The following is a 113,620-nucleotide window of genomic DNA, read 5'->3' on the forward strand; positions in this document are numbered from 1 at the left end:
ATCAGCCAGAACGATCAGCTGCCCTGGTCCTTCCTCGCCCACACCGGACTCACCATCCACCCACCCCCACAGAACTAACGAAAACCTCAGTAGGGCCAAAGACGGAGAACGGCTCCTACCGGGGGCGGCGGACGGGCCGGACGGGTCCCGCGTACGGTGCCGGTATGCCTGACATCGCGCGGACGACGCCCTTCGATCTCGACGCATATCTCAAGCGGATCGGCTGGGAGGGACAGCGGCGGGCCGACGCGGCGACGCTGCGGGGCGTGCATCTGGCCCACGCGCGGGCCGTCCCGTTCGAGAACCTGGACCCCCTGCGCGGCAGGGCACCCTCCCTCGAACCGGCCGCCCTGACGGACAAGCTGGTCCACAGCCGGCGCGGAGGCTACTGCTACGAGCACAACACGCTGTTCGCCCGCGCCCTGGAGGAACTGGGCTTCCGGGTGACCCGGCTGACCGCGCGGGTCGTGGTGGGCGCGGACACCCTCACCGACCGTCCGCGCACCCACATGGCCCTGCTGGTCCACGCTCCCGGCGACCCGCAGCCGTACCTGGCCGACGTCGGCTTCGGGGCGATCGGCGCCCTGCTGGAGCCGGTGCCGCTGATCGCGGACACGGAGTTCCACGACGCGGGGCGCAGGCACCGCCTGGTGCACGCGCCGCACCGGGGGCCGCTGGAGCTGTGGGTGCTGGAGGCGTACGAGGAGCGGAGGGACGGGGCCGGCCCGGGCTCGTGGGCGGCGCAGTACGCGTTCACGGTGGAGCCCTTCGAGGAGTCCGACTACGAGGTGATCAACTGGTACATCGCCACCAGTCCGCGCTCCCCCTTCAGCCGCCGCCCCTACGCCCAGCGCCTCACCCCCGGCCGGCACCTCCTCCTCGACGGCCGCGTCCTCACCGAGACCCGCGCCGACGGCACCGTCACCCAGCGGGAACTCACGGACGAGGAGGAGGCGCGCCGCATCCTGGACGAGGACTTCGGCATCACGGTCCCGGACGGCGTGACGCTGCTGGAGTGACCCCGTGCGCCGGGCTCAGTCGTCCCACCAGAAGTGCCAGACGGGCCGGTCGAGGACCTGGCTCCCGGCGTAGGCGGCCAGGGCGGTGCCGCCGCCCTGCCGGAGGGCGCCGGGGCAGAACGCGAAGTGCTCGGCGGCGACGGCCTCCGCCTCCTGCGGGGTGGCCGGCGGGGCCGCGACGGACAGCAGGAGGTGGTCGAAGCCGAGCGCCACGACCCGTATGCCGAAGCGGTCCTCCCAGGAGCGCAGGACCGCGCTGAGGCGGGCCGTGTCGCCCTCGTGGCCGACCGGGCCCGTCCAGCCGAGGGCCGTGGGGATGTCGGCGCTGCGCCGGGCCGGGACGAGGGCGACGCGGGGATCCTTCAGGGACCCGCCGTCCAGGAGGGAACCGGCGACGCCGGCGGCGACGGACTCCGGGTCCGGGACGCCGTCCGGGTCCGGGGCGGCGGCCAGGCCGGGCCACCGGTCCCCCTCCGCCGCGCACTCGTCCCAGAGGCCGGCCAGGACCTCCTCGGCGTCGTGATCCCCGGGATAGGACATCTCCCCGGGCGCCAACTCCCACTCCCGCGGCCCGCCGTGACCGCCGCCGACGTCGAGGACGACCGGCAGCAGACCGACGGTGCGCGGCGCCGACGCCAGCGCGGCCCAGGCGCCGGGCACGGCCCGTTCGTCCGCGCACCACAGCAGCGGCTCGTGCCACGGCCCCTCGGCCGTGGCGTCGATCAGCTCTCCGGCGGGCAGGTCCAGCCCGAGCGTACGGCCGCTCGGATCGGTCACCAGTTTCGGCAGCGGGTTCGGAAGTGTCGCCATGCCGGTGACTGTAGGGGCGGGCACTGACAACGAGCCGGTGCCGGAGAGGGCCCTACCGCACGCGGCCGTCGAAGCACTCCCGCCCGCCGCCCGCCGCGGGCCGGAAACAGGCCCGGACGACGGCGCCGGGGCGGGCCACGGTCATGGGGGTGAAGACGAACTCCTCCGTGTCGAGGCGGTCTTCCACCCGGGCGGAACGGGTGGGGCCGCCCGCGGTCACGGTCAGCCGGTCGCCGATCCGCGTGTTCCACATCCGGGCCCAGCCGGTCCCGCACTCCCGGCTGTGGCGCAGCTCCAGGCGGGCCCCGGTGGCGGTCCGGTAGGAGGCGAGGGTGCTCGGGCCGACGCCGCACCTCATGTGCATCGGGTTCCCGCCCTCACAGGCGGCCCCCCGGCACAGCGGCCCGATGACGGAGGAGGCGGGCGGCGGAGCGGACCGTGCGCCGTCCCGGTGCGGCAGCAGGGCGAGGAGGGCCACCGCCACGCCGCCGACGGCCACGGCGCACACCGACGCGAGCACGGCCACCGCCGCCACGCCCCGGTGACCGGCGGGCCCGGGCCGGGCGGGACCCGGCCCGGCGGGCGCCGCCGCGTCCGGCCGCCGCGGCGGCGTGCCCGGGCCGGCGGGCGTCCCCTCCGTCGCGCGTCCGCTCCACTGCGACTCCGCGATCTCCCACAGCGCCAGGTACCGCCCCTCCGCCTCGCCGGCGAGGCGGCACAGGTCCCGCACCGCCTGGCGCGGCGGCAGGGTCTTGCCGTTGAGATAGCGCTCCCAGGAGGACTTGCTGTACGGGGTCTTCGCCGCCAGACCCGCCAGGCTCAGGCCGGTGCGCGTCTTCAGCTCCCGCAGCGCGGCGGCGAGCCGGGCGCGTTCCGGGGAGAGGGGCGGCGGGGTCATCGCCGCAGGGCTTCCCAGGTGTGCGGTCCGATGATGCCGTCCACGACCAGGTCGGCCCGCCTCTGCACGCGCTCGACCGCGCTCCGCGTCAGCGGGCCGTAGATGCCGTCGACGACTCCCGGCGAGAAGCCCGCCCGGCGCAGCAGGCACTGGGCCTCCGCCACCTGCGGACCCGCCTGGCCCTCGGCCAGGACGGCGTCCCGGGTGCGGCTGTTGCCCGCGTACCAGAGGCCGTCGATCCGCTCCGGGCGGCAGGTGTACCGGGGCGGCCCCGAGGACGACGGCGGCTGCGACGCGGCGGACGACAGCGGGGGCGTCGCGCTCGCCGCGGTGTTCCCGGTGCCCTGGCCGGTGAACCGCACGGCCAGCAGGACGGCCGAGGAGACGGCCAGGACCAGGGCCACCGCCCCCGCCACCAGCGCGACGCGCAGCGAACGCCCGTACGTCCGGGGCTCCCCGGCCGCGGCCGGCGACTCCTCCGCCGCCCTGACGGACACGTCGTCCGGCGCGCCGGACGATCCGCGTCCGCGTCCGTCCCCCCAGGCCTCGGCGGCGACCTCGCGCAGGGCGAGCAGCCGGGTCGGGTCGTCACCGGCGATCCGGGCCAGCGCCTCCACGGCCTCCCCGGGCGGCAGGGACCGGCCGCCCAGATACCGCTCCCACGACTTCGCGCTGTACCCCGTCTTCGCCGCGAGCTGCCGCAGGCTCAGCCCGCCGTGGTCCTTCAGGCGACGCAAGCGCACCACCAACTGCCGGACACGTGGATCCAGTCCCGCGGGCAGTGGTTTCCAACGCGACATGTTCCCCCTACTCGCGTCCAGGGGCCGCGGGCCGTGGTCGGCGGCCCCGTGTCCCGTCGCATTCTGCACCAGCATCCACGACCCGTACCGGAACGCGGTTCCCGCACCGGCCCGGAACCGGCCACCGGCCGTCCCGCCGCACCGTCCCGGGGGACGACGTCTTTGCAGGTCAGCGCGGGGGACGTCCCACGAGTACGTCACTTCCGCGGCGGCTGTGGCGACCCCGGCCGCCGGCCCGCAGCCTTGTTGACGAGCCGGCCGACGCGGCCGGCCCGCCCAACGCGAAGCAGCAACGGAGGGAACAGAATGCGAGCACTGACCAGGACCCTCGTCAGCGTCACCGCCGCCGCCGGCATCGCGGCCGGAACCCTGGCGGGCGCGGGAACCGCCTTCGCGGACTCCCCGCGGGCCCAGCAGCAGGCGGTGCGCGCGGAGGCCGCCCCGCTCGCGGTGAACAACCTCGGCCTGACGACCGCGGAGGCCAAGGAGGTCCAGCGGTGGCTGAAGGCCTACTGGGGCTACACCGGCAAGATCGACGGGCAGCTGGGCACCAGCAGCTGGAAGGCGTTCCAGCGCTGCCTGAAGACCCACTGGGGTTACACCGGCAAGATCGACGGCCTCGCCGGCGAGGGCACGATCAAGGCCCTGCAGCGCCTGCTGAAGAACAGCTGGGGCTACACCGGGGCGATCGACGGCAAGGCCGGGTCCGGCACCAAGAAGGCCTTCAAGCGGTTCGCCAACGGCGTCTGACGACCCGCACGGCACACGCCGCGGCCCGTCCTCCCACGGGGGAGAGGACGGGCCGCGGTCCGCGGGGCGGCGTCGCGCCTCAGAGCCGCTCGGGCGTCCGGATGCCCAGCAGGGCCATCCCCTGACGCAGCGTCCGGGCCGTGACGTCGCACAGGAACAGGCGGTTGGCGACCTGCTCGGGCGTCTCGGCCTTCAGCACCGGGCACTTGTCGTAGAAGGACGTGTACAGCGACGCCAGCTGGTACAGGTACGCCGCCAGCTTGTGCGGGGCGTACTCCGCCGCCGCCTCGGCCACCGTCGCCGCGAACGCGTCCAGGTGCAGGCCGAGCGCCCGCTCCGCCGCCGTCAGCGCCAGCTCCGGGTGGGCGGCCGGGCGCACCTCGCCCGCCTTGCGCAGGATCGACTGGATCCGGGCGTACGCGTACTGCAGGTACACGCTGGTGTCGCCGTTCAGCGAGACCATCTGGTCCAGGTCGAACTTGTAGTCCCGGTTCGCCGACGTCGACAGGTCGGCGTACTTCACCGCGCCGATGCCCACCTGGGCGCCCCGCTCGGCGATCTCCTCCTCGGAGAGGTCCTGGGCCTTCTCCCGCACGACCGCCGAGGCGCGGTCGATCGCCTCGTCCAGGAGGTCGACCAGCCGGACCGTCTCGCCGGCGCGGGTCTTGAACGGCTTGCCGTCCTTGCCCAGCACCGTGCCGAAGGCCAGCTGCACCGCCGTGACGTCGTCGTTCAGCCAGCCCGCGCGCCGGGCCGTCTCGAAGACCATCTTGAAGTGCAGGGCCTGGCGGGCGTCGACCACGTACAGCAGCGTGTCCGCCTTGAGGTGGAACACGCGGTCCCGGATCGCCGACAGGTCGGTCGCCGCGTAGCCGTAACCGCCGTCCGACTTCTGCACGATCAGCGGGACCGGCTTGCCGTCCGGGCCCTTGACGTCGTCGAAGAAGACGCACAGGGCGCCCTCGGAGCGGACCGCGACGCCCGACTCCTCCAGCAGGCGGCAGGTCTCGGCGAGCATGTCGTTGTAGCCGGACTCGCCGACGATGTCCGCGTCCCGGATCTCCATGTCCAGCTTCTCGAAGACGGAGAAGAAGTAGATCTTCGACTCGTCCACGAACTTCTGCCACATGGCGAGCGTGTGCGGGTCGCCGGCCTGGAGGTCGACCACCCGGCGCCGCGCCCGCGTCTTGAACTCCTCGTCGGAGTCGAAGAGCTTGCGGGCGGCCTTGTAGAGGCGGTCGAGGTTCGACATCGCCTCCTCGCCGGTGACCTGGCCGGCCTTGTGGTCCAGCTCGTGCGGGTGCTCGTCCAGGTACTGGATGAGCATGCCGAACTGGGTGCCCCAGTCGCCGATGTGGTGCCGGCGGACCACGTTCTCGCCGGTGAACTCCAGGAGCTTCGTCACCGAGTCGCCGATCACCGCGGACCGCAGGTGGCCGACGTGCATCTCCTTCGCCACGTTCGGCTGGGCGTAGTCGATGACCGTCGTGCCCGGGGCGTCCGCGTACGGCACGCCGAGGCGGCCGGTGTCGTCCGCGTACCGCGCGGCGAGGTTGGCGGTGATCGCCCGGTCGGCGACCGTGATGTTGAGGAAGCCGGGGCCGGAGACCTCGACGTCCTGGATCACGTCGCCGGTGACGACGTGCGAGACGACCTCGGCGGCCAGCTCGCGCGGGTTGGCCTTGGTCTTCTTGGCCAGGGCGAGGATGCCGTTGGCCTGGTAGTCCGCCCGGTCGCTTCGGCGCAGCAGCGGGTCCGCGCCGGCGGCCTCGGGCCGGGTGGCCGAGAGGGCGGAGGCGAGGTGCTGCTGGACGGAGTCGCTGAGAGACGTGACCGAGGCCATGGAGTGGCTGCCGTTCTGCTCGGGTTCGGGACTGCTACAGAAGCCGAGTATCCCACGCGGTGAAAAGCGGTTTTCGCGGATGTCGCCCCGCCTGGGAGAATGGAGCGGTCAGCCGTGCGACCGTACCGGCTGCCCGATGGAGAAAGAAGGACGTGCCGATCGTGGCTCAGAGCACCGAGACCACCGACTGGGTCTCCCGTTTCGCGGATGAGGTCATCGCCGAGTCGGAGCGTCGGGCCCCGGGCAAACCGGTCGTCGTCGCGTCCGGGCTGTCGCCGTCCGGCCCCATCCACCTGGGGAACCTGCGCGAGGTCATGACCCCGCACCTGGTCGCCGACGAGATCCGGCGCCGCGGGCACCGGGTGCGGCACCTGATCTCCTGGGACGACTACGACCGCTACCGCAAGGTGCCCAAGGGCATCGCCGGGGTCGACGAGGAGGCCTGGGCCGAGCACATCGGCAAGCCGCTGACCTCCGTCCCCGCCCCCGCGGGCTCCCCCCACCCCAACTGGGCCGAGCACTTCAAGGCGGCCATGGTCGAGTCGCTCGCCCAGCTGGGCGTCGAGTTCGACGGGATCAGCCAGACCGCGCAGTACACCTCCGGCGCCTACCGCGAGCAGATCCTGCACGCCATGAGGCACCGGCAGGAGATCGACGCCGTCCTCGCCCAGTACCGGACCAAGCCCAAGCCCGCCGACCAGAAGAAGCAGCAGGCCAAGCAGAAGCCCCTCGACGAGGCCGAGCTGGAGGCCGCCGAGGGCTCCGGCGCCGCCGCCGAGGACGACGGCAGCTCCGGTTCCGCCGGGTACTTCCCGTACAAGCCGTACTGCGGCAACTGCGAGAAGGACTTCACCACCGTCACCGCCTACGACGACGACTCCACCGAGATGACGTACGCCTGCACCGCGTGCGGCTTCTCCGAGACGGTCCGGCTGAGCGAGTTCAACCGCGGCAAGCTGGTCTGGAAGGTCGACTGGCCGATGCGGTGGGCGTACGAGGGCGTGATCTTCGAGCCGAGCGGCGTCGACCACTCCTCCCCGGGGTCGAGCTTCCAGGTGGGCGGCCAGATCGTCGGCATCTTCGGCGGCGAGCAGCCGATCGGGCCGATGTACGCCTTCGTCGGCATCTCCGGCATGGCGAAGATGTCGTCCTCGCGCGGCGGCGTGCCCACCCCGGCCGACGCGCTGAAGATCATGGAGCCGCAGCTCCTGCGCTGGCTGTACGCCCGGCGCAGGCCCAACCAGTCCTTCAAGGTCGCCTTCGACCAGGAGATCCAGCGGCTGTACGACGAGTGGGACCGGCTCGACGCCAAGGTCGCCGACGGCACCGCCCTGCCCGCCGACCTCGCCGCGCACGCGCGCGCGGTGGGCACCGCCGCCGGTGAGCTGCCGCGGACGCCCCGGCCGCTGCCGTACCGGACGCTGGCCTCGGTCGCCGACATCACCGCCGGCCACGAGGACCAGGCGCTGCGGATCCTCAGCGAACTCGACCCGGACCAGCCGCTGGCCTCGCTCGACGAGGCCCGGCCGCGGTACGACAAGGCCGAGGCGTGGATCAACACGCACGTCCCCGCCGACCAGCGGACCATCGTGCGCGAGGAGCCCGACACCGAGCTGCTGAAGTCGCTCGACGACCAGGGCCGGGAGTCGATCCGGCTGCTGCTCGACGGACTGGCCGACCACTGGTCGCTGGACGGGCTGACCCACCTCGTCTACGGCGTGCCCAAGGTCCAGGCCGGGTTCTCCGCCGACGCCACGCCCAAGGAGCTGCCGCCGGAGATCAAGACCGCCCAGCGGTCCTTCTTCGCGCTGCTGTACCACCTGCTCGTCGGCCGGGACACCGGCCCGCGCCTGCCCACGCTGCTGCTGGCGGTGGGGCAGGAGCGGGTGCGCAAGCTGCTCGGCGCGTAGGCGGCGGGACGAAGGGCCCTCCGACGGAGGGCCCTTCGTCGGAGGGCTTCCTCCGTCGGAGGGCTTCCTCCGTCGCTTCTTTCCGCGCGGCCGCCGCGCGGCGGCCTGTGCGGGGCCCGCGCGGCGCCCTACGCGATGTGGTCCTCCTGCAGTTCCGCCGAGTGGCGGTTGGTGAAGCGGCTGACCATCCGCTTGGCCTCCGGCTCGGGCAGGGAGATGCCGAACTCGGCCTCCACGTTGTCGACGAACTCCCGGGGCGTCGGGTAGCTGCCGTTGATCGACTTCTTGAACACCTGGTAGTACGCCTCCTCGTCCGGCTCCTGCGGCGGAGTGGCGCCGCCCTCGCCCAGCTCGCGGGTGCGGCCCGGGCCGACCGGGATGGGGAAGCCGCCGGTGTCCTCCGGCGAGGGCTCCGGGGCGGGGGACCGCTCGTCCCGCCGCTGCTCCCGGGCCGCCCGGTACTGCTCGTACTCCTGCTGCTCCCGGGCCGCCTGGTACTGCTCGTACTCCTGCTGCTCCGCGTACCACTGGGCGTACTGCTGCTCCGGGTCGTACGACGGGTCGTAGCCGCCGTGGTACTCGACCTGCTGCGGCGGCTGGAACCAGGGGCTCGCGTCCGGTTCGGGCTCGTACTCCGGCGGCTCGGCGCCGCGGTCGGCGGCCGGCTGCGGGCGCGGCCCGCCGGACGGCGCCGCCGCACCGGCCTCGCCGGCGGCTCCGGCTGCACCGGCGGCTTCGGCCGCACCGGCCTCGTCGACGGCTTCGGCCGCACCGGCCGCGCGGGCCGTGTCCGCCGCACCGGCGGAGTCCGCCGCGGTCAGCTCGCGCAGCGGCGCCGGCGGGATCAGGGCCGGCTCGATCCCCGCCGCCGCCAGGCCCGCCGGGGCCGTCTCCGCCAGCGGCACCCCGTAGCGCGCCAGCCGCAGCGGCATCAGGGACTCCACCGGGGCCTTCCGCCGCCAGGCCCGGCCGAAGCGGGAGCGCAGCCGGGCCTGGTAGACGAGACGTTCCTGCTCCAGCTTGATGACCTGGTCGTAGGAGCGCAGCTCCCACAGCTTCATCCGGCGCCACAGGAGGAAGGTCGGGACGGGGGAGAGCAGCCAGCGGGTCAGACGGACGCCCTCCATGTGCCGGTCCGCGGTGATGTCGGCGATCCGGCCGATGGCGTGGCGGGCCGCCTCGACCGCGACCACGAACAGGACCGGGATCACCGCGTGCATGCCCACGCCCAGCGGGTCGGGCCAGGCCGCCGCGCCGTTGAAGGCGATCGTCGCGGCCGTCAGCAGCCAGGCCGTCTGGCGCAGCAGGGGGAAGGGGATGCGGATCCAGGTCAGGAGCAGGTCCAGGGCGAGCAGGACGCAGATGCCCGCGTCGATGCCGATCGGGAAGACGTAACTGAAGTCCCCGAAGCCCTTCTTCAGCGCCAGCTCACGAACGGCGGCGTACGACCCGGCGAAGCCGATACCGGCGATGACGACGGCACCGGCGACGACCACACCGATGAGAACCCGGTGCATCCGTGTCAGCTGCAGTGGCGCGGCCACCCGTACTCCCCTCCCCGTGCGTGTTGTTGCGCGCACCAGGGTGGCACATGTGTGCGACGTACGGGCGGCCGGTTCCGGCGGGGCGGTCCTTCCCCCGGCTCGGTCAGCTCTTCTGCGCCGCGGCCCGGGAGGGCGAGGCGCTCTGCGACGCGGACGGGGAGGCGCTCTGTGACGCGGACGGGGAGCCGCTCGCCGTGCCGCCGTCGCCGTTCGCGGACACGACCGCGGCCACCGCCTCCTTGACGGCCTTCCGCGCGGCCTTCGCCAGGTCGTCGGCGTCCGGCGTCTTGTCGCCGGCCAGACCCGCGCCGTTGTAGTCGAGGGTGAGGACGACGTTCTCGACGCGTGCCACGACCGTCTGCTGCTTGAAGGCGCCCTCCTTCTTCTTCAGGTCGTACCGCACGAGGGTCGCCTCGTCGCCCGCCTCGGCGACCGGCTCCGACTTGGTGTTCTTCGCGCCCGACACCGACTGGGCGTCCTGGACCTGCTTCTGGTAGAACTCCTGCGCCTGCCGGTCGCCCTCGCCGCGCGTGATGTCGGACTCGAAGCGCAGCAGCGACACGTTCAGCCAGCGGAACTGAGAGCCCTTCACGCCGTTGTTCTCCAGGCTGCTCCAGGAGCAGCTGCCGCGCGTCGACGTGTCGTCGGACTGGCCCTCCTTGCCCGACTTGGTGCCCTCCGGCACCAGTTCGCCCAGCGTCTTCTTCGACAGCACGTCACACGGCTCCGGCAGCTCGGCGTACGCCGCCGGCCGCACGGTCGGCGACGGGCTGGCGGAGGCCGACGCGGTGGCGCCCGAGGCCTTGTCCCCGCCGTCACCGGAGCCGGAGCCGGATCCGGAGTCGGAGGAGCAGCCGACGGCGACCAGCATCACGGGGACGGCGGCCGCGTGGGCAAGGACGCGGTGAAGGCGCTTCGCTCGCTGGGCACTCCCCCTCCGCCTCAACGGCATGGGAGGTGCCCCCAGGTCTCGCTGTGCTCGTCGCTGCATGGTTCCTTCACTCATGACACTCGTGGTTCCTGCGGTCGGAACGGGTCCGAGGGGCCACGGTACGCGGTGAAGAACCCGTGCGGTTCTGTCCCGTGTGGCGTGCGCGCGGGCGCGCGGGGCCGTCAACCCGCCAGCGAGTCGGCCAGTCGAGAGGCCAGATTCCGTGCCCTGTCCTGCATTTCCTTGCTGTCCGGGACCACTCCGACCGTCATCGGCTGCTCCGCGTACTCGATGGTCACGATGACGTTGGACGTGCGGAACGCCACAGTCACCGTGCGCTGTTCGGCGGTCGAACCGGGGCTGCTCAGCTCGTCGTCGAGGAAGGCCTCGTCGCCGAGCCCGTCGAGCACGCGGGGCTGGAGGCCGGCCGGAGTGGTGCTCGCGGACGGGCTCGCGGTCGGGCTCGCCGAGGACTCGGCCGGTTCCGGGGCCGAGGAGGAGGGCGTGGCGCCGGAGGCGGACGGGGAGCCGGCGGGCGAGTCGGTGACGGCCGGCTCGGGGAGGTCGGCCGCCGCCCGCCTGGTCGCGAAGAGTTGCTCGGCCTGGCTGTCGTCGCTCACGGCGGAGTCGTACGACACCACCCGCTCGAAGTCGACGAGCAGGTGGTCGGTGGCCTCGGCGGAGCCCACCTTCCAGCGGCAGCCGACCTTGCGGTCGGAGTCGTACGTGAGCGTCGCCTCGCCCTGGTACGCCCGCTCGCGCTGCTCCTCGTCGGTGATCTGCCGGATGCCGGGCAGCAGGGCGTCGAGGGCCTCCCGGCCGACCGCGCCGCAGGGTTCCGGGAGGGTGCGGTACCGGCCGGGCTCGGCCGCCGCCGTCGCCGTGCCGGCGCCGCCCGGGTTGGTCTCTTCGGTCGCGCCGCCGTCCGCGGAGCCGCCGGTGCAGCCGGCCAGCAGCGCCGCGAGGAGGGCGGCGACGCCGGGTACGTACGCCATCCGCTGCACGGTCAGGCTCCTCTCGACGGTGGCCGTGTGGCCGGTCCTCCAGTGTCCCCGCTGGTTATTCGCTTGCCGCACGGGGGTGCCCCCTGGGGACAATGTGTATCGCACGCGCTGCCGTGGACGCCGGTCCGTCATCCCTTTCGTCGACCTTGGCGCCGGTTTTGCCGTTCGACACTTCTGTTTGTCTTCCGGGGGAATGAGGGTGGAATGCCGTACGTGGAGCTGCCGGGCGCCAAGGTGCCGATCCGCATGTGGACCGACCCGGCGTCGGTCGAGGAGGTGGCGCTGCAGCAGCTGCGGAACGTCGCGACCCTGCCGTGGATCAAGGGGCTCGCCGTCATGCCCGACGTCCACTACGGCAAGGGCGCGACGGTCGGCTCCGTCATCGCGATGCAGGGGGCGGTGTGCCCCGCCGCGGTGGGGGTGGACATCGGATGCGGGATGTCGGCGGTGCGGACGTCCCTCACGGCCGGCGACCTGCCGGGGGACCTGTCGCGGCTGCGGTCGCGGATCGAGCAGGTGATCCCGGTGGGGCGGGGGATGCATGACGACCCCGTGGACCCGGGGCGGCTGCACGGGTTCGCCACGGCCGGGTGGGACGACTTCTGGGGACGGTTCGGCGGGGTCGCCGAGTCGGTCAGGTTCCGCCAGGAGCGGGCCCAGAAGCAGATGGGCACGCTCGGAAGCGGCAATCACTTCGTCGAGGTGTGCACGGACACGACCGGTTCGGTCTGGCTGATGCTCCACTCCGGCTCCCGCAACATCGGCAAGGAACTGGCCGAGCACCACATCGGCGTCGCCCAGAAGCTCCCGCACAACCAGGGCCTGGTCGACCGCGACCTCGCCGTCTTCGTCGCGGACACCCCGCAGATGGCGGCGTACCGCAACGACCTGTTCTGGGCGCAGGAGTACGCGAAGTACAACCGCTCGATCATGATGGCGCTTCTGAAGGACGTGATCCGCAAGGAGTTCAAGAAGGCCGGGCCCACCTTCGAGCCGGAGATCTCCTGCCACCACAACTACGTGGCGCAGGAGCGGTACGAGGGCGTGGACCTGCTGGTGACCCGCAAGGGCGCGATCCGCGCGGGCTCCGGGGAGTACGGGATCATCCCGGGCTCGATGGGCACGGGGTCGTACATCGTGCGCGGCCTCGGCAACGACCGGTCCTTCAACTCGGCCTCGCACGGCGCCGGCCGGCGCATGAGCCGCAACGCGGCCAAGCGCCGCTTCACCACGAAGGACCTGGAGGAGCAGACGCGGGGCGTGGAGTGCCGCAAGGACTCCGGTGTCGTGGACGAGATCCCGGGCGCGTACAAGCCGATCGAGCAGGTCATCGACCAGCAGCGGGACTTGGTGGAGGTGGTGGCGAAGCTGAAGCAGGTCGTGTGCGTGAAGGGCTGAGGCCCGTACGGTCCGCCGCGTCCGCCGCTCCGCGCAGACCGCCTACCGCGCGCGGCTCACCGCGTGGATCACCACGGACGCCACCGGGCGGACGCCGGACAGGACGTACCCGAGGCACCACCCCGCATGGCGCTCGTCCCTCCGCTCCCGGGCCGGGCGCCGCTGTTCGCGCGCGGACCCGTCCGGCGTCACGGTTCCCGGTGGACCTTGGTGTTCGACGCCTGGGCGCGCGGGCGGACGACGAGGAGGTCGACGTTGACGTGGCTGGGGCGGGTGACCGCCCAGGTGATCGTGTCGGCGACGTCGTCCGCGGTCAGGGGCTCGGCGACGCCCTCGTACACCTTGGCGGCCTTCTCCCGGTCGCCGCCGAAGCGGGTCAGGGCGAACTCCTCCGTCTTGACCATGCCGGGCGCGATCTCGATGACGCGGACCGGCTGGCCGACGATCTCCAGGCGCAGGGTCTCGGCCAGGACGTGGGCGCCGTGCTTGGCTGCGACGTAGCCCGCGCCGCCCTCGTACGTGGCGTGGCCGGCGGTGGAGGAGACGACGACCACCGTGCCGTCGCCGCTCGCGACCAGCTTGGGCAGCAGGGCCTGGGTGAGGTTGAGGGTGCCGATGACGTTCGTCTCGTACATCCGGCGCCAGTCGGCCGGGTCGCCGGTCGCGACCGGGTCGGCGCCCAGCGCGCCGCCCGCGTTGTTGACGAGGACGCCGATCGTCCTGAACGCCGTCGCGAACTCGTCGACCGCCGCGCGGTCGGTGACGTCGAGGGCGTACGCCGTGGCCCGGCCGCCGGCCGCGACGATCTCCTCCGCCAGCGCCTCGATGCGGTCCTTGCGGCGCGCGGTGAGGACGACGCGGTAGCCGGCCGCGGCGAGCTGCCGGGCCGTGGCGGCGCCGATCCCGCTGCTCGCACCGGTGACGACGGCGATGCGGGAGGCGGCGGACGGGGCGGCGGTGGCCATGGGCTGCTCCTCGGACTGGCGGGCGGGACCGGTCGGCGTCCAGCGTAGGCGACGTGGGCGGGCGGTTCGCGGGCCGGTGCGGTCCCTCCCGGCGCTCGCCTCAGCCGCCCCGCGGCGCGTACATGATGACGGCCATGCCCGCGAGGCAGACCAGCGCGCCCGCCACGTCCCACCGGTCCGGGCGGTAGCCGTCCGCGAGCACGCCCCACAGGATCGACCCGGCGACGAAGATCCCGCCGTACGCGGCCAGGACGCGGCCGAAGTGGGCGTCGGGCTGGAAGGTGGCGACGAATCCGTACGCGCCGAGGGCGAGGACGCCGCCCGCCGCCCACAGCCAGCCGCGGTGTTCCCGCACCCCCTGCCAGACCAGCCAGGCCCCGCCGATCTCGAACAGGGCGGCGAGGACGAACAGGGCGGCGGAGCGGAGGACGACCATGGGGGCAGCTTCGCACGGCGGCCCGGCGCGCCCCGCACCGCCCGGTGCGGGGCGTCCGGGGGCCGCGTCACGCGGCGTGCGGCACCGGGCGATGCGGGGCGTGTCCGGGACGTGCGGCGTACGCGGGATGCGCGGGACCGCGGCGGGGTGCCCGGACGGACGGGCGCCGGAGGGGCGGGGACGCCGGGAGGGGGCGGTCGCGGCCGGTGGACCGCCCCGGCGGACGGCGGGGTCCGGGGCGGCCCGGGTCGCGCGGCCGCGGGCCGGGCCGCCGGCGCGTCCGGACTCGCCGGAATAAGGGTGGAGGGGGAACCGTTCAGCGGTATAGTTGAACGGTCAACAACCTGGAGGGTGAGCGACCATGCAGTTCGGGATCTTCAGCGTCGGCGATGTCACACCGGACCCGACCACGGGCCGGACGCCGACCGAGCGCGAGCGGATCAAGGCCATGGTCGCCATCGCGCTGAAGGCCGAGGAGGTCGGCCTCGACGTCTTCGCGACCGGGGAGCACCACAACCCGCCGTTCGTGCCGTCGTCGCCGACCACGATGCTCGGCTACATCGCGGCGCGCACGGAGCGGCTGATCCTCTCCACGTCGACCACGCTGATCACCACCAACGACCCGGTGAAGATCGCCGAGGACTTCGCGATGCTCCAGCACCTGGCCGACGGCCGGGTGGACCTGATGATGGGCCGCGGCAACACCGGCCCGGTCTACCCGTGGTTCGGCCAGGACATCCGCGAGGGCATCAACCTCGCCATCGAGAACTACGCCCTGCTGCACCGGCTGTGGCGCGAGGACGTCGTCGACTGGGAGGGCCGCTTCCGCACCCCCCTGCAGGGCTTCACCTCCACCCCGCGGCCGCTGGACGGCGTCCCGCCGTTCGTCTGGCACGGCTCGATCCGCTCCCCGCAGATCGCCGAGCAGGCCGCGTACTACGGCGACGGCTTCTTCCACAACAACATCTTCTGGCCGGCCGACCACACCAAGCGGATGGTCGAGCTGTACCGCACCCGCTACGCCCACTACGGGCACGGCACGCCCGAGCAGGCGATCGTCGGCCTCGGCGGGCAGGTGTTCATGCGGAGGAACTCCCAGGACGCCGTGCGCGAGTTCCGGCCGTACTTCGACGTCGCGCCCGTCTACGGGCACGGCCCGTCGCTGGAGGAGTTCATGGAGCAGACGCCGCTGACGGTCGGCTCCCCGCAGCAGGTGATCGAGAAGACGCTGAGCTTCCGCGAGTACGCCGGCGACTACCAGCGCCAGCTGTTCCTGATGGACCACGCCGGGCTGCCGCTGAAGACCGTGCTGGAGCAGATCGACCTGCTCGGCGAGGAGGTCGTGCCGGTGCTGCGCGAGGAGTTCGCCAAGGGGCGGCCGGCGAACGTGCCGGACGCGCCGACCCACGCCTCGCTGCTGGCCGGCACCCGGAAGGAGACCGTCGCATGAAACTCGTCGTCGTCTCGGCGGGACTGGGCGTCCCGTCCTCCACCCGGCTGCTCGGCGACCGGCTGGCCGCCGCCACCGCCGGACGGACCCCGGCGGACGTGCGGGTGATCGAGCTGCGCGACCTGGCCGTGGCGATCGCGCACAACTTCACCAGCGGGTTCCCGGGCGCGGCGCTGTCCGCCGCGTTCGACGCGGTGACGGCGGCCGACGGGCTGATCGTCGTCACGCCGGTGTTCTCCGCGTCCTACAGCGGGCTGTTCAAGTCGTTCTTCGACGCGCTGAGCGGCGGCGACCCCGACGCCCTCGCCGGCAAGCCGGTGCTGATCGCCGCGACCGGCGGCACCGCCCGGCACTCCCTGGTCCTGGACCACGCGCTGCGGCCGCTCTTCGCCCACCTCAAGGCCGTCGTCGTCCCGACCGGCGTGTACGCCGCCGCCGAGGACTGGGGCGCCGAAGGGCTCGACGGCCGGATCGAGCGGGCGGCCGGGGAACTGGCCGCGCTGACGGCCGGGCTGTCGGCCGGGCGCCCCGCCGAGCGGACCGGCACCGGGCGGCAGGCGCCGGCCGGGCAGGCCGACGGGGCGGAGGAGCCGGCGGCCGAGGAGGCCGGCGCGTTCCGGGTGGTGCCGTTCGAGCAGCAGCTCGCGGCGCTGCGGGCCACGGGCTGAGGACCGGGACCGGGGCCCGCCCCGACGTGCCCCGGACGGAACGGGCGGCAACCGCCGCGGGGCGAGGCGGGCGGCCGGGCGGCGGCATCCGGGGGAGCGGCGGCCGGACGACGGCCGGGGGAGCGGCGGCCGGGAGCGGCCGGTGAAAGGCCGGTAAGAAGGGCGGCCGGCGAGCCGCCCGGCCGGGCCGGCTTGGCACACTGGCCCTGTGCCCCAGACAGTTCTCCTCGCCGAAGACGACCGCGCCATCCGGCACGCCCTTCAGCGCGCCCTGACCCTGGAGGGCTACCAGGTCACGGCGGTCGCCGACGGCGTCGAGGCGCTGGCGCAGGCCCACCGCGGCCGGCCCGACGTCCTCGTGCTGGACGTGATGATGCCCGGCATCGACGGCCTCCAGGTCTGCCGGGCGCTGCGCGCCGAGGGCGACCGCACGCCCATCCTGATGCTGACGGCGCTGGTGGAGACCGCCGACCGGATCGCCGGCCTGGACGCGGGCGCCGACGACTACGTCGTCAAGCCCTTCGACGTCGAGGAGGTCTTCGCCCGGCTGCGCGCCCTGCTGCGCCGCACCAGCCCGGCGCCCGCGGGCGCCGCCCCGGCGGACGCGCCGAAGCAGCCCCCCGCCCCCGAGCGGTTCGTCGAGGCCGCCGGCATCCGCATGGACCCGCAGGCCCGGCGCGCCTGGCGGGGCGGGCGGGAACTGGAGCTGACCCGCACCGAGTTCGAACTGCTGGAGCTGCTGGTCCGCAACGCGGGCATCGTCCTGGACCACTCCACGATCTACGACCGCATCTGGGGCTACGACTTCGGCCCCGGCTCCAAGAACCTCGCCGTCTACGTCGGCTACCTGCGCCGCAAGCTCGACGCGCCCGGCGCGCCGCAGCTGATCCACACGGTGCGCGGCGTGGGTTACGTGCTGCGGGAGAACTGAGTGGGCCGGCTGCGGCGGCTGCTGACCGGGCGGCGCCTCCGGCTGGTCTCGCTGCGCACCACCTTCGCGGTGTCCTTCGCGGCCGTCGCCGCCGGTGTGACGCTCCTGGTCGGCCTCCTCTCCTACAACGCCGCCGCCCGGCTGGTCCGGGTGGACCAGGAGTCCGTCTTCGACCAGGTCGTCCAGGACCTGCGGGACGAGGTCCGGCAGCGGCGGATGATGCCCGCCGACTTCCTCTCCTCCGCGCCCGGCCACGACGTGGTCCGCCCGGCCCGCACGGACGTGCAGGTGCTCGGCCCGGACGGCAGCGTCTCCGACCCGGGCAACCCCGGGCTCCCGGTCGTCGACGCCGACCGGCGGATCGCGGCCGCCGCGACGGCCGGACGGCTGGCCGAGCACGCCGACGTCGACGTCGGCGACGACGTCTACCGCGTCGCGACCGTCTCCCTGGGCGGCGGCCGGGGCGCGGTGCAGGTCGCGCAGGAGTTCAGCGACACCGAGGACCTGCTGCGGGCGCTGCAGCGGCGCACGCTGCTGCTGATGGCCGCGGTCGTGGTCGGGGCGGGCCTGTTCGGCTGGTGGCTGGCCCGGCGCATCACCCGCCGCCTGGTCCTGCTCACCTCGGCCGCCGAGGACGTCGCCCGCACCCGCCGGCTCGGCATCCAGGTGCCGGTCACCGGCTACGACGAGGTGGGCCGCCTGGGCCGCGCCTTCGACCGCATGCTGGGCCGCCTCGCCCAGTCCGAGGAGGACCAGCGCCGCCTGGTCCAGGACGCCGGACACGAACTGCGCACCCCGCTGACCTCGCTCCGCACGAACATCTCCCTGCTGCGCCGCATCGACGAACTGCCGCCCGCCGCGCGGGAGGAACTGGTCGCGGACCTCGGGCAGGAGGCGCGCGAGCTGACCGACCTGGTCAACGAGCTGGTCGACCTGGCGGCCGGCCAGTCCGACAGCGAGCCGCCGCGCAGGATCGACCTCGCCGAGATCGCCCGGGACGTCGCGGGCCTCGCCCGGCGCCGCAGCGGCCGGGAGATCACGGTCCGCGCGAGCGGCGACACCACGGCGGACGGCCGGCCGGGCATGCTGACACGGGCGGTGTCCAACCTCGTGGAGAACGCGGTGAAGTTCGACCGCGACGGCACCGCGCCCGTCGAGATCGTCGTCGCCGGCCCCGCCCGGCCGGGCACGGTCCGCGTCGAGGTCCTCGACCGCGGCCCCGGCATCGCCGACTGCGACCTGACCCGCGTCTTCGACCGCTTCTACCGCGCCGCCGACGCCCGCTCCCTGCCCGGCTCCGGGCTGGGCCTGTCCATCGTGCGGGAGGTGGCCCTCGCGCACCGGGGGGCGCCGTTCGCCTACCGGCGGGACGGCGGCGGCACGGCGATCGGGTTCACGGTGGGCGGCGGACCGGCCGGGGACGGCGGCACGGGAGGCTGAGGGCCGCCTCGTCCGGGCTTTCGCACCTGCTCGCGGGCCGGCCGGACCGGGATTCGCCCGGCGCCGCGCCGGACCTCGCCCGCGGACCGTGGGACCCGGTGGCTCCGGCGGCGCCCGTCAGTCCTGGTCGCCGGGCCAGCCCAGCAGCCGGGCGCCGATGACGGCGGTCTGCAGGGTGTAGCGGTGGACGGGGTCGGCCGGGTTGGCGCCGGTGAGTTTGTGGATGCGGTCCAGGCGGTAGGTCAGGGCGCGTACGCTCAGGCGCAGGCGGCGGGCCGCCTCGGCCGCCACGCAGCCGGTGTCGAAGTAGGCGGTGAGGGTGTCGATGAGGGGCTGGGCGCCGCCGCGGGCCTGCCGCAGGGGGCCCAGGGCGGTGTGCACGAGGTCGGCCATGGCCTGGCGGTCGCGGGTGAGGACGGGGTAGACGAGCAGGTCGGCGGCGCGCAGCACCGGTTCGTCGAGGCGCAGGCGGTCCGCCAGTTCGAGGGCGTTGAGGGCTTCCTCGTAGGAGTGGACGACGCCGCCGGCGCCGGGGTGGGGGCGTCCGATGGCGACCTGGCCGCCGTCGGTGGCCGCGTGCGCCTGCTTGGCGAAGAACGCGAGCACGTCGTCCTGGTCGCCGGGGGCGATGCAGATCAGCCGGCCGTCCTTGGTGGTGAGCAGGATGTGGCGTTCGCCGAAGCGGGCGATCAGGGCGCTGTCCACCTGGCGGGTGGCCGGGTGGGCGTCGTCGACCGGCGTGGTGCCCTGGGCGACGGCGACCGCGTGGGCGCGGGAGAGGAGCAGGCCGAAGCGTTCGGCGCGTTCGGCGAGCCGGCCCAGGTTGCTGCGGCCGTAGAGCAGGTCGTCGATGAACTCCCGCCGCGCCGCCTCCTCCTGGCGCACCGCCAGTCGCTGGGCGCGTTCGTGGCCTTCGGCGAAGGCGTCGATCGCCTGCTCGACGGCGGCGAGCACGCGGTCCACCCCCGCGGACGCCAGGGCGGGGGAGAGGTCGCGGGCCGCGGACAGGTGCCGCCGGACCAGGGCGCGCAGTCCCAGGCCCGCCTCCGCGGCCCGCTCCCCCTGCGCCCGGAGGGTCTCCAGCTCGTCCCGGGTCAGCCGGCGGCCGGTGGCGCAGACATCGGCGAGAATCCCGCCGTACCCCTCCAGGAACTCCTCCGGCACCGCCGGCCTCGTCACATTCCCTCCCGATGTCGCTCCTGTGCTGTGCCGTCCCGCCCCCGGGAACGGCAGCGGGCCGCCTTCGCCCGCTTCCCCGGTGCCGCGAAGGCCGCCCGCGGCGCTTCCCCGGTGCCGCGAAGGCCGCCCGCGGGTTCCGCCCGACCGCGGCCCGCCGGGCGGGCCGGGTGGGCCGGGCGGTCCCGTCGCCGGACGCCGCCGGGGTCCAGGGTCCCGCACGGCTGCCGTGGTCCTGGAGGGAGCCCCCGATCCGGGGGACGACGGCGAGGGGGCGTCCGGCCCGGCGCGCGGTGCCGGGCTTCCGGCCGGCCCCGCCGCGGGACGGCCGCCCGACGGGCCGGCGCCGGATCCGGGCCCGGCGGCGCGCTGCCGCGCGGGCCCGGCGGCGCGCTGCCGCGCGGGCCCGGTGTCCGGTCCGCGGATCTCAGCTGATCTCGACCTTGCCGTCGGTCCCGGCGGCCGTCGCCGCGGGCCGGTCGGCGCCGTCGCGCCGGGCGATGTTCTTCAGCAGCTCCGCGAGGTCCACTCCGGTGGTGGCGCCGAGCAGTTCCATGCCCTGGGCGACGTTGTCGGCGACGGTGCGCGACAGCCGGCTCGCCCCGTCGGTGGAGATGACGGTCATCTTGTCGACGGCGCTGAGCGGTTCGGACGCCTTGGCGACGACCTGCGGCAGCACCTCGACGAGCATCTGCAGCACGGCCGCCTCGCCGTACTGGGCGAAGGCGTCGGCCTTCTTCCGCATCGCCTCGGCCTCGGCCGCGCCCCTGGCGCCGATCGCGGCGGCCTCCGCGTCGCCCTCCAGGCGGACCGCCTCCGCGACGGCCGCGCGCCGGGCCCGCTCGGCCTCGCCCTGCTTCAGGCCCTCGATCGCCTGCGCCTCGGCCAGCGCGGACCTGCGCTGCTTCTCGCCCTCACCCGTGAGCCGGGACCGCTCGGCCTCCGCCTGCGCGGCGGCGATCTCCGCCAGCCGCTCGGCCTCGGCCTGCTTGACCCGGGCGACCCGCTTGGCCTCGGCCTCCTGCTCGGCGGCGTACCGCTGGGCGTCGGCCGGCTTGCGGACCTGGGTGTCGAGCTGACGGTCGGTCAGGGCGGCCTGCCGCTCGGCGACCTTCTCCTGCTCGGTGAGGATCTCCTGCTGCCGGGCGGCCTCGGCCAGCGGCCCGGCGGCGTTGGCGCGGGCGGCGGCCTGGTCGGTCTCGGCCTTGATCTCGGCCTGCCGCAGGTAGAGCGTGCGCTGGGCGACCGCGATCTCCTCCTCGGCCTTCAGCCGCGCCTGCTCGGCGGCCCGCCGCGCCTCGGCCTCGGCGATGTCGGCCTCCTGCTTGGCGCGGGCGGCCTCGGGGCGGCCGAGGTCCTCCAGGTAGGAGCCCTCGGTGGTGATGTCCTGGATCTGGAAGGCGTCCAGCACCAGGCCCTGCCCGGACAGGCTCGCCTCGGCCTCCTCGGCGACCTGCCCGGCGAACGCGGCCCGGTCGCGGATGATGTCCTCCACCGCCATCCGGCCCACGATCGCGCGCAGCGCCCCCGAGAGCACCTCCTGGGTGAAGCCGACGATGCCGTCCTGCTGCATCAAAAACCGCTGGGCGGCGGCCCGGATGGCGTCCTCGGTGCCGCCGACCTTGACGATCGCGACGCCCTCCAGGTTGGCCTTCACCCCGCGCAGGGTGACCGCGCCGCGCACCGCCACCGGGATGTGCCGCGAGGACAGGTCGAGCGTGAACTTCTGCTGGACGAAGGGCACGACGAACACACCGCCGCCGACCACGACCTTCTGCCCGCTGTTGTCGGTGAACACCCGGCCGGTCTCGGGATCGGTGGCCTTCTTGCCGCGCCGCCCGGTGACGATGAACGCCTCGCTCGGCCCGGCCACCTTGTAGCGGCTGACGACCACCAGCGCGATCAGCACGAGGAGTACGACGACCCCTCCCGCCGCGATGACGACAGAACTCATGGTGTTGCCCCCTCAGCCCTCCCTGCGGACGGCACTCGGTAAGGGTGTACGGACGGGAACGACACGGCCGGGCGTGCCGGAAAGAAACGATGCGGAAGAAACGGTTCGGCAAGAAACGGTTCGGCAAGAAACGGTTCGGCGAGGAGCGGTTCGGCCGGGTCAGCGTTCGACGGGACGTACGGACACCGCCGACTGCGACAGCGTCCCCTCGACCCAGACCTCGGCCCCCCGGGCCACGGCGACCGGGCTTCTCGCCGAGAGCTTCACCGGCTGGCCGGCCAGGCGCACCAGCACCTCGCCGTATCCGCCGACCGGGATCGCGGTGACCACCGAACCCGTGACGCCGATCAGGTCCTCCCCCCGCGGCGCGGCCCCGGAGGAGTCGCGCGCCAGCGCCCGGCCGAGACGGTAGGCGCACCAGCCGGTGACGGCACCGGCCGGCACCCCGACCGCCGTCGCGCCCCCCGCGCCCAGCCCGGTCGTCCCCAGGACGATCGCCCCGGAGAAACCGAGCATGGACAGGAACCCGGCGATCACCGGAAGCGACAGCAGCCCGTCGAGCAGGCCGTCCACCGCGGCGACGCCGTCGAGCAGCCCTTCGAGAACGCCGTCGAGGACGAACGACAGGGCAAGGAGGACGACCCCCGCGATGCCGAGACTCAGAAACCAGGCCATCCGCACCCACCGCCTCTCCTTGCCCTCCCCCGCTGGTGGACGCATCGTCACATGTCGGCGGCCGCCGGGACATTGCCTGCTCCCGGCAATCTTTACGCGTTCTTCATGCCGGTCGCCGTCCCCGGGCGGGGCCGGCAGCGCCCGGTCACCCGTCGGCGCCCTGCGGCGTCACGCCGCGTCGACGGGCGCGCGGACGGCTCCGGCACCCGTCGTGCCCCCGATGCGCCCCGGCCGCCCGACGGCCCCGCCCGGCACACGACGAGGGCGGGACCCGAAAGTCCCGCCCGAATCCAGAAAACCCGGAAAGCCCCGGCTCAGGGCCACACCAGGCAGTACGGCTGATGCCCCGCCTCGTGCAGCCGGTGGCTGAAGTCCTGCCACTCGTGCAGCAGCCGGTACACGTTGAACGCGTCCCGCGGCCCGCCCCGGTCCGGCACCGTCGACCAGATGAAGGCCGCCGCGCCGACCGCCTCCTCGCCGATGTCGCGCAACGGGTCGACGGCGGTCGTCGGGAGCTTGACCACCGCGTAGTCGGGGTGCAGGACGACCAGCTCCAGCGGGGGCACCTTGTGCAGGGGCACGCCCTCGATGCCGGTCAGCACCATGGCGGCCATCGTCTCAGGCTTGATCTTGGTGAACATGCCGTTCATGCCGAGCTCGTCGCCGCCGAGCTCCTCGGGGCGCATCGAGATCGGGACGCGGGCCGCGGTCGCGCCGTCGGGCGCGCCGAAGTACTTGTACGTCACCCCCACCCGACCACCATTCCTGCTCCCCGCCCTCAGCCGGTCGACCCGTCGGTCGAGCCGCTCGGGCTCACTCGGTACGCCGTGTGCCTGACGTGTCTCGGTCGTTTCCTCCGCGTCGCGTCGGTGCCTTCCCCGCCGGGCACGTCGAGGACCCAGGTCACCGGTCCCCTCGCCCAGTCCGCCACCGCGATGCATATCTCCACCCGACTGCTTTTCTAGGACGCGTGTCCCCCGCCGCGCAACCCGATCATCGTGTCAGTGACCTCCCCCACGGCCGCGCGCCGAAACGTGCGGTGAGACATCCGTCCGCGGGGAACTCCAGGATCGCAGGATCTTCGCCGGACCTGAACGCGCCATTGAACACTTTTGAACTGTCCGAGCTGTGTACAAGGCCCAGTTTCGCAGACCGAGGGCGTGCGGCGGCGTGAAAATCGTCCACCCGGCGCCCGCCCGGCCGGCGACGGTCCGCCGCCCCCGTCGCCCCGGCGCGCCTCTGCCTCCCGGACCCCCTGGCCTACCCTGAACAGGTCACTGGCAACCGGAGTCCACGTCATCGGAGAAGGTCGGAGAAGTCGCAGGTCATGAGCGAACTGGCATATCCCTATGAAGCACCGGCCTCGCAGGCTCTGTTCGACCGTGCGGCGGCCGTCACGCCCGGCGGTGTGAATTCGCCGGTGCGGGCCTTCGGGGCCGTGGGCGGCACGCCCCGGTTCATGGTGTCCGGCAGCGGCCCGTACCTGACCGACGCCGACGGGCGCGAGTACGTCGACCTCGTCTGCTCCTGGGGGCCCATGATCCTCGGGCACGCGCACCCCGAGGTCGTCGCCGCCGTGCAGGAGGCCGTCGCGCGCGGCACCTCCTTCGGCACGCCCGGTGAGGGCGAGGTCGCGCTCGCCGAGGAGATGGTCGCCCGGGTCGCGCCGCTGGAGCGGGTGCGGCTGGTGTCCAGCGGAACCGAGGCGACGATGTCGGCGATCCGGCTCGCCCGCGGGTTCACGCGGCGCACCAAGGTCGTCAAGTTCGCCGGGTGCTACCACGGGCACGTCGACTCCCTCCTCGCCTCCGCCGGGTCCGGCGTCGCCACCTTCGCGCTGCCCGACACCCCCGGCGTCACCGGCGCCCAGGCCGGCGACACGATCGTCCTGCCGTACAACGACCTCGACGCCGTGCGGGCCGCCTTCGCCGCCCACCCCGGCGAGATCGCGTGCGTGATCACCGAGGCGTCCCCGGGCAACATGGGCGTCGTGCCGCCGCTGCCCGGTTTCAACCAGGGGCTGAAGGACCTCTGCGCCGAGCACGGCGCCCTGTACATCTCCGACGAGGTCATGACCGGCTTCCGTACCAGCCGGGCCGGCTGGTACGGCGTCGACGGCGTGGTCCCCGACCTGATGACCTTCGGCAAGGTGATGGGCGGCGGCTTCCCGGCCGCGGCGTTCGGCGGGCGCGCCGACGTCATGGCGCACCTCGCTCCGGCCGGCCCCGTCTACCAGGCCGGCACCCTCTCCGGGAACCCGGTCGCCACCGCCGCCGGCCTCGCCCAGCTGCGGCTGCTCGACGACGCTGCGTACGAGAAGCTCGACGCCGTCTCCGAGCGGGTCCGGTCCCTGGTGTCCGAGGCGCTGAGCAAGGAGGGCGTCGCCCACCGGGTGCAGAACGCCTCCAACATGTTCTCCGTGTTCTTCACGGACCGGCCCGTGCGCACCTACGAGGACGCCAGGGCGCAGGAGTCCTTCCGCTTCACCGCCTTCTTCCACGCGATGCTGGCGAACGGCGTCTACCTGCCGCCGTCGTCCTTCGAGTCCTGGTTCGTTTCCACCGCGCTGGACGAGCGGGCCCTGGAGCGGATCGCCGACGCCCTTCCGGCGGCGGCCCGGGCGGCGGCGGAGGCCATGGCGGCATGAGCACCCACCGCGACATCACCGTCGTCCACCTCATGCGGCACGGCGAGGTGGCCAACCCGGACGGCATCCTGTACGGCCGGCTGCCCGGCTACCACCTCTCCGAGCTGGGCCGGCGCATGGCCGACCGGGTCGCCGAGCACCTCGCCCCCCGCGACGTGACCTACGTCGCCGCCTCCCCGCTGGAGCGGGCGCAGGAGACGGCGACGCCGATCGCCAAGGCGCACGGGCTGGAGCTGAACACCGACGAGCGGCTGATCGAGGCCGAGAACGTCTTCCAGGGCAAGACGTTCGGCGTGGGCGACGGGGCGCTGCGCCGGCCCGGCAACTGGCGGCACCTGGTCAACCCGATGCGCCCGTCGTGGGGCGAGCCGTACGTCGACCAGGTGGTCCGCATGATGGCCGCGCTGCACACGGCGAAGGACCGGGCGCGGGGGCACGAGGCGGTGCTGGTCAGCCACCAGCTGCCGATCTGGATCGTGCGGTCCTACGTCGAGAAGCGGCGGCTGTGGCACGACCCGCGCAAGCGGCAGTGCACGCTCGCGTCCCTGACCAGCTTCACCTTCGAGGGCGACCGGATCGTGTCCGTCGGCTACAGCGAGCCGGCCCGCGACCTCGTCCCGGCCCATCTGCTCGCCGGCGCCAGGCCGGTGAAGGGGAAGGACAAGGCGTTCGGCGCGTAGGCGCGCCCGCCGGCCGTCGCCACCGGTCGGTGCCCGCCGGCCGCCGCCACCGGTGGGCACCCGTCGACCGATGCCCACCGGCCGACGCCCTTCTGTCGAACCTTGTTTCGAAAATCGCACATTCGTCGGGAACCTCCCCGTTCGTCGCGCCCTCTGACCAGCTGACCAAGCAGAGAGCGCGACGGGCGGGGATGGAATGCGTCACATCAGTCGAAGGGGAGCGATCGGTCTGGGGGCGGGCGCCGCGGCCGCCGCGGGACTCGCGGGCTGCGGCGGCTCCGTCCGGGCGGACGGCTCGACCCACGCCGGCGGTTCCGCCGGCCGGCCCCCCGGCGGCCGGCCGACGCCCGCCGCCCGCCCCCTGGGCGACGGCTCCACCGCCTTCACCGGCAGGCAGCCCCGCCGGCCCGCGCGGCCCGTGCCGCTGGAGCCCGGCCAGACGCCGCCGCAGTTCGTCGTCTTCTCCTGGGACGGGGCCGGTGAGGTCGGCAACGGTCTCTTCCCGCGCTTCCTGGACCTGGCCGAGGAGCACGGCGCGCACATGACCTTCTTCCTCTCGGGCCTGTACCTGCTGCCCGAGGCGCGCAGGCGCCGGTACGACCCGCCGAACAACCCGCGCGGCGCCTCCGACATCGGCTACCTCACCGACGGCCACATCAAGGACACGCTGCACGGCCTGCGCCGCGCCTGGCTGGCGGGCCACGAGATCGGCACCCACTTCAACGGCCACTTCTGCGGCGACGGCCCCGGCTCGGTCGCCCACTGGACGCCGCGGCAGTGGCGCGACGAGATCGAGCAGGCGAAGTCCTTCGTCAAGGAGTGGCGGACCAACACCGGCTGGACCGATCTGCCGCCCCTGCCCTTCGACTACGACCGGGAACTCGTCGGCGGCCGCACGCCCTGCCTGCTCGGCCAGGAGAACCTGCTGCCCACCGCCCGCGCCCTCGGCTGGCGCTACGACGCCTCCTCGCCCGGCGGCCGGCAGGTCTGGCCGGTGAAGAAGCAGGGGATCTGGGACCTGCCGCTGCAGCAGATACCTTTCCCCGGACGTTCCTTCGAGGTCCTGTCGATGGACTACAACATGCTCGCCAACCAGTCGGTCAACTCGACCAACGCCCCCGCCCACCGCCGTCCCGCCTGGCGGGAGCAGTCCGCCCAGGCGTACATATCCGGCTTCAAGCGGGCGTACGAGACGAACCGGGCGCCCCTCTTCATCGGAAACCACTTCGAGCAGTGGAACGGCGGCATCTACATGGACGCCGTCGAGGAGGCCCTCGCCCACATGGCCCGGGAGCGGGACCGGGGCGGGGACGTGAGGCTGGTCTCCTTCCGGCAGCTCGTGGACTGGCTGGACGCGCAGCGGCCCGAGGTGCTCGCCAAGCTGCGCACCCTGGACGTGGGACAGGCCCCGGCGGAGGGCTGGAAGCGGTTCTGAGGAGCGGGTTCTCCCCCGCCAGGGGGGTGCGCAAGATCCCCGGAACGGACATGCGAAACTTTTCACATGAGTGCCGCCAGCCGCGCCCCCCTGCGCTCGAACCGCTCGGACCGCACGACCCGCGTGCGGAGCCGTGCCCGCCGTGCCGTCCTGACCGCCGGTGCCGCCGCGGCCGCGCTGCTCGTGTCCGCGTGCGGCTCCGGGGGCACCTCGGGCGGCGGCGGGGACACCAACTTCATCACCGGCTCCGACGGCATCGCCACCGTGGACCGGGGCGAGCGGGCCGACGCGCCCGACCTGTCCGGCCCGACCGTCGACGGTGAGCGGCTGGACGTCGACGACTACAAGGGCAAGGTCGTCGTCCTCAACGTCTGGGGCTCCTGGTGCCCGCCCTGCCGGGCCGAGGCGAAGAACTTCCAGAAGGTCTACGAGGACGTCAAGGACCAGGGCGTCCAGTTCGTCGGCATCAACACCCGCGACACCTCCACCGGCCCGGCGCGGGCCTTCGAGGAGGAGTACGGGATCACCTACCCGAGCCTGTACGACCCGACCGGCAAGCTGATGCTCCGCTTCGCCAAGGGCACGCTCAACCCGCAGGCCATCCCGTCCACGCTGATCATCGACCGGGACGGCAGGATCGCCGCGCGCACCCTCCAGGCGCTCACCGAGGAGAAGCTGCGCAAGATGATCGACCCGGTCCTGGCGGAGAAGTGACGTGACCGCGCTGTCCACGCTCGCCGCGACGGGCTACAACGGCACGGTGCTCAACGGCGCCCTGCTGGCGGCCCTGCCCGTCGCGCTGCTCGGCGGCCTCGTCTCCTTCTTCTCCCCGTGCGTCCTGCCGCTGGTCCCCGGCTACCTGTCGTACGTGACCGGTGTCACCGGCACCGACCTGGCCGAGGCCCGGCGCGGCCGGATGGTCGCCGGCGCCTCGCTGTTCGTCCTCGGCTTCACCGCGGTGTTCGTCTCCAGCGGGGCGCTGTTCGGCTACTTCGGCGACACGCTGCAGGACCACCGGGGCGTGCTGTCCCGGGTGCTCGGGGTGCTCATGATCCTCATGGGCGTCTTCTTCATGGGCCTGATGCCCTGGTTCACCCAGCGCGAGTTCCGCCTCCACCGGCGTCCGGTGACCGGCCTGGTCGGCGCCCCCCTGCTGGGCGCGCTGTTCGGCATCGGCTGGACGCCGTGCATCGGCCCGACCCTGTCCTCGGTGCTGATCCTCTCCTCCGACCAGGGCAGCGCGGGCCGCGGCGCCGTCCTGACCGTCGCCTACTGCCTCGGGCTCGGCATGCCGTTCGTGCTCGCCGCGGTCGCCTTCCGCAAGGCCCTCGGCGCGTTCGGCTGGGTCAAGCGCCACTATGTCTGGGTGATGCGGATCGGCGGCACCATGATGATCGTGACCGGTCTGCTGCTGCTGACCGGCGCGTGGGACCGCATCGTGCAGGAGATGCAGACCTGGTCCAACGGCTTCACTGTGGGGATCTGACCCGATGAGCACGACTTCGAAGACCGGGCCCGACGCGGCCCCGAACACCCCCGAGGACCAGGAGCTGGGCGCGGCCGGCTCCCAGCTGTCCACCGCGCCCGCCGAGGAGGCCCCCCACCTGCCCGCCCTGGGCGTCGTCGGCTGGGCCCGCTGGTTCTGGCGGCAGCTCACCTCCATGCGGGTGGCGCTGCTGCTGCTCCTGCTGCTGTCGCTGGGCGCGATCCCCGGCTCGCTGATCCCGCAGACCGGCATCGACGCCACGAAGGTCGCCGAGTTCCGCGAGCAGCACACCACGCTCGCGCCGCTCTACGACAAGCTGGGCCTGTTCAACGTCTACAGCTCGGTGTGGTTCTCCGCGATCTACATCCTGCTGTTCGTCTCCCTCATCGGCTGCATCGTCCCCCGCACCTGGCAGTTCGTCGGCCAGCTGCGCGGCCGGCCGCCCGCCGCGCCCCGGCGCCTGACCCGGCTGCCCGCCTACACCACCTGGCGCACCGAGGCCCGGCCCGAGCAGGTCCGCGAGGCCGCGCTCGCCCTGCTGCGGAAGCGCCGCTTCCGCGCGCACCTGTCCGGCGACGCGGTCGCCGCCGAGAAGGGCTATCTGCGCGAGGCCGGCAACCTCATCTTCCACCTGGCGCTGATCGTGATGCTGATCGCCTTCGCCTGGGGCCAGCTGATGAAGTCCGAGGGCAACAAGCTGATCCTGGAGGGCGACGGCTTCGCCAACACGCTCACCCAGTACGACGACTTCAAGTCCGGCAGTCTGTTCACCCAGGACGACCTGGACCCGTTCAGCTTCACCCTGAAGGACTTCACCGGCACCTACGAGCCCACCGGCCCCAACCGCGGCACCCCGCGCACCTTCGAGGCCGACGTCACCTACAGCGTGGGCGCCTACGGCGAAGAGCGCAGGACCACCGTCAGGGTCAACGAGCCGCTGGAGATCGGCGGCTCCAAGGTCTACCTGGTCAGCCACGGCTACGCCCCCGTCGTCACCGTCCGGGACGGCAAGGGCAGGGTCGTGATGGACAAGGAGGCCGTGCCGCTGCTGCCGCTGGACGGCAACGTCACCTCCTCCGGCGCCATCAAGGTCATGGACGGCTACCGCAACGCCGAGGGCGTCAAGGAGCAGCTCGGCTTCAACGCGTTCTTCCTGCCGACGTACGGCGGGCAGGGCAGCACCATGCTGTCCACCTTCCCGGCGCTGCTGAACCCGATGCTCGCGCTGTCCGCCTACCACGGCGACCTGGGCGTCGACTCGGGCATCCCGCAGAGCGTCTACCAGCTCGACAAGAAGAACCTGAAGGAGTTCAAGGACTCCGACGGCGAGCTGTTCAAGAAGCAGCTGAAGGTCGGCCAGACCATGACGCTCCCGGACGGCGCCGGCTCCGTCACCTTCGAGGGCGTCAAGGAGTGGGCGGGCTTCCAGGTCGCCCGGCAGCCCGGCAGCGGCTGGGCCCTCGCCGGCTCCCTCGCCGCCATCGTCGGCCTCGCCGCCTCCCTGTTCATCCAGCGCCGCCGCGTGTGGGTGCGGGCCGTCGAGGGCGCCGACGGCGTGACCGTCGTGGAGATGGCCGGTCTCGGCCGCAGCGAGTCCGCCAAGGTGCCCGAGGAGCTCGGCGACCTCGCCGGGGTCCTGTACGAGCGGGCGCCCGGCGCCCCCGATCCCCACCCTTCCGATTCCCCCGCCGTATCTGCCGAAGGGGCTGAGCAGCAGTGACTCCCGCCGCCGCGACCGATCTGGCCGCCGCCGCCAACGAGAACCTCGCGAACATCAGCAACGTGCTGATCTACTCCGCGATGGCGGTCTACACCCTGGCCTTCTTCGCGTACATCGCCGAGTGGCTCTTCGGCAGCCGCAGCAAGGTCGGCCGCACCGCCGCCGCGCTCACCGCGGACAAGAAGGCGGACGCGCCCGCCGTCACCGTGCGCACGGCCGGCGGCACCGCCGTGCTGGAGCGGCCGAAGGTCGTCGTACGGTCCGCGGCCGGGGCGCGGGACGTGCCCGACGGGCCCGGAGCGCACGGCGGGGACGAGCAGGGCGACCTCTACGGCCGCGTCGCCGTCTCGCTGACCGTGCTCGCCTTCCTGATCGAGTTCGGCGGCGTGCTCGCGCGGGCCCTGTCGGTGCAGCGGGCGCCGTGGGGCAACATGTACGAGTTCAACATCACCTTCTCCACGGTCGCCGTCGGCGTGTACCTGACGCTGCTGGCGCTGCGGAAGAACATCCGCTGGCTCGGCCTGCCCCTGATCACCACGGTCCTGCTCGACCTGGGGCTCGCCGTCACCGTCCTGTACACCGCCAGCGACCAGCTGGTGCCCGCCCTGCACTCGTACTGGCTGTACATCCACGTCTCCACGGCGATCTTCTGCGGCGCGGTCTTCTACGTGGGCGCGGTCTCCACGATCCTGTACCTGTTCAAGGACTCCTACGAGAACAAGCTCGCCACCGGCGGCACCCCCGGCCGCTTCGCCAACTCCGTCCTGGACCGGCTGCCGTCCGCCGCGTCCCTCGACAAGTTCGCCTACCGCGTCAACGCCGCGGTCTTCCCGCTGTGGACGTTCACGATCATCGCGGGCGCCATCTGGGCGGGCGACGCCTGGGGCCGCTACTGGGGCTGGGACCCCAAGGAGACCTGGTCCTTCATCACCTGGGTCGCCTACGCCGGCTACCTGCACGCCCGCGCCACGGCCGGCTGGAAGGGCCGCAAGGCCGCCTACCTGGCACTGATCGCCTTCGGCTGCTGGCTGTTCAACTACTACGGCGTCAACATCTTCGTCTCCGGCAAGCACTCCTACGCCGACGTCGGCCTGGGCGTGCTCCGCTCGGCCGGGTTCTGACACCCCGCGGCGAAGGCCGGTTCCCGTGACGTGGGTCACGGGAACCGGCCTTCGCCGTGCGGACAGGCAAGAGGGCGTGGATACGACTCTGCGGACACGCGTCCGCGCGGGGGACCACGAGGCCTTCGGTGATCTCTTCGACGCGTACGCGCGCTCCGTCTACAACCATGCCTTCCGGCTCACCGGCGACTGGGCGAGCGCCGAGGACGTCGTCTCGCTGACCTTCCTCGACGCCTGGCGGCTGCGCGACCGGCTGGACGAGGAGGGCGGCTCGCTGCGGCCCTGGCTGCTCGGCATCGCCACCAACGTCGCCCGCAACATCCGCCGCGCCGCCCGAAGACACAGCGCCGCCGTCGCCCGGCTGCCGCGCGACGAGACCGTGCGGGACTTCGCCGAGGAGGTCGCGGGCCGGGTCGACGACGCGGCGCAGCTGGCGCTCGTCCGGACCGCGCTGGCGAAGCTGCGCCGCGCCGAACGCGAGGTGCTGGCGCTGTGCGTGTGGTCCGGGCTGGACTACGCCGCCGCCGCCGACGCGCTCGGCGTGCCCGTCGGCACCGTGCGGTCGCGGCTGTCCCGGGCGCGGAAGAAACTCGCGAAACACATGGAACCGCCCGAAGCGCGCGGACAGATCAGAGGTGACCGCACCACCGCGGTCAGGCCCCTGAGGGAGGGAAACCGATGAATCCCCAGCTCCCGGAACTTCCCGAGAGAGACCTTCCGCCGGGCCGTCACCGACTCCTCAAGGAGCATCTGATGACCGAGATCCGGCGCACCGGACAGGAACCCGCCCGCAGGCGGAACCCGTGGCTGCGGCCCGCGCTCGCCGCGGCGGCCGTGGCGACGGCCGCCGCCGTCACCGTCGTCGTCCTGCCGGCGTCCTCCGACGGCACCGGGGTGCGCGCGACCGCCCCGGCGCGGGCAGGCGCCACGGCCGCGTTCCTGGAGGACATCGCGCTGGCGGCCGCGGACGCGGGCGGCGCCTACGGCGAGATCCGGGACGACCAGTTCGTGTACGTCGACAGCAAGGTCTCCCACACCGTCTACGAGGAGGGCCGGAAGGCGAGGATCCAGCCGCTGCACCGCTCGGAGCACTGGACGTCCGTGGACGGCACCGGCGAGGGGCTGGTCCGGGAGGAGGGGCGCGGCCAGTGGTCCACCGCCCCCGAACCGGCCCCGGGCGAGCCCGGCTACGAGGCCTCCACCAGCTACCGGCACCTGTCGACGCTGCCCACCGATCCGGACGGGATGTACGACTGGCTGCGCCGGACCGCCCCCGAGCACAGCGGCCAGGAGACCCACCAGGCCATGTTCGTGCTGGCCGGCGACCTGATCCGGGACGCGATCGTGCCGCCGGAGCAGAGCGCGGCCCTGTACCGGGCGGTCGCCCGCATCCCCGGCGTGACCGTGGTGAAGGGCGCCGTCGACGCCGCCGGGCGCCGTGGCGTCGCGGTCGCCCGCCAGGACCCCGACAACCCGCTCCGCGACGAGTGGATCTTCGACGCGCGGACCCATGAGTTCCTCGGGGAGCGCACGGTGGCCACCGAGGACCACGCCGGCCTGAGGAAGGGCGCGGTCACCAGCAACACCGCCGTCCTGCGCCGGGCCGTCGTCGACGAGCCGGGCGAGCGTCCGTAACGGGTGCGCGACCCCCGGCCGGGGGTCAGGCTGGTGTCATGACCGGAGCCATCGAGCAGGGCACCAGCCACACCCGCGGGAGCGGGCACCTGCTGCACTTCCTGGTGCGGCTTCCGCGGCCCATGGAGCGGGTCTGGCCCCTGCTGGCCACCCGCGAGGGGCTCGCGGAGTGGTTCACCGAGGCCGACGTGCTCCAGCCGCGCCTGGACGGCGTCGTCGCCCTGCGCGGACTGGGCGCCGGGCGGATCACCGCCTGGGACGTGGACCGGATCGCCGAGTACACCGTGGAGGGCGCCGGCCGGCTCCGCTTCCACCTGGAGCGCGACGGCGAGGACGGCTGCGCCCTCCGCTTCACGCACGAGTTCCGGGGCGAGGTGGAGTCGGAGCAGCGCTGGCGGGAGCGGTTCGAACGGCTGATCGGCCTGCTGGAGCAGCCGTCCGACACCCCTCCCGGGCTCATGACCTAGGTCCCGCGGGCACCTCCGCGATCATGTCCCGCAGCCGGTCGACGTACAGCCGCATGTTCTTGTGCGCGACGTCGGTGTCCGGGTAGCGGCTCGCGAACCACAGCCCCTCGTGCAGCCGCGTGACCCACGCGCAGACCTGGTCGCCGTACGACACCCGCATCAGCCCGTACGCGTTCAGCTCGGCCCAGCGCCGCGACCCGGGAATGTCCCGGGCGTCGGCGTAGGAGACGATCGAGTACAGGTCGGGCGAGGTCGGCCGGAAGTCCGCGCCGAGCAGCCGCAGCACCCGGGCCAGCGGCATCCGGGCCAGCGGCCGGTTGGCGTGCAGCGCGGCCCGGACCGCCCGCAGGGCGCCGGGGAAGTCGGGGGTCTCGGCGACGGGCACCTCGATCGGGGCGCCGCCCACGTACCAGCCCACGGAGTCCGACCAGCGGGACTTCACCCGCGTGTGGAACGGCACCACCGTGCGGTAGACGGGTTCCCCGCCGATCTCGTGGACGATCAGGGCGGTGGCGGCCAGGATGCCGACCAGGGCGCCGCCGAAGGGGCGGCAGTACGCCTCGAACGCGGCGGCGGCCTCCGCGTCCACCAGCGGTTCCCGCATGAGGTTCTGGGTGGGCAGCCCGCCGCCGGGGGCCAGGCCGAGGTCGACGGGGAAGTTCGGCAGCCGCCCGTCGCAGCGGTGGATGAACTCCCGCCACCGGGCCACCACGTCGCTGGTGCCGTCGATCCGGTCGGCGTCGGCCCGCTCGGCCTCGCAGAAGTCGACGTAACTGCCCGCGGGCGGCTGCTCCACCGGGCGCCCCTCGACGGCCGCCGCGTACAGCTCGTGGATCTCGGCCGGGATGCGGTAGAGGGAGTAGGCGTCGACGTTGCTGTGGTCGAAGGCCAGGTACACGCTCGCGCCGTCGTCCCGGACGACGGCCGTGTAGATCAGGTTCGGCCAGCGCAGCGCGTCCGCGACGGCGTCGAAGCGGTCCTGGAGGTGCCGGGCCAGCCGCGTCCCGTCGGGGAAGTCGCCGATCTCCTCGCGGTGCAGCGACACCGCGTCGGCGTCGAGCGTGAACCGGCGCATCTCCTCGCCGTCCCAGCGGAACCCGCTGCGCAGCGTCTCGTGTCTCAGCGTCCAGGCGCGCAGGGCGTGCTGCAGGGCGTCGAGGTCGGCCGGTCCCGGGAGGTCGAACGCCGTGCCGATCCAGGTCGGCACGAACAGGCCGTCCTCGCGCACCGAGCGTGCCGTCCTGATGTGCGACTCCTGGATGTACGCCGGCGGCCGGGAGTCCTCCGGCAGGGCTGCCGCCGTCGCGACGGTCGCCGGGCTGAGGGTCCATTCGACGAGCCGTCCGGGACGGACCTCGCAGCGCTGGATGTCAGTGATTCGCACGTGGCGTCTCCGTTCGCAGTTGGGACAGACCAGATCAAGGGAATGCCTCGGCCGTATCGGATGACGGTGCGTGTCGCGCGTTTTCAATGGAACGGATGGCATCTCGAACGGCGATCCGATGCCGGCGGTGAACACCGCCGGGCACCTCGCCGCCCCGCCGGGCGGTGCCCCGCGCGGGAGGCCGGTGGCGGGGGAGGTCCCGGCCGGCCGAACCTTTCGGGGACCCGGCGCGTCCCCGGTGTGTGGCCACGGAGCCGGAGCCGGTGCTCCGGGAGGAGGCGTACCGATGAAGAGGTTGTTCCGGCACGGCGGAAGCAGGACCGCGTGGGCGCTGCCGGCGGTGGCCGCCGCCGTGGTGTCCGCGGGCTGTGCGTCACCGCCGGGCGGCTCGGGCGGCGCCGGGTCGTCGTGCGCGTACGTCGTCGAGTACGACGGCCGCAGGTACCTGGGCGGGGAGCGGACCGACGCCCCCCTCGGGGAGCCGATCGGCACCGCCACCCTCCTGGCGTGCGACGACGCCCCGGGTGACGGCGACGACGGAGCGGGACCGCGGACGCTGGCCGCTTACGCCGTCGAGGGAGTGGACCCGGGGGTCGCCGTCGCGGTGGCGGAGGGGGCCGGTGACGTCCGTCTGGTCACCGCCGGCTCCGCCGCCGCGCCGCCTCCCGGGACCGGGGAGCCGGGCCGGGACTCCTGACGCCCGGCGGCGCCCCGGCCCCGGCCGCGTCGGCGGCCGGGGCCGGGGCCGGGGCCGTCGGTCAGGACTCGTCCCGCTTCCGGTCCTCGCCGTCCTTCTTGCCCTCGTCGAGGGACTTCAGGAAATCGGGGTTGTCGTCGGGCGCCACCCACTGCCGCGACCGGTTCGCGCGCAGGCCGGACCAGCCCTCGGCGGCCGGGCTGCGCCGCTTGCCCGCGATGATCCAGGAGATCGAGCCGACGAGCGGGAACAGCAGCACGAGGATCGCCCACAGCGGCTTGGGCATGTGGCGGACGTCCTCCTCGTCCGTACTGATGCAGTCGATGAACGCGTAGACGCTCAGCGCCAGCGGTACGAGGAACATCAGCACCCGGAGCATGAGCACTCTCCAGCGGGAACGGGGGCGGCGGGCCGGGTCGCGGGGGGCGACCCCCAGGTACAGGGCCAGAGTAGCCGTTCGGGGATACTGGACCGCATGGCTTACGACGATCTTCGCTCCCTGCTCCGGGCGCTGGAGCGCGAGGGAGACCTCAAGCGCATCAAGGCCGAGGTCGACCCGTATCTGGAGGTCGGGGAGATCGTCGACCGGGTGCAGAAGTCCGGCGGGCCCGCGCTGCTGTTCGAGAACGTGCGCGGCTCCGACATGCCGCTGGCCATGAACGTGTACGGCACCGACCGCCGCCTGCTGAAGGCCCTCGGCCTGAAGTCGTACGACGAGATCTCCGACAAGATCGGCGGGCTGCTGAAGCCGGAGCTGCCGCACGGCTTCGTCGGCGTCCGGGAGGCCTTCGGCAAGCTCGGCGCGATGACGCACATCCCGCCGAAGAAGGTGAAGTCCGGCGACGCCCCCGTGCAGGAGGTCGTCCGGCACGGCGACGACGTCGACCTCGACCGGCTGCCCGCCCTGTTCACCTGGCCCAAGGACGGCGGCTCCTTCTTCAACCTGGGCCTGACCCACACCAAGGACCCGGAGACGGGCGTCCGCAACCTGGGCCTGTACCGGCTCCAGCGCCACGACAAGCGCACCATCGGCATGCACTGGCAGATCCACAAGGACAGCCGCAACCACTACCAGGTGGCCGCCCGGCGCGGGGAGCGGCTGCCGGTCGCGATCGCCTTCGGCTGCCCGCCCGCGGTGACCTACGCCGCCACCGCCCCGCTGCCCGGCGACATCGACGAGTACCTGTTCGCCGGGTTCGTCGCGGGCAAGCGGATCGAGATGGTCGACTGCAAGACGGTGCCGCTGCAGGTCCCGGCGCAGGCTGAGGTGGTGCTGGAGGGCTGGCTGGAGCCCGGCGAGATGCTGCCCGAGGGCCCCTTCGGCGACCACACCGGCTTCTACACCCCGCAGGAGCCCTTCCCGGCGCTGCGGATCGACTGCGTCACGATGCGCAAGCGCCCCCTGCTGCAGTCGATCGTCGTGGGCCGCCCGCCGACGGAGGACGGGCCGCTGGGCCGGGCGACCGAGCGCTTCTTCCTCCCCCTGCTGAAGATCATCGTCCCGGACATCGTGGACTACCACCTGCCCGAGGCCGGGGGCTTCCACAACTGCGCGATCGTCTCCATCGACAAGAAGTACCCCAAGCACGCCCAGAAGGTCATGCACGCCGTCTGGGGCGCGCACATGATGTCCCTGACCAAGCTGATCGTGGTCGTCGACGCCGACTGCGACGTGCACGACCTGCACGAGGTCGCCTGGCGCGCCCTCGGCAACACCGACTACGCCCGCGACCTCACCGTCGTCGAGGGCCCCGTCGACCACCTCGACCACGCCTCCTACCAGCAGTTCTGGGGCGGCAAGGCGGGCATCGACGCGACGCGGAAGTGGCCCGAGGAGGGCTACACGCGCGACGGCGGCTGGCCCGACATGGTCGAGTCCGACCCCGAGACGGCGGCGAAGGTGGACCGCCGCTGGAAGGAGTACGGCCTGTGAGCGGCGCCTCCGCCGCGATCCCGCGGCAGCCCGGCCGCACCAGGGCGTTCCTGCGCCTGGTGATGATCGAGCACTCCGTCTTCGCGCTGCCCTTCGCCTACATCGCCTCCCTGACCGCGATGTACGAGTGGGACCGCGACATCCACTGGGGCCGGCTGCTGCTGGTCACGCTGGCGATGGTGGGCCTGCGCACCTTCGCGATGGCGGTCAACCGGATCATCGACCGCGAGATCGACGCCCGCAACCCGCGCACCGCCCACCGCGAGCTGGTCACCGGCGCGATGTCGGTGAAGCACGCCTGGACGGGCGCCCTGATCGCGCTGGCGGTCTTCCTGGGCGCGGCGGCCCTGCTCAACCCGCTCTGCCTGGCCCTCGCCCCCGTCGCGGTGGTCCCGATGGTGGTCTACCCCTACGGCAAGCGGTTCACGAACTTCCCGCAGGCCATCCTCGGCCTCGCCCAGGCCATGGGCCCGATCGGCGGCTGGCTGGCGATCAGCGGGACGTGGTCCTGGGAGGCGGTGGTCCTGGGCCTCGCGGTCGGCGTCTGGATCGGCGGCTTCGACCTGATCTACGCCTGCCAGGACGTCGAGACCGACCGGGAGATCGGCGTCAAGTCGGTCCCGGCCCGCTTCGGCATACCGGCGGCCATCCGGGGCGCGCGGGTCTGCCACGCGGTGACGACGGCGCTGTTCGTCTGGTACGCGCTGATCACCGACGGCGGCGTCCTCCTCTGGCTCGGCCTGGTGATCGTGGCGGGCGCCTTCGTGTACGAGCACACCCTCGTCCGCCCGCACGACCTGTCCCGCCTGAACCGCGCGTTCTTCAGCGTCAACGGCTTCATCGGGATCGCCCTGTTCGTGTGCGCGCTGCTGGACCTGCTGGTGCGCGGGCTGACCGTGTGACCGGGGCGCGGCCCGGCGCCGGGTGCGGGACCCGGTGGAGGCGGCCGTGACCGCCGCCGGCGGCCCGCCGGCGGAGCCGAACATCCCCGACCGGTCCTGAACACCCCCCGCCCCGCCGGTACGCTCAAGACGTGAACGCAGGACAAAAGCAGCGCACGCCTTGGATCGTGGGGGTCTCCGGGGCGTCGGGGACGCCGTACGCCGCCGCCGTGCTGCGTGCGCTGCTCGCCGCCGGCGAGAGTGTCGACCTGGTCGTCAGCCGGGCCTCGCGCCTCACGCTGCTGGACGAGACCGGGATCTCCTTCCGCGACGCGCACTGGCGGGACGACCTGGGGGAGTGGCTGTCGCGGGGGGCGGACGGCAAGCCGGACACCTTCGCGGTGGACCTGGCGGGCGTCCGGCACTGGAGCGCCGGCGACCTGGCGGCCGGGCCGTCCTCGGGGTCGTACCCGGCCAAGGGCATGCTGATCGTGCCCGCTTCGACGGCGTGCGTGGCCGGGGTCGCGCTCGGGCTGTCGAAGGACCTGTTGCAGCGGGCGGCGAGCGTGACCCTGAAGGAGGGGCGCAGGCTCGTCGTGGCCGTGCGGGAGGCCCCCCTCGACGGCCGGACGCTGCGGCACCTGGTGGCGCTCGACGACGCGGGCGCGGCCGTGGTGCCCGCCTCGCCCGCCTTCTACGCGGGCGCGACGCACATCCAGGACCTGGTGGACTTCGTCGCCGGGCGCGTCCTGGACGCGGCGGGCGTGCCGCACCGGCTCTACCGCCGTTGGGAGGGTGAGCTCGGCGGCGGATCCCGCACCACCTGAGCGGCAGCGCACCACAGCTCACCCTGAGCAGTTCTCGGACCTCTTCACACCTCTTCATCGGAAGGCTTCGATCGCATGGACGCGGTGGACAGGCAGCTCATCCAGGCCCTGAGGGAGAACGGCCGGGCCTCCTACGCGGAGCTGGGGCGCCTCGTCGGCCTGTCGGGACCCAGTGTCACCGACCGCATCAACCGGCTGGAGGCGGCCGGCGTCATCACCGGCTACCGGGCCACCGTGGACGCCGCCTCGCTCGGCCTCGGCGTCACCGCCCTGATCGGGATCTCGCTCTCCGACGCCGCCGACCACGAGGACGTGGCGCACCGGCTGAAGGACCTGCCCGAGATCGAGGACTGCTGGTTCATCGCGGGCGACGACTCCTTCATGCTCAAGGTGCGGGCCACGGACGTGGACGGGCTGGAGCGGATCATCCGGCGGCTGTCGGGGACGAAGGGCGTCTCCCGGACCCGTACCACCATCGTGCTCTCCACCAAGTGGGAGAACCGGGTGGGTGAGCTGCCGGAAGAGGTCTGACCGGCTGGGCGTACGGTGGTCGGAGTCTGTCTGAGGAAAGAGGTATCGGCATGGACGTCGGGCTCAAGCGCGAGCTGGAGGAGAAGGTCCGCTCCGGTGAGCGGCTGACCCGTGAGGACGGCATCGCGCTGTACGAGTCGGACGACCTGGCGTGGCTGGGCGGCCTCGCGCACGAGGTGCGCACCCGGAAGAACGGCGACGTCGTCCACTTCAACGTCAACCGCCACCTCAACATGACCAACGTGTGCACGGCCTCCTGCGCGTACTGCTCCTTCCAGCGCAAGCCGGGGGAGAAGGACGCGTACACGATGCGCATCGAGGAGGCCGTCAAGCTCGCCAAGGCGATGGAGTCGGAGAACCTCACCGAGCTGCACATCGTCAACGGGCTGCACCCGAACCTGCCGTGGCGGTACTACCCGCGGTCGCTGCGGGAGCTGAAGAAGGCCCTGCCGGACGTGTCGCTGAAGGCCTTCACCGCGACCGAGATCCACCACTTCGAGACCATCTCCGGACTGAGCGCGAGCGAGATCCTCGACGAGCTGATCGACGCGGGGCTGGAGTCGCTCACCGGCGGCGGCGCGGAGATCTTCGACTGGGAGGTCCGCCGGCACATCGTGGACCACCGCACCCACTGGGAGGACTGGTCCCGGATCCACCGGCTGGCGCACGAGAAGGGGCTGAAGACCCCGTGCACCATGCTGTACGGCCACATCGAGGAGCCCCGCCACCGCGTCGACCACGTGCTGCGGCTGCGCGAGCTCCAGGACGAGACCGGCGGCTTCCAGGTCTTCATCCCGCTGCGCTACCAGCACGACTTCGTGGACATGAAGGACGGCAAGATCCGCAACCGGCTCCAGGCGCGGACCCAGATGGCGACCGGCGCGGAGGCGCTGAAGACCTTCGCCGTCTCCCGCCTGCTGTTCGACAACGTCCCGCACGTCAAGGTCTTCTGGGTCATGCACGGCGTGCAGACCGCGCAGCTCGCCCTCCAGTTCGGCGCCGACGACATGGACGGCTCGGTCGTCGAGTACAAGATCACGCACGACGCCGACAACTTCGGCACGCCGAACAAGCTCACCCGCGAGGACCTGCTGGAGCTGATCCGCGACGCGGGCTTCCGCCCGGTGGAGCGCAACACCCGCTACGAGATCATCCGGGAGTACGACGGCCCGGACCCGCTGCGCCGGGAGTCCCCCCAGCCGATGCGGGTGTGAGCCGGCCGGGCGGGTACCCGCCCGGCCGGCTCACACCGCGTAGCCCACCGCGAAGGCGCCCGAGGACGCCTACGACGCCGCGCCCTTCGTCCCCGCGCACGCGGACCCGGCGGCCCTGCGCGAGGCCGCCGCCGGGCGCCGGGCCGAGGGAAGGCGTCCGCTCCGCGGGACGCCGTTGAGGACGGAATTCCGTAAGGGATACTCTCCCCTCGTGCCTCTTACCTTCACTTTCGACCCCCCCGTCACCCCCGCCCTGCGCGACGGCCTCCTCGATCTGTGGACCGACGTGACCAACGCCGGCGGAGCCGTCGGCTTCGTGCCGACCGTGACGCGGGAGGAGGTCCGGCCGGCGCTGGTGACGCACCTCGTGGCGATGGCGGAGGGGCGCGCCCGGCTGCTCGTCGGCCACGACGAGGAGGGACGGGTGGCCGCGACCGCGTTCCTCACCTTCAACACGCACCGGCTGATGACGCACTGGGTGTGGCTCTACACCGTGATGGTGCACCCCCGGCACCAGGGCCGGGGACACGGCCGTGACCTGCTGGCGGCAGCCGAGGAGGCGGCCCGCGGCCTCGACGGCGTCGAGGCGATCCGGCTCACCTGCCGGGGCGGTCTCGGCCTGGAGCGCTTCTACGCCTCCTGCGGCTACAAGGAGGTCGGCCGGGTGCCGGGCGCGATCCGGGTGGCCCCGGGCGACGACCGGGACGACGTGATCATGCTGCTGCCGCTGACCTGAGTCCCGTACGTCCTGTTCCGTGCCCCCCTGTCAAGATCGGCGGCCCGGCGTGCTTCACTGGACGGTGCCCTTTCGGCAACGTTCCGGCCGGTCTACACGGAAGAGTGGATAGAGATGCTCCGCTACACGCTGATGCGCCTCGGGATCTTCGCGGGCTGCCTCGTGGTCGTCTGGGGCCTCGTCTACTCGGGCCTCGCCCCGCGCGGCCTCGGGGACTCCAACGGCCTGTGGATCGTCCTGCTCGCCCTGCTGATCTCCGCGCCCATCAGCTTCGTGGTGCTGCGCAAGGAACGCGACCGGGCGTCCGAGCAGATCGTGCGGCGCGTGGACCGGGCGAAGGCGAACCTGCAGGCCAACCGCAGCCAGGAGGACGTCGCCGACGACGCGGCCCGGACCCAGGGACGGACCCAGGAGCAGCCCTCGTAGGGCGGCCCGACCCCGTCGCAGGCGTACGGCGCCCCGGTGTCCGGACATCCGGACACCGGGGCGCTTTGTGTTGTGCGGGCACCGATGTGTTTCGGCCTGTCAAAGTCAGGCTTTGGGCCTCCCAAAGTTCAAGTGTTAAGGTCGTGGGCGTGATGTCAGCAGCCGCGTCCCCTCTGCCCCGGAGCCTTCCGCTCGTGGCGCGCCTGCATGTGGACCTCTGCCGGTGCGCGTCCGCGACCTGTCGTCCCCGTCGCTTCTGTCGTCCCTGACGTCCCGCCACCCGTCTGTCACACCGGCCTCCGGGCGGCCCCCGCCCGCCGGCTTCCGGACGTCCCCCACGTCGGCCCCCTACGCGTCCCCATCGGAGCATGTCCGTGTCCACGAACACGCAATCGAATACGAAGTCGAACAAGAAGTCCCTGGCGGTGCCCTTCTGGGCCCAGATACTCGCCGGCCTCCTCCTGGGCGTCCTGCTCGGCTGGCTGGCGCGCAGCCAGGACCTGTCCTGGCTGGTCACCACCCTGGAGAAGGTCGGCGGGACCTTCATCGGCCTGCTGAAGCTCGCCGTCGCCCCGCTCGTCTTCTTCGCGATCCTGGTCTCGATCACCAACCTGCGGAAGGTCAACAACGCGGCGCGGCTGGCCTCCCGCACCCTGCTCTGGTTCATGATCACGTCGCTGATCGCGGTGACCATCGGCATCGCCATCGGCCTGGTCACCAACCCCGGCGCGGGCACCGGCCTCACCCCCAAGGACGGGGCGAAGCCGGAGCACACCGGCTCCTGGCTCGACTTCCTGACCGGCATCGTGCCGACCGACGTGATCACGCCGTTCACCGAGCTGAACGTCCTGCAGATCGTCTTCATGGCCGCCGTCGCCGGCATCGCCGCCCTCCAGCTCGGCGAGAAGGCCCAGCCGATCCTCACCCTGAGCGAGTCCGTCCTGGAGCTCCTCCAGAAGGCCCTGTGGTGGGTCATCCGCCTCGCCCCGCTCGGCACCGTCGGCCTCATCGGCAACGCGATCGCCACCTACGGCTGGGACCTGATCGGCAAGTACGCCACCTTCACCGCCGACGTCTACGTCGGCTGCGCGATCGTCCTGTTCGGCGTCTACCCGGCGCTGCTCGCCGGCGTCGCCAGGGCCAACCCGCTGCAGTTCTTCCGGGGCGCCTGGCCGGCGATCCAGCTGGCCTTCGTCTCCCGCTCCTCCGTCGGCACCATGCCGCTGACGCAGAAGGTCACCGAGCGCCTCGGCGTCCCGCGGGAGTACGCGTCCTTCGCCGTGCCGTTCGGCGCGACGACGAAGATGGACGGCTGCGCCGCGATCTACCCCGCCATCGCCGCGATCTTCGTCGCGCAGATCTTCGACATCCAGCTGGGCGTCGGCGACTACCTGCTGATCGCGTTCGTGTCGGTGGTCGGTTCCGCCGCCACGGCCGGCCTCACCGGCGCGACGGTCATGCTGACCCTCACCCTGTCCACGCTCGGCCTGCCGATGGAGGGCGTGGGCCTGCTGCTGGCCATCGACCCGATCCTGGACATGATGCGCACCGCCACCAACGTGGCCGGCCAGGCCCTGGTGCCGGTCCTCGTCTCGGCCCGCGAGGGCCTGCTCGACCGCCAGGCGTACGACACCGCCCACGGCTCGCCGGTGGAGGAGCCGGAGCGGGAGCCGGAGCAGGTGCCGGTCGCTGCCTGACGGATGGCCGACGCCCGGGGGCCCGGTCGGGGTTTCGTACCCGGCCGGGCCCCCGTGCGTCGGCCCGGTTCCGGGATCCGGCGGGGTTCCGGACGCGGGCCGGCCCCGGCGCGGGCGGCGACCGGGAAGCGGACGGAACCTACTCTCACGTAACCCCCGAGGTTGCACACCCCCGTCCCCGGACCACCTTCGAATCCGCACGAACCCTCCACCCGGGCACCGTACGATCCACAGCCTGACCGGCGGTGACTCCCCTTGCGCGTGGGACCGCCGGTGAACGCCTCGGCACGCGAGGCACGTACCTCGGCCGGCAGAGCCGTCCGCCGCTGCGCGTCCCAGGAGCCGCCCGTGTCCACCCCCCTTCCCTCCTTCGCCCCGTCCGCCGCCTACGACGACGCCCGCGACCTCAGACCCGTGGAGCCGGAGACGCTGCGGCTGGACGGGGTGGTGAGGGAGGCGTACGTACCGCCGCTCGCGCCCCCGGTGCGGCACGGATCGCTCGCGGACCTGCCCTTCGAGAACGCGAACGCCGTCCCGGACGCGGTGGCGCTCAGCCGCCGGACCCCGGACGGGCGGTGGGCCGACGTGACGGCCCGTCAGTTCGCCGACGAGGTGAACTCGGTGGCGAAAGGGCTGATCGCCGAGGGCCTGATGCCGGGCGACCGCATCGCCGTCATGGCCCGCACCACCTACGAATGGACCCTGCTCGACTTCGCCGCCTGGGCGGCCGGCCTGGTCACCGTCCCCGTCTACCCCACCTCCTCCGTCTACCAGACCCGCTGGATCCTGCACGACTCGGGCGCGGTGGTCCTGATCACCGAGACGTCCGACCAGGCCGCCGCCATCGGCTCCGAACTCGGCCACCTCCCCGGCCTGCGGCACGTGTGGGTGATGGAGAAGGGACACGTGGAACAGCTGGCGGAGCTGGGCGCCCGGCTCCCCGACCACGAGGTGGAGGTGCGCCGCGGGATGCTGGGCCCGGCCATGCTCGCCACGCTCGTCTACACCTCCGGCACCACGGGCCGGCCCAAGGGCTGCGCCCTCACCCACGGCAACTTCTTCGCCGAGGTCGACAACGCGGCCGAACTGCTCTATCCGGTCTTCCGGGGCAGACCGAACGAGGAGCCGTCGGTCCTTCTCTTCCTCCCCATGTCCCACATCTTCGGCCGCATGGTGTCCGTCCTGTGCGTCCGCGCCCGGGTCCGCCTCGGCCACGCGCCCAGCCTGAAGGCCGAGGACCTCCTGACGGACCTGGCGGCCTTCCGGCCGACCTGCCTGCTGGCCATCCCGTACATGCTGGAGAAGGTCTTCAACACCGCGCGCGCCAGGGCCGAGGAGAGCGGCCGGGCCCCGGCCTTCGACCGCGCGGTGAACATCGCCGTACGGTACGGCCAGGCCCTGGAGGCCCAGCAGGCCGGCACGGGCCCCGGCCCGACCCGGGCCCTGAAGACCGCCCGCGCCTTCCACGACCCCCTGGTCTACCGCCGCATCCGCGCCGCCCTGGGCGGCCGCGTCCGGCACGTGATCTGCGGCGGCTCCCCGCTGGGCCGCCGCCTGACCGCGTTCTACGCCGGCGCCGGCATCCAGGTCCTGGAGGGCTACGGCCTGACCGAGACGACGGCCGCGACGACGGTGACGCCCCCGCTCAAGCCCCGCCTGGGCACGGTGGGCTGGCCGCTGCCGGGCACCCGGGTCCGCATAGCCGCCGACGGCGAGATCCTCGTCTCCGGCGAGCACGTCCTGCACGGCTACTGGGACCCCCAGGCGGGCGGCGTGGTGCCCGCCGCCGTCGACGGCTGGTTCCCGACGGGCGACATCGGCAGCCTCGACGACGAGGGATACCTGACGATCACCGGCCGCAAGAAGGAGATCCTGATCACGACCGGCGGCAAGAGCGTGGCGCCGGCCACGCTGGAGAACTGGCTGCGCGCGCACCCCCTGATCTCCCAGTGCCTGGTCCTGGGCGACCGCCGTCCTTACATCACGGCCCTGATCACCCTCGACCCGGCCGGCCTCACCCACTGGCGCCGCATGATCGGCAAGCATCCGGTGCCCCCGGAACTCCTGGTCGACGACGAGGAGTTGAGGGCGGTCCTGCAGTACGCGGTCGACGAGGCCAACCAACTGGTCTCCCGCCCGGAGACCATCCGCCGCTTCGCGGTCCTGCCCCGCGACTTCTCGGAGGCGGAAGGCCACCTCACCCCGTCGATGAAGCTGCGGCGGGAGGCGATCCTGCGGGACTACGCGCAGGTGGTGGAGAGCCTGTACGCGACGTGAGGCACGGCCCGGCCGATCACCCCTCCCCAGCGGCTCGGGCCGGGTGATCCGCACCCCCGCTCCATGGAGGAGACGGCGTCCGGCCCGTACCCCCACCAGCCGCCCCAGCTCCTTCCGCGTCAGCCCGGCCCGCTCCCGCAGCGGCTTCAGCCGCTTGCCCGGCGCGGTGAACAGCCCGTCGTCCCCTCGGCCTCCGCGGGCGTCTCCGGCCCGCGCTCCCGTTCGCCCGCCGCCTCACCGCCCGCCGGGCCGACCCCTGGGGTTTCCCGCGCGACGGCGACGCGAACGACGCCGCGCGGCACGTCGTCGCGGAACCGGCCGCCGGCGCGGTCACCGGCCGCGTGGCCGGCAGGACCGTCCGGGCCGCACCGCCCCTCGGGGGCGGACGCGCCGACGGCGGCCCACCAGTATTGAGCGGCCCACCAGTATTGAACTGACCGATCCAAAACTGCTACGGTCCCGTCATGGCCCGACCGAGGACCTTCGACGAGGAGCGGGCCCTGGACGCGGCGATGCGCACCTTCTGGGAGAAGGGCTACGAGGCCACCTCCACCCAGGACCTGTGCGACGCCACCGGGCTGGGGCGCAGCAGCATCTACAACACCTTCAAGAGCAAGCACGACCTGTTCGAGCGGGCCCTGTCCCGCTACCTGGACGCCATGACGGCGGCCCAGCTGGCCGTGCTGGAGGAGCCGGGGCGGCCCGCAGCCGACCGGGTCCGCGCACTGCTCGCCCAGGTGATCGAGGGCGAGGCGGAGTGCCGGGCGGCCGCCGGGCGCGCGCTGGGCTGTCTGGGTGTGAACACCGTCGTGGAACTCGGCGCACGGGACCCCGCGGCCGCCGCCCTGCTGGAGCGCGACACCGCGCGCCGCCTCGCCGCCCTGCGGGCCGCGGTGGAGGCGGGTCGGCGCGACGGCAGCATCACCTCCGTGCGCGATCCGGACGCCCTGGCCCGTTTCCTCAACGCGACCATCGCCGGTCTGCGCGTCTCCAGCCAGGGCGGCGCGGACCGCGCCGCCCTGGAGGCGATGGCCGAGATCGCCATGGACGCGCTGACGCGCTGACGCGCCGGCGTCCCGATCCCCCGGCTCCGGCGGGCTCCCCGGAGGAGCCCGCCGGAGAGCCCGCGCACACCCCGGTTTTGAACCGATCCATCCATAACCGCGACAGCAAAGGAGCCGGACCGTGCCCCGTGCCGTATACGTCCTGGCACTCGGCATCTTCGCCATGGTGACCAGCGAGTTCGTGGTCGCCGGGCTGATGCCGCAGATGGCGGACGGCCTGGACGTCACCGTCCCGCAGATCGGATACCTGATCACCGCCTTCGCGGTGGCGATGGCGGCCGGCGGGCCGTTCCTGACCGTGGCGGTGATGAAGCTGCCGCCGCGCGACGCGCTGATGACCCTGTTCGCCGTCTTCCTCGCGGGCAACGTCCTGGCCGCCACCGCGACCGGCTACGGCGTGATGATGGCCGCCCGGATCGTCACCGGCGTCGCCTCCCAGGCCTTCTTCGGCGTCGGCATCTCCCTGTGCGCCCGGCTCACCCGCCCGGAGGCGCGCGGCCGGGCGGTCGCGGTCGCCATGAACGGCCTGATGCTCGGCACGCTCCTCGGGCTGCCCCTGTCCACCCTGGTCGGCGAGCGGTTCGGCTGGCGGGCGGCGTTCTGGGCGATCTCGGCGCTCGCGCTGGTCGCCGCGGCGGTGACCCTCGTGGGCGTGCCCCGGCTGGAGCGGGCCGGGGACGGGGGCGGCTTCCGCGCGGAGATCGGCGTGTTCCGCCGGCCGAGGCTGTGGCTGGCGCTGTCCACCAGCACGCTCGTCATCGGCGCCACCTTCTCCGCCTTCAGCTACTTCAACCCGATCCTCACCGAGGTCACCGGCTTCTCCGCCGGTACCGTCCCCGTCCTGCTCATCGCCTACGGCGCCGCCACCGTCGTGGGCAACACGGTCGTCGGCCGCCTCGCCGACCGGCACGCCGTCGCCGTCCTGGCCGTCGGCCTGCTGCTCGGCGCGGCGTTCCTCACCGGGTTCGCGGTCCTCGCCGGCCTGCCCGCACCCGCCGTCGTCTGCATGCTGGGCATCGGCCTGGTCGGCGTCACCATGAACCCGGCGATGGTCACCCGCGTCCAGCGCGCCGGCAACGCCGGACCGCTGGTCAACACCGTCCACTCCTCCTTCATCACCCTCGGCGTCATCCTCGGCTCCGCCCTGGGCGCCGTGGTGATCGACGCCTGGGGGCTGCGCGCGCCCCTCTGGCTCGGCGCCGCCCTCGCCCTGCTGGGCCTGGTCACGCTGCTGCCGGAACTCACGGCCCGGAGCGGCGGGCGATCAGGAAGGCCTGCGGAGCCGACTCCCCGGCCCCCGCGTCCGGCGCGCGCAGCGTCCGGCTCAGGACGGTGAGACCGGCGTCCGCCAGCAGCCCGGCCACACGGTCGGGCTGCCGCCGTTCGAAGTCGAGGGCGACCGGGCGGCCGAAGGGCCGGTCCAGGCGCAGCGGCTCGTCCCCGACCTGGAACGCGAGCAGCAGGTGACCGCCGGGCGCGAGGACGCGGCGGAACCCGGCGAACAGGCCGGGCAGGCGGTCCGCCGGGGTGTGGATCGACGAGTACCAGGAGACGACGCCCGCGAGCGCCCCGTCGGCGATCGGCGGCTCCAGCATCGAGCCCTGGACGAAGCGCAGACGCGGATTCTCCCGGCGGGCGACCGTGAGCATCGCCGCGGAGAGGTCGAGGCCGAACACCGGCAGGCCCAGGGAGGCCAGGTACCCCGTGATCCGCCCCGGCCCGCAGCCGAGGTCGGCCACCTGCCCGCCCTCCCCGACCAGTTCGGCGAACGCGACCAGCAGCGCCCGGTCCACCGGCGTGACGACGAGCAGATCGCGGAAGTGGGCGGCGTAGTCCTCGGCCACGGCGTCGTAGAAGGCCCGGGTGCCGCTCAGGAAGTCGGTCATGACGGCGGACCCTACCGACACCGAACCGGCGCACGACCGGCCCCGCCACCCGTCCCGGCCACCGTCCGGGCCCCCCGCTCCGGCCACCGTCCGCATCCCCGCTCCGACCGGCCGGCCCCGCCGCCCGTCCCGGCCGCCGGCCCTGCCCCCGTACGGCCGCACCGCCCCTGCGACCTCCGTCACGCCGGGCCGACGGCCGCGCAGCGGACCCGGCGGACGCGGCGTCCGGCACGGCGTGCGTGCCGATCACGCGGCACGGACAGCGGCGCGCGGCACAGCGCGTACAGGAGGAATTCGTCGGGAATTCACCGACGGAAAGGCCGAAAATCGATGATGCGTCCGGAAAGCGGCGGCGAGACCGGGAAGCGGCCGTGGAGCCGGCAAGCGCGACCGGGAGGCCGGGAAGCGGCCGCGGGGCCGGGGGAAAGCGGTGGCGACGGCGGCGGGGCCGGGAAAAGGGCAGGAGCCCCGTCGCCGATGGCGCGGGGCTCCTTGGGTACTGCTATCGATCAGACAGGCGTGACGTTCTCCGCCTGCGGACCCTTCGGGCCCTGCGTGACGTCGAAGGACACCTGCTGGTTCTCCTCGAGCGACCGGAAGCCGGACGCGTTGATCGCGGAGTAGTGGACGAAGACGTCGGGGCCGCCGCCTTCCTGGGCGATGAAACCAAAGCCCTTTTCGGCGTTGAACCACTTAACGCTTCCGGTAGCCATAAGCCCTCCTTGGGCTCAAAGGGTTGCCCTGCTCCAGAACCAGCAAGTGTGAAGACGAGTTCTGCACAACTGCATCCGCCTGAGAACGACGAGAGCCCGCGGTCACATGCTCCGCAGGCTCTGTACTGCAAGGAAACCAAACTGCAACTTGCGAAAGAGCCTAGCACGCGGTCGCCGGAAAGCAATAGAGGGCAAGATCACGTCACCCGAATGTTTGAACCCCTCCGGGCCCGGCCCCCGGCGGGGGCGGGGAACGTCCCGCCCCGGGCAGGGTCTAGTCTCGCGATGTGGACAATTCTCGCACCCGGCCGCGCGTCGGCCACATCCAGTTCCTGAACTGCCTGCCCCTGTACTGGGGGCTCGCGAGAACCGGCACGCTCGTCGACTTCGAGCTGACGAAGGACACCCCGGAGAGGCTCAGCGAGCGACTCGTGCGGGGAGACCTCGACGTCGGGCCGATCACCCTGGTCGAGTTCCTCAAGCACGCCGACCAGCTCGTCGCCTTCCCCGACATCGCCGTCGGCTGCGACGGCCCGGTGATGTCCTGCGTGATCGTCTCGCAGGTCCCGCTCGAGCGCCTGGACGGCGCCCGGGTCGCCCTCGGCTCGACCTCGCGCACCTCCGTCCGCCTGGCCCAGCTGCTGCTGGCGGAACGCTTCGGCGTGACACCCGACTACTACACCTGCCCGCCCGACCTGAGCCTGATGATGCAGGAGGCCGAGGCGGCCGTCCTCATCGGCGACGCGGCCCTGCGCGCCAACATGCTCGACGGCCCCCGCTACGGCCTCGACGTGCACGACCTCGGGCAGCTGTGGAAGGAGTGGACGGGCCTGCCGTTCGTCTTCGCGGTGTGGGCGGCGCGCCGCGACTACCTGGAGCGCGAGCCGGTCATCACCCGCCAGGTGCACGAGGCCTTCCTCGCCTCCCGCAACCTCTCCCTGGAGGAGGTCGACAAGGTCGCCGAGCACGCGGCCCGCTGGGAGGCGTTCGACGAGAAGACCCTCGCCCGGTACTTCACGACCCTCGACTTCCGCTTGGGCGGCCCGCAGCTGGAGGCGGTGGCCGAGTTCGCCCGGCGGGTCGGGCCGACGACCGGCTTCCCCGCCGACGTGAAGGTCGATCTGCTGGAGCCCTGAGCCGTACGGGGGCGGCGCACCACCCCGCTGGGAGTTCGTCCGGCGTGCGGGGGAGGGGCGGCGCCATGCGGCCGCCGGAAGCCGACGAGCCCGTCCCCGGCGGCGGCGGTCGCGGACGGCGGCGGCCCGCCGCCCGCCCACCCGGTGCGGGTCCTGAGGGCGGGGCCGGCCGAGGCGCTGGCGGCGGGGCACGGACCGGGCCCGGCGCACCGGGACGCCAAGCCGTCCGACGTCCTGCCCACCCCGGACGGCCCCCTGCCGATCGGCTTCGGCATCGCCCGCGCCCTGGACGGCACGGCGTCCCTGGCGCCGGCCGGCGCACTCGACGGCGAGCGCGAGCGCCACCGCGGGCGGGGGATCCGCCGTCCCCGCCCGCCGCCTCGGCACCGGGCAGGGGCAGGGCGCCGCCCTCGCCGGCGAGCCGCCCGCCGGCGCCTTCCGCGCCACCCCCGGGCAGGCGGACGTGGGCGGGGAGCCGGGCACGCTCCGGCAGACCGACCGGCTCGGCGGCGCCCGCGTCGACGTGCTGACGCTGGAACAGGTCACGGGCGAACAGCTCGTCGCGACCTCCGCCGGCGCCGGGACCCACCACGGCGGCCGCAACCAGGCCACCGCCACCGTGCGCCGCGCCCCGGTCGGCGACGACCTGCGGTACGAGTCGGACGGCGCGGAGCCGGGCAGGCCCGAGGCACGGCTGTCCACGGTGGAGCAGGAGGACCCCCGCGAGAGCCGGGGACCCGCCGCCCCCTGCCGGGCGGCGGCGGGGAACGAGGTGCGCCCCGCCGGGCCGCGACCGGCGGCCCCGGAACATCCCGCGGACCTGCACACCGTTCACCGGGAGACCGCACGGAAGCCGCGCGGGAGCCGCACGGAGCCGGATCCGCGGGCCGGCGCGCCGGTCCGCAACAGGCGGCTGCGCAGTTCGGCAGCGGATTGTGTAAAGAAAACGGGCCGGCCGGTGAGCGCGTTGCCACATTCATGAAATCGGCGGGCCGCGGACACGGCGCATCGGCGGCGCGTGACTGGTCGTCTTCTCCACGGCGTGCTTTGATCTGCGGGCGCAGTTCGCCGAATTCTTTCCCGATTACCGGGAATTAGGTGAACTCCGCCGCGAATCGGTTGACACGAAGGGAAACGCGCGCCATGAACATCGCCCCCCAGGTCGAAACGGCCGAACTCTCCGACGCCGACCTGGACAACGTCGCCGGCGGCCACGCGGGCGTCGACGCCGGTGCCGCGGCCGGCCTCTACGTCGAGGCCGGGAACGTGGGCGTCGCCGCCGGCGCCGGCGCCGGCGTGCAGGTCGAGGGCGTCTCGGCGGACGTGCACCTGCACGCCACCGTCTGCTGACGGCACCTGTCCCACGGGCCCCGGATCCCCCCGGATCCGGGGCCTCGGCGTGCCCCGGGCGCGCTGTCCCGCCGCGCCGGCCGGGCAGCGGTGCGGGGGGCTCCCGGTTCCGCCTTCAGGGCCGCGGTGAGGACGGCGAGGAAAAGGGGCGCGGAAGAAGGAGGCGTCCCGCGCGGGATCCCGGGCGTCGCGCGGGGCGGCTCGCGGCGCGGATTCGCCGTCCCCGCGCGGGAATTACCGCCGCCGGGCCGGAACAGGGCGAATTCCGCCCGCCGTCGGAGACCGCCGCGGCACGGCGCACGGCGCCTTCGCCGGCCCGCGGACGAAGACGCGCGCCGCTCGGATGCGAACGCCACCGCCTCTCCTCGCGGAAGGGCCTTCCCGAAGCGCACGGCCGGGCCTCGGCGCCGCCGGTTCGCCCCGGAGCCGGGGCCGGGCCGTCCTCGGCCGGCCCGGCCGGCCGGCGGCGCGCCGTACGGCGGGGCGCTCGCCGGCGCCGGGCACGATCCGGCCGCCGCGCCCGGGCCGTCTCCGTCTCCGTCCGGCGGCGCGAGGAACGCGCCGCCGGCCGGCGCGTACGCGGCCTGACGTCGGCCCGGGAAAACGGCTGGCGTACGCTGGGCGGGTCCGTCCACACCCCTTGACGAAGTCCACACCCCTTGACGAAAGGGACGCCCGGTGACCGAGAAGGCCGACCTTCAGCCCATCCTCGACCGTGCAGCCGCCGGTGGGCGGATCACCCCCGAAGAGGCCCTCGCCCTCTACCGCGACGCCCCGCTGCACGCGCTGGGCGCCGCCGCCGACGCCGCACGCCGCCGCAGGTACGCGGGCACCGAGCACATCGCGACGTACATCATCGAACGGAACATCAACTACACCAACGTGTGCGTCACGGCGTGCAAGTTCTGCGCCTTCTACGCCCCGCCCAAGAGCGACAGGGGCTGGACCCGCGACCTGGACGACATCCTGCGCCGGTGCGCGGAGACCGTCGAACTCGGCGGCACCCAGATCATGTTCCAGGGCGGTCACCACCCGGACTTCGGCGTCGAGTACTACGAGAAGCACTTCGCCGCCATCAAGAAGGAGTTCCCGCAACTCGTCATCCACAGCCTGGGGGCGAGCGAGGTCGAGCACATGGCCCGGATCTCCGGCGTGAGCGTCGAGGAGGCCATCACGCGCATCCGCGACGCCGGACTGGACTCCTTCGCCGGGGCCGGCGCGGAACTGCTGCCCGAGCGGCCCCGCAAGGCCATCGCGCCGCTGAAGGAGTCCGGCGAGCGCTGGCTGGAGATCATGGAGACCGCGCACCGGCTGGGCGTGGAGTCGACGACCACCATGCTGATGGGCACCGGCGAGACCAACGCCGAGCGCATCGAGCACCTGCGGATGATCCGCGACGTGCAGGACCGCACCGGCGGTTTCCGCGCCTTCATCCCGTACACCTACCAGCCCGAGAACAACCACCTGAAGGGCCGCACCCAGGCCACGATCTTCGAGTACCTGCGGATGATCGCCATCGCCCGCCTGTTCCTCGACAACGTGGCCCACATCCAGGGCTCCTGGCTGACCACCGGCAAGGAGATCGGCCAGCTCTCGCTGCACTACGGCGCCGACGACCTCGGCTCGATCATGCTGGAGGAGAACGTGGTGTCCTCGGCCGGCGCCCGGCACCGCTCCAACCGGCTGGAGATCATCGACCTGATCCGCAAGGCGGGCCGGGTCCCCGCCCAGCGGTCGACGACCTACGAGCACCTGGTCGTGCACGACGACCCGGCGAACGACCCCGTCGACGACCGGGTGGTCTCCCACATCTCCTCGACGGCGATCGAGGGCGGCACCGCGCACCCCGAGCTGAAGCTGCTCGCGTCCAACTGAGCCGCGCGTGCTGACGATCCACACCGACTCCGGCGGTCGCGCGCTCGCCGTCCGCGGCGCGTGGATCGAGGCCGCCGGGAGCCTGGAGGAACTGCTCGCCGCCCATCCGGGGGCGCGGGTGCGGCGGTGGCCCGGCGTCCTCACGCCCGGGCTGGTCAACCCGCACGGTCCCGAGCTGCTCCAGGAGGCCTACCACCCCGACCCGCGGGAGGCCGGCGCCCTCGGCACCCGGCCGCTGACCGGGGACGCGCTGGCCGCGCTCGCGATGGACGAGGCCCGCTGGGGCGCGAGCGCCCGGCGCGGGGTGCAGCGCATGCTGGCGCACGGCACGGTCGCGGCGGCCGGCGAGCTGCGTCCGGGGGCCGTCCGGGACGCGGTGCGGAGGTCCGGGCTCGCCGTGGTGGGCCGGATCGGAACCCCGGGCGGCACCCCCGACCTCGACCCCTGCGCCTCGGGGCTGCCGCTCACGTTCGCGCCGCCGCGCGAGCGGGGCTCGGCCGCCCGGTTCGCGGTGTTCGACGTGCGGGACGAGGCGGAACTGGCCGAGCGGGGGGCCGGGACCTGCGTGGCGACCGTCGTCGCGGGGCGCCTGGTGTACCGGGGGCGCTGAACCGGGACCGGCGCCGATCCGGCGTCGGCCGGCACCGGCGTGCCGGTCAGCCCGCGAAGGCCCGCGCGAACGCCCCCGGCTCCTGCTCCACGCCGCTGCAGTCGGTCGAGGCGTCGTCGGAGTCCTCGGAGCCGGCCTCGCACTCCTGGTCCCGGAAGGTCGCCCACATCGACACCCAGGCGATCCCCTTCTCCTCGGCGAACGACCGCACCTCGGCCGCGTCCGCGAGCGTGAACGTCTCGCCGTCCACGTCGTTGACGCCGATCATCGAGGTGAGCGCCATGCCCCGCCAGGCCGCCGCGTCGGACAGGCCGAAGACCTCCTTCAGCTGGCTGTGGGCGGCCTCGGCCGAGGCGAGGGCGTAGTCGCCCATGTCGCCGTCGTAGGACTCGCCGTAGTTCATCGTCATGATGTTGACGGTGGAGACCTGCACGCCGTGGTCGTTGGCGGACTCCAGCAGCGCCAGGCCGTCGGAGTCGAGGCCGGAGGGCATGACCGGGAGCGTGAAGGAGACCGCCAGGTCCTCGCGGTCCTGCTGGAGCAGCGCGATCGCCTCCGAGCGCAGGGCGACGGAGTCGGGGTCGGCCAGCTCGTCGCCCTCGACGTCGAAGTCGGCCTGGGTGGCGCCGGCCGCGTCCAGCGCCTCGGCATAGGCCTCCGCCAGTTCCCCGGCGCTGTCGCAGACCGCCGCCAGCTCCTTGCCGGAGGCCCCGCCGAAGGAGACCCGGACCGTGGCGCCGGACTCCTTGAGCCCGGCGATCCGGGACGCCACCGCCGAGTCGTCGACGGCGCGGGTGCCGCCCCACTTCGGGGTGCAGCCGCTGCCGGAGGAGATCACGAACGCCAGGTTGTACGCCGCCGGGGAGCCCGCGGAGTCGTTCCCGGAGGCCGTGGTGGCGCTCACGTAGGGGGCGTAGGCGGTGGCCGGCGCGGCGGAGCCGGACGCGGCGGGCGAGGGGGAGCGGGAGGACGCCGCGGACGTCGTGCCGGGGCCGGCGGAGCACCCCGACGTGGCCAGGGCGAACAGGCAGACGGCCCCGGCCGCCGACTTGAGGAAACTCCGCATCGTGCATGCACCCGCTCTCGGTGATTTCTGTCTCAGGATGGAAACAGAGTTCGTTTCCGGAGAAGGGAAATGTCTCACACGGGCCTGGGAGCCGCACGGACGGAATCCGCGCAGCACAGGAACAGGCAGGGAGGGCGAATCGGGCCATCCGGGCGGCAAACCGGGTCATTCCTCTCTTCTGGGGCCGGAGTGGGCCGGGTCGGCGGCGAGGCAACCTCTCAGAGAAAACACAGATTCCGGAATTTCTCATGGGGTGTTCACAAGGCAGTCAAGGTTTTTGGCACACAAAGGCTCTCTAATATCCGGGGAATGCAATCCGAGCCTGCCATCGAAAACCGCGCCGCCGCGCGCGGTCGCCGTCGCAAACGCGGCAACGAGTCCGCGGAAGGACCCGTGTTCGTTGACAACTCCGGACGCCGGGCGAAGCTGCTGCGCCGGATCGGCCTTCTCGTCGGTGCCGTCTGCGTGGGCTACGCACTCGTCCTCGGCCTCGCCTTCATGGGCATCGGCACCTCCCTGAACCCGTCCTCGCTGCTGCCCTTCGGCGGCGCCCGCGACGGTGCGGTCCCGGGCGGGGGCATGCAGCCGCAGGGCGGCATCGCGCCCTCCGGCGCCCCGCCCACCGGCGCCGTGCCCAGCTCCGCCCCGACCGCGGTCTCCTCCGCGACCCCCAACTGACCGGGAACGCAGCACTTCCATGACCACGACGACGTCCTCACGCGGCCGCCGGCGCGCCCCCACCCGTATCGAACGGGCCGCCGGCAAGGCCGCCGCGCTGCAGAAACCGCGCGTCATCCTCGCCCTGCTGCTCCTGCTCGCGCTGATCTGCGTCATGCTCCTCGACGGCTACCTGCGCGCCGAGGTCGGCGGCGACCAGCGGGTGCGCACCGGGGCCAGCTCCAGCGACGTGCCCGACGAGGTCCTCGACGGCGGGCCGATCCTCACCTTCCGCGGCGGCCAGGCCACGACCCTCTCCGTGCCGGACAAGACGATCGCGCTCACCTTCGACGACGGCCCCGACCCCACCTGGACGCCCCAGGTGCTGGAGATCCTGGAGAAGTACGACGTCCCCGGCACGTTCTTCGTGGTCGGCTCGATGGTCTCGCGCTACCCGGACATCGTGGAGGACCTGGTCGAACAGGGCAACGAGGTGGGCATCCACACCTTCACGCACGTCGACCTGTCGTACCAGAGCGACGCCCGCGTCACCCGCGAGATGGAGCAGACCCAGCTCGCGCTGGCGGGCGCCGCCGGCATCACGACCACGCTGTTCCGCGCGCCCTACTCCTCGAAGACGGACGCCATCGACAACTACAGCTGGCCCGTCTACAAGACCCTCGGCGAACAGGGCTACACCAGCGTCTTCGTCGACACCGACAGCGACGACTGGAAGCAGCCCGGCGTCTCGAAGATCGTCGAGTGGGCCACGCCGGAGGACGGCGCGGGCGCGTCGGTCCTGTTCCACGACGCCGGCGGCGAGCGCTCGCAGACGATCGAGGCGCTGCCGAAGTACATCGAGAAGATGCGGGCGCAGGGCTACACCTTCACCACCATCAGCGGGGTCATGGAGCAGCGGAACGCGGGCACCGGGCAGACGGCCGCCGACGCGCCGGCCGGTGCCGCCGGGCAGCCCTCCGGCGCTCCGGGCGCCGGTGCCGCCGACCAGGACGTCACCGGCGTCTCCTCCCTCCAGGCCGCCCACCGCGTGGCCACCGGCACCACCCTCTACGAGGGCAAGGCCCTCGTCGCGGCGGTCGCCGTCGCCGAGTGGACGGTGCCGGCGCTGTCGGTCGGGCTCATGGTCGTGGGCGTGGCCGTCATGGGGCGGTTCGGCATGATGCTGCTGCTGGCCCGCCGCCACCACCGGCTGCGCAACAAGCGCCGCTTCAGCTGGGGGCCGACGGTCACCCGGCCGGTGAGCGTGATCGTCCCGGCGTACAACGAGAAGGAGTGCATCGCCAACACCCTGCAGTCGCTGGCGCGGAGCACCCACCCGATCGAGATCATCGTCGTCGACGACGGCTCCACGGACGGCACGTCCGAGATCGCGCGCAGCGCCGCGGAGTCCCTCGGGATGACGAACGTGCGCGTGATCCGGCAGGAGAACGCGGGCAAGCCGGCGGCGCTGAACAACGGTGTCCGCAGCGCCGGCCACGACATCGTCGTGATGATGGACGGCGACACCGTCTTCGAGCCGGACACCGTGCGGCAGCTGGTGCAGCCGTTCGCCGACCCCGAGGTCGGCGCGGTCGCGGGCAACGCCAAGGTCGGCAACCGCAACACGGTCATCGGCGCCTGGCAGCACATCGAGTACGTGATGGGCTTCAACCTCGACCGGCGCATGTACGACCTGCTGCGCTGCATGCCCACGATCCCCGGCGCGATCGGCGCGTTCCGCCGCGAGGCGGTGCTCCAGGCCGGCGGCATGAGCGAGGACACCCTCGCCGAGGACACCGACATCACCATCGCCCTGCACCGGGCGGGCTGGCGGGTCGTCTACCAGGAGCACGCGCGCGCCTGGACCGAGGCGCCGGGGTCGCTCAAGCAGCTCTGGTCGCAGCGCTACCGCTGGTCGTACGGCACCATGCAGGCACTGTGGAAGCACCGCAGGTCCCTCACCGACCGCGGGCCCTCGGGACGCTTCGGCCGGGTCGGCATGCCGCTGGTGGTGCTGTTCCAGATCGTCACGCCGGTCTTCGCCCCGCTCATCGACGTGTTCACCGTCTACGCGATGATCTTCGTCGACTTCAAGGCGTCCCTGCTGGCCTGGCTGGCGGTGCTCGGGGTGCAGCTGTTCTGCGCGGCCTACGCCTTCCGCCTGGACCGCGAGAAGTACCGCTACCTGCTGATGCTGCCGCTCCAGCAGCTCGCCTACCGGCAGATGATGTACCTCGTCCTCATCCACTCCTGCATCACCGCCCTCACCGGCGGCCGCCTGCGCTGGCAGAAGCTGAAGCGCACCGGCGAGGTCGGCACGCCGGCGGGGGCGAGCTGATGAGCTGGGGGGCCGGTCAGCAGGGGCACGGGGACGAGGAGGGGCACGGGTACGGATACGGGCACGGGTACGGATACGGGCACGGCGAGCAGGGCCAGGCGTACGGCCGGCCGCAGCCGTACCCGCCACCGCAGCAGTACGCGCAGCCGCCGTACGCGTCATACCCGTACGCCGACCGCGGACCGGCGGTGGCGGCGCCCGCGGAGACGACCGCGCCGCTGCCCGCGGTGGAGCCGGAGCCCGGCCCCACCGCGGACGCCGGGCCCGAGGCGGACGCCGGGCCCGAGACGGGCGCCGGGCCCGGTGCGGCGGCGCCCGCCGCCGGCCGGGACCGCTATTTCGACACCCTGCGCGCCGTCGCCCTCGTGCGGGTCGTCACGTACCACACCTTCGGGTGGGCCTGGGCCGGGATGGTCTTCCCGTCCATGGGGATCATGTTCGGCCTGGCCGGGACCCTGATGGCGAAGTCGCTCCGGCGCCCGGCGCCTAAGGTGATCAGGAGCCGGCTGCGCCGGCTGCTGCCGCCCTTCTGGTTCTGGGGCGCCTTCGTGGTCGTCGCGATGCTGGTCCACGGCTGGATGCCGGGCCGGCAGATCGTCTACTGGATCGTGCCGCTCGGCGACCCGCCGGGCAACGCCTGGGGCGAGCAGGCCTGGGAGGTCCTGTGGTACCTGCGGACCTACCTGTGGTTCGTCCTGCTCTCGCCGCTGCTGCTGCGGGTGTTCCGGACGGCGCCGGTGCCCGTGCTGCTGCTCTCCCTCGCCCCGATCGCGGTCTTCCAGTACGTCTGGCAGCCGCCGGACGACCGCTTCGGCGCCGCGCTGCTGGACCTGGCGACGTACCTGTTCTGCTGGCTGCTCGGCTTCGCCCACCACGACGGCGTGCTCCAGCGCCTGAAGCCCGCCGCCGTCACCGCGCTGTCGCTGGCCGCGCTCGCCTACGGCGGCTGGTACGCCCTCGCCCACCGGGCCGAGTACGGCACCTACGACCTGGACGACATCCCGCTCGCGCAGGCCTTCTGGTCGGCCGGGTTCGTGACGCTGCTGATGTACGCCAAGGCCCGCCTCGGCATCGACTTCGCCGGGCTGACCCGCTTCCGGCGGCTGGACCGGATCGTGACCGTGTTCAACGCGCGGGCCGTGACCGTCTACCTCTGGCACGAGATCGCGCTGGCCCTGGCCGTGCCGCTGATCGACCTGTGCTGGGAGGTGCCCGCGTTCGAGGCGTACCTGCCGCTGGACAGCCAGTGGTTCCTGTTCGGCGTCGGCTGGGTGCTGATCGCGGTGTTCGTCCTGGCGTGCGGGTGGGTCGAGGACGTGGCGGCGCGGAAGCGGCCGCGGCTCCTCCCGTGAGCGCCCGCCGGGGGCCGTCCTGCAAGAATGAGCGCGTGACCCGCGCATCCCTGGACAAGCAGCCGCACGAAGTCGCCTCGATGTTCGACGACGTGGCGGAACGGTACGACCTGACCAACGACGTGCTGTCCCTGGGGCAGGCCCGGCTGTGGCGCAGGGAGGTCGCGAAGGCGGTGGACGCGCGCCCGGCGCAGAAGGTCCTCGACCTGGCGGCGGGCACGGCCACGTCCTCGCTGCCCTTCGCCCGCACCGGCGCCTACGTCGTCCCCTGCGACTTCTCCCTCGGGATGCTCCAGGTCGGCAGGCAGCGGCACGCCTGGCTGCCGTTCACCGCGGGCGACGCGACCCGGCTGCCCTTCCGGGACGGCGTCTTCGACGCCGTCACCATCTCCTTCGGGCTGCGCAACGTGCAGGACACGGACGCCGCCCTGCGCGAGATGCACCGGGTGACGCGGCCCGGCGGGCGCATCGTGATCTGCGAGTTCTCGCACCCGGTCTGGGCGCCGTTCCGCACCGTCTACACCGAGTACCTGATGCGCGCCCTGCCGCCGGTGGCGCGGGCCGTGTCGTCCAACCCCGACGCGTACGTCTACCTCGCCGAGTCCATCCGCGCCTGGCCCGACCAGCCCGCCCTGGCCGAGCGGCTGCACCGGGCCGGCTGGTCGAGGGTGGCCTGGCGGAACCTGACCGGCGGAGTGGTGGCCCTGCACCGGGGGTTCAAGGCGGCCTGAGCCGGACCGGCACCGGGCCGCATCGGACGACCCGCGCGGCGGCGGCCCGGCGCGCGGGCGGCGCGGCTCAGGGCGGGCTGAGGACGGCGTGCGGGCCGGGGCCCGGTTCGGCCCGTTCCCGCCGGAGCCCGCCCCCGGGCGGGCCGGGCGGGCGCGGCTCGCGCACGCCCGAGCCGTCCTCCCCCTCGCCGTGGTCGAACCACACGTACACCGGCGTGTCCCGCGGCACCTCGGCCCCGGGCCGCGGGTACTGGCGCACGACGTGGTCCACGACGGTGCGGTGGAAGTCGGGCCGGTCCGGCGCGGTGAGGGCCAGGCCCCGGGCCCGGGCCGCCTCCCGCGCGTCCACGGCCATCAGGCCGACCAGACGCGGCACGCGCACTTCGGGTGTCTCGGGTATTGAGCGCACGGACGTCACCCCCAGCGGTACGGGCAGAGTAGCCCCGCGCCGTACCGGCCGGAAGCATTCCGTGGCTTTCCGTGACAGACGATCACCGACCGTCACAGATCGAGCCGGTAGCAGTGCCCCTCCCGCCCCGTCGGCGTCCGGTAGACCTCGGCGAGGCGCATGCCCAGCCGCCGTGTCACCGCGATCGAACGGGCGTTGCGGGCGTCGACCATCGCCACCACGCCCGGCACGTCCGCCGCGCGGACCCGCTCCAGCGTCCGGTGCGCGGCCGCCGTGACGTACCCCTTGCCCCAGTGCGCGCGCCCGAGCCGCCAGCCGATCTCGATCGCTCCGGTGGGGCCCCAGGCGCGCTCCCACGGCTGGGCACCCGTGAAGCCGACGACCTCGCCGGACTCGTCGAGCACGGTCCACAGGCAGAACCCGAGCTGCGCGTCGTGCCGGCGCTGACGGGCGGTGAGCTCCTCGTAGACGGACAGGTCGGCCGGTCGGCCGCCGTGGAACTCCATGACGTCCGGGTCGGCGAAGATCCGGTGCCAGGCGACGGCGTCCTCGTCGGTGGGGACGCGCAACCGCACGGCGGGGAGAGCTCGGTTCACGGGGGGCAGCCCTTCAGCCGGTGATCGGTACCGCTGAATAGACTGCCCCTGTCCAGTGCCGGTCGGCACGCAGAATTCGAACTTGGGGAGATCCCGCCGTGACCGTCGTGACCGAGCCCCTCTCCGAGACCACCGCCGACGTGATCGTCGTCGGCGCGGGGCCAGCCGGCTCCACGACCGCGTACCACCTCGCCCGGGCCGGGCTCGACGTCCTCCTGCTGGAGAAGACCGAGTTCCCGCGGGAGAAGGTGTGCGGCGACGGGCTCACCCCGCGCGCGGTCAAGCAGCTCGTGGCGATGGGCATCGACGTCTCCGAGGAGGCCGGCTGGCTGCGCAACAAGGGCCTGCGCATCATCGGCGGCGGGGTGCGCCTGCAGCTGGACTGGCCCGACCTCGCCTCCTTCCCCGACTACGGCCTGGTCCGCAAGCGCGACGACTTCGACGAGCAACTCGCCCGCCAGGCGCAGAAGGCGGGCGCCCGGCTGTACGAGCGCTGCAACGTGGGCGCGCCCGTCGTCGACGACCGGACGGGACGCATCACCGGCGTGCGCGCCAAGCTGGGCGAGGACAAGCGCGAGGTCACCTTCCACGCGCCGCTGGTCGTCGCCGCCGACGGCAACTCCACCCGGCTGTCCCTGGCGATGGGCCTGCACCGCCGCGAGGACCGCCCGATGGGCGTCGCGGTCCGGACGTACTTCACCTCGCCGCGCCACGACGACGACTACCTGGAGTCCTGGCTGGAGCTGTGGGACCGGCGCGGCCCGCAGGACCGCCTGCTGCCCGGCTACGGCTGGATCTTCGGCATGGGCGACGGCACGTCCAACGTCGGCCTGGGCGTCCTCAACACCTCGGCCTCCTTCAAGGAGCTGGACTGGCGGGAGGTGCTGAAGGCCTGGTGCGCGTCCATGCCCGAGGACTGGGGCTACACGCCGGAGAACATGACGGGCCCGATCCGCGGCGCCGCCCTGCCCATGGCCTTCAACCGCCAGCCCCACTACACCCGCGGCCTGCTGCTCGTCGGCGACGCCGGCGGCCTGGTGAACCCCTTCAACGGCGAGGGCATCGCCTACGCCATGGAGTCCGGGCAGCTCGCCGCCGACGTCATCGTCCAGGCCCACGCGCGCGCGACGCCGGCCCAGCGCGAGACGGCCCTGCAGCGCTACCCGCGCGTCCTGAAGGACACCTACGGCGGCTACTACACCCTCGGCCGCGCCTTCGTGAAGCTCATCAGCAACCCGAAGGTCATGCAGATCGCGGCCCAGCGGGGACTCACGCACCCGCTCTTGATGAAGTTCACCCTCAAGCTGCTCGCCAACCTCACGGACCCCACCGGCGGCGACGCGATGGACCGCATCATCAACGGGCTCAGCAAGGTGGCGCCCAAGGCGTGACGCCGCCCGGCGCGGCTCGCCCCGGGGTACGACGGAGGGGCCGCTGCCCCGAGTGGCGGCGGCCCCTCACTCCGTGCGGCGGTCCCGGCTCAGAGCACGCGCACCGCGCCCGTGGCCGGGTAGCCGGACAGGTCCTGGACGACGACGCCCTTGGACGGGTTGGCCGCGTCCAGGTACTGGCCGTTGCCGATGTAGACACCCACGTGGTAGGCGGAGCCCTTGGCGCCCCAGTAGAGGATGTCGCCGACCTGCAGGTCGGACAGCGAGACCTCGGTGCCGACCATCGACTGGTCCTGCGAGACACGCGGCAGGTCCACACCGACCTGCTTGAACGCGGCCTGCACCAGGCTGGAGCAGTCCCAGGCGTTCGGCCCGGTGGCGCCCATGACGTAGGCGTCGCCCACCTGCGCCCTGAGGAAGGACACGACGGCCGCGACGCTGCCGCCGGCCGGCGCGGACGCGGTCGTCGCCGTGGTGGCGGTGGCGGTGGCGCCGAGGGCGGCCCGCTCCGCGTCACGCGCGGCCCGCTCGGCGGCGGCCTTGCGGGCCTCCTCCGCGGCCTTCTTCCGGGCCTCCGCCTTCTTCTTCGCCTCGGCGAGGTCCGCCTCGGCCTCCTTGGCGGCCCTGGCGGCCGCCGCGTCACGCTCGGCCTGCAGCTGGTAGTCCGCGGCCGCCTGCTCCATGGCGAGCGCGGACTCGGCGACCTGAGCGGTCAGGTCGGCCGTCAGGGTGGGCAGCTCAAGGGTCTGCGTCACCGGCTCGGCGGCGTTCGCCGGACCGGACGCCCCGGCCACTGCCAGGGTGCTGAGGACGCCACCGGCAACTCCGGCGCGCATCGCGGTGGTGGGCGCGCTGCGGCGGGGCTTCCGGTGGCTGCGTATGTGAGCGGTGTGGGACATGGGACCAACCGGTATCAGGGGCTCCTCCATATCTTCAAGGAACGTGTGGTGCGACACAGTTGTCCGGACGGGGCCCCGAACCCCGCGTACGGCCCTCCGCGCTGACGCCGTAACGGACATTGCGGACGCGGTGCGACCCACTTGTGATCTCGGACTTTGATCATTTCGTCCGAATTGCTCCCCGCTTACCACTGGTTGAGGCGGTTGGCCAAGCCTCCTTCTCGGGCGCCGTCCGTGCATGTGACAGAGGTCACGGAACTGTTGCCGCCGCGGCCGCGTCGGGGGCCGGTTCCGGGCCGGGTCCGCTCGTGAACGCGTGCACGCGTCCACGCCGCGCCGCGTCCCTCCTTCCGGCGTGTGAATCCGTCCCATTATCAGAAGATCCAGTCCGCTGCCAATTTGCATGCAAGGGAAGCATCTTGATATGGAGACGCCCCCTCACACCCCTCCTGGCCAGCGAAGACGAGGGAAAATGTCACCTCTGGTGATCACTCGGACGCTTATCGTGTGAAGATCACCGCTCATCCGGCTTCATGATCCTTCGTCAGGTGGTGGAGATCACAAAGCTTGTGCGATACCCCGTGTCGCAGATCACAGAGCGGCAGGCATAAGATGCGAGGCAGTTGGGCTTGTGACCTGCTTCACATGTTCGCGATCTTCGCCGGGACGAGCGGGGCTCGTGGGACTGCCGAGGCGGTTGCGGGCCCGGTGCGACCTCCCCCAAGGTCTCGGCTTCGCTCGACCAGGGGGGACTCCATGCAGTCAGTGCCGACTGAGAGGAGCGAGGAGCGGTGAACGCGTATGCGCCCATCCTCGTACTGGGAGCCCTCGGGGCAGGCTTTGCGATCTTCTCCGTGGTGATGGCCACGCTGATCGGTCCGAAGCGGTACAACCGCGCCAAGCTCGAAGCCTACGAGTGCGGTATCGAGCCGACCCCCACGCCGGCCGGCGGCGGGCGTTTCCCCATCAAGTACTACCTGACGGCGATGCTCTTCATCGTCTTCGACATCGAGATCGTCTTCCTCTACCCCTGGGCCGTCAGCTTCGACGCCCTAGGGCTTTTCGGGCTCGTGGAGATGCTGCTCTTCGTGCTCACCGTCTTCGTCGCCTACGCGTACGTGTGGCGGCGCGGCGGCCTGGAATGGGACTGAGGGGCTTTTTAGTCATGGGACTCGAAGAAAAGCTGCCGAGCGGTTTCCTGCTGACCACCGTCGAGCAGGCCGCGGGCTGGGTGCGCAAGGCGTCCGTCTTCCCCGCCACGTTCGGCCTCGCCTGCTGCGCCATCGAGATGATGACCACCGGCGCGGGCCGCTACGACCTGGCGCGGTTCGGCATGGAGGTCTTCCGCGGCTCGCCGCGCCAGGCGGACCTGATGATCGTCGCGGGCCGGGTGAGCCAGAAGATGGCGCCGGTGCTGCGCCAGGTCTACGACCAGATGCCGAACCCCAAGTGGGTGATCTCCATGGGGGTCTGCGCCTCCTCCGGCGGCATGTTCAACAACTACGCCATCGTCCAGGGCGTCGACCACATCGTCCCGGTCGACATCTACCTCCCCGGCTGCCCGCCACGGCCGGAGATGCTGATGGACGCCATCCTCAAGCTCCACCACAAGATCCAGAACTCCAAGCTCGGCGTGAACGCCGAGGAGGCGGCCCGCGAGGCGGAGGAGGCGGCGCTCAAGGCCCTGCCGACGATCGAGATGAAGGGGCTGCTGCGGTGAGCGACGCCCACAAGGACACGGACGGTGTGAACCCCGAGAAGGCGCTGTCCGCCGAGAACCTCCCGGGCCGGCGGGGCCAGGGCGGCGAGGAGATCCGCGTCCAGCGCGGCATGTTCGGCGCGAACAACGGCGGCGACACCTCCGGCTACGGCGGACTGGTGCGCTCGGTCCGGCTCCCGGGACCGGCGAGCAGGCCCTACGGCGGCTGGTTCGACGAGGTCGCCGACGAACTGGAGGGCGCCCTGGAGGAGCAGGGCCTGCTGCCCGCGAACGCCCTGGAGAAGACGGTCGTCGACCGCGGCGAGCTCACCTTCCACGTCGAACGCGAGCACCTGGTCCGCGTCGCCAGGACCCTGCGCGACGACCCGGCCCTGCGCTTCGAACTGTGCACCGGCGTCAGCGGCGTCCACTACCCGAACGACAAGGGACGCGAGCTGCACGCCGTCTACCACCTGCGGTCGATCACCCACAACCGGCTGATCCGCCTGGAGGTGAGCTGCCCCGACGGCGACCCGCACATCCCGTCGCTGGTCCCGGTCTACCCGACCAACGACTGGCACGAGCGCGAGACGTACGACTTCTTCGGCATCGTCTTCGACGGCCACCCGGCCCTGACGCGGATCATGATGCCGGACGACTGGCAGGGCCATCCGCAGCGCAAGGACTACCCCCTCGGCGGCATCCCCGTCGAGTACAAGGGCGCCCAGATCCCGGCTCCGGACCAGCGGAGGTCGTACTCATGAGCACGCACACTCCCTCCTCGGCCTCCGCCCGCGAGACCACCGAGGGCACCGTCTACACGGTCACCGGCGGCGACTGGGACGAGGTCGTCGAGTCCGCGGCCCGCGCCGACGACGAGCGCATCGTCGTCAACATGGGCCCGCAGCACCCCTCCACGCACGGGGTGCTCCGCCTGATCCTGGAGATCGAGGGCGAGACCGTCACCGAGGCCCGCTGCGGCATCGGCTACCTGCACACCGGCATCGAGAAGAACCTCGAGTACCGGACGTGGACCCAGGGCACCACGTTCGTGACGCGCATGGACTACCTGACGCCGTTCTTCAACGAGACGGCGTACTGCCTCGCGGTCGAGAAGCTCCTCGGCATCGAGGACCAGGTCCCGGACCGGGCCACGGTCATCCGCGTGCTGCTGATGGAGCTGAACCGGCTCTCCTCCCACCTGGTGTGCATCGCCACCGGCGGCATGGAGCTCGGCGCCACCACGATCATGATCTACGGCTTCCGGGACCGCGAGCTGATCCTGGACATCTACGAGCTCATCACGGGCCTGCGGATGAACCACGCGTACATCCGCCCCGGCGGACTCGCCCAGGACCTGCCGCCCGGGGCGGTGGACCGGATCCGCGAGTTCGTGAAGAAGATGAGGAAGAACCTCCCGGAGTACGACAAGCTCGCCACCGGGAACCCCATCTTCAAGGCCCGCATGCAGGACATCGGCTACCTCGACCTGGCCGGCTGCATGGCCCTCGGCGTCACCGGCCCGATCCTGCGCTCCACCGGCCTGCCGCACGACCTGCGCAAGGCCCAGCCGTACTGCGGCTACGAGACGTACGACTTCGACGTCCCGACCGCCGACACCTGCGACGCCTACGGCCGCTTCCTGATCCGCCTGGAGGAGATGCGCCAGTCGCTCAGGATCGTCGAGCAGTGCCTGGACCGGCTCCAGCCCGGCCCGGTCATGGTCGCCGACAAGAAGATCGCCTGGCCCGCCCAGCTCGCCCTGGGACCGGACGGACTGGGCAACTCCCTCGACCACATCAAGAAGATCATGGGCACCTCCATGGAGGCCCTGATCCACCACTTCAAGCTGGTCACCGAGGGTTTCCGCGTACCGCCGGGACAGGCGTACGCGGCGGTCGAGTCGCCCAAGGGCGAACTCGGGGTGCACGCCGTGTCCGACGGCGGCACCCGCCCCTACCGGGTCCACTTCCGCGACCCGTCCTTCACCAACCTGCAGGCCATGGCGGCGATGTGCGAGGGCGGCCAGGTCGCCGACGTCATCGTCGCCGTCGCGTCCATCGACCCCGTGATGGGAGGCGTCGACCGGTGACCACCAGTTCCTCGGAACGGGGCGTCAGCCTGGGCATGCCGGAACTGCCCGCGCCCGACTACCCGGACGACGTCCGGGCCCGGCTGGAGGCGGACGCGCGCGAGATCATCGCCCGCTACCCGGACTCCCGGTCCGCCCTCCTGCCGCTGCTGCACCTGGTGCAGTCGGAGGAGGGGCACGTCACACGCACCGGAATGCGATTCTGCGCGGAGACGCTCGGCCTGACCACGGCCGAGGTCACCGCGGTCGCCACCTTCTACACCATGTACCGGCGCAAGCCCTCCGGCGACTACCAGGTGGGGGTGTGCACCAACACGCTGTGCGCGGTGCTGGGCGGCGACGCGATCTTCGAGACCCTCCAGGAGCACCTGGGCGTCGGCAACGGCGAGACCACCGACGACGGCAAGGTCACCCTGGAGCACATCGAGTGCAACGCGGCCTGCGACTACGCGCCGGTCGTGATGGTCAACTGGGAGTTCTTCGACAACCAGACCCCGGCGAGCGCCAAGCGGCTCGTCGACGACCTGCGCGCGGGCCGGCCGGTCTCACCGACGCGCGGGGCGCCCCTGTGCACCTTCAAGGAGACCGCCCGGATCCTGGCGGGCTTCCCCGACGAGCGGGAAGGGGCCGTGGAGGCCGGCGGCAGCGCGGGCCCCGCGTCACTCGTGGGCCTCCGCCTGGCCCGGGGGGAGAGCGCACCCGCGCGCGTGGTGCACCCGCGGGACGGCGGACCGCACGACGAGCCGCAGGACCGGGCGGTGCACCAGCCGTCCCCGGCGGAGCACCTCAGCTCGCACGACGCGCCCCAGGACACCTCGGCCTCCGACCCGGCCCACCCGTCACCCGCCACCACCCCGGACGAAGGGGCGGCGCCCCGCCCATCCGACGGGGCGGGTCCTGCCGCCGAGGAGGGGAAGCGATGACCTCGGCAACCGAGATCAAGGACACCAGCCCGGAGAAGCTGCTCGCACCCGTGCTGTCGGCCTTCTGGGACGAGGACGGGTCCTGGACGCTGGACGTGTACCGAAGGCACGGAGGATACGAGGGACTCCGCAAGGCGCTGGCCATGCCGCCGGACGACGTGATCGCGTACGTCAAGGACTCCGGCCTGCGGGGCCGCGGCGGCGCCGGCTTCCCGACCGGGATGAAGTGGCAGTTCATCCCCCAGGGAGACGGCAAGCCGCACTACCTCGTCGTCAACGCCGACGAGTCGGAGCCCGGCACCTGCAAGGACATCCCGCTCCTGTTCGCGAACCCGCACAGCCTCGTCGAGGGCATCGTCATCGCGTGCCACGCCATCAGGTCGTCGCACGCCTTCATCTACCTGCGGGGCGAAGTCGTCCCCGTCCTGCGGCGGCTGCACTCGGCCGTGCGCGAGGCGTACGCGGCGGGCTACCTCGGCAGGGACATCCTCGGCAGCGGACTCGACCTCGACATCACCGTGCACGCGGGCGCGGGCGCGTACATCTGCGGCGAGGAGACCGCGCTGCTGGACTCGCTCGAGGGCCGCCGGGGCCAGCCGCGGCTGCGTCCCCCCTTCCCCGCCGTCGCGGGCCTGTACGCGTGCCCGACCGTGGTGAACAACGTCGAGTCGATCGCGTCGGTCCCCGCCATCCTGCGCAACGGCAAGGAGTGGTTCAGGTCGATGGGCAGCGAGAAGTCGCCGGGCTTCACGCTCTACTCGCTCAGCGGCCACGTGGCCAACCCCGGCCAGTACGAGGCCCCGCTCGGCATCACGCTGCGCCAGCTGCTCGACATGAGCGGCGGCATGCGGCCCGGCCACCGGCTGAAGTTCTGGACGCCGGGCGGCTCCTCCACGCCGATGTTCACCGACGAGCACCTCGACGTCCCCCTCGACTACGAGGGCGTCGGCGCCGCCGGGTCCATGCTCGGCACCAAGGCCCTGCAGTGCTTCGACGAGACGACCTGCGTCGTCCGCGCCGTCACCCGCTGGACCGAGTTCTACGCCCACGAGTCCTGCGGCAAGTGCACGCCCTGCCGCGAAGGCACGTACTGGCTGGTGCAGCTGCTGCGCGACATCGAGGCCGGCAAGGGACGGCCGTCCGACCTCGACAAGCTCGCCGACATCGCCGACAACATCAACGGCAAGTCCTTCTGCGCCCTCGGCGACGGCGCCGCCTCGCCGATCTTCTCCTCGCTCAAGTACTTCCGCGAGGAGTACGAGCAGCACATCACGGGCCGCGGCTGCCCCTTCGACCCGGCCAAGTCGACGGCCTGGGCCGACCGAACGGAGGTGAACGCATGACGGTGACCACGAGCGCTCCCTCCGGGGGCGGCCAGGCGGCCATCCCGCCGGAAGACCTCGTCACGCTGACGATCGACGGCATCGAGATCAGCGTGCCCAAGGGCACCCTGGTCATCCGGGCCGCCGAACAGCTCGGCATCGAGATCCCCCGGTTCTGCGACCACCCCCTCCTCGACCCGGCCGGCGCCTGCCGCCAGTGCATCGTCGAGGTCGAGGGCCAGCGCAAGCCCATGGCCTCCTGCACCATCACCTGCACGGACGGGATGGTGGTGAAGACCCACCTCACCTCGCCCGTCGCCGAGAAGGCCCAGAAGGGGGTGATGGAGCTCCTGCTCATCAACCACCCGCTGGACTGCCCGGTCTGCGACAAGGGCGGCGAGTGCCCGCTGCAGAACCAGGCGATGTCGCACGGCAACGCCGAGTCCCGCTTCGAGGGCAGGAAGCGGACGTACGCCAAGCCCGTGCCGATCTCCCCGCAGGTCCTGCTGGACCGCGAGCGGTGCGTGCTGTGCGCCCGCTGCACCCGGTTCTCCACCCAGGTCGCGGGCGACCCGATGATCGAACTGCTGGAACGTGGCGCGCTCCAGCAGGTCGGCACCGGCGAGGGCGACCCCTTCGAGTCGTACTTCTCCGGCAACACCATCCAGATCTGCCCGGTGGGCGCGCTGACCTCGGCGGCGTACCGCTTCCGCTCCCGCCCCTTCGACCTCGTCTCCTCGCCGTCGGTGTGCGAGCACTGCTCCGGCGGCTGCGCCACCCGCACGGACCACCGGCGCGGCAAGGTGATGCGGCGGCTCGCCGCGCACGACCCCGAGGTCAACGAGGAGTGGATCTGCGACAAGGGCCGGTTCGCGTTCCGCTACGCGCAGCTGCGCGACCGCCTCGACACACCGCTCGTCCGCGACGCCGAGGGCGAGCTGCGGCCGGCCTCCTGGCCGGAGGCGCTGCAGATCGCCGCCCAGGGCCTGCTGGCCTGCCGCGGCCGGACCGGCGTCCTCACCGGCGGCCGGCTCACCGTGGAGGACGCGTACGCGTACAGCAAGTTCGCGCGCGTGGCGCTCGACACCAACGACATCGACTTCCGCGCGCGCGTGCACAGCGGCGAGGAGGCCGACTTCCTGGCCGCCCGGATCGCCGGACGCGGCCGTGACCTCGACGGCACGGGCGTCACGTACACCGCCCTGGAGAAGGCGCCGGCCGTCCTGCTGGTCGGGTTCGAGGCCGAGGAGGAGGCGCCCGGCGTCTTCCTGCGGCTGCGCAAGGCCTGGCGCAAGCACGGGCAGAGGGTGTTCGCCCTGGCCACGCACGCCACCCGGGGCCTGCGGAAGGCGGGCGGCACGCTGCTGCCGGCCGCGCCGGGCACCGAGACCGAGTGGCTGGACGCACTCGTGAACGGCACCGGCCTGGCGGGCGAGGGCGCCGCGGCCGCCGAGGCGCTGCGCGCCGAGGGCGCGGTGATCGTCGTCGGCGAGCGGCTGGCCGGGGTGGCGGGCGGCCTGACCGCCGCCGTACGGGCCGCCGCCGCGACCGGCGCCCGGCTGGCGTGGATCCCGCGCCGGGCCGGGGAGCGCGGCGCCGTCGAGGCCGGCGCGCTGCCGTCGCTGCTGCCGGGCGGACGCCCGGCCACCGACCCGCGCGCGCGGGAGGAGGTCGCCGCCGTCTGGGGCGTCGCGGACCTGCCGCACCGCTACGGCCGCGACACCGGCCAGATCGTCGAGGCCGCCGCGCGCGGGGAGCTCCAGGCGCTGCTGGTGGCCGGCGTGGAGATCGCCGACCTGCCCGACCCGGCACGGGCGCGTGCGGCGCTCGACGAGGTCGGCTTCCTGGTGTCGCTGGAGCTGCGGCCCAGCGAGGTCACCCGCCGCGCCGACGTGGTGCTGCCGGTCGCCGCGGTCGCCGAGAAGGCCGGCACCTTCCTCAACTGGGAGGGACGGGTGCGGTTCTTCGAGGCCGCGCTCAAGCCCGACCAGGCGACCCGCCGCGTGGCGCCCACCGACGGGCGGGTGCTGCAGATGCTCGCCGACGCCATGGACGTGCACCTGGGCCTGCCGGATCTGCGCACCACGCGCGCGGAGATCGACCGGCTCGGCGCCTGGGGCGGGCCGCCGGCCGCGGCCCCCCGGGAGACGGCGGGCACGCTGCCGCGGCCGGCCGCCGGGGAGGCCGTTCTCGCCGGACACCGGCTGCTGCTCGACCAGGGCGTCCTCCAGGAGGGCGACGAGGCGCTCGCCGGCACCCGGCACGCCGCCCGCGCGCGCGTGTCGCCCGCCACGGCCGCCGAGGCGGGCGTGCAGGACGGCGATGTCCTCGCCGTGACCGGACCCGCCGGGGTCGCCGAACTCCCGCTGGAGATCACCGAGATGCCCGACCGGGTGGTCTGGCTGCCGCTGAACTCGGCCGGCTCGGGCGTCGCCTCCGACACCGGGGCGCTGCCCGGCTCCCTCGTCCGCATCGGCCCGGCGGCCCCGGCCGGCGAGGCCCCCGAGGAGGTGGAGGCATGAGCCCGTACCTGGCCGCGGAAGACCTCTCGATGTTCGGCCGCGACCCCTGGTGGCTGGTCGTCGTCAAGGCGGTGTTCTGCTTCGCCTTCCTGATGGTGACCGTGCTGATCTCCATCGTGATGGAGCGCAAGGTCGTCGCCTGGATGCAGCTGCGCGTCGGCCCCAACCGGCACGGCCCCTGGGGCATGCTCCAGTCGCTCGCCGACGGCGTGAAGCTGATGCTCAAGGAGGACATCGTCGTCCGGCGCGCGGACAAGGTGGTGTACGTCCTCGCGCCGATCGTGGCGGCCGTCCCGGCCTTCATGGCGATCGCGGTGATCCCCTTCGGCCCGGCCGGCAACGAGATCTCGGTCTTCGGCCAGCGCACCACGATGCAGCTCACCGACCTGCCGATCGCGATGCTGTACATCCTCGCGGTCGCCTCGGTCGGCATCTACGGCATCGTGCTGGCGGGCTGGAGCTCCGGCTCGACGTACCCCCTGCTGGGCGGCCTGCGCTCCTGCGCGCAGATGATCTCCTACGAGATCGCCATGGGCGCCGCGTTCGCCTCCGTCTTCCTCTACTCCGGGTCGATGTCGACGTCGACGATCGTCGAGCAGCAGACCGACCGCTGGTACGTCCTGCTGCTGCCGGTCTCCTTCCTCCTCTACATCGTGACGATGGTGGGCGAGACCAACCGCGCCCCCTTCGACATGCCGGAGTCCGAGGGCGACCTGGTCGGCGGCTTCAACACCGAGTACTCGTCGATCAAGTTCGCGATGTTCATGCTCGCCGAGTACATCAACATGGTGACGGTCTCGGCCGTCGCGACCACCCTCTTCCTCGGCGGCTGGCGGGCCCCGTGGCCGGTCAGCACGTTCTGGGAGGGCGCGAACCACGGCTGGTGGCCGCTGCTGTGGTTCACCGGCAAGGTCGTGCTGCTGCTGTTCTTCTTCGTCTGGCTGCGCGGCACGCTCCCGCGGGTCCGCTACGACCAGCTGATGAAGCTCGGCTGGAAGGTCCTCATCCCGGTCTCCCTGGTGTGGCTGATGCTCGTCGCGAGCATCCGGGCCCTCAGGAACGAGGGCTACGACTTCGCCGACATCGCCTTCTACGTCGCCGGCGCCGTCCTGGCCCTGCTGCTGCTCTCCTTCGTCGCCGACATGTTCCGCGACCGGGCCGGGCGGGCCGAGCGGCCCGCGGAGCAGCCGCCCACCGCCTTCGACCCGATGGCGGGCGGATTCCCCGTGCCGCCGCTGCCCGGACAGGAACTGCCGCCGGTGCCCCGGCGCCGGCCGCGCCAGGACCGGGAGCTGATCGTCAGTGGCGGGACCGATACGCACCGTGACGGACCCCTGGGTGGATCCGCGGAGGGAAAGGAGGCGTCCGATGGCTGAGGAGCCCAAGGAGACCGAGCCCGGTTTCCTGAACCCCGTGGCCGGCTTCGGCGTGACCTTCAAGGCCATGTTCAAGAAGCGGCTCACCGAGCAGTACCCGGAGCAGAAGAAGACCACCGCTCCGCGCTTCCACGGACGGCACCAGCTCAACCGCCATCCGGACGGTCTGGAGAAGTGCGTCGGCTGCGAGCTGTGCGCCTGGGCCTGCCCCGCCGACGCGATCTACGTCGAGGGCGCGGACAACACCGACGAGGAGCGCTACTCCCCGGGCGAGCGGTACGGCCGCGTCTACCAGATCAACTACGCCCGCTGCATCCTGTGCGGCCTGTGCATCGAGGCGTGCCCCACCCGGGCGCTGACGATGACCAACGAGTTCGAGCTGGCCGACTCCAGCCGCGCCGACCTCATCTACACCAAGGAGCAGCTGCTCGCCGGCCTGGAGGAGGGCATGGTCGAGCCGCCGCACGCGATGTACCCGGGCACGGACGAGCAGGACTACTACCGGGGCCTGGTCACCGAGGCCGCGCCCGGCACGGTCCGCCAGGACGCCCGCTCCCAGGGCGAGGTCGTCCAGGAGGCCGACTCGACCTTCGGCGGGACCGAGCCGGCCTCGAAGAAGGTGATCGGCCGATGACCGCCCAGCTCGCCGCCTACACCACCTCCACCGGAGAGGCCGTCCAGTTCTGGGTCCTCGGCACGGTCGCCGTGATCGGCGCCCTGTGCACCGTCCTCATGAAGAAGGCCGTGCACAGCGCGCTCTGCCTCGCCGGAACCATGATCGTCCTGGCGGTGTTCTACCTCGCCAACGGCGCCTACTTCCTGGGCGTCGTGCAGATCGTCGTCTACACCGGCGCGATCATGATGCTGTTCCTGTTCGTGGTGATGCTCGTCGGCGTCACCGCGGCGGACTCCCTGAAGGAGACCATCAGGGGCCAGCGCTGGCTGGCCCTGCTGTGCGGGCTCGGCTTCGGCATCCTGCTGACCGGGGGCATCGGCAACGCCTCCCTCAGGGAGTTCGACGGCCTCGGCCAGGCCAACGCGGGCGGCAACGTGGAGGGCATCGCCGCCCTGCTCTTCACCCGGTACGTCTTCGCGTTCGAGATCACCGGCGCCCTGCTCATCACGGCCGCGGTCGGCGCCATGGTGCTCACCCACCGCGAGCGCACCGAACGCGCCAGGACCCAGCGGGAGCTGGCCGAGCAGCGCGTCCGGGAAGGCACCCACCTCCCGCCGCTGCCGGCGCCCGGCGTGTACGCCCGGCACAACGCCGTGGACATCGCGGGCCTGCTGCCCGACGGCACCCCGTCCGAGCTCACCGTCAGCAAGACGCTGCGCGAACGCGGCCAGATCCGGGACGTGTCCCAGGAGGCGCTCAACGACCTGCGGGCCCTGGAACAGCGCGCGGAGGAACGCCTGGAGCGCAGGGCCGTCGAGCCGGCGACCTTCAAGCGGCCCGAGGAGGCGTCGAAGTGAACCCGGTCAACTACCTCTACCTCGCGGCCCTGCTGTTCACGATCGGCGCCACCGGCGTGCTGATCCGGCGCAACGCGATCGTCGTGTTCATGTGCGTCGAGCTGATGCTCAACGCCTGCAACCTCGCGTTCGTCGCCTTCTCCCGGATGCACGGCAACCTCGACGGCCAGATCATCGCGTTCTTCACGATGGTCGTCGCCGCCGCGGAGGTCGTCGTCGGGCTCGCGATCATCGTGTCCCTGTTCCGTACCCGCCACTCGGCCTCGGTCGACGACGCCAGCCTGATGAAGCTGTAAGGGGCGCTGGACCGAATGAACACAGAGAACCTGATGGCGCTGCTGGTGGCGGCGCCCCTGCTCGGAGCGGCGGTCCTGCTGTGCGGCGGCCGCAGACTGGACGCCGCCGGCCACTGGATCGGCACGCTGCTGGCGGCCGTGTCCTTCGCGCTCGGCCTCGTCCTCTTCACCGACCTGCTGGGCAGGGACGCCGACCACCGCACCCTGACGCAGCACCTGTTCAGCTGGATCCCGGTCGAGGGGTTCCAGGCCGACGTCGCCTTCCGGCTCGACCAGCTGTCGATGACGTTCGTGCTGCTGATCACGGGCGTCGGCTCGCTGATCCACCTGTACTCGGTCGGGTACATGGAGCACGACGAGCGCCGCCGCCGCTTCTTCGGCTACCTGAACCTGTTCCTCGCGGCGATGCTGATCCTCGTCCTCGCCGACAACTACCTGCTGCTGTACGTCGGCTGGGAGGGCGTCGGCCTCGCCTCCTACCTGCTGATCGGCTTCTGGCAGCACAAGCCCAGCGCCGCGACGGCCGCCAAGAAGGCCTTCCTGGTCAACCGCGTCGGCGACATGGGCCTGTCGATCGCGATCATGCTGATGTTCCTGTGGTTCGGCACCTTCGCCTTCGGGCCGGTGCTCGGCACCCACGAGGAGGCCGGACTCGCCGGCGCGGCCGGCGAGGGCAAGCTCACCGCGATCGCCCTGATGCTGCTGCTCGCGGCCTGCGGCAAGTCCGCCCAGGTGCCGCTGCAGTCCTGGCTCGGGGACGCGATGGAGGGCCCGACCCCGGTCTCGGCCCTCATCCACGCCGCGACCATGGTGACGGCGGGCGTGTACCTGATCGTCCGCTCCGCCGCGGTCTTCAACGGCGCCCCCGACGCGCAGCTGGTCGTCACCGTCGTCGGCGCGGTCACGCTGCTGTTCGGTGCGATCGTCGGGTGCGCCAAGGACGACATCAAGAAGGCGCTGGCCGGCTCGACCATGTCGCAGATCGGCTACATGGTGCTGGCCGCGGGCCTGGGCCCGATCGGCTACGTCTTCGCGATCATGCACCTGGTGACGCACGGCTTCTTCAAGGCCGGGCTGTTCCTCGGCGCGGGCTCGGTCATGCACGGCATGAACGACGAGGTCGACATGCGCCGCTACGGCGGCCTGCGCAAGCACATGCCGGTCACGTTCGTCACCTTCGGCCTCGGCTACCTGGCGATCATCGGCTTCCCCGGCCTGTCCGGCTTCTTCTCCAAGGACAAGATCATCGAGGCGGCGTTCGCCAAGGGCGGCGCCGAGGGCTGGATCCTCGGCGCGTGCGCCCTGCTGGGCGCGGCCGTCACGGCGTACTACATGACGCGCGTGATGCTGATGACGTTCTTCGGCGAGGAGCGCTGGCGGCACGCCCCGACGCCGTCCCCGGACCGGCCCGACGTGGAGCCCGCCGCCGAGACCCGCGGCGCGTACGCCCCGCCGCACCCGCACGAGTCGCCGAAGATCATGACGGTGCCGATGATCGTGCTGGCCGTCGGATCGGTGGCGGGCGGCGCGTTCTTCAGCCTCGGCGACCGCTTCCTGCACTGGCTGGAGCCCGTCACCGGCCACGACCACGGCCACGCGCCGGTCAGCGCCCTGACGGTCACGCTGGCCACGGTGGCCGTGATGGTCCTCGGCGTGGCGATGGCCTACGCGCAGTACGGCCGCCGCCCGGTCCCGGCCGTCGCCCCGCGCGGCTCGCTGCTCACCCGGGCCGCCCGCCGCGACCTGCTCCAGGACGACTTCAACCACATCGTGCTGGTCCGCGGCGGCGAGCACCTCACGCGCTCCCTGGTGTACGTCGACCACACCCTGGTCGACGGCGTCGTCAACGGCACGGCGGCCTCGGTCGGCGGCCTGTCCGGGCGGATGCGCAGGTTGCAGAACGGCTTCGCGCGCAGTTACGCGGTCTCCATGTTCGGCGGCGCGGCGGTCCTGGTCGCCGCGACCCTGCTGATGAGGGCGGTCTGATACCGATGTCCTTTCCTCTGCTGACAGCGACGGCGGCGCTCCCGGCCGTCGGGGCGATCGCCACGGCCGCCGTACCGGCCGCGAAGCGCACGGCGGCCAAGTGGCTGGCGCTGCTGTTCTCGCTCGCCACGCTCGTCCTGGCGATCGTCGTCCTGGTCCGCTTCGACCCGGACGGCGACCGCTACCAGCTCACCGAGTCCCACGCCTGGATCGAGGACTTCGGGGTGCGGTACGAACTGGGCGTGGACGGCATCGCGGTCGCGCTGATCGCGCTGACCGCCCTGCTGATCCCGTTCATCATCCTGGCGGGCTGGCACGACGCCGACCCGCTGGAGACGGGCAGCAGGCGGTGGCGGCCCACGCAGGGCTTCTTCGCCCTGATCCTAGCCGTCGAGGCGATGGTGATCCTCTCCTTCGAGGCCACCGACGTCTTCCTCTTCTACATCTTCTTCGAGGCCATGCTGATCCCGATGTACTTCCTCATCGGCGGCTTCGGGGACCGCGCCCACGAGCACGGCGAGCAGGCGGCCGCCACGCAGCGGTCGTACGCGGCGGTGAAGTTCCTCCTCTACAACCTGGCCGGCGGCCTGATCATGCTGGCCGCGGTGATCGGCCTGTACGTGGTCGCCGGGAACTTCTCGCTGACGGAGATCGCCGCGGCCCGGGCCGACGGCTCGCTCGACATGGCGACCAGCACCGAACGCTGGCTGTTCCTCGGCTTCTTCCTCGCCTTCGCGGTGAAGGCGCCGCTGTGGCCGCTGCACACCTGGCTGCCCAACGCCATGGGGGAGGCCACCGCCCCGGTCGCCGTGCTGATCACGGCGGTCGTCGACAAGGTGGGCACCTTCGCGATGCTCCGCTTCTGCCTCCAGCTGTTCCCGGAGGCCAGCACGTGGGCGACGCCCGTCGTCCTGGTCCTGGCGCTCGTCAGCATCATCTACGGGGCGCTGCTCGCGGTCGGCCAGCGCGACATCAAGCGGCTGGTGGCCTACGCGTCGATCTCGCACTTCGGCTTCATCATCATGGGCATCTTCGCGATGACCAGCCAGGGCCAGTCCGGGGCGACGCTCTACATGGTCAACCACGGCATCTCGACCGCCGCGCTGATGCTGGTGGCCGGCTTCCTGATCTCCCGGCGCGGTTCGCGGCTCATCGCCGACTACGGCGGGGTGCAGAAGGTCGCCCCGGTGCTGGCCGGCACCTTCCTGATCGGCGGCCTGGCGACCCTGTCGCTGCCGGGCCTCGCGCCCTTCGTCAGCGAGTTCCTCGTCCTGGTCGGCACGTTCACGCGCTACCCGGTGATCGGCGTCATCGCCACCTTCGGCATCGTGCTCGCCGCGCTGTACACCCTCGTCCTCTACCAGCGGACGATGACCGGACCGGTGAAACCGGAGGTCGCCGCGATGCCGGACCTGCGGGTGCGGGAGCTCGTGGTGGTCGCCCCGCTGGTCGCACTGCTGATCTTCCTGGGCGTCTATCCGAAGCCCGTGACGGACGTCGTCAATCCGGCGGTCGAGCAGACCATGTCGGACGTACAGAAGAAGGACCCCCGGCCCGAGGTGGAGGCGGCCAAGTGAGCGCATCAGCCGTCCACAGCCTGTGGACAACGGCGGCAACCGCGGCCGAACCGGTTTCGAAGATCGACGCGCCGACGTTCGAGTACGGGCAGATGGCGCCCACGCTGATCGTCGTCGGCGCGGCGATCGTCGGGGTGCTGGTCGAGGCGTTCGTGCCGCGCAGGTCCCGCTACCACGTCCAGATGTTCGTGTCCGTCGTCGCGCTCGCCGCCGCCTTCGCCGCGGTCGTCGCGCTCGCGGCGGACGGGTACGGCACGACCAGGGCGCGCATCGCCGCCATGGGCGCGATCGCCGTCGACGGGCCGGCGCTCTTCCTGCAGGGCACCGTCCTGCTGGCGGGCCTGGTCGGCCTGTTCACCTTCGCCGAGCGGCGGCTCGACCCGGTGGTGCACGGCAACCGCGTCGACTCCTTCGCCGCGCAGGCCGCGTCCGTGCCGGGCAGCGAGAGCGAGAAGGCCGCGGTCAAGGCCGGGTTCACCACCACCGAGGTGTTCCCGCTGCTGCTCTTCGCGATCGCCGGCATGCTGGTCTTCCCGGCGGCCAACGACCTGCTGACGCTCTTCGTGGCGCTGGAGGTCTTCTCCCTCCCGCTGTACCTGCTGTGCGCGCTCGCCCGCCGCAAGCGGCTGATGTCGCAGGAGGCGGCGGTCAAGTACTTCCTGCTCGGCGCGTTCGCCTCCGCGTTCACGCTGTTCGGGATCGCGCTGCTGTACGGCTACGCGGGCTCGATGTCGTACGCGACCATCGCGTCGGTCGTGGACGGCACGGTCACCGACGTCACCCCCGCGCTCGCCGCCACCATGGGCAACGACGCGCTGCTGCTCGTCGGTGCGGCGCTGCTCGTGATGGGCCTGCTGTTCAAGGTGGGCGCGGTGCCGTTCCACATGTGGACGCCGGACGTGTACCAGGGCGCGCCGACGCCGGTGACCGGGTTCATGGCGGCGGCGACCAAGGTGGCGGCCTTCGGCGCGCTGCTCAGGATCCTGTACGTCGTGCTGCCCGGCCTGCGCTGGGACTGGCGGCCGGTGATGTGGGGCGTCGCGATCGTCACCATGCTGGGCGGCGCGATCGTCGCGATCACGCAGACCGACATCAAGCGGCTGCTGGCGTACTCGTCGATCGCGCACGCCGGTTTCATCCTCGCGGGTGTCATCGCGACCACGCCGGACGGCGTGTCGTCGGTGCTGTTCTACCTGGCCGCGTACTCGTTCGTGACGATCGGCGCGTTCGCGGTGGTCACGCTGGTGCGGGACGCGGGCGGCGAGGCCACCCACCTGTCCGAGTGGGCCGGGCTGGGACGCAGGTCGCCGCTGGTGGCGGCCGTGTTCGCGGTGTTCCTGCTGGCCTTCGCGGGCATTCCGCTGACCTCCGGCTTCGCGGGCAAGTTCGCCGTGTTCAAGGCGGCGGCGGAGGGCGGCGCGGCCCCGCTGGTCGTGGTCGGCGTGGTCTCGTCGGCGATCGCGGCGTTCTTCTACATCCGCGTCGTCGTCCTGATGTTCTTCAGCGAGCCGCGGCCGGAGGGCCCGACGGTGGCCGTGCCGTCGCCGCTGACCATGACGGCGATCGGGGTCGGCGTGGCGGTCACGCTGGTGCTCGGTGTGGCTCCGCAGTACTTCCTGGATCTGGCCGGCCAGGCGGGGGTGTTCGTGCGCTGACGCCGCGCTTGCCCGTACGGGGCGGCCCGGCACTCCTCGAGAGGGTGCCGGGCCGCCCCGTGTCCGCCGCGGCCGGGCCTACGCGCCGCCGCGGCGCGGCTTGATGCCGGTGAGGTCCAGATCCAGCGGGAACGGGGCGCTGACCTTCATCCGCTCACGGAAGATGCCGACGCCGGTGTAGGCGCCGGTGGTGGGCTCCAGCTCGAAGGCGTGCACGGCGGCGAGCCCCTTCTCGCTCTCCACGCGCCAGTAGTGGGGGATGCCGGCCCGGGCGTACTTCAGCGGCTTGGTCTCCCGGTCGCGGGAGACGGAGTCCGCCGAGACGACCTCGACGGCCAGCAGGACGGCCTCGGCCGGGTACCGGGTCCGCTCCGGGTCCTCCACCACGTCCCCGTGCACCACGATCACGTCCGGTTCGGGCCGGTTCTGGCGGTCGATGTCGATGGTGAACTCGCGGACGACCTCGAACTCCGCCGGGGCCGGCGACTGGAGCTGCCAGTTGAAGAAGTCGACGGCACGCGAGTGGAAGAGGGTCTGCGGACCCACGAAGACGAGGCTCCCGTCGATCAGTTCCGTGTGCGGAGGAAGATCCGGAAGCCGGTCCGGGTCGTCGGCGGTCCAGCCGCCCTCCGGCGAGATCGGCCAGGCGGGCGCGGACGCCTTCGGTGCGACGCTCATCAGCGCTCCCATGGGACGGAGTCTCGCCGGTGCATTCAGACTATCCGCCGGAAACGGACAGGTCTGCCGCGAACGTGTGAACGACGATCGCGTCCTTGACGCGGGACGACGGGCCGGCCTGTGGACAACCCCGGGGGCTGTCGGCGCCGCCCCCTATCGTGGACGCAGTGGTCGAGGGACGACGTACGGGGGACACGACGATGGGCGGGACGGGCGGTATCGCCGAGATGGCAGTGACGGAGAACGAGGCGCTGGCCACGCTCCACCGGGTCTTCGGGTACGAGGCCTTCCGCGGTGAGCAGGAAGCGGTCGTCGAGCATGTGGTGGCGGGCGGCGACGCCGTCGTCCTCATGCCGACCGGCGGCGGCAAGTCGCTGTGCTACCAGATCCCGGCCCTGGTCAGACCGGGCACGGGCGTGGTGGTCTCCCCGCTGATCGCGCTGATGCAGGACCAGGTGGACGCGCTGCGGGCGCTCGGGGTGCGCGCCGGGTTCATGAACTCCACGCAGGACTTCGACGAGCGGCGCGTGGTCGAGGCCGAGTTCCTGGCCGGGGAGCTGGACCTGCTGTACCTCGCACCGGAGCGGCTGCGGCTGGAGGGCACCCTCGACCTGCTCTCCCGGGGCAAGATCTCGGTCTTCGCGATCGACGAGGCGCACTGCGTGTCCCAGTGGGGCCACGACTTCCGGCCGGACTACCTGGCGCTGTCGCTGCTCGGCGAGCGCTGGCCGGACGTGCCGCGGATCGCGCTCACGGCGACGGCGACGCACGCGACGCACCGCGAGATCACCGAGCGGCTGAACATGCCGGACGCCCGCCACTTCGTGGCGAGCTTCGACCGGCCCAACATCCAGTACCGGATCGTGCCGAAGTCGGACCCCAGGAAGCAGCTGCTCGCCTTCCTGCGCGAGGAGCACGCCGGGGACGCGGGCATCGTGTACTGCCTGTCGCGCAACTCCGTCGAGAAGACGGCCGAGTTCCTCACCCGCAACGGCATCGAGGCGGTGCCGTACCACGCCGGCCTGGACGCGGGCACGCGCGCGGCGCACCAGGCCCGGTTCCTGCGGGAGGACGGGCTGGTGGTCGTGGCGACCATCGCCTTCGGCATGGGCATCGACAAGCCGGACGTCCGCTTCGTCGCCCACCTGGACCTGCCCAAGTCCGTCGAGGGCTACTACCAGGAGACGGGCCGCGCCGGACGCGACGGACTGCCGTCGACGGCATGGATGGCGTACGGGCTCAACGACGTCGTACAGCAGCGCAAGCTGATCCAGTCCGGTGAGGGCGACGAGGCGTTCCGGCGGCGGGCCGCCCAGCACCTGGACGCGATGCTCGCCCTGTGCGAGACCGTGCAGTGCCGTCGCGGCCAGCTGCTCGCCTACTTCGGGCAGGAAGCCGACCCGGCGGGCTGCGGCAACTGCGACACCTGCCTCACCCCGCCCGAGACCTGGGACGGCACCGTCGCTGCGCAGAAGGTGCTGTCGACGGTGGTGCGGCTGCAGCGGGAGCGGGGACAGAAGTTCGGCGCCGGGCAGATCATCGACATCCTGCTGGGCAGGCGGACCGGCAAGGTCATCCAGTTCGACCACGACCAGCTGTCCGTCTTCGGCATCGGCCAGGAGCTGACCGAGGGCGAATGGCGGGGCGTGGTGCGCCAGTTGCTGGCGCAGGGCCTGATCGCGGTCGAGGGCGAGTACGGCACGCTGGTGCTGACCGAGGCCAGCGGCGCGGTGCTGCGGCGGGAGCGGGAGGTGCCGCTGCGCAAGGAGCCGAAGCGGCCGGCGGCCGCGCGGGCCGCGTCCTCGGGCGGGTCCGGCTCGGCGGGGTCCGGCCGCGGCAAGCCCCGGGCCGCCGCGGCCGAGCTGCCCGAGGAACTGCTGCCCGCCTTCGAGGCGCTGCGCGCGTGGCGGGCCGAGCAGGCCCGGGAACAGGGCGTCCCGGCCTACGTCATCTTCCACGACGCCACGCTGCGGGAGATCGTCACGGCCTGGCCGACGTCGGTGGCACAGCTCGGCACGGTCAACGGCGTCGGCGAGAAGAAGCTGGCGACGTACGGGGAGGGCGTGCTCGCGGTACTGGCGTCGCTGGACGGCCCGTCCGAAGCGGCGGACCCGGCGTCCGGCCCCGCGGTCCCGGCGGACGTACCGGAGGGCGGCGCCGCATCCGAACCGGACGACTGGCCCGAGGCCGACCCGGAACCGGACGACTGGGCGTAGGAGGACCGGACGGCCGGCTCGGGGCGGAGCCCGTGGGCCGGCCGTCCGGAGCCGGACGGGACGGCACGGGGGAGCGGCACGGCGCCGGAGGCGCGGTGGTGGCGCGGTGGTGGCGCGGCGGTGCGGCTACGACAGCGCCGTCAGCCCCGGCGCGAAGGTGATCAGCAGCGGCACCAGCGGCACCAGGGCCGCCACCGCCGTCGTCAGGGCCCGGTGGCGGCGGTCCAGGCGGGGCGGGGGCTGAAGGAGGCGGTCGACGCGCTCGCCGAGGAGGCGACGGGTGGAGGCGCAGGACAGCACCCCCCGGTGCTGGTTGAGCTCGATCAGGGCCAGGGCCGTGGTCAGGTGGCCGCAGCGGCGGGAGGCCGTGTCGTCGGCGGCCAGTTCGACCAGGCGGTGGGTCTGGTCGCAGAAGTGGGCGAACAGCGGCACGCGGGGGAAGCCGGTGGCCAGGGCCGTCGACAGATGGAGCAGCCAGTCGTGGCGGGCGCGGGCGTGGCCGCGTTCGTGGGTGAGGACGGCGTCGAGCTGGTGGTCGGTGAGGCGGTGCAGGGCGCCGGTGGTGACGATCAGCTGGGGCGGGCTGCCGGGCATCCACCAGGCGTCCGGGTACTCGTCCTCCAGCACCAGCAGGGGGCCGCGGGCGGCGGGCAGGCCGGCCGGGAGCTCGGGGGCGCGCTCCCGCAGGTGCGCCCGGGCCTGGGCGCGGCGCCGGTACGCCTCGACCAGTTCGCGGGCGAGCATCGCCGTCGTCCAGGCGGCGCCGCAGGCCAGCAGCAGGGTCAGGGCGGCCGCCCAGGGCGGGGCGGCGGACAGGTCGTACGCCGCGGTCACCGCCGGCGGCGCGGGTGCGAAGAGCTGGCCGCGCACCGTGCCGAAGACGGCGGCGGCGCCCAGCGCCAGGGCCGTCAGACAGCACAGCAGGACGGTGGCGACCAGGCACTGCCACACCCACAGCGCGACCACCGGTTCCCGCTCCGGCCACGCGGCCCGGGTCAGCGCACGCGGCACCGGTACGGCGGCGGTCACGGCGACGACGCTCAGCAGGAGCAGGCAGACAGTCATGCCACGGGTTCCGGATCCTGGTCGATGGGTCGAGAAGGGGCGGCTTCGGTCGTGCTGCGGGGGGTGGCGGCGGCGTGCTGCCGCGGTGTGCGCGGCAAAGTGCGCACCGCCCGACGCCAGTATGACGGCGACGGGCGGCACGAGTCAGGGGGGAGCCGCGGGGAAGTCAGAGGGAAAGCCGCAGAAAAGCGGTCATCCCGCCACCACCCGGCCCGTCACCTCCCCGATTCCCACCCGGGCCCCGTCCGGCCCCGGCGCCCACGCCGACAGCGTCACCACGTCACCGTCCTCCAGGAACGTCCGTTTGCCGTCGGGGAGTTCCAGCGGGTCGCGGCCGTTCCACGTCAGTTCCAGCAGGGACCCGCGCTGCCGTTCCCCGGGGCCGCTCACCGTGCCCGAGCCGTACAGGTCGCCGGTGCGCAGACGGGCGCCGTTGACGGTCATGTGGGCCAGTTGCTGGGCGGCCGTCCAGTACATGGTGGAGAACGGCGGCTCGGACACCACGTGCCCGTTGACCGCCACGGAGATCCGCAGGTCGTAGCCGCCCGGCTCCTCCTCGCCGTCGTCCAGGTACGGCAGCAGCGGGTGCGTCCGCTGCGGCGGGGCCACCCGCGCCTGCTCCAGCGCGTCCAGCGGTGTGATCCACGCCGAGACCGACGTGGCGAAGGACTTGCCGAGGAACGGGCCGAGGGGGACGTACTCCCAGGCCTGGATGTCCCGCGCGGACCAGTCGTTCAGCAGGCACAGGCCGAAGACGTGCTCGCGGAAGTCGCCGAGCGGCACCGGCCGGCCCGGCTCGGACGGCACCCCGACCACGAAACCGACCTCGGCCTCGATGTCCAGGCGGACCGACGGCCCGAACACGGGGGCGGGGTCGGCCGGCGCCTTGCGCTGCCCGGAGGGCCGTACGACGTCCGTGCCCGACACGACGACCGTGCCGGAACGGCCGTGGTAGCCGATGGGCAGGTGCTTCCAGTTGGGGGTCAGGGGATCGGCCGCGTCGGGGCGGAAGATCCGGCCGACGTTCCGGGCGTGGTTCTCCGAGGCGTAGAAGTCGACGTAGTCCGCGACCTCGAAGGGCAGGTGCAGGGTCACCGACGGCAGCGGATGGAACAGCGGTGCGACGACCTCCCGGTGGGACGGGACCGTCACCCACGCGGTCAGCGCGCGCCGCACGTCCGACCACACGGTGCGGCCGGCCGCCAGCAGCGGGTTGAGGGTGGGGCGCGCGAGCAGGGGGGCGTACGGCGAGCCGAGCGCGCGCGCCGCCGCGCCGGCGTCCAGGACGTGGTCGCCGAGGCGGACGCCCACCGTCCGCTCCTGCGCGCCGAGGACGGAGAACACGCCGTAGGGAAGGTTGTGCGGTCCGAAGGGATCGCCCTCGGGGACATCGAAGGGGGGCATCGGGTGCTGCCTCGCTTTCGTGCTCGCCGGGTGCGGCCACCTGTCCGTGGCCCGGCCACACGTTACGGGTGCGGCGCCGGTGCCGGGCAGAGGACGAGCAGGCGGCGCGGGGCGCGTTTCGGGCACGGGGACGCCGTACGGCGGGGGGCGCGGTGCGGGAGGGGACGGGCGGGGTGTGTCGCCGGGCGGTGGAGGAGGAACCGGGGAGGGCGTGCGGCAGCCGGAGCGCGCGCCGGGCGCGCTCCCGGGCTTTCCGCCCCGCCGGTGGCGCTCCGCTTCCACTCGTGCGCGGGAAGTTGTCCACAGGCCGGTATGCAATCTTGACGGAGCGGTGCGAAAGGGGTGAGTCTGGGCGGGTGCCGGAAGGCCTCGGGGAGGGGGCGTTCCGACGGCACATCAGGGGGGCGGATGGCCAGTGGGGAGGCCGGCCTTGACCCGGCGCGTCCGGATGCGCGGCCGGAACGGCTGGAAGAGATCATGCGCGGTCGGCTGGGCCGGGAGTGCGTCTACGTGCCGTCCTGCCGGCTCGGGCTGTTCGTGGCGCTGCGCCACTGGTGCCCGCCCGGCGGCCGGGTGCTGATGTCGCCGGTCAACGACGACGTGATCTTCTTCGTCGTGCTCGCGGCGGGGCTGCGGCCCGTGCAGGCGCCGCTGAACCCGCGGGACGCGTCCGTCGACGTCGACGCCGTGCCCGACGAGGTGTGGGGGTCCCTGTCCGCCGTCCTCACCACCAACCTGTACGGCAACCCGGACCCGGCGCCGCGGCTGCGGGCGCGCTGCGACGCGCTGGGCATCCCGCTGCTGGAGGACGCGGCGCACGCCATCGGCAGCACGGTGGGCGGCCGTCCCGTCGGGGCCTGGGGCGACGCCTCCGTCTTCAGCCTGTCCAAGCACGTGGGCGCCCGGACCGGAGGCTTCCTCGCCGTCGCCGACCCGGACCTGCGCGCGACCCTGCGGCAGGCCCGCGACGCGCTGCTCACCCCGCGCCGGACGACGGCCGAACTCGCCTACGCCTTGCGCCCCCACGCGGAGGCGGCCGTGCGGGGGCTGCGGCTGCGCCGCCCCGCCCGGGCCGCGCTGCGGCTGCTCGGCCTGGCGGAGCGCGAGGAGATCCGGATGCCGCTGCGCCCCGGGGCGCTGGCCCGCGCGGCGGCCGCGGCCCCGGACCTCACGGCGTACGACCCGTGGGTCCGCGTCGACCTGCACGACTACCGCCGGCGGCCGGGCCGGCTGCGCCTCGCCCGCGTCGCCCGCGGACTCGCCCGCCTGGACGACGTCCTGGCGGACTGCCGCGCCGGGACCGAACTGCTGCTGTCGACACCGTGGGCGGCGCCGGGGCCGGCCGAGCCCCAGCCCCTGTTCCGGGTACCGCTGTTCGTCGCGGACCGGGACGCCGCGGTGCGGGCGCTGGCGCGGCGGGGCATCACCGTCGGCTACCTCTACGATCCGCCCCTGGACGACTACGCGGGCGCGGACTTCACCGACCCCTCGCCCGCCCCCGAGGCCGCCCGCTGGTTCGCCCGGCACGCGCTGCCCGTGGACCCGCTGCGGGCGCGGGAGGCCGTCGGCGCGCTCAGGGCGTCCGGCGCGCGCCCGGCCCCGGCGCCCGCGGACCGGGCGCGGCCAGGGGTGGCACCGGGAGGGCTGGATCCGTCCCGTGGCTGAGACCCAGGTGCACGAGGCCGCCGCGGCACCCGCCGACGGCGGCCCGAAGGCGTCCGGAAGCGGGCGGGAGTCCGACTCGCTGTTCAAGAACGCCTACTTCCTGATGCTCAGCACCGGCGTGTCCGCCGTGCTCGGCCTGGGCTTCTGGCTCGTGGCCGCCCGCTACTACTCCGAGGACGCCGTCGGCCAGGGCTCCGCCGCGATCGCCGCGATGCGGCTGCTGGCCAGCATCACCGCGACCACGATGATCGGCGCCGTCGTCCGCTTCGTCCCGCGCGCGGGCCGCGCGACCGGCACGCTGGTGTGGCGTACGTACGCGGCCAGTTCGGTCGTCGTCGCCGTGGCCGCCGTCGTCTTCCTGCTCACCCTCGATTTGTGGGGGGCGTCGTACGCGCCGCTCGGCACCCCCGCCGCCGGGGCGCTGTTCGTCGCGGCGTGCGTGGCCTGGGCGCTGCTCACCCTGCAGGACGGGGTGCTGACCGGGCTGCGCAAGGCCGAGTGGGTGCCGGCCGGGAACGCGGTGTTCTCGGTCGGGAAGCTCGTCCTCCTGGCCGTCTTCGCCGGCACCCTGCCGGTGCTCGGCATCTTCGTGTCCTGGGCCGTGGCGATCGCCTTCTCCACCCTGCCGCTGGGCTGGCTGATCTTCCGCCGGCTCATCCCGCGCCAGGCCGCCGCCGACCGCGACCTGCAGCCGCCCACGTTCGGGGAGATCCGCCGCTTCCTGGCCGGGGACTCGCTCGGCGCGCTGTTCAGCCTCGCGATGATCAACCTGCTCCCGGTGATGGTCGCGGTCCGCTTCAGCGCCGCGGAGAACGGCTACTTCTACGTGGCGTACACCGTCGGCGGCACGATGGAGTTCATGGCCATCAACATGGCCTCCTCCCTCACCGCCCACGCCTCGCACGACCCGCGCCGACTCGCCGACGGCGTCCGCGGGGCGCTGCGCCGCATGGCGCTGCTGCTCGTGCCGGTGGTGGCCGTCCTGGTGGTCTTCGCGCCGCAGATCCTCCTCCCCTTCAACGCGGACTACGCCGAGCACGGCTCCACCGTGCTGCGGCTGCTCGCCCTCGGCGCGCTGCCCAGGGTCGTCGTGGAGCTGTACATCGGGGTGCTGCGGGTCCAGGGGCGCACCGGTGTGCTCGCCGCCGTGCAGGGCGCCATGTGTGCCCTGGTGCTGGGCAGCGCGGCCGTGCTGTTCTCGCCGGCCGGGATCGCGGGCGCCGGCTGGGCGGTGCTGCTCGGCATGACGCTGGTCGCCGTCGTCTGCGTGCCCGGCCTGCGCTCCGCGCTGCGCGGCACCGGCGGCGTGCGGGCCGGCGCGGACCGGACCGGCGAACCCCCCGCCTACGGCACCCGCTGGGCCCGGCTGAACGCCACCGCCGGGTACGGCACGAACTGGGCGCGCCAGGCGGCGTACCGGCACGGCCGGACCGCCGGGAACCCCGGGGACCCCGGGAACGCCGGGGACGCCGAGGACACGGTCACCCTGTTCATAGGGCGCCCCGGCTACGAACGCGAGGCCCTGGAGGCGGACACCCTCGCGGTGATCGTGCGGCGGCACCCCGCCGACGCCGGTCCGCCTCGGCACCCCGACGCCGACGGGGGCACCGACAGGGGGGTGCCGGCCGAAGCGGAAGGGCGGACCGGGGGACGAGCCGAGGGGCGGGCCGAGGGCGACCGGCGCCTGACGTGGGTCCTGTGGGCCCTCCTCGCGGCCGCCACCGCCGTCTTCTGGGCCGCCCTGCGCGACCTGCCCCGGCTCGGCGCACCGTCCGGGGCCGGGCCCGGCGGCCGGGAGATGCTGGACGCGCTCCCCGCCCCGGCGCTCACCGCGGGGGTGGTGCTGCTGCTCGTGTTCGTCGCCTCGGTGACGCTGACCACCCGGCGGGACCCCTGGCTGTCCGGCGCCGCGCTGGGCTCCGCCGTCCTCGCGCTGTACGCCGCGCCGGTCGCCCTCGGCCGGGAACCGCTGCCGGTGGAGGGGACGCTGTACGCCACGACGGCCGGCTTCCTCGCGGACGCGGTGGGGCTCGACGGGCCCGAGCCGCTGCTGCGCTGGGCGCCGCCGGTCTGCCAGCTGTGGTGTCTCGTGCCGCTGTGGCTGCTGCTCGCCCGCGCGGGCGGCCGGCTGCCGTGGCCGGGACGCTGGGGGATCCTGTACCTCGCCGCGGTGGGCGGCTGGGTGGGGCAGCGGTCGCTCGCGCCCTTCGCGCCGCCCCTGCTGCTCCTGCTCGTCCTCGCCCTCGTCGTACTGCTCCTGGCGCCGCGCCGTCCGTCGCCCACGGCACAACCCCCGCCCCGCACCGGACCGCACAGCCGGTCCGGGGGCGGCCCCGGGGACTGATCCAGCACAGAGCACCGACCGCGCACAGAGCCGAACCACCAGGGGGGAACCGTCGTGCGTCCGCCAGCAACTCCACGGGAGAGATCCGCGCCCGAGCCACCCGCGCCCGCACCGGACGCCCACGACGCCCACGACGCCCGCGGCACCCGCGGCACCCGTGACGCCCACGACACCCATGACGCCCATGACGCCCACGACATCCCGGACGCCCGTGAGCCCCGCGACGCCCATGGCCTCCCGGCCGGCCGCGACGGTCACGACACCCCGGACGCCCGTGCCGCCCGTGACGTCCGCGGACGCCCGGACACCGGGAAGGCCGCCGGGAAGCCGCCCCGCCCCGCGGCCGGGCCCATGACGGACCTCTCCGACCTCCCCCCGGCCCGGCCGGGACGCGTCCTCGCGGCCTGGCCCGCCCTCCCGCTGCTGGCCGCGCTCGCCCTGTGGGCGTACGCGGTGCGGCACACCGACGTGTCCCGTCTCGACGACTTCGGCCTCGTCACCGCGCTGCACCCCGCCTTCTGGGCCGGCCTCGCCGTCCTCACCACCGGCTTCTGGTGCACGGTCCGCGTCCGGAGCCGGCCGCAGGGCTGGTCGCTGGCGTACGTCCTCGGACTGCTGGTGATGGAGCGGGCCACGCAGGCCGTCCTCTACCCGACCCCGCTGTACGCCTGGGCGTGGAAGCACGACGCGGTCATCGACCACCTGCTGACCGCGGGCCGCCTCCAGACCGCGGAGCGGATCGGCGACATGGCCGTCTACGACCAGTGGCCGGGCTTCTTCGCCGCGCAGGCCGCGCTGGTGCGGCTGCTGGGCGTGGACTCCGCCGCGACGTACATGGCGTGGTGGCCGCTGGTGTCCAGCCTGATGCTGCTGCTTCCGCTGCTGCTGATCTACCGCACCTTCACCGAGGACCGGCGGCTGATCTGGACGGCGGTGTGGCTGTTCCACGTCGCCAACTGGATCGGCCAGGACTACTTCTCCCCGCAGTCCGTGGCCTACGTCCTGCACCTCGGGGTGCTCGCCGTCGTCCTGCGCCGCTACGGCCGCGCCGGCGGGCGGCGGACGGCCGTGTGGACCGCGCTGCTCACCGTGCTGGTCACGGCCATCGTCATCTCCCACCAGCTGACGCCCGGCATGCTGATCGTCTCGCTGCTCGCCCTGTGCCTCACCCGCCGCTACCGCGGCTGGGTCCCGCCGGTCACCGTCGTCGTCATCTTCCTGGCCTGGTGCCTCACGGCCGCGCTGCCCTTCCTGTCGGCCGCGATGCCGGACATGATCCGCTCGGTCGGCGACATCGGCGCCAACGTCGAGACGGGGTACGGCGCCACCCCCACCGGCACCGGGGCGATCGCCACCTCCTGGGCGGCCCGGCTGCTGTCCGGCTCGGTCCTGCTGCTGGCGCTGGTGGGCGTGGTGCGCCAGCGGGTGCTGCGCCACCGGGCGCTGCCGCTGGTGCTGATCACGGCGGCTCCGCTGCCGATGTTCGCGGCGAGCAGCTACGGCAGCGAGATGATCTTCCGGGTGCTGCTGTTCATGCTGCCCGGCGCCGCCTTCCTCGCCGCCGCGGCGCTGCTGCCGAAGGTCCGCACCCTGGCCGCCGACGCCGCCGCCCGGGAGGCGCAGGCACGGCCGCGGCCCGTCACCGGGCGGCGCCCGCGGTGGCTCCTCGCCGGGCGGTACGGCGCCTGGGCGCCGTTGCCCGCCCTGCTCGCCGTGACGTCGGCGTTCGTGCCGAGCTACGCGGGCAAGGACCGCATCAACTACTTCCCGCCGCAGGAGGTCGCCCTCGTCCACCGGCTCTTCGACCAGGCGCCGGAGGGCTCCCTGGTCGTCGCCGCCAACCGCAACTACCCCCTCGCGTACGACTCGTACGGGACGATCGACCACTACTGGTTCCTCGACGACGACCGGCGCCACGTCGACGAGATCCTCCGGAACCCGGCCGCCACCCTCGCCCGCGACATGGCGGGCGTCGAACCGCCGGCCCGGGCCTACTTCCTGCTCACCCAGGGGCAGTTGGCCAACTCGGAGATGAACGGCCAGCTCGGCGAGGCCCAGTTGGACCGCATCCGCAGGTCCGTCGCCGCCTCGCCGCGCTTCGAACGGGTGGCGCAGAACGACGCGGGCGTGCTCTACGCCCTGGTACCGGCGGACGGGGAAGGGGGCGCGAGCCGATGACACCGCAGCAGCTCGTCGTGCGGATGCTGCCCCCCTGCGGGGGCTGGCTGGCGCTCGCCGCGCTCGCCCTGCCCGACGCCTCGGTGCCGCGCGGCGCGGCCGTCGTGGCCTTCCTGGCGGCCGGGCCGGGCGCGGCGCTGGTCGGGGTCTGCGGGCCCGCGCTGCGGGCGCGGCCCGCCGAGGGACCCGTCGAGCGCCGGGACCCCGCCTTCGAGCACCGCTCCGACCTGCTGGAACGGCTGATGCTGGCCGTCCTGCTCAGCGTGAGCGCCGCGCTGATCGTCGCGACCGTGCTGATCGCCGCGCACGCGTTCAGCGGACAGCGCGTGCTGCTGGCGCTGACGCTGCTGACCACGCTCGCCGCGCTCTGCCCGCGCCTGCGCGCCTCCTCGGCGACCCGGGCGCCGCGCACGGCGCCGAAGGAGACGCCGGAAACACCGGAAACGCTGGAAACACCGGGAACGCCGGGAACGCCGACAACAGGGAAGGGTTCTGCTTCGTGAGGTTCGCCCGCCGCTTCCGGCGTACGAGTCGTACGGCCGCTCCCACCGGACAGCACCGGGAACCGGAGCCGTCCACGGCCCCGGGCGCCCGCCCGGCCGGTCTCCCGGGGCGGGGGCGGCGCCGTCTGCTGATCGCCTCCGCCGCGGTCGCCTGCGCGGCCCTGCTGGCCGTGCCGGTCCTGCGCGACGCCTCCGGGCCCGCCCCGGACCCGCCGGACGCCTCCGCCGGGGACGGCCGGTGCCGCCCCACCGAGCTCCTCGAACCGCCCTGCGGCGCCTGGTTCGGCGCCTTCGTGCCGCACGAGCGGACGGACCTCGGGGAGAAGGTCCGCGCCTACGAGCGGCGCGTGGGCCGGAAACTCGACATCGTGTACACCTACCACGACATGTCCGTGGTCGAGGGCGCCCGCCTGGAGGGCCAGCTCCTCACCGAGGAGGAGCAGCGCGTGGGCCGGGACCACATGCTGCTGCTGTCCTGGGAGAGCAAGTGGTGGGGCGGTACGAAGCGGCAGCAGCCCACCTGGCGGCGGATAGCCGCCGGCGACCTGGACGAGACGGTGATCGACGTGCAGGCCCGGCGCGTCAAGGAGTACGGGCAGCGCACCGGGAAGAAGGTGTTCCTCTCCTTCGACCTGGAGATGGACACCCGCACCCCGGACAACGGCACCCCGGCCGAGTTCGTCGCGGCGTACCGGCACATCCACGACCGGTTCCGCGAACTGGGCGTCGACAACGTCGTGTGGACCTGGATCACCACCGGGTACCTGGACCACGCGGACGTGATCGAGCAGATGTACCCGGGCGACGAGTACGTCGACTGGATCGGCTACAACCAGTACAACTACTACCGCTGCCACGACGCCGACTGGCTGACCTTCGCGCAGACCCAGACCGACACGCACGCCTGGATCCGCGCGAACATCTCCGACGACAAGCCGCTGATGCTCTCCGAGTTCGGCACCGCGGCCGACGACTCCCGGCCCGAGCGGCAGGCCCGGTGGTACGCCGAGGTGCCCCGGGTGCTGAAGCGCCTGGAGGGCGTCAAGGCCGCGCTCCAGTGGAACTACCGCGACCCGGGGCCGCACTGCGACCTGGCGCTGGCGAACGACGCGGCCTGGGACAGCCTGCGCGAGGCGGTCGCCGACCCGTATCTGAACCAGCCGCCGAAGTGACCCGGCCGGCGGTTCAGCCCGCGAACTCCGGTCCGCGCACGGCCGCGCGGGCCCGCCGGTACCAGCGCCACGCGATCGTCCTCGGGCCGTCGCGGTACGGGGCGATCCGGGCGCCCGCACCCGCAAGCCACGCCTCGACGTCGGCGACCGTGTGGCTGCGGCGGACGATCAGCCGGGCGATGCGGTAGCGCTCGTCGCGGTCCGAGCTGAGCGCGTGCCGCACGGCGGTCGCCGTCTCGTACCCGGCGCGGGCGGCCAGGGCGCGCACCTTCGGGCTGTTGTAGCCGTGCGGGTAGGCGAGGTGGCGCACCGGGTGGCCGAGGACGTCCTCCAGCACGGCCCGGGACGTGCGCAGTTCGTACGCCACGTCCTTGGCGGGCAGGGTGTCCAGCTGGGCGTGCGTGACGGTGTGGCTGCCGATCTCCACGCCGTGGCGTTCCAGCTCCGCCGCGTGGTCCAGGCTCATCATCGGGGCGGGCGGCAGCAGACAGGGACCGCCGGGGACGAGGGCGCCGGTGGTGAGGTAGGCGGTCGCGGTCAGCCCGCGCCCGGCCAGCGCCTCGGCGGTGGGGCCGGGCAGGTCGGCGAACCCGTCGTCGAAGGTGAGCAGCACGGGCCGGGGCGGCAGCGGGGCCCGCCCGGCCAGGTGGTCGGCGACCGCGCTGATGGTGACGGGCGTACGGCCGCTGTCGACGATCGCGTCGAGGTGCGCGGCGAACTCCCGCGGGCCGACGGTGAACTCGGCGATCCAGGAGGGCGGGTCGTCCATGACGGCGTGGTAGAGGAAGACGGGGATGGCGCCGCGGTCCCCGCCGGTACGGGCCCGGGCGTCCGCAGGGCTCCCCGCGGCGCCCGCCGGACCGGGCGGCGCCTGCCCGGCGGCGGGGTTTCCCGCGGCGCCCGCCGCCCCGTGCGCGGCCTGCCCGCCGTTGGCCTCCCGGGGCCCCGCCCCGTCCCGCCCCGGCTCCGCGCCCCTGCCGCCGTCCATCCGGCCCGCCGTCCCCGGGGCCGGTTCTCCGCCGTTGCCGCCCATCGCGCCCCCGCCCCGCTCCGTCGGTCTCATCCCGGCTCCGGCGTGACCGCGCGCAGGGCGCGCCGCGCCCGTACGTAGCCGAGGGGCCCGTACAGCATCCCCCGGCGCTGCAGCCGCGACAGCCGCCGTGGCCAGGGGTGCGTGCGGGCGTCGTGCTCGCCCGGCGCCGCGGCTTCGCCCCCGGCCCCGTCCGTGTCCCGCGCCGCCGTCAGGGCCCGGGCGTGGGCGAGGCCGCCCGGCAGCTTCGCGAGGAACGCCGGCAGCAGCGCCGGGCGGTTCACCAGGATCGCCGTGAGGTACGCGGTCAGGCCCGCGCCGTAGCCGTACGCCTGGGTCTCCAGGTCCCGCCAGGTCTCCCGGTGGTGGTGCCACACCAGCGCCTGCGGGGTGTAGTGCAGCCGGTGCCCCGCGGCGAGGACCCGGACGAAGCCGTACAGGTCGTCGCCGCCCCGCGCGGGCGTGCCCGCGCCGGTGGCCGGGTCGAAACCGCCGACGGCGCGCAGCACGGCCGTGCGGAAGGCCATGTTCGCGCCGGAGCCGAAGCGTCCGGCGGTGAAGGGGAACAGCGGCTCGTCGGGCGGCGGGCTCTTCGGGTCGTACGTGCGCGGCGTGAAGCCCTTCGCGAAGCCGCCGTGGCTCTCCAGCAGCACCTGTGCCGGGGTGCGCAGCCGCGCCGGCAGGATCAGCCCGGTGGCGCAGCCCAGGCGCGGGTCGGCGGCGAAGGGCGCGGTCAGCTCGGTGAGCCAGCGCGGGTCGGCGACGACGTCGTCGTCGGTGAAGGCGACGACCTCGTTGCGGACGACGGCGACGCCCCGGTTGTGGGCGACGGCGAGCCCGGGCACCGGTTCGCACACGTACCGGACGCGCTCGCCGTACTTGCGCTCGACCAGGTCCCGCGTCTCGTGCGTCACCGGGGCGTTGTCGACGACGACGATCTCGAAGTCGGGGTGGTCCTGCGCGAGGAGCGAGTCGAGGGCGCGCGCGAGCCGGTCGGCGCGCTCCCGGGTGGCGACGACGACGCTGGCCCGCGGCGGCACGCCGGGCGCGGCCGCGGGCCGCGCCCCGCGCGCGAGGCGCCGGGCGGGCCCGGCCAGCGCCTCCCTCGGCTCCACGCCCCGCGGCACCTGCCCGAGCAGCGTTCCCACCGGCCGCCCTTCCCGTCTGACCAGGGCGAACACCGCGCCGGACGTCACCGGCGGGCTGCCCGGTCCCGGGGTGAGGGCGATGCGGCCCTCCCCGTCGAGGTCCAGCTCGGCGACCTGCACCGGTGCGATGCTCCGGAACCGCCGGATCTCCTCCCGCGTCCGTGCGATCCGTCGTGTCCGTGCGATCCGTCGTGTCCGTGCGCTACGGGACATACGTCCTCCCCCTTCGTCACCCGTGATGTCAGGACCGGCGCAGCCGGGCCGCGCCCTTCAGCGTTCGGGCCGCCAGCGCGGCCAGTCGTGGCCGGCCGCGTACGAAGCCGTGGACCCGGCGCGCCGGTTCGCGGCCGAGCCGGTGCAGCGCCGCGCCCACCCCCGGGCGCGTCGCCATCCCCTCGTACACGGGCAGCTCGCCGGTCTTCAGCGCGTCCTTGTACTCGGCCGCGCCGCGCCCCAGATCGAGCGTGTCGATGCCCTCGGCGGCCGCGGCCTCGGCCATCCGCAGATGCAGCACCAATCCGGGCGAGAACCTGGCGAATTGCGGGTCGTACGCCGGGAACCAGCAGGCCAGGACCGTCGCCGAGCGCAGCCCGAAGTGCGCGGCGACCGGCCGTCCTGCGGCGTACAGCACCGACAGCGTGCCCGTGCACTGCGGCGCCCGCGTCTCGGCGAGCCGCCCCACGAGCCGGGTGATCCACTCCCGCGCGAACCGGTCCCGGCGCCCGGTCCTGCGGTACTGCGCGGACTTCCACTCGACGAGCGTCCGCAGCGCGGCCGGGTCCCGCTCGTCGAACACGAACCGCACGTCGCCGACCTGACGGCCGAGCCGGCGTTCCTTGGCGAGCGTGGTCTTCAGGAACTTCGGCGACCGGGCGCGCAGGGCGTTCTCGTAGGTCTCGTACCCCTTCCCCACGTCGATGACGTAGGTGGTGAACTCCTCGGCGGCGTACGGCACGAACAGCCGCTGCTCCGCCTCCAGGTTGTCGAAGGCGTAGCTGGACAGCCCGCAGGCCCGCAGCAAGGCGCGGACGTCCAGGCCGAGGCCCGGGCGCAGCACCGCGCCCTGACAGTCCGACACCCCGAGTCCGACGGCCCGCCCCTGGCCCAGCGGCCCGCGCTCGTGGGGCAGGAAACCGGCCGCCTCGCCGCCCTCGTAGACCACCGCCACGCGCGCGTGCGGGCGGACCCGGCTCACGGCCTCGGTGAACTCCGGTTCCATGAACGGGTTGCGCGGCGCGCCCGACGCGGCGCGCAGCTCCCGCCAGTGCTCCTTCTCCCCCTCGCCGAGCTCCTCCGGCTCCAGCACGCGAATGCGTCCACTGCTCAACCTGACCCCCCGATCAAGTCCCCCCGGACACAAGGAAGGTACCCCCGGGGCCGCCCCGGCGGTAGGTACCGGGCCATGCTGCTGCCAACCGGTGCAGAGGCCCACAACCACCTGTAGGCGGTGAAGGGGGGTGAAGGCGGTGACTTCCGGACACTTGTGCGCCGTGTTCCCCGGCGGTCTCCGACGCCCCGCGGGCGCCGGGGTCCGCGGGGCGGTCCGGCTCCGGGCGCGTCGGCGGGGCGCCCGGTCCGTATTCTCTGATCATGGCCCCCTTCACCGCATTCTCACTCGTCGCCACCGACCTGGACGGAACGCTGCTGCGCGCCGACGACACGTTCTCCGACCGGTCGCGCGCCGCGCTCGCGCGGGTGGCGCGGGCCGGTGCGCAGCACCTCGTGGTGACGGGACGCCCGGCGCCGAGGGTGCGGCCGCTCCTGGACGACCTCGGCTGCGGGGGGCTCGCGGTGTGCGGGCAGGGCGCACAGGTGTACGACGCCGGCGCGCACCGTCTGCTGTGGTCGGTCACCCTGGACCGGGAGCTGGCCGAGACCGCGCTCGGCAAGATCGAGGCCGAGGTGGGGCAGGTGTACGCCGCGGTCGACCAGGACGGCGTCGACGGGCTCACGCTGATCGAGCCCGGCTACCGGATGCCGCACCCGACCCTGCCCGCGGTGCGGGTCGAACGGCGCGACGACCTGTGGTGCGCGCCCATCAGCAAGGTGCTGCTGCGCCATGCCGAGCTGTCCGACGACGAGCTGGCGGCGACGGCCCGCGCGGTGGTCGGCTCCCTCGCCACGGTCACCATGTCGGGGCCCGGGACCGTCGAGCTGCAGCCGCTCGGCGTCACCAAGGCGACCGGCCTGGCGCTGGCCGCCGAGCACCTGGGGCTCAGCCCGTGGCGGACGATCGCCTTCGGGGACATGCCCAACGACATCCCCATGTTCGGCTGGGCGGCCCACGGCGTCGCGATGGCCAACGCCCATCCCGCCCTCAAGGCGGTGGCCGACGAGATCACACGGTCGAACGAGGACGACGGCGTCGCCGTCGTCCTCGAGCGACTGTTCGGTGCGGCTTAGGGGGAGGGCCCGGCGGGCCTAGTAGGCCCCGGCGACGTTGTCGATCGAGCCGTAGCGCTGGGCCGCGTAGTTGCAGGCGGCGGTGATGTTCGCGACCGGGTCGTACGGGTCCCACGAGGTGCCGGCCACGTGGTACGCCTGGAAGGTCGGGTCGATGACCTGGAGCAGGCCCTTGGAGGGGGTGCCCGCGGCGGCGTTGGAGTCCCACAGGTTGACGGCGTTCGGGTTGCCGGACGACTCGCGCATGATGTTGCGGTGGATGCCGTCGTACGTGCCGGGGATCCCGTTCTGCGCCATGATGTCGAGCGCCTCCCGGATCCAGCCGTCGAGGTTGTCCGGGTAGGCCGTGGCCGTGGTGGTGGCGGCGGTCGTCGTGGCGGCCGCGGACGCGCTGGTCGCGCCGACGAGCGGAAGGGCGAGTACGGCGGCGCCCGTGCCGGCGAGGGCGAGCGTGCGGGCGAGGCGGGCGGTACGGCGGTGGCCGCGTGCAGGCATGGTCGGTTCCTCTCCTACGCCTGCGAGGTGAGCTGTCGGGTTCGGGCGGGAGGTGCCCGGCCGTGTCCCCGTGGGCACGGCTTCACCCCGAGCCGCACCGGTGCGTCCGGTGCGGCGGCTTACCTGGGTCCCCCGCTCCTGCCGTGCGAGTGAGTTCGTCGTGGGTGGCGCGGACGGCGGCAGGATTCGGCGTCCGCCCGACAGGCCGGGAACGTATGCGAGAGCACATGTCCGGAACAAGTGCGGGATTCGCGGAACGCTCCTGTTGACCTTGTTCTGGGGTGTTTTGGGTGCTTGATCCTTCGCGGGCGCCGAGGGGCAACTCGCTTGCGGGGCCGGGGGGGTGGGGAGGGGAGGGGGCGGGCGGCGCGGCGCGGCGGGGCGTGAGCCAACTCACGGAGGCCGAAGAGTCCGACAAAACGGGCAATATGGCCAACTGGCTCGTAAGGGACCGGTCGTGGGGCCGGGTGCGGAGGCATGGGGAGGGGGCCGGGCGCACCGGTGGCGGCGGCGGGCGCGTCCGCCGCGCGCGGAGTGAGGATGGTCACGCCATGTCGTTCCATGTCCGCTCATATGAACCGATCGAAAACATGACGGGCCTGGTCCCTTATCGCCCGGGCTGTAACCGTGGGCCCTATCGGTGATCGAAACGTGACCGGATACGCTGACTTGAGTGAGGGCAGCGACCTATCGACAAACCGTGTAATCGCCAGCAGACACCAGCAGACAGGAGACCCCTCGTGACCGTCGTCGGGCCGTTCGGGCTGAGCGTGCGGGACCAGGCTCTGGAAGCCGATGTCCAGGCCGGATTGGCGGCTGTCGAGGAAGGGTTGCTCGAGGCAACCAAGAGCGCGGTGCCCTTCATCACCGAGGCCGCCCAGCACCTGGTGCGGGCGGGCGGGAAGCGGTTCCGGCCGCTGCTGGTGATGCTCGCGGCGCAGTTCGGGGACCCGTACGCGCCCGGCGTCGTGCCGTCGGCTGTGGTCGTGGAGCTGACCCACCTCGCCACGCTGTACCACGACGACGTGATGGACGAGGCCGCCGTGCGGCGCGGGGTGCCCAGCGCGAACACCCGCTGGGGCAACTCGGTGGCGGTCCTCACCGGCGACTTCCTCTTCGCCCGGGCCTCGCACATCCTGGCCGACCTCGGCCCGGAGGCGGTGCGGGTGCAGGCGGAGGCGTTCGAGCGCCTGGTGACCGGGCAGATCCTGGAGACGGCGGGACCGCGGGACGGACGTGACCCGGTCGAGCACTACCTGGACGTGCTGGGCGGCAAGACGGGATCGCTGGTGGCGGTCTCCTGCCGGTTCGGCGCGATGATGTCCGGCGCCGACGAGACGGTCGTGGACGTGCTCACCCAGTACGGCGAGCGGCTCGGCGTCGCCTTCCAGCTCGCGGACGACGTGCTGGACATCGCCTCCGACTCGCACGAGTCGGGCAAGACGCCGGGCACGGACCTGCGCGAGGGCATCCCCACCCTGCCGGTGCTGCGGCTGCGGGAGCGGGCGGCCCGCCTGGGGCGGGCCGAGGACGTCGCGCTGTGCGAGCTGCTCGACTCCGACCTGACCGACGACGCGCGGCACGCCGAGGCCCTGACGCTGCTGCGCGCCCACCCGGCGCTGGAGCAGGCGCGCCGGGACACCGTGCGCTACGCCGAGGAGGCGCGCGCGGCGCTGGCGCCGCTGCCGGAGTGCGACGCGAAGACGGCGCTGACCGAACTGTGCGACGCGGTGGTCCACCGGGCGGGCTGAACCGCCCCGCGGAACGGCTCCCGGTACCCCGCCCGCCCCGGGGCCGCCGCCGTGACGGCCGCCGGCCCGCGCCCCGCTCGGCGGCGTCCTCCCGCGCGACCCCTACGGGTCGGGGGGAGGCGTCGTCCTCCGGTGTCATACCGCAGGCGTACGGGGAGTTGGCTCCCGGGTCTGACGATTCCGCGTGGCCGATTTGGTCGGATGGACACCACGGACATCACCACTCCTCACCGATTCGGGTGAGAATGGCGGCCACGGGTGGACGAACGGGAGTGGTCCGGCCGCCGCCGACGACGGAGGGCACACATGGCACCGTACGAATCCGACGACAGCACGACCGCCGGGGAGGCCGGGGACGGGCGTTCCGGCCGGCGCAGGACCGCACGGTACGTCGTACCGGTCGCGGTGATGGGGGTGGCGGCCGCGACGATCGGGCTCGTCCCCGCGATCGCCGACTCCGGCGACCCCGACCTCCCGGAGATCACCGCCGAGCAACTCGTCCGGAAGGTGGCCGAGTCGGACGTGGAGCAGCTGTCCGGCACCGTGAAGATCACCACCGACCTGGGACTGCCGGACCTCGGCGGACTGGGAAGCGGACTGCTCGCCGGCGCCCCGCGGGCGGACGGCGAGGGCTCCTCCGCCGACCCGTCGGCCAGGCTCACCGAGCTGGCCTCCGGCACGCACACGCTGCGGGTCGCCGTCGACGGCCCCGACCGGCAGAAGCTGTCCCTGCTGGAGAACGCCGCCGAGTACAGCCTGATCCACAACGGCGACGACGTCTGGGCCTACGACAGCGCCTCCCACGAGGTCTACCACGGCACCGTGCCCGACCGGGCGGGCGAGCAGCGGGAGAAGAGCCTTCCGGCCACGCCCCGGGACTTCGCCGAGAAGGCCCTGGCGGCGGTCGACGCCACCACGTCCGTGACCGTGGACGGCACCGTGCGGGTCGCCGGCCGGGACGCGTACAAGCTGCTCGTCGAGCCGAAGCGGCCCGGCTCCACGATCGGCGCGATCAGCGTGGCCGTGGACGCCGAGACCGGGACGCCGCTGAAGTTCACGCTGACCCCGGCCGACGGCGGCGCCGCCGTCGTGGACGCGGGCTTCACCCGGGTCGACTTCGCCGCACCGGCCGCGTCGGCCTTCGACTTCACCCCGCCCGAGGGCGCGAAGGTCACCGAGGCGGACGAGGCGGCGAAGGCGCCCGAGCGCGAGCGGACGTCCGGGAGCGGACGGAAGTCCGAGGCCGACCTCGCGAAGGAGCTCGACGGCCTCCAGGTCCTCGGCGAGGGCTGGAACTCGGTAGCCGCCTTCGACACGGGCGGCCGGGGCCTGCCCGCCGCCGGCGCCGGCGGCGACCTCGACGGGTTCCTGAACTCGCTGGGCGAGCGGGTGACCGGAGAGTTCGGCACGGGCACGGTCCTCTCCACCCGCCTGGTCAACGCCCTGATCACCGAGGACGGCAAGGTCTACGTCGGCACGGTCACCAAGGACGCCCTGGTGAAGGCCGCAGACGCCGGGAAGTGAGCCCCCGACGAGTCGCAGGGAACGAGGGAGCCGATGGGCGAGCCGTCCGCCACGGAGCCGGACCGGCGGCGCGCGGATGACGCCGTCATCGCCACCCGCGCGCTCACCAAGCGCTACCGCGGCGGACAGCTCGCCGTCGACGGGCTCGACCTGACCGTCCCGGCGGGCAGCGTCTTCGGCTTCCTCGGTCCCAACGGCTCCGGCAAGACCACCACCATCCGCATGCTGATGGGCCTGATCGAGCCGACCTCGGGCACGGCCCGCGTGCTGGGCCGGCCCATGCCGCGCGCCGCCCGCGCCGTCCTGCCCCAGGTCGGCGCCCTGATCGAGGGCCCGGCCCCGTACGGCTTCCTCTCCGGCCGCGACAACCTCCTGCGGTACGACGCCGCCGACCCGACCGCCGATCCGCGCACCCGGCGCGCGCGGGTCGCCGCCGCCCTGGACCGGGTGGGCCTCACGTCCGCCGCCGGCAAGAAGGCGAAGGCCTACTCGCTCGGCATGAAGCAGCGCCTCGGCCTCGCCGCGGCGCTGCTGAGGCCCCGTCGCCTGCTGGTGCTGGACGAGCCGACCAACGGCCTCGACCCGCAGGGCATGCGCGAGATCCGCACGCTGGTCCGGGAGCTGGCCTCGGACGGCACGACCGTCTTCCTCTCCTCCCACCTCCTCGACGAGATCGAGCAGGTCTGCACGCACGCCGCGGTGATGGCGCAGGGCCGCCTGATCGCCCAGGGCGCGGTCGCCGACCTGGCGGCGGGGGCGCGCGGCCGGCTGGTGGTGACCACGCCGGACACGGGGGAGGCGGCCCGGGTGCTGAAGGAGCAGGGGGCCGGGGACGTCGTCGTCGCCGAGGACCGGGTCACCGGCGAACCGCCGGACCGCGACCTCGCCGAGGTGAACGCCGCACTGGTGGCGGCCGGGGTCCGGGTGCGCGGCTTCGGGACGGAACGGGTCTCGCTGGAGGACGCGTTCGTGGCGCTGACGGGGGAGGGGTTCGATGTCGCGGGCTGAGACGCCGCGGGCCGGGGCGTCGCGGGCCGGGGCGTCGCGGGCCGGGGCGTCGCCGGCCGGAGCCGGCGTCCGGCCCGGCCCCTTGTGGACGCTCGGCCTGCTCCGCAGCGAACTGCTCACCACGTTCCGGCGCTGGCGCACCCTCGCCCTGCTGGGTGTGCTGGCCGCCGTGCCGGTCCTGATCGGCGTCGCCGTCAGGATCGAGATGGACGACGGCTCGCCGGCGGGCGGCGGCGGCCCGGCGTTCCTCGCGCAGGTCACCAACAACGGCCTGTTCCTGGTCTTCACCGCGCTGGCCGCGACCCTCCCGTTCTTCCTGCCGATGGCGGTCGGCGTCGTCGCGGGCGACGCGATCGCGGGCGAGGCCGGCGCGGGCACGCTCCGCTACCTGCTGGTCGCCCCCGCCGGCCGCACCCGCCTGCTGCTCATCAAGTACGCCTCCGCCGTCGTCTTCTGCCTGGTCGCCACCCTCGTGGTCACGGTCTGCGCCCTCGCGGTCGGCGCGCTGCTGTTCCCGCTCGGCGACCCGACGACCATCTCCGGCACGCGGATCGGCCTCGCCGAGGGCCTGGGAAGGGCGCTTCTGATCGCCCTGGTCGTCGCCGCGTCACTGACCGGCGTCGCGGCCCTCGGCCTGTTCGTCTCGACGCTGACGGGCAGCGGCATCGCGGCGATGGCGACCACGGTCGGCCTGCTGATCACCGTCCAGATCGTCGACCAGATACCGCAACTCCACGCCGTTCAGCCGTACTTGTTCTCCCACTACTGGCTGTCCTTCGCCGATCTGATGCGCGATCCGGTCCACTGGGACGACATCGTGCGCAACCTCGGCCTCCAAGCCCTGTACGCGGCGGTGTTCGGCTCGGCGGCCTGGGCGCGGTTCACGACGAGGGACGTCACCGCCTAGCCGCTCACTCCGTGTCGTACGGGAAGCGGGCGAGCGGCGCCTCCCGTGCGAAGAACGTCTTGGCGCGCGCCAGCGCCTCGGCGTCCCTTACGACGTCGCCGGGCCGGCTGCCGTTGCCGAGCAGGACCCCGCCGAACCGCATGCCCAGGTACGCGGCCGAGTTGCGCAGGGTGCCGATCAGCGGGTCGGCCACCACCAGCTCCTGGTGCGCGAGCGCGGTGACGCCCCACAGGGTGCGCCCGGCCATGGTGGCCTTGAAGTCGACGCCGGGGGTGCGCAGCCAGCCGGCCCAGTGGTCCAGGTAGCGCTTGACGGGAGTGGACACCGAGTACCAGTACAGCGGCGAGGCGATGACGACGTCCGTCGCGGCGAGGGTGGCGTCGAGCAGCAGGGCCGCGGCGCCCTGCGTGGGCCGTACGTGGTCGCTGTCGTGGCGCAGGTCCTCGAACTCGGGCAGCGGGTGTTCGGTGAGGCTGATCCACTCCTGCTCGACGTCGACCGGCAGCTGTTCGGCGGCCCGGCGGGCGAGCAGCTCCGTGTTGCCGTCGGCGCGACTGCTGCCCAGCAGGAAGAGGAAGCGGCGGCTCATGGGATCCCCCAGGTGGTCGGCGTACGCCAATAACATGCACATACATTATATGCGCGTGCATTTATATGTCCATGGGCCGGCCCGCCGCGCCGGCCCATGGAGAAACGCCGCGGCCCGGCGGCCCGCCCGGGTTCCGGCGGGGTCACCGGTCCGCGTGTCCGGATCCCCGGTCCCTGTCGCATGCCCCGCCCCCCTCCCTCGTCATCCGCGGAGCCGCACGGCACCCCCTGCCGCCACGGCGGGACGGGGCTCTGGGACGAGCCTGTGACATCGCGGTGACGTGAGAACCGTGAGCGAGCGGAGAGACTCGACAGCAGGTATCACGACAGGCTCTTGAACGGTGCGGGAGCGGAAGCCGATGTCTCGACCCAGCCGCGACGACAAGCGGGAACAACAGCGTGCCGGGCGCTCGGCCCTCCCGATCCAGGTCCATGTCCCGGCCGCCGGCCCGGTGACCGGGCCGGATCCGGGCGGCCCGCCGGCGGGTGCCTCGATCGACGGCGTCCCGGTCGCCGCGGCCCCCGGCCAGGAGATCCACCACGCCGTCCTGGACCGCCTGCACCGCATCGCCCTCGCCGCCGGCCGCCCCGTCCTCGCCACGGTCCACGACGAACGCATCGGCTGCGTCGTCCCCCTCCAGGTGGACACGGACGGCTCCAGCCGCTTCACGGCGGAACCGGTACGGACGGCCCCGCCGCCCGACGCCGCCCGGCCGCCGGTTCCTCCGCGGCCGACGGCACCCCCCGCGGGCGTGCCGGACCCGCAGCGTCCGCGGCACGACACGCCCACCCACGTCCTGCGGCGGCCGCCCGGACCCGCGGGGGAGGTCTCCGCCCCGACGTTCCCGCTGCGGGCGGCACCCGATCCGCAGCCCCGTCCCCAGCCGCCCGGCGAGTCCGCCCCCGCCGTCCCCACGCGGGCGGTGTCCGGGCCGCTGCCGCCCGGCGGGTCCGCGCCGGCGTCCCCGCCGCGGGCCGTGCCGGAACCGGCCGGGGGCGTCGCGCCCGGCACGGTCGCGCCCCCGACGGGGGAGTTCGGGCCGCCTCCGCCGATGGACGCGGTCCTGGGATCCGCGCGTCCGGCCGGGCCCGAGTCCGACCCGGACCCCAAGCCCACTCCGCCCCGCGGCTTCGACGCCGTCGCCGAGGCCGTCCTCGGCGACGGTCCGGCGGACGCCGGCCCCGCCCACCTCGCCGAGCCGGTGACCCGTATCAACGAGGCCGTCAAGGCGGGCCGCATCGAGGCGGCGGCGCACCTGGCGGAGCAGACGCTCGCCCAGGCGTCGGGCGCGCTGGGGCCGCAGCACCCCGAGACGCTCCGGCTGCGCGAACTCACCGCCTACATCGCCTACCTCTCGGGTGACCCGGTCCGGGCCTTCCGCCTCTCCCTGGACCTGGCCCGCGCCCACCGCGGCGCGGGCGACGCGGAGGCCGCCTACGGCAACGTGCAGAGCGCGGCCACCGCCTGGCGCGCCGTACGCGACCCGGTGCGGGGCCTGGACCTGGGCCGGGACCTGATCGGCCTGTGGACCGAGCTCGCGGCCGAGGGCGGCCCCGCCGCCGACGACATCGAGCAGCTGGAGTCGGCCCGCGCCCGCATGGGCCGCCTCACCGAACGCGCCCGGGCCCAGGGCGGCTGACCGGGCCCGGCGTTCGAGGGGTGGGGCCGCGCCGCCGGCGGCGGTCGTGTCGCGGTCGCGGCGTCCGGGCCCGGCGCCCTAATGCACGCAGAACTCGTTCCCCTCCGGATCCGCCATCGTCACCCACTGCCCGCCCGGCTCCGCCACCCGCCGCAGCACGCTCGCGCCGATCCGCTCCAGGCGCCGTACCTCGTCCTCGCGGCGTCCCTGCCCGGAGTGCAGGTCGAGGTGGAGCCGGTTCTTGACCGTCTTCGCCTCCGGCACGCGCTGGAACAGCAGCCGCCGCCCCAGCCCCGTCCCGCTCTCCTTCTCGTACGGATCGTCCGGGTGCCGTACGGCGGCCAGGTCCCGCCAGGCGGGCCGGCCGTGGAACTCGACGGTCAGCTCGGCCGGTACGGCTCCCAGGCCGAGCAGCTTCTCGATGAGCGCGCTGTTGTCCTCGACCTCGTAGTGCAGCGCGGCGGCCCAGAAGTCGGCCTGGGCGTGCGGGTCGGCGGCGTCGATGACGATTTTCCAGTGCAGGGGTGCGGGCGTCGTCTCTGTCATGCGACCACTCATAGCGGCTGCGGGAGCGAGGGGGAGCGGAATCGCCGAAAGATCCCGGGGCCGGCGCCGGTTCCGTGCGCGGGCGGGCCTTCTCGGCCCTTCCGCTTCGAGCGGGGGCCGCGCGGCCCCCGCTGCCCGCGAATCCGGCGGCGACCGCCGGCTACGGCTTGGCGGCCGGCGAGGCCGGCGGCTCCGCGGTCACGCCGTCGGCGCCCCGCGCCGCGCCCCCGGTGCCCGCCGGCCCGGTGGTCCCGGGCCTGTCGAGCCCGGCCCTGAGCGCGCGGGCGGACCGCCGCGCGGTGCGCAGCGCGTCCCAGGTGAGCAGCGCCAGCGCCAGCCACACCAGCGCGAACCCGGCCCACCGCTCGGGCGGCATGGCCTCGTGGAAGTAGAGGATGCCGAGCAGGAACTGGAAGACCGGGGCCAGGTACTGCAGCAGCCCGAGCGTCGACAGCGGCACCCGGATCGCGGCGGCGCCGAAGCAGACCAGGGGGAGCGCGGTGACCACGCCGGTGGCGGCGAGCAGGGCCGCGTGTCCGGGGCCCTCGGCGGCGAAGGTGGAGCCGCCCTGCCCGCTCAGCCACAGCAGGTAGGCGAGCGCGGGCAGGAACTGGACCGCGGTCTCCGCGGCCAGCGACTCGACGCCGCCGAGGTTCACCTTCTTCTTCACCAGTCCGTAGACGGCGAAGGAGAGGGCGAGGATCAGCGAGATCCACGGCGGACGGCCGTAGCCGACGGTGAGGACGAGGACGGCCGCGAAGCCGACGCCGACCGCCGCCCACTGCACGGGCCGCAGCCGCTCCTTCAGCAGCAGCACGCCCATCGCGATGGTGACCAGCGGGTTGATGAAGTAGCCGAGCGAGGCCTCGACGACCTGGCCGCTGTTGACGGCCCAGATGTAGACGCCCCAGTTGATGGTGATGACGGCCGCGGCGACCGTGATCAGGCCCAGCTTGCGCGGCTGCCGCAGCAGCTCGCCGGCCCAGCTCCAGCGCCGCAGCGCCAGCAGGGCGACGGCCACGAGGACGAGGGACCACACCATCCGGTGGGCCAGGATCTCCACCGCCCCGGCCGGCTTCAGCAGGGGCCAGAACAGGGGGACGAGCCCCCACATCCCGTACGCCGCGAAGCCGTTCAGCAGTCCTATGTGCCGCTCGCCCCTCGACTTCCCGGCCACCGGCTCCTCCTTCGTGTCTCGAACCCGCGTCCACGAAGGTAACGCCGGACACCCCCCTCTGTCATACCCGTACCGGCATACGGTCATGACAGAGGGGGCGGGCCCGGTGGTCAGGCCGGGAGCGCGGCGGCGACGGCCTCGGCGATCGGGGTGGTCGGGCGGCCGATCAGGCGGGACAGGTCGCCGGTGGAGACCACCAGCTCGCCCTTGGCGATGGAGGCGTCCACTCCCGCGAGGACCGCGGCCAGCGGCTCGGGCAGGCCGGCGCCGGTCAGGACGCCGGTCAGCGCTTCCGGGGTGACCGCGGTGTAGGTGATCTCCCTGCCGGTTCGCCGGCTCAGCTCGGCCGCGTACTCGGCGAAGCTCCACGCCTCGTCGCCGCCCAGCTCGTACGTCGTGTTCTCGTGCCCCTCGCCGGTCAGCACGGCGACGGCGGCCGCGGCGTAGTCGGCGCGGGAGGCGGAGGAGACCCGGCCCTCGCCGGCGGCGGCCACCACCGTGCCGTGCTCCAGCACCGGGGCCAGGTTCTCGGTGTAGTTCTCGTGGTACCAGCCGTTGCGCAGCAGCACGTACGGCACGCCGGAGGCGAGCAGCGCCTCCTCGGTGCCGCGGTGGTCGTCGGCGAGGGCGGCGGTCAGGGTGCCGGGGGCGCTGGTGTAGGCGAGCAGGGCGACACCGGCCGCCTTCGCGGCGTCGACGACCACCGTGTGCTGCCGCACGCGGTCCCGGTCGACCTCGCTGCCGGAGATCAGCAGCACCTTGTCGCCCGCCGCGAACAGCCCGTCGAAGGACTCGGGGGCGTTGTAGTCGGCCACGGCGATCCGCACACCGCGGTCCGCGAGGTCGCGGGCCTTGTCCGCGCTGCGGACGACGGCGGTGACCTGGTCGCCCGGAACCTTCTCCAGCAGCTGCTCCACGACGTGCCGGCCGAGCTTCCCGGTGGCTCCGGTGACGACGATGCTCATGATCAGAACTCCTTGTGGGGACGCTTTCACGCTAACCCTAGGGGAGGCGCTAACCATGCGAAAGTACCCACTTCAAAGTAAGGTACTGGCATGACAGTAAGTGACCGGGGGGCCGCCGGCGAGGAGCTGTGCCCCCACCGCCTGGTCCTGGAGCACGTCACCAGCCGCTGGGGCGTCCTCGTCCTGATCCGGCTCCTGCAGCGCCCGCACCGCTTCAGCGAGCTGCGCCGGGCGATCGGCCGCGTCAGCGAGAAGATGCTCACGCAGACGCTGCAGACCCTGGAACGGGACGGCCTGGTCCACCGCGACGCCCGGCCCGTGATCCCGCCGCGCGTCGACTACTCCCTGACGGAACTGGGGCGCGAGGCGGCGGAGCAGGTGCGGGCGCTCGCACTGTGGACCGAGGAGCGGATGGCCGAGGTGGCGGCGGCCCGCCGGGCGTACGACGAGGCCCGGACCGCCACGCGGCGGTCCGGGCCCCGGGAGCCGTAGGAGGGCGGTCAGCCCACGACGGTCCAGGTGTCGCCCCCGGCCAGCAGCGCGGCCAGGTCGCCCTTGCCGCGCTGCTCGACGGCGGTGTCGAGCTGGTCGGCCATCTGCGTGTCGTAGACGGGGCGGTCGACGGAGCGGAACACGCCGATCGGGGTGTGGTGCAGGGTGTCCGGATCGGCGAGGCGGGACAGGGCGAAGGCGGTCGTCGGGGACGCGGCGTGCGCGTCGTGGACCAGGATCCGGTCCTCGTTGTCCGGCGTCACCGCGACGACCCTCAGGTCGCCCGTCGCCTGGTCCCGCACGACGCCCTTGGAGCCGTCGCGGCCGAAGCGGATCGGCCGGCCGTGCTCCAGCCGGATCACCGCCTCCTCGGCCTGCTGCTTGTCCTTGAGCACGTCGAAGGCGCCGTCGTTGAAGATGTTGCAGTTCTGGTAAATCTCGATCAGCGCGGTCCCCGGGTGGGCGGCGGCCTGCCGCAGCACCTCGGTCAGGTGCCTGCGGTCGGAGTCCACCGTGCGCGCCACGAAGGACGCCTCCGCGCCGATCGCCAGCGACACCGGGTTGAAGGGCGCGTCCAGCGAGCCCATCGGCGTCGACTTGGTGATCTTCCCGACCTCGGAGGTCGGGGAGTACTGGCCCTTGGTCAGGCCGTAGATCCGGTTGTTGAACAGCAGGATCTTGAGGTTGACGTTGCGGCGCAGGGCGTGGATCAGGTGGTTGCCGCCGATGGACAGCGCGTCGCCGTCACCGGTGACGACCCACACCGACAGGTCGCGGCGCGAGGCGGCGAGACCGGTGGCGATCGCCGGGGCGCGGCCGTGGATGGAGTGCATCCCGTAGGTGTTCATGTAGTACGGGAAGCGGGAGGAGCAGCCGATGCCGGAGACGAAGACGATGTTCTCCCGCGCCAGGCCCAGCTCGGGCATGAAGCCCTGCACGGCGGCCAGGATCGCGTAGTCGCCGCAGCCGGGGCACCAGCGCACTTCCTGGTCGGACTTGAAGTCCTTCATGGACTGCGCGGCCTCGGCCTTCGGCACGAGCGAGAGCGCTTCGACCGTGCCCGTGGCCTGGGGGGTCGTCTCAGCCATCGATGGCCTCCTTGAGCGCCGCGGCGAGCTGCTCCGCCTTGAACGGCATGCCGTTGACCTGGGTGTACGAGTGGGCGTCGACCAGGTACTTCGCCCGGACGAGGGTGGCGAGCTGGCCGAGGTTCATCTCGGGGATCACCACCTTGTCGTAACGCTTCAGGACGGTGCCGAGATTCCCCGGGAAGGGGTTGACGTGCCGCAGGTGGGCCTGCGCGATCGACTCGCCGGCCGCCCGCAGCCGCCGCACCGCCGCGGTGATCGGCCCGTACGTCGATCCCCAGCCCAGCACCAGCACCTTCGCCCCGTCCGGGTCGTCGGGCTCGATGTCGGGGACGTCGACGCCGTCCACCTTCGCCTGCCGGGTGCGCACCATGAGGTCGTGGTTGGCCGGGGCGTAGGAGATGTTGCCGGTGCCGTCCTCCTTCTCGATGCCGCCGATGCGGTGCTCCAGGCCGGGCGTGCCCGGGATCGCCCAGGGCCGGGCGAGGGTGTGCGGGTCGCGCTTGTAGGGCCAGAACACCTCGGTGCCGTCGTCCAGGGTGTGGTTGGGGCCCTGCGCGAACCGCACCCGCAGGTCCGGCAGCTCGTCCGGCTCCGGGATGCGCCACGGCTCGGCGCCGTTGGCCAGGTAGCCGTCGGACAGCAGGAAGACCGGCGTGCGGTAGGCCAGCGCGATGCGGGCCGCCTCCAGCGCCGCGTCGAAGCAGTCCGCCGGGGTGCGCGGGGCGATCACCGGGACCGGCGCCTCGCCGTTGCGGCCGTACATCGCCTGCAGCAGGTCCGCCTGCTCGGTCTTGGTGGGCAGGCCGGTCGACGGCCCGCCGCGCTGGATGTCGACGATGATCAGCGGCAGCTCCAGGGAGACGGCCAGGCCGATCGTCTCGCTCTTGAGCGCCACGCCCGGACCGGAGGTGGTGGTCACGGCGAGGGAGCCGCCGAAGGCCGCGCCCAGCGCCGCGCCGATCCCGGCGATCTCGTCCTCGGCCTGGAAGGTCCGCACCCCGAAGTTCTTGTGCTTGGACAGCTCGTGCAGGATGTCCGAGGCCGGGGTGATCGGGTACGAGCCCAGGAACAGCGGCAGGTCGGCCTGGCGGGAGGCGGCGATCAGGCCGTACGCCAGCGCCAGGTTGCCGGAGATGTTGCGGTACACGCCCGGCGGGAACGCGGCGGCGGCCGGGGCCACCTCGTAGGAGACGGCGAAGTCCTCGGTGGTCTCGCCGAAGTTCCAGCCCGCGCGGAAGGCGGCGATGTTCGCCTCCGCGATGTCGGGCTTCTTCGCGAACTTCGTCCGCAGGAACTTCTCGGTGCCCTCGGTGGGCCGGTGGTACATCCAGCTCAGCAGCCCGAGCGCGAACATGTTCTTGCTGCGCTCGGCCTCCTTGCGGGTGAGGTCGAAGTCCTTGAGCGCCTCGACCGTCAAGGTGGTCAGCGGCACCGGGTGCACCTGGTAGCCGTCGAGGGAGCCGTCCTCCAGCGGACTGGTCGCGTAGCCGACCTTCTGCATCGCCCGCCGGGTGAACTCGTCGGTGTTGACGATCACCTCCGCGCCGCGCGGCAGGTCGCCGATGTTCGCCTTCAGGGCGGCCGGATTCATCGCCACCAGCACGTTCGGCGCGTCACCGGGGGTGAGGATGTCGTGGTCGGCGAAGTGCAGCTGGAACGACGACACACCCGGCAGGGTGCCGGCGGGCGCGCGGATCTCGGCCGGGAAGTTCGGCAGCGTCGACAGGTCGTTGCCGAAGGACGCCGTCTCCGAGGTGAAGCGGTCACCGGTGAGCTGCATCCCGTCACCGGAGTCACCCGCGAACCTGATGATCACCCGGTCCAGCCGGCGGACGTCCTTCGCCCCCGCCGGTGTGCGCCGCTCCGCCACGACCGCTTCGTCGGCCTGCTCCGCTGGACTACTGACCTGGCTGGTCACTGAACTGGACCTCCCTTGAGGCGGTTGTCCGGGGCTGGCCTCCCGCAGACCATCCCAGGATCAACCCTACGACCGTGCGAGCCGCCTTCCTGAGCCATTCGCATGATGGACACGACTTCGGAAGGATTCGCCCGCTCGGCCGGGGCCCGGCGCGGTCGCGAGCCGGTCAGGAGTTGAGGTACGTCAGCACCGCGAGCACCCGCCGGTGGTCGCCGTCGCTCGGGGACAGCCCCAGCTTCAGGAAGATGTTGCTGACGTGCTTCTCGACGGCGCCGTCGCTCACCACCAGCTGCCTGGCGATCGCGGAGTTCGTCCGCCCCTC

At 73.1% G+C, this 113,620-nt stretch carries 102 protein-coding genes and 1 riboswitch (1 of these 103 cut by a window edge); of the genes, 67 read left to right on the top strand and 35 right to left on the bottom strand.

Features of this window, described 5'->3' with window-relative positions; all coding sequences use genetic code 11:
* The first annotated feature begins 164 nt into the window (after positions 1–164).
* Positions 165–1,019, top strand: coding sequence for an arylamine N-acetyltransferase (locus tag ACIBAI_RS03235; protein WP_399030730.1), 855 nt, complete (start codon positions 165–167; stop codon positions 1,017–1,019).
* A 15-nt stretch (positions 1,020–1,034) separates the two neighbouring features.
* Here ACIBAI_RS03235 and ACIBAI_RS03240 read toward each other — a convergent pair whose 3' ends face one another.
* Genes ACIBAI_RS03240 through ACIBAI_RS03250 form a run of 3 tightly spaced genes read right to left on the bottom strand, consistent with a single transcriptional unit; the run spans position 1,035 to position 3,527 of the window.
* Positions 1,035–1,829, bottom strand: a complete 795-nt coding sequence (locus ACIBAI_RS03240) for a DUF4253 domain-containing protein (RefSeq protein WP_399030731.1) — start codon at positions 1,827–1,829, stop codon at positions 1,035–1,037.
* Positions 1,830–1,881: 52 nt separating this feature from the next.
* The gene (locus ACIBAI_RS03245) at positions 1,882–2,727 is read right to left on the bottom strand and encodes a DUF2690 domain-containing protein (protein WP_399030732.1); all 846 of its coding nucleotides are present in this window, start codon (positions 2,725–2,727) and stop codon (positions 1,882–1,884) included.
* Positions 2,724–3,527 (bottom strand): peptidoglycan-binding protein, encoded by an 804-nt coding sequence (locus tag ACIBAI_RS03250; RefSeq protein ID WP_399030733.1) that lies wholly within the window; start codon positions 3,525–3,527, stop codon positions 2,724–2,726. Before ACIBAI_RS03250 ends, ACIBAI_RS03245 begins: the two co-directional genes overlap by 4 nt.
* 306 nt (positions 3,528–3,833) lie before the next feature.
* On the opposite strand from ACIBAI_RS03250, the gene ACIBAI_RS03255 reads away from it, so the two are divergent.
* Positions 3,834–4,277, top strand: coding sequence for a peptidoglycan-binding protein (locus ACIBAI_RS03255; protein WP_399030734.1), 444 nt, complete (start codon positions 3,834–3,836; stop codon positions 4,275–4,277).
* Positions 4,278–4,356: 79 nt separating this feature from the next.
* On the opposite strand, the gene argS is transcribed toward ACIBAI_RS03255, so the two are convergent.
* Positions 4,357–6,120, bottom strand: coding sequence for an arginine--tRNA ligase (argS, locus tag ACIBAI_RS03260; RefSeq protein ID WP_399030735.1), 1,764 nt, complete (start codon positions 6,118–6,120; stop codon positions 4,357–4,359).
* Positions 6,121–6,272: 152 nt separating this feature from the next.
* On the opposite strand from argS, the gene lysS reads away from it, so the two are divergent.
* Positions 6,273–8,030, top strand: coding sequence for a lysine--tRNA ligase (gene lysS, locus ACIBAI_RS03265; RefSeq protein WP_399030736.1), 1,758 nt, complete (start codon positions 6,273–6,275; stop codon positions 8,028–8,030).
* Positions 8,031–8,158: 128 nt separating this feature from the next.
* On the opposite strand, the gene ACIBAI_RS03270 is transcribed toward lysS, so the two are convergent.
* The 3 genes from ACIBAI_RS03270 to ACIBAI_RS03280 all read right to left on the bottom strand — a co-directional run bounded on the left by ACIBAI_RS03270 (position 8,159) and on the right by ACIBAI_RS03280 (position 11,509).
* Positions 8,159–9,574 carry a DUF2637 domain-containing protein gene (locus tag ACIBAI_RS03270; RefSeq protein WP_399030737.1) on the bottom strand — a complete coding sequence of 472 codons (1,416 nt, stop codon included), beginning with the start codon at positions 9,572–9,574 and terminating at the stop codon, positions 8,159–8,161.
* A 103-nt stretch (positions 9,575–9,677) separates the two neighbouring features.
* On the bottom strand, positions 9,678–10,580 hold the full coding sequence (locus ACIBAI_RS03275; protein ID WP_399030738.1) for a DUF3558 family protein: 903 nt from the start codon (positions 10,578–10,580) through the stop codon (positions 9,678–9,680).
* A gap of 107 nt (positions 10,581–10,687) precedes the next feature.
* Positions 10,688–11,509 carry a DUF3558 domain-containing protein gene (locus ACIBAI_RS03280; RefSeq protein ID WP_399031351.1) on the bottom strand — a complete coding sequence of 274 codons (822 nt, stop codon included), beginning with the start codon at positions 11,507–11,509 and terminating at the stop codon, positions 10,688–10,690.
* Between the two features lie 204 nt (positions 11,510–11,713).
* On the opposite strand from ACIBAI_RS03280, the gene ACIBAI_RS03285 reads away from it, so the two are divergent.
* Positions 11,714–12,907 (top strand): RtcB family protein, encoded by a 1,194-nt coding sequence (locus tag ACIBAI_RS03285; protein WP_399030739.1) that lies wholly within the window; start codon positions 11,714–11,716, stop codon positions 12,905–12,907.
* A gap of 188 nt (positions 12,908–13,095) precedes the next feature.
* Here ACIBAI_RS03285 and ACIBAI_RS03290 read toward each other — a convergent pair whose 3' ends face one another.
* Together ACIBAI_RS03290 and ACIBAI_RS03295 are read right to left on the bottom strand one after the other, a co-directional pair.
* Positions 13,096–13,872, bottom strand: a complete 777-nt coding sequence (locus ACIBAI_RS03290) for an SDR family NAD(P)-dependent oxidoreductase (protein WP_344599677.1) — start codon at positions 13,870–13,872, stop codon at positions 13,096–13,098.
* Positions 13,873–13,972: 100 nt separating this feature from the next.
* Positions 13,973–14,308, bottom strand: coding sequence for a YnfA family protein (locus tag ACIBAI_RS03295; protein WP_344599676.1), 336 nt, complete (start codon positions 14,306–14,308; stop codon positions 13,973–13,975).
* Positions 14,309–14,669: 361 nt separating this feature from the next.
* Between ACIBAI_RS03295 and ACIBAI_RS03300 the strand changes: the two genes are divergently transcribed.
* The 4 genes from ACIBAI_RS03300 (at position 14,670) to ACIBAI_RS03315 (ending at position 18,797) form a co-directional block, all read left to right on the top strand.
* Complete coding sequence (locus tag ACIBAI_RS03300; protein ID WP_399030740.1) at positions 14,670–15,758, top strand: LLM class flavin-dependent oxidoreductase; 1,089 nt, start codon at positions 14,670–14,672, stop codon at positions 15,756–15,758.
* On the top strand, positions 15,755–16,426 hold the full coding sequence (locus ACIBAI_RS03305) for a CE1759 family FMN reductase (protein WP_399030741.1): 672 nt from the start codon (positions 15,755–15,757) through the stop codon (positions 16,424–16,426). The genes ACIBAI_RS03300 and ACIBAI_RS03305 overlap by 4 nt, the downstream gene beginning before the upstream one ends.
* A gap of 208 nt (positions 16,427–16,634) precedes the next feature.
* Positions 16,635–17,357 (top strand): response regulator transcription factor, encoded by a 723-nt coding sequence (locus tag ACIBAI_RS03310; RefSeq protein WP_399030742.1) that lies wholly within the window; start codon positions 16,635–16,637, stop codon positions 17,355–17,357.
* A complete protein-coding gene (locus tag ACIBAI_RS03315; protein WP_399030743.1) occupies positions 17,358–18,797 on the top strand; it encodes an ATP-binding protein in 1,440 nt (479 codons plus the stop codon).
* A gap of 117 nt (positions 18,798–18,914) precedes the next feature.
* On the opposite strand, the gene ACIBAI_RS03320 is transcribed toward ACIBAI_RS03315, so the two are convergent.
* The 4 genes from ACIBAI_RS03320 to ACIBAI_RS03335 all read right to left on the bottom strand — a co-directional run bounded on the left by ACIBAI_RS03320 (position 18,915) and on the right by ACIBAI_RS03335 (position 23,543).
* Complete coding sequence (locus tag ACIBAI_RS03320; protein WP_399030744.1) at positions 18,915–19,976, bottom strand: PucR family transcriptional regulator; 1,062 nt, start codon at positions 19,974–19,976, stop codon at positions 18,915–18,917.
* 424 nt (positions 19,977–20,400) lie between these two features.
* Positions 20,401–21,927, bottom strand: a complete 1,527-nt coding sequence (locus ACIBAI_RS03325; RefSeq protein WP_399030745.1) for an SPFH domain-containing protein — start codon at positions 21,925–21,927, stop codon at positions 20,401–20,403.
* Positions 21,928–22,086: 159 nt separating this feature from the next.
* Entirely contained in the window at positions 22,087–22,602 is a 516-nt protein-coding gene (locus ACIBAI_RS03330) for a hypothetical protein (protein WP_399030746.1), read from the bottom strand.
* Between the two features lie 314 nt (positions 22,603–22,916).
* The gene (locus tag ACIBAI_RS03335) at positions 22,917–23,543 is read right to left on the bottom strand and encodes a hypothetical protein (protein WP_344599668.1); all 627 of its coding nucleotides are present in this window, start codon (positions 23,541–23,543) and stop codon (positions 22,917–22,919) included.
* 386 nt (positions 23,544–23,929) lie between these two features.
* On the opposite strand from ACIBAI_RS03335, the gene hemL reads away from it, so the two are divergent.
* The 10 genes from hemL (at position 23,930) to ACIBAI_RS03385 (ending at position 33,793) form a co-directional block, all read left to right on the top strand.
* Complete coding sequence (gene hemL, locus ACIBAI_RS03340; RefSeq protein ID WP_399030747.1) at positions 23,930–25,249, top strand: glutamate-1-semialdehyde 2,1-aminomutase; 1,320 nt, start codon at positions 23,930–23,932, stop codon at positions 25,247–25,249.
* The gene (locus ACIBAI_RS03345; protein WP_344599666.1) at positions 25,246–25,929 is read left to right on the top strand and encodes a histidine phosphatase family protein; all 684 of its coding nucleotides are present in this window, start codon (positions 25,246–25,248) and stop codon (positions 25,927–25,929) included. The genes hemL and ACIBAI_RS03345 overlap by 4 nt, the downstream gene beginning before the upstream one ends.
* A 196-nt stretch (positions 25,930–26,125) precedes the next feature.
* Positions 26,126–27,364 (top strand): hypothetical protein, encoded by a 1,239-nt coding sequence (locus tag ACIBAI_RS03350; protein WP_399030748.1) that lies wholly within the window; start codon positions 26,126–26,128, stop codon positions 27,362–27,364.
* 66 nt (positions 27,365–27,430) lie between these two features.
* Complete coding sequence (locus ACIBAI_RS03355) at positions 27,431–28,078, top strand: TlpA family protein disulfide reductase (RefSeq protein WP_399030749.1); 648 nt, start codon at positions 27,431–27,433, stop codon at positions 28,076–28,078.
* Position 28,079: 1 nt separating this feature from the next.
* Complete coding sequence (locus ACIBAI_RS03360; protein ID WP_399030750.1) at positions 28,080–28,850, top strand: cytochrome c biogenesis CcdA family protein; 771 nt, start codon at positions 28,080–28,082, stop codon at positions 28,848–28,850.
* Between the two features lie 4 nt (positions 28,851–28,854).
* Positions 28,855–30,570: a cytochrome c biogenesis protein ResB gene (locus ACIBAI_RS03365; RefSeq protein WP_399030751.1), complete on the top strand. Its 1,716-nt coding sequence runs from the start codon at positions 28,855–28,857 to the stop codon at positions 30,568–30,570.
* The gene (gene ccsB / locus ACIBAI_RS03370) at positions 30,567–31,691 is read left to right on the top strand and encodes a c-type cytochrome biogenesis protein CcsB (RefSeq protein ID WP_399030752.1); all 1,125 of its coding nucleotides are present in this window, start codon (positions 30,567–30,569) and stop codon (positions 31,689–31,691) included. The genes ACIBAI_RS03365 and ccsB overlap by 4 nt, the downstream gene beginning before the upstream one ends.
* Before the next feature lie 76 nt (positions 31,692–31,767).
* Positions 31,768–32,373, top strand: a complete 606-nt coding sequence (locus ACIBAI_RS03375) for an RNA polymerase sigma factor (RefSeq protein ID WP_399030753.1) — start codon at positions 31,768–31,770, stop codon at positions 32,371–32,373.
* A complete protein-coding gene (locus ACIBAI_RS03380) occupies positions 32,370–33,326 on the top strand; it encodes a CU044_5270 family protein (RefSeq protein WP_399030754.1) in 957 nt (318 codons plus the stop codon). The genes ACIBAI_RS03375 and ACIBAI_RS03380 overlap by 4 nt, the downstream gene beginning before the upstream one ends.
* A 38-nt stretch (positions 33,327–33,364) precedes the next feature.
* A complete protein-coding gene (locus ACIBAI_RS03385; RefSeq protein WP_399030755.1) occupies positions 33,365–33,793 on the top strand; it encodes a hypothetical protein in 429 nt (142 codons plus the stop codon).
* Here ACIBAI_RS03385 and ACIBAI_RS03390 read toward each other — a convergent pair.
* Complete coding sequence (locus ACIBAI_RS03390; protein ID WP_399030756.1) at positions 33,783–35,177, bottom strand: condensation domain-containing protein; 1,395 nt, start codon at positions 35,175–35,177, stop codon at positions 33,783–33,785. The two genes, ACIBAI_RS03385 and ACIBAI_RS03390, sit on opposite strands and share 11 nt — an antisense overlap.
* A gap of 286 nt (positions 35,178–35,463) precedes the next feature.
* Here ACIBAI_RS03390 and ACIBAI_RS03395 point away from each other — a divergent pair, with 286 nt between their 5' ends.
* Positions 35,464–35,874 carry a DUF6281 family protein gene (locus ACIBAI_RS03395; RefSeq protein WP_399030757.1) on the top strand — a complete coding sequence of 137 codons (411 nt, stop codon included), beginning with the start codon at positions 35,464–35,466 and terminating at the stop codon, positions 35,872–35,874.
* Between the two features lie 61 nt (positions 35,875–35,935).
* Here ACIBAI_RS03395 and ACIBAI_RS03400 read toward each other — a convergent pair whose 3' ends face one another.
* Entirely contained in the window at positions 35,936–36,253 is a 318-nt protein-coding gene (locus ACIBAI_RS03400) for a PLD nuclease N-terminal domain-containing protein (RefSeq protein ID WP_399030758.1), read from the bottom strand.
* A gap of 96 nt (positions 36,254–36,349) precedes the next feature.
* Between ACIBAI_RS03400 and ACIBAI_RS03405 the strand changes: the two genes are divergently transcribed.
* The 11 genes from ACIBAI_RS03405 to ACIBAI_RS03455 all read left to right on the top strand — a co-directional run bounded on the left by ACIBAI_RS03405 (position 36,350) and on the right by ACIBAI_RS03455 (position 48,796).
* Positions 36,350–37,807, top strand: a complete 1,458-nt coding sequence (locus tag ACIBAI_RS03405) for a menaquinone biosynthesis decarboxylase (RefSeq protein WP_399030759.1) — start codon at positions 36,350–36,352, stop codon at positions 37,805–37,807.
* Complete coding sequence (gene mqnP / locus ACIBAI_RS03410) at positions 37,804–38,709, top strand: menaquinone biosynthesis prenyltransferase MqnP (RefSeq protein ID WP_399030760.1); 906 nt, start codon at positions 37,804–37,806, stop codon at positions 38,707–38,709. Before ACIBAI_RS03405 ends, mqnP begins: the two co-directional genes overlap by 4 nt.
* A 131-nt stretch (positions 38,710–38,840) precedes the next feature.
* Entirely contained in the window at positions 38,841–39,515 is a 675-nt protein-coding gene (locus ACIBAI_RS03415) for a UbiX family flavin prenyltransferase (protein ID WP_399030761.1), read from the top strand.
* A 75-nt stretch (positions 39,516–39,590) separates the two neighbouring features.
* Entirely contained in the window at positions 39,591–40,046 is a 456-nt protein-coding gene (locus ACIBAI_RS03420; protein ID WP_344599651.1) for an Lrp/AsnC family transcriptional regulator, read from the top strand.
* A 50-nt stretch (positions 40,047–40,096) separates the two neighbouring features.
* Complete coding sequence (gene mqnE, locus ACIBAI_RS03425) at positions 40,097–41,260, top strand: aminofutalosine synthase MqnE (protein WP_399030762.1); 1,164 nt, start codon at positions 40,097–40,099, stop codon at positions 41,258–41,260.
* Positions 41,261–41,471: 211 nt separating this feature from the next.
* Positions 41,472–41,996, top strand: coding sequence for a GNAT family N-acetyltransferase (locus ACIBAI_RS03430; RefSeq protein ID WP_399030763.1), 525 nt, complete (start codon positions 41,472–41,474; stop codon positions 41,994–41,996).
* A 114-nt stretch (positions 41,997–42,110) separates the two neighbouring features.
* Positions 42,111–42,422, top strand: coding sequence for a DUF4229 domain-containing protein (locus tag ACIBAI_RS03435; RefSeq protein WP_399030764.1), 312 nt, complete (start codon positions 42,111–42,113; stop codon positions 42,420–42,422).
* A 368-nt stretch (positions 42,423–42,790) separates the two neighbouring features.
* Positions 42,791–44,119, top strand: coding sequence for a dicarboxylate/amino acid:cation symporter (locus tag ACIBAI_RS03440; RefSeq protein WP_399030765.1), 1,329 nt, complete (start codon positions 42,791–42,793; stop codon positions 44,117–44,119).
* Between the two features lie 348 nt (positions 44,120–44,467).
* Complete coding sequence (locus tag ACIBAI_RS03445) at positions 44,468–46,396, top strand: AMP-dependent synthetase/ligase (RefSeq protein WP_399030766.1); 1,929 nt, start codon at positions 44,468–44,470, stop codon at positions 46,394–46,396.
* Positions 46,397–46,860: 464 nt separating this feature from the next.
* Positions 46,861–47,460, top strand: a complete 600-nt coding sequence (locus ACIBAI_RS03450; RefSeq protein WP_399030767.1) for a TetR/AcrR family transcriptional regulator — start codon at positions 46,861–46,863, stop codon at positions 47,458–47,460.
* Positions 47,461–47,581: 121 nt separating this feature from the next.
* Entirely contained in the window at positions 47,582–48,796 is a 1,215-nt protein-coding gene (locus ACIBAI_RS03455) for an MFS transporter (protein WP_399030768.1), read from the top strand.
* Here the strand turns inward: ACIBAI_RS03455 and ACIBAI_RS03460 are convergent.
* Together ACIBAI_RS03460 and ACIBAI_RS03465 are read right to left on the bottom strand one after the other, a co-directional pair.
* Positions 48,702–49,346: a class I SAM-dependent DNA methyltransferase gene (locus ACIBAI_RS03460; protein WP_399030769.1), complete on the bottom strand. Its 645-nt coding sequence runs from the start codon at positions 49,344–49,346 to the stop codon at positions 48,702–48,704. The two genes, ACIBAI_RS03455 and ACIBAI_RS03460, sit on opposite strands and share 95 nt — an antisense overlap.
* A 509-nt stretch (positions 49,347–49,855) precedes the next feature.
* Complete coding sequence (locus tag ACIBAI_RS03465; protein ID WP_399030770.1) at positions 49,856–50,059, bottom strand: cold-shock protein; 204 nt, start codon at positions 50,057–50,059, stop codon at positions 49,856–49,858.
* A gap of 287 nt (positions 50,060–50,346) precedes the next feature.
* Between ACIBAI_RS03465 and ACIBAI_RS03470 the strand changes: the two genes are divergently transcribed.
* The 5 genes from ACIBAI_RS03470 (at position 50,347) to ACIBAI_RS03490 (ending at position 55,030) form a co-directional block, all read left to right on the top strand.
* Entirely contained in the window at positions 50,347–51,195 is an 849-nt protein-coding gene (locus tag ACIBAI_RS03470) for a menaquinone biosynthetic enzyme MqnA/MqnD family protein (RefSeq protein WP_399030771.1), read from the top strand.
* A gap of 463 nt (positions 51,196–51,658) precedes the next feature.
* The gene (locus ACIBAI_RS03475; protein WP_399030772.1) at positions 51,659–52,177 is read left to right on the top strand and encodes a hypothetical protein; all 519 of its coding nucleotides are present in this window, start codon (positions 51,659–51,661) and stop codon (positions 52,175–52,177) included.
* Between the two features lie 161 nt (positions 52,178–52,338).
* Positions 52,339–52,545: a hypothetical protein gene (locus ACIBAI_RS03480; RefSeq protein ID WP_399030773.1), complete on the top strand. Its 207-nt coding sequence runs from the start codon at positions 52,339–52,341 to the stop codon at positions 52,543–52,545.
* Between the two features lie 678 nt (positions 52,546–53,223).
* Positions 53,224–54,420: a cyclic dehypoxanthinyl futalosine synthase gene (mqnC, locus tag ACIBAI_RS03485; RefSeq protein WP_399030774.1), complete on the top strand. Its 1,197-nt coding sequence runs from the start codon at positions 53,224–53,226 to the stop codon at positions 54,418–54,420.
* Between the two features lie 7 nt (positions 54,421–54,427).
* Complete coding sequence (locus ACIBAI_RS03490; RefSeq protein ID WP_399030775.1) at positions 54,428–55,030, top strand: imidazolonepropionase-like domain-containing protein; 603 nt, start codon at positions 54,428–54,430, stop codon at positions 55,028–55,030.
* A gap of 46 nt (positions 55,031–55,076) precedes the next feature.
* Here ACIBAI_RS03490 and ACIBAI_RS03495 read toward each other — a convergent pair whose 3' ends face one another.
* Complete coding sequence (locus tag ACIBAI_RS03495) at positions 55,077–56,096, bottom strand: chitinase (protein ID WP_399030776.1); 1,020 nt, start codon at positions 56,094–56,096, stop codon at positions 55,077–55,079.
* 393 nt (positions 56,097–56,489) lie between these two features.
* On the opposite strand from ACIBAI_RS03495, the gene ACIBAI_RS03500 reads away from it, so the two are divergent.
* From ACIBAI_RS03500 to ACIBAI_RS03515, 4 genes are read left to right on the top strand one after another with little or no spacing between them, the layout of a single operon-like run.
* Positions 56,490–56,774, top strand: a complete 285-nt coding sequence (locus tag ACIBAI_RS03500; protein WP_399030777.1) for a hypothetical protein — start codon at positions 56,490–56,492, stop codon at positions 56,772–56,774.
* A 19-nt stretch (positions 56,775–56,793) separates the two neighbouring features.
* The gene (locus ACIBAI_RS03505; RefSeq protein ID WP_399030778.1) at positions 56,794–59,091 is read left to right on the top strand and encodes a bifunctional polysaccharide deacetylase/glycosyltransferase family 2 protein; all 2,298 of its coding nucleotides are present in this window, start codon (positions 56,794–56,796) and stop codon (positions 59,089–59,091) included.
* Entirely contained in the window at positions 59,091–60,443 is a 1,353-nt protein-coding gene (locus ACIBAI_RS03510; RefSeq protein ID WP_399030779.1) for an acyltransferase, read from the top strand. Before ACIBAI_RS03505 ends, ACIBAI_RS03510 begins: the two co-directional genes overlap by 1 nt.
* A 35-nt stretch (positions 60,444–60,478) precedes the next feature.
* Positions 60,479–61,174 carry a demethylmenaquinone methyltransferase gene (locus ACIBAI_RS03515; protein ID WP_399030780.1) on the top strand — a complete coding sequence of 232 codons (696 nt, stop codon included), beginning with the start codon at positions 60,479–60,481 and terminating at the stop codon, positions 61,172–61,174.
* A 67-nt stretch (positions 61,175–61,241) separates the two neighbouring features.
* Here the strand turns inward: ACIBAI_RS03515 and ACIBAI_RS03520 are convergent, their stop codons facing one another.
* Both ACIBAI_RS03520 and ACIBAI_RS03525 read right to left on the bottom strand, forming a co-directional pair.
* Positions 61,242–61,583, bottom strand: coding sequence for a PASTA domain-containing protein (locus ACIBAI_RS03520; protein WP_399030781.1), 342 nt, complete (start codon positions 61,581–61,583; stop codon positions 61,242–61,244).
* Between the two features lie 92 nt (positions 61,584–61,675).
* Positions 61,676–62,179 carry a GNAT family N-acetyltransferase gene (locus ACIBAI_RS03525; protein ID WP_399030782.1) on the bottom strand — a complete coding sequence of 168 codons (504 nt, stop codon included), beginning with the start codon at positions 62,177–62,179 and terminating at the stop codon, positions 61,676–61,678.
* Between the two features lie 98 nt (positions 62,180–62,277).
* Between ACIBAI_RS03525 and ACIBAI_RS03530 the strand changes: the two genes are divergently transcribed.
* Complete coding sequence (locus ACIBAI_RS03530; protein WP_344599629.1) at positions 62,278–63,570, top strand: geranylgeranyl reductase family protein; 1,293 nt, start codon at positions 62,278–62,280, stop codon at positions 63,568–63,570.
* 89 nt (positions 63,571–63,659) lie between these two features.
* Here ACIBAI_RS03530 and ACIBAI_RS03535 read toward each other — a convergent pair whose 3' ends face one another.
* Positions 63,660–64,499, bottom strand: a complete 840-nt coding sequence (locus ACIBAI_RS03535) for a C40 family peptidase (RefSeq protein ID WP_399030783.1) — start codon at positions 64,497–64,499, stop codon at positions 63,660–63,662.
* A gap of 761 nt (positions 64,500–65,260) precedes the next feature.
* Here ACIBAI_RS03535 and ACIBAI_RS03540 point away from each other — a divergent pair.
* From ACIBAI_RS03540 to nuoN, 14 genes are read left to right on the top strand one after another with little or no spacing between them, the layout of a single operon-like run.
* Entirely contained in the window at positions 65,261–65,620 is a 360-nt protein-coding gene (locus ACIBAI_RS03540; RefSeq protein WP_003956195.1) for an NADH-quinone oxidoreductase subunit A, read from the top strand.
* A 14-nt stretch (positions 65,621–65,634) separates the two neighbouring features.
* Positions 65,635–66,189 carry an NADH-quinone oxidoreductase subunit B family protein gene (locus ACIBAI_RS03545; RefSeq protein ID WP_055635348.1) on the top strand — a complete coding sequence of 185 codons (555 nt, stop codon included), beginning with the start codon at positions 65,635–65,637 and terminating at the stop codon, positions 66,187–66,189.
* The gene (locus ACIBAI_RS03550) at positions 66,186–66,932 is read left to right on the top strand and encodes an NADH-quinone oxidoreductase subunit C (protein WP_399030784.1); all 747 of its coding nucleotides are present in this window, start codon (positions 66,186–66,188) and stop codon (positions 66,930–66,932) included. Before ACIBAI_RS03545 ends, ACIBAI_RS03550 begins: the two co-directional genes overlap by 4 nt.
* Positions 66,929–68,260, top strand: coding sequence for an NADH-quinone oxidoreductase subunit D (locus ACIBAI_RS03555; protein ID WP_399030785.1), 1,332 nt, complete (start codon positions 66,929–66,931; stop codon positions 68,258–68,260). The genes ACIBAI_RS03550 and ACIBAI_RS03555 overlap by 4 nt, the downstream gene beginning before the upstream one ends.
* Positions 68,257–69,183, top strand: a complete 927-nt coding sequence (gene nuoE, locus ACIBAI_RS03560) for an NADH-quinone oxidoreductase subunit NuoE (RefSeq protein WP_399030786.1) — start codon at positions 68,257–68,259, stop codon at positions 69,181–69,183. Before ACIBAI_RS03555 ends, nuoE begins: the two co-directional genes overlap by 4 nt.
* Complete coding sequence (gene nuoF, locus ACIBAI_RS03565) at positions 69,180–70,526, top strand: NADH-quinone oxidoreductase subunit NuoF (RefSeq protein ID WP_399030787.1); 1,347 nt, start codon at positions 69,180–69,182, stop codon at positions 70,524–70,526. Before nuoE ends, nuoF begins: the two co-directional genes overlap by 4 nt.
* Positions 70,523–73,027, top strand: coding sequence for an NADH-quinone oxidoreductase subunit G (locus ACIBAI_RS03570; protein ID WP_399030788.1), 2,505 nt, complete (start codon positions 70,523–70,525; stop codon positions 73,025–73,027). Before nuoF ends, ACIBAI_RS03570 begins: the two co-directional genes overlap by 4 nt.
* Positions 73,024–74,403: an NADH-quinone oxidoreductase subunit NuoH gene (gene nuoH / locus ACIBAI_RS03575; protein ID WP_399030789.1), complete on the top strand. Its 1,380-nt coding sequence runs from the start codon at positions 73,024–73,026 to the stop codon at positions 74,401–74,403. The genes ACIBAI_RS03570 and nuoH overlap by 4 nt, the downstream gene beginning before the upstream one ends.
* On the top strand, positions 74,396–75,037 hold the full coding sequence (nuoI, locus tag ACIBAI_RS03580) for an NADH-quinone oxidoreductase subunit NuoI (RefSeq protein ID WP_344599621.1): 642 nt from the start codon (positions 74,396–74,398) through the stop codon (positions 75,035–75,037). The genes nuoH and nuoI overlap by 8 nt, the downstream gene beginning before the upstream one ends.
* Positions 75,034–75,876, top strand: coding sequence for an NADH-quinone oxidoreductase subunit J (locus ACIBAI_RS03585; RefSeq protein ID WP_399030790.1), 843 nt, complete (start codon positions 75,034–75,036; stop codon positions 75,874–75,876). The genes nuoI and ACIBAI_RS03585 overlap by 4 nt, the downstream gene beginning before the upstream one ends.
* Positions 75,873–76,172 carry an NADH-quinone oxidoreductase subunit NuoK gene (gene nuoK / locus ACIBAI_RS03590; RefSeq protein WP_030778338.1) on the top strand — a complete coding sequence of 100 codons (300 nt, stop codon included), beginning with the start codon at positions 75,873–75,875 and terminating at the stop codon, positions 76,170–76,172. The genes ACIBAI_RS03585 and nuoK overlap by 4 nt, the downstream gene beginning before the upstream one ends.
* A 15-nt stretch (positions 76,173–76,187) precedes the next feature.
* The gene (gene nuoL, locus ACIBAI_RS03595) at positions 76,188–78,158 is read left to right on the top strand and encodes an NADH-quinone oxidoreductase subunit L (RefSeq protein ID WP_399030791.1); all 1,971 of its coding nucleotides are present in this window, start codon (positions 76,188–76,190) and stop codon (positions 78,156–78,158) included.
* A 5-nt stretch (positions 78,159–78,163) separates the two neighbouring features.
* Complete coding sequence (locus tag ACIBAI_RS03600) at positions 78,164–79,735, top strand: NADH-quinone oxidoreductase subunit M (RefSeq protein WP_399030792.1); 1,572 nt, start codon at positions 78,164–78,166, stop codon at positions 79,733–79,735.
* Complete coding sequence (gene nuoN, locus ACIBAI_RS03605) at positions 79,732–81,390, top strand: NADH-quinone oxidoreductase subunit NuoN (protein ID WP_344599617.1); 1,659 nt, start codon at positions 79,732–79,734, stop codon at positions 81,388–81,390. Before ACIBAI_RS03600 ends, nuoN begins: the two co-directional genes overlap by 4 nt.
* A gap of 78 nt (positions 81,391–81,468) precedes the next feature.
* Here nuoN and ACIBAI_RS03610 read toward each other — a convergent pair whose 3' ends face one another.
* Complete coding sequence (locus ACIBAI_RS03610) at positions 81,469–82,068, bottom strand: Uma2 family endonuclease (protein ID WP_399030793.1); 600 nt, start codon at positions 82,066–82,068, stop codon at positions 81,469–81,471.
* A 200-nt stretch (positions 82,069–82,268) separates the two neighbouring features.
* Between ACIBAI_RS03610 and recQ the strand changes: the two genes are divergently transcribed.
* Complete coding sequence (gene recQ, locus ACIBAI_RS03615; RefSeq protein WP_399031353.1) at positions 82,269–84,284, top strand: DNA helicase RecQ; 2,016 nt, start codon at positions 82,269–82,271, stop codon at positions 84,282–84,284.
* Between the two features lie 126 nt (positions 84,285–84,410).
* Here recQ and ACIBAI_RS03620 read toward each other — a convergent pair whose 3' ends face one another.
* Both ACIBAI_RS03620 and fahA read right to left on the bottom strand, forming a co-directional pair.
* On the bottom strand, positions 84,411–85,349 hold the full coding sequence (locus ACIBAI_RS03620) for a M56 family metallopeptidase (protein WP_399030794.1): 939 nt from the start codon (positions 85,347–85,349) through the stop codon (positions 84,411–84,413).
* Positions 85,350–85,541: 192 nt separating this feature from the next.
* Complete coding sequence (gene fahA / locus ACIBAI_RS03625) at positions 85,542–86,753, bottom strand: fumarylacetoacetase (RefSeq protein ID WP_399030795.1); 1,212 nt, start codon at positions 86,751–86,753, stop codon at positions 85,542–85,544.
* 477 nt (positions 86,754–87,230) lie between these two features.
* Here fahA and ACIBAI_RS03630 point away from each other — a divergent pair, with 477 nt between their 5' ends.
* The 5 genes from ACIBAI_RS03630 (at position 87,231) to ACIBAI_RS03650 (ending at position 94,615) form a co-directional block, all read left to right on the top strand.
* Positions 87,231–88,418 (top strand): DegT/DnrJ/EryC1/StrS family aminotransferase, encoded by a 1,188-nt coding sequence (locus ACIBAI_RS03630; RefSeq protein WP_399030796.1) that lies wholly within the window; start codon positions 87,231–87,233, stop codon positions 88,416–88,418.
* A complete protein-coding gene (locus ACIBAI_RS03635) occupies positions 88,411–90,762 on the top strand; it encodes a lipopolysaccharide biosynthesis protein (RefSeq protein WP_399030797.1) in 2,352 nt (783 codons plus the stop codon). Before ACIBAI_RS03630 ends, ACIBAI_RS03635 begins: the two co-directional genes overlap by 8 nt.
* 351 nt (positions 90,763–91,113) lie before the next feature.
* Positions 91,114–92,940 carry a glycosyltransferase gene (locus ACIBAI_RS03640; RefSeq protein ID WP_399031355.1) on the top strand — a complete coding sequence of 609 codons (1,827 nt, stop codon included), beginning with the start codon at positions 91,114–91,116 and terminating at the stop codon, positions 92,938–92,940.
* The gene (locus tag ACIBAI_RS03645) at positions 92,937–93,443 is read left to right on the top strand and encodes a hypothetical protein (RefSeq protein WP_399030798.1); all 507 of its coding nucleotides are present in this window, start codon (positions 92,937–92,939) and stop codon (positions 93,441–93,443) included. The genes ACIBAI_RS03640 and ACIBAI_RS03645 overlap by 4 nt, the downstream gene beginning before the upstream one ends.
* Complete coding sequence (locus tag ACIBAI_RS03650; protein ID WP_399030799.1) at positions 93,440–94,615, top strand: glycosyl hydrolase; 1,176 nt, start codon at positions 93,440–93,442, stop codon at positions 94,613–94,615. The genes ACIBAI_RS03645 and ACIBAI_RS03650 overlap by 4 nt, the downstream gene beginning before the upstream one ends.
* Before the next feature lie 13 nt (positions 94,616–94,628).
* On the opposite strand, the gene ACIBAI_RS03655 is transcribed toward ACIBAI_RS03650, so the two are convergent.
* From ACIBAI_RS03655 to ACIBAI_RS03665, 3 genes are all read right to left on the bottom strand, one after another.
* Positions 94,629–95,384, bottom strand: a complete 756-nt coding sequence (locus ACIBAI_RS03655) for a polysaccharide deacetylase family protein (RefSeq protein ID WP_344599608.1) — start codon at positions 95,382–95,384, stop codon at positions 94,629–94,631.
* Positions 95,385–95,674: 290 nt separating this feature from the next.
* A complete protein-coding gene (locus tag ACIBAI_RS03660) occupies positions 95,675–96,913 on the bottom strand; it encodes a glycosyltransferase (RefSeq protein ID WP_399030800.1) in 1,239 nt (412 codons plus the stop codon).
* Between the two features lie 121 nt (positions 96,914–97,034).
* Complete coding sequence (locus ACIBAI_RS03665) at positions 97,035–98,099, bottom strand: GNAT family N-acetyltransferase (RefSeq protein ID WP_399030801.1); 1,065 nt, start codon at positions 98,097–98,099, stop codon at positions 97,035–97,037.
* Positions 98,100–98,383: 284 nt separating this feature from the next.
* Here ACIBAI_RS03665 and ACIBAI_RS03670 point away from each other — a divergent pair, with 284 nt between their 5' ends.
* The gene (locus ACIBAI_RS03670; protein ID WP_399030802.1) at positions 98,384–99,196 is read left to right on the top strand and encodes an HAD family hydrolase; all 813 of its coding nucleotides are present in this window, start codon (positions 98,384–98,386) and stop codon (positions 99,194–99,196) included.
* Between the two features lie 18 nt (positions 99,197–99,214).
* Here the strand turns inward: ACIBAI_RS03670 and ACIBAI_RS03675 are convergent, their stop codons facing one another.
* Positions 99,215–99,691: a transglycosylase SLT domain-containing protein gene (locus tag ACIBAI_RS03675; RefSeq protein WP_399030803.1), complete on the bottom strand. Its 477-nt coding sequence runs from the start codon at positions 99,689–99,691 to the stop codon at positions 99,215–99,217.
* Positions 99,692–99,693: 2 nt separating this feature from the next.
* A riboswitch (cyclic di-AMP (ydaO/yuaA leader) is annotated at positions 99,694–99,862 on the bottom strand.
* A 569-nt stretch (positions 99,863–100,431) separates the two neighbouring features.
* Between ACIBAI_RS03675 and ACIBAI_RS03680 the strand changes: the two genes are divergently transcribed.
* From ACIBAI_RS03680 to ACIBAI_RS03695, 4 genes are all read left to right on the top strand, one after another.
* A complete protein-coding gene (locus tag ACIBAI_RS03680; RefSeq protein ID WP_399030804.1) occupies positions 100,432–101,442 on the top strand; it encodes a polyprenyl synthetase family protein in 1,011 nt (336 codons plus the stop codon).
* A 306-nt stretch (positions 101,443–101,748) separates the two neighbouring features.
* Positions 101,749–102,966 carry an outer membrane lipoprotein carrier protein LolA gene (locus tag ACIBAI_RS03685; protein ID WP_399030805.1) on the top strand — a complete coding sequence of 406 codons (1,218 nt, stop codon included), beginning with the start codon at positions 101,749–101,751 and terminating at the stop codon, positions 102,964–102,966.
* Between the two features lie 33 nt (positions 102,967–102,999).
* Positions 103,000–103,974, top strand: a complete 975-nt coding sequence (locus tag ACIBAI_RS03690; protein ID WP_399030806.1) for an ABC transporter ATP-binding protein — start codon at positions 103,000–103,002, stop codon at positions 103,972–103,974.
* Complete coding sequence (locus ACIBAI_RS03695; RefSeq protein ID WP_399030807.1) at positions 103,961–104,881, top strand: ABC transporter permease; 921 nt, start codon at positions 103,961–103,963, stop codon at positions 104,879–104,881. Before ACIBAI_RS03690 ends, ACIBAI_RS03695 begins: the two co-directional genes overlap by 14 nt.
* Before the next feature lie 4 nt (positions 104,882–104,885).
* Here the strand turns inward: ACIBAI_RS03695 and ACIBAI_RS03700 are convergent, their stop codons facing one another.
* Positions 104,886–105,470 (bottom strand): flavodoxin family protein, encoded by a 585-nt coding sequence (locus ACIBAI_RS03700; RefSeq protein WP_399031357.1) that lies wholly within the window; start codon positions 105,468–105,470, stop codon positions 104,886–104,888.
* Between the two features lie 358 nt (positions 105,471–105,828).
* Here ACIBAI_RS03700 and ACIBAI_RS03705 point away from each other — a divergent pair, with 358 nt between their 5' ends.
* Positions 105,829–107,109, top strand: a complete 1,281-nt coding sequence (locus tag ACIBAI_RS03705) for a tetratricopeptide repeat protein (protein WP_399030808.1) — start codon at positions 105,829–105,831, stop codon at positions 107,107–107,109.
* A gap of 78 nt (positions 107,110–107,187) precedes the next feature.
* Here ACIBAI_RS03705 and ACIBAI_RS03710 read toward each other — a convergent pair whose 3' ends face one another.
* The 3 genes from ACIBAI_RS03710 to ACIBAI_RS03720 all read right to left on the bottom strand — a co-directional run bounded on the left by ACIBAI_RS03710 (position 107,188) and on the right by ACIBAI_RS03720 (position 109,797).
* Complete coding sequence (locus ACIBAI_RS03710) at positions 107,188–107,655, bottom strand: VOC family protein (RefSeq protein ID WP_399030809.1); 468 nt, start codon at positions 107,653–107,655, stop codon at positions 107,188–107,190.
* A 160-nt stretch (positions 107,656–107,815) separates the two neighbouring features.
* Positions 107,816–108,832, bottom strand: coding sequence for an EamA family transporter RarD (gene rarD, locus ACIBAI_RS03715; RefSeq protein WP_399030810.1), 1,017 nt, complete (start codon positions 108,830–108,832; stop codon positions 107,816–107,818).
* A 110-nt stretch (positions 108,833–108,942) separates the two neighbouring features.
* Positions 108,943–109,797, bottom strand: coding sequence for an SDR family oxidoreductase (locus ACIBAI_RS03720; RefSeq protein WP_399030811.1), 855 nt, complete (start codon positions 109,795–109,797; stop codon positions 108,943–108,945).
* Between the two features lie 90 nt (positions 109,798–109,887).
* On the opposite strand from ACIBAI_RS03720, the gene ACIBAI_RS03725 reads away from it, so the two are divergent.
* Positions 109,888–110,289: a winged helix-turn-helix transcriptional regulator gene (locus ACIBAI_RS03725; protein ID WP_399030812.1), complete on the top strand. Its 402-nt coding sequence runs from the start codon at positions 109,888–109,890 to the stop codon at positions 110,287–110,289.
* 8 nt (positions 110,290–110,297) lie between these two features.
* Here ACIBAI_RS03725 and ACIBAI_RS03730 read toward each other — a convergent pair whose 3' ends face one another.
* The 3 genes from ACIBAI_RS03730 to ACIBAI_RS03740 form a co-directional block, all read right to left on the bottom strand.
* Positions 110,298–111,377, bottom strand: coding sequence for a 2-oxoacid:ferredoxin oxidoreductase subunit beta (locus ACIBAI_RS03730; protein WP_399030813.1), 1,080 nt, complete (start codon positions 111,375–111,377; stop codon positions 110,298–110,300).
* Entirely contained in the window at positions 111,370–113,298 is a 1,929-nt protein-coding gene (locus ACIBAI_RS03735) for a 2-oxoacid:acceptor oxidoreductase subunit alpha (protein ID WP_399030814.1), read from the bottom strand. The genes ACIBAI_RS03730 and ACIBAI_RS03735 overlap by 8 nt, the downstream gene beginning before the upstream one ends.
* A gap of 166 nt (positions 113,299–113,464) precedes the next feature.
* Positions 113,465–113,620, bottom strand: partial view of a LuxR C-terminal-related transcriptional regulator gene (locus ACIBAI_RS03740; protein WP_399030815.1) — the final stretch only. 516 nt of this gene lie beyond the right edge of the window; 156 of the gene's 672 nt are visible here — the last part of the coding sequence; its start codon lies beyond the right edge, outside the window; it ends in the stop codon at positions 113,465–113,467.

The sequence above is a fragment of the Streptomyces sp. NPDC051041 genome (assembly GCF_044456065.1).
Lineage (GTDB): Bacteria > Actinomycetota > Actinomycetes > Streptomycetales > Streptomycetaceae > Streptomyces > Streptomyces glaucus.

Coding starts and splice junctions, on each gene's coding strand:
- ACIBAI_RS03235 (WP_399030730.1), top strand. CDS start 165: ATGCCTGACATCGCGCGGACGACGCCCTTCGATCTCGACGCATATCTC.
- ACIBAI_RS03240 (WP_399030731.1), bottom strand. CDS start 1,829: ATGGCGACACTTCCGAACCCGCTGCCGAAACTGGTGACCGATCCGAGC.
- ACIBAI_RS03245 (WP_399030732.1), bottom strand. CDS start 2,727: ATGACCCCGCCGCCCCTCTCCCCGGAACGCGCCCGGCTCGCCGCCGCG.
- ACIBAI_RS03250 (WP_399030733.1), bottom strand. CDS start 3,527: ATGTCGCGTTGGAAACCACTGCCCGCGGGACTGGATCCACGTGTCCGG.
- ACIBAI_RS03255 (WP_399030734.1), top strand. CDS start 3,834: ATGCGAGCACTGACCAGGACCCTCGTCAGCGTCACCGCCGCCGCCGGC.
- argS (WP_399030735.1), bottom strand. CDS start 6,120: ATGGCCTCGGTCACGTCTCTCAGCGACTCCGTCCAGCAGCACCTCGCC.
- ACIBAI_RS03275 (WP_399030738.1), bottom strand. CDS start 10,580: ATGAGTGAAGGAACCATGCAGCGACGAGCACAGCGAGACCTGGGGGCA.
- ACIBAI_RS03285 (WP_399030739.1), top strand. CDS start 11,714: ATGCCGTACGTGGAGCTGCCGGGCGCCAAGGTGCCGATCCGCATGTGG.
- ACIBAI_RS03290 (WP_344599677.1), bottom strand. CDS start 13,872: ATGGCCACCGCCGCCCCGTCCGCCGCCTCCCGCATCGCCGTCGTCACC.
- ACIBAI_RS03295 (WP_344599676.1), bottom strand. CDS start 14,308: ATGGTCGTCCTCCGCTCCGCCGCCCTGTTCGTCCTCGCCGCCCTGTTC.
- ACIBAI_RS03300 (WP_399030740.1), top strand. CDS start 14,670: ATGCAGTTCGGGATCTTCAGCGTCGGCGATGTCACACCGGACCCGACC.
- ACIBAI_RS03305 (WP_399030741.1), top strand. CDS start 15,755: ATGAAACTCGTCGTCGTCTCGGCGGGACTGGGCGTCCCGTCCTCCACC.
- ACIBAI_RS03325 (WP_399030745.1), bottom strand. CDS start 21,927: ATGAGTTCTGTCGTCATCGCGGCGGGAGGGGTCGTCGTACTCCTCGTG.
- ACIBAI_RS03330 (WP_399030746.1), bottom strand. CDS start 22,602: ATGGCCTGGTTTCTGAGTCTCGGCATCGCGGGGGTCGTCCTCCTTGCC.
- ACIBAI_RS03335 (WP_344599668.1), bottom strand. CDS start 23,543: ATGCATCGCGGTGGCGGACTGGGCGAGGGGACCGGTGACCTGGGTCCT.
- hemL (WP_399030747.1), top strand. CDS start 23,930: ATGAGCGAACTGGCATATCCCTATGAAGCACCGGCCTCGCAGGCTCTG.
- ACIBAI_RS03345 (WP_344599666.1), top strand. CDS start 25,246: ATGAGCACCCACCGCGACATCACCGTCGTCCACCTCATGCGGCACGGC.
- ACIBAI_RS03350 (WP_399030748.1), top strand. CDS start 26,126: ATGCGTCACATCAGTCGAAGGGGAGCGATCGGTCTGGGGGCGGGCGCC.
- ACIBAI_RS03355 (WP_399030749.1), top strand. CDS start 27,431: ATGAGTGCCGCCAGCCGCGCCCCCCTGCGCTCGAACCGCTCGGACCGC.
- ACIBAI_RS03365 (WP_399030751.1), top strand. CDS start 28,855: ATGAGCACGACTTCGAAGACCGGGCCCGACGCGGCCCCGAACACCCCC.
- ACIBAI_RS03380 (WP_399030754.1), top strand. CDS start 32,370: ATGAATCCCCAGCTCCCGGAACTTCCCGAGAGAGACCTTCCGCCGGGC.
- ACIBAI_RS03385 (WP_399030755.1), top strand. CDS start 33,365: ATGACCGGAGCCATCGAGCAGGGCACCAGCCACACCCGCGGGAGCGGG.
- ACIBAI_RS03395 (WP_399030757.1), top strand. CDS start 35,464: ATGAAGAGGTTGTTCCGGCACGGCGGAAGCAGGACCGCGTGGGCGCTG.
- ACIBAI_RS03400 (WP_399030758.1), bottom strand. CDS start 36,253: ATGCTCCGGGTGCTGATGTTCCTCGTACCGCTGGCGCTGAGCGTCTAC.
- ACIBAI_RS03405 (WP_399030759.1), top strand. CDS start 36,350: ATGGCTTACGACGATCTTCGCTCCCTGCTCCGGGCGCTGGAGCGCGAG.
- ACIBAI_RS03420 (WP_344599651.1), top strand. CDS start 39,591: ATGGACGCGGTGGACAGGCAGCTCATCCAGGCCCTGAGGGAGAACGGC.
- mqnE (WP_399030762.1), top strand. CDS start 40,097: ATGGACGTCGGGCTCAAGCGCGAGCTGGAGGAGAAGGTCCGCTCCGGT.
- ACIBAI_RS03435 (WP_399030764.1), top strand. CDS start 42,111: ATGCTCCGCTACACGCTGATGCGCCTCGGGATCTTCGCGGGCTGCCTC.
- ACIBAI_RS03440 (WP_399030765.1), top strand. CDS start 42,791: ATGTCCGTGTCCACGAACACGCAATCGAATACGAAGTCGAACAAGAAG.
- ACIBAI_RS03450 (WP_399030767.1), top strand. CDS start 46,861: ATGGCCCGACCGAGGACCTTCGACGAGGAGCGGGCCCTGGACGCGGCG.
- ACIBAI_RS03460 (WP_399030769.1), bottom strand. CDS start 49,346: ATGACCGACTTCCTGAGCGGCACCCGGGCCTTCTACGACGCCGTGGCC.
- ACIBAI_RS03465 (WP_399030770.1), bottom strand. CDS start 50,059: ATGGCTACCGGAAGCGTTAAGTGGTTCAACGCCGAAAAGGGCTTTGGT.
- ACIBAI_RS03480 (WP_399030773.1), top strand. CDS start 52,339: ATGAACATCGCCCCCCAGGTCGAAACGGCCGAACTCTCCGACGCCGAC.
- ACIBAI_RS03495 (WP_399030776.1), bottom strand. CDS start 56,096: ATGCGGAGTTTCCTCAAGTCGGCGGCCGGGGCCGTCTGCCTGTTCGCC.
- ACIBAI_RS03505 (WP_399030778.1), top strand. CDS start 56,794: ATGACCACGACGACGTCCTCACGCGGCCGCCGGCGCGCCCCCACCCGT.
- ACIBAI_RS03510 (WP_399030779.1), top strand. CDS start 59,091: ATGAGCTGGGGGGCCGGTCAGCAGGGGCACGGGGACGAGGAGGGGCAC.
- ACIBAI_RS03535 (WP_399030783.1), bottom strand. CDS start 64,499: ATGGAGGAGCCCCTGATACCGGTTGGTCCCATGTCCCACACCGCTCAC.
- ACIBAI_RS03545 (WP_055635348.1), top strand. CDS start 65,635: ATGGGACTCGAAGAAAAGCTGCCGAGCGGTTTCCTGCTGACCACCGTC.
- ACIBAI_RS03555 (WP_399030785.1), top strand. CDS start 66,929: ATGAGCACGCACACTCCCTCCTCGGCCTCCGCCCGCGAGACCACCGAG.
- nuoF (WP_399030787.1), top strand. CDS start 69,180: ATGACCTCGGCAACCGAGATCAAGGACACCAGCCCGGAGAAGCTGCTC.
- ACIBAI_RS03570 (WP_399030788.1), top strand. CDS start 70,523: ATGACGGTGACCACGAGCGCTCCCTCCGGGGGCGGCCAGGCGGCCATC.
- nuoH (WP_399030789.1), top strand. CDS start 73,024: ATGAGCCCGTACCTGGCCGCGGAAGACCTCTCGATGTTCGGCCGCGAC.
- nuoI (WP_344599621.1), top strand. CDS start 74,396: ATGGCTGAGGAGCCCAAGGAGACCGAGCCCGGTTTCCTGAACCCCGTG.
- ACIBAI_RS03585 (WP_399030790.1), top strand. CDS start 75,034: ATGACCGCCCAGCTCGCCGCCTACACCACCTCCACCGGAGAGGCCGTC.
- nuoL (WP_399030791.1), top strand. CDS start 76,188: ATGAACACAGAGAACCTGATGGCGCTGCTGGTGGCGGCGCCCCTGCTC.
- ACIBAI_RS03600 (WP_399030792.1), top strand. CDS start 78,164: ATGTCCTTTCCTCTGCTGACAGCGACGGCGGCGCTCCCGGCCGTCGGG.
- ACIBAI_RS03610 (WP_399030793.1), bottom strand. CDS start 82,068: ATGAGCGTCGCACCGAAGGCGTCCGCGCCCGCCTGGCCGATCTCGCCG.
- recQ (WP_399031353.1), top strand. CDS start 82,269: ATGGGCGGGACGGGCGGTATCGCCGAGATGGCAGTGACGGAGAACGAG.
- ACIBAI_RS03620 (WP_399030794.1), bottom strand. CDS start 85,349: ATGACTGTCTGCCTGCTCCTGCTGAGCGTCGTCGCCGTGACCGCCGCC.
- fahA (WP_399030795.1), bottom strand. CDS start 86,753: ATGCCCCCCTTCGATGTCCCCGAGGGCGATCCCTTCGGACCGCACAAC.
- ACIBAI_RS03630 (WP_399030796.1), top strand. CDS start 87,231: ATGCGCGGTCGGCTGGGCCGGGAGTGCGTCTACGTGCCGTCCTGCCGG.
- ACIBAI_RS03640 (WP_399031355.1), top strand. CDS start 91,114: ATGACGGACCTCTCCGACCTCCCCCCGGCCCGGCCGGGACGCGTCCTC.
- ACIBAI_RS03645 (WP_399030798.1), top strand. CDS start 92,937: ATGACACCGCAGCAGCTCGTCGTGCGGATGCTGCCCCCCTGCGGGGGC.
- ACIBAI_RS03655 (WP_344599608.1), bottom strand. CDS start 95,384: ATGGACGACCCGCCCTCCTGGATCGCCGAGTTCACCGTCGGCCCGCGG.
- ACIBAI_RS03670 (WP_399030802.1), top strand. CDS start 98,384: ATGGCCCCCTTCACCGCATTCTCACTCGTCGCCACCGACCTGGACGGA.
- ACIBAI_RS03675 (WP_399030803.1), bottom strand. CDS start 99,691: ATGCCTGCACGCGGCCACCGCCGTACCGCCCGCCTCGCCCGCACGCTC.
- ACIBAI_RS03685 (WP_399030805.1), top strand. CDS start 101,749: ATGGCACCGTACGAATCCGACGACAGCACGACCGCCGGGGAGGCCGGG.
- ACIBAI_RS03690 (WP_399030806.1), top strand. CDS start 103,000: ATGGGCGAGCCGTCCGCCACGGAGCCGGACCGGCGGCGCGCGGATGAC.
- ACIBAI_RS03695 (WP_399030807.1), top strand. CDS start 103,961: ATGTCGCGGGCTGAGACGCCGCGGGCCGGGGCGTCGCGGGCCGGGGCG.
- ACIBAI_RS03700 (WP_399031357.1), bottom strand. CDS start 105,470: ATGAGCCGCCGCTTCCTCTTCCTGCTGGGCAGCAGTCGCGCCGACGGC.
- ACIBAI_RS03705 (WP_399030808.1), top strand. CDS start 105,829: ATGTCTCGACCCAGCCGCGACGACAAGCGGGAACAACAGCGTGCCGGG.
- ACIBAI_RS03710 (WP_399030809.1), bottom strand. CDS start 107,655: ATGACAGAGACGACGCCCGCACCCCTGCACTGGAAAATCGTCATCGAC.
- ACIBAI_RS03720 (WP_399030811.1), bottom strand. CDS start 109,797: ATGAGCATCGTCGTCACCGGAGCCACCGGGAAGCTCGGCCGGCACGTC.
- ACIBAI_RS03725 (WP_399030812.1), top strand. CDS start 109,888: ATGACAGTAAGTGACCGGGGGGCCGCCGGCGAGGAGCTGTGCCCCCAC.
- ACIBAI_RS03730 (WP_399030813.1), bottom strand. CDS start 111,377: ATGGCTGAGACGACCCCCCAGGCCACGGGCACGGTCGAAGCGCTCTCG.